This window comes from Pseudomonas sp. PDM19 (assembly GCF_014852215.1).
In the GTDB taxonomy this organism is placed as follows: domain Bacteria; phylum Pseudomonadota; class Gammaproteobacteria; order Pseudomonadales; family Pseudomonadaceae; genus Pseudomonas.
Genome location: NZ_JACVBG010000003.1, coordinates 900,419 through 1,012,802, shown reverse-complemented (window position 1 = coordinate 1,012,802; position 112,384 = coordinate 900,419). Strand labels below are relative to the sequence as shown.

108 protein-coding genes and 2 pseudogenes (2 of these 110 cut by a window edge) are annotated in these 112,384 nt (G+C 65.6%); 48 read left to right on the top strand and 62 right to left on the bottom strand.

Going from position 1 to position 112,384, the window contains the following annotated elements; translation table 11 throughout:
* A protein-coding gene (locus IB273_RS20630; RefSeq protein ID WP_081517851.1) for an efflux RND transporter permease subunit crosses the window boundary here: on the bottom strand, nt 1-1,549 show its 5' portion. It extends 1,520 nt beyond the left edge of the window; the window shows 1,549 of its 3,069 coding nt (coding positions 1-1,549); it begins with the start codon at nt 1,547-1,549; the stop codon falls past the left edge of the window.
* Nucleotides 1,550-1,555: 6 nt separating this feature from the next.
* On the bottom strand, nt 1,556-2,659 hold the full coding sequence (locus IB273_RS20625; protein ID WP_081517850.1) for an efflux RND transporter periplasmic adaptor subunit: 1,104 nt from the start codon (nt 2,657-2,659) through the stop codon (nt 1,556-1,558).
* 97 nt (nt 2,660-2,756) lie between these two features.
* Here IB273_RS20625 and IB273_RS20620 point away from each other — a divergent pair, with 97 nt between their 5' ends.
* Nucleotides 2,757-3,389 carry a TetR/AcrR family transcriptional regulator gene (locus tag IB273_RS20620; RefSeq protein ID WP_081517849.1) on the top strand — a complete coding sequence of 211 codons (633 nt, stop codon included), beginning with the start codon at nt 2,757-2,759 and terminating at the stop codon, nt 3,387-3,389.
* A 296-nt stretch (nt 3,390-3,685) separates the two neighbouring features.
* Here IB273_RS20620 and IB273_RS20615 read toward each other — a convergent pair whose 3' ends face one another.
* From IB273_RS20615 to ppc, 8 genes are all read right to left on the bottom strand, one after another.
* Complete coding sequence (locus IB273_RS20615; RefSeq protein WP_192210108.1) at nt 3,686-4,468, bottom strand: class I SAM-dependent methyltransferase; 783 nt, start codon at nt 4,466-4,468, stop codon at nt 3,686-3,688.
* Nucleotides 4,469-4,523: 55 nt separating this feature from the next.
* Nucleotides 4,524-5,174 carry an extensin family protein gene (locus IB273_RS20610; protein ID WP_192224897.1) on the bottom strand — a complete coding sequence of 217 codons (651 nt, stop codon included), beginning with the start codon at nt 5,172-5,174 and terminating at the stop codon, nt 4,524-4,526.
* Nucleotides 5,175-5,219: 45 nt separating this feature from the next.
* Entirely contained in the window at nt 5,220-6,047 is an 828-nt protein-coding gene (locus IB273_RS20605) for an isocitrate lyase/PEP mutase family protein (protein ID WP_192224896.1), read from the bottom strand.
* A gap of 74 nt (nt 6,048-6,121) precedes the next feature.
* A complete protein-coding gene (locus IB273_RS20600) occupies nt 6,122-6,982 on the bottom strand; it encodes a DUF72 domain-containing protein (protein ID WP_139791533.1) in 861 nt (286 codons plus the stop codon).
* The gene (locus IB273_RS20595) at nt 6,979-7,326 is read right to left on the bottom strand and encodes a hypothetical protein (protein WP_081517844.1); all 348 of its coding nucleotides are present in this window, start codon (nt 7,324-7,326) and stop codon (nt 6,979-6,981) included. Before IB273_RS20595 ends, IB273_RS20600 begins: the two co-directional genes overlap by 4 nt.
* A gap of 67 nt (nt 7,327-7,393) precedes the next feature.
* Nucleotides 7,394-8,068: a tRNA (adenosine(37)-N6)-threonylcarbamoyltransferase complex dimerization subunit type 1 TsaB gene (gene tsaB / locus IB273_RS20590; RefSeq protein WP_192224895.1), complete on the bottom strand. Its 675-nt coding sequence runs from the start codon at nt 8,066-8,068 to the stop codon at nt 7,394-7,396.
* Nucleotides 8,069-8,170: 102 nt separating this feature from the next.
* Nucleotides 8,171-8,818: an adenylate kinase gene (gene adk / locus IB273_RS20585; protein ID WP_192224894.1), complete on the bottom strand. Its 648-nt coding sequence runs from the start codon at nt 8,816-8,818 to the stop codon at nt 8,171-8,173.
* Nucleotides 8,819-9,066: 248 nt separating this feature from the next.
* Nucleotides 9,067-11,703: a phosphoenolpyruvate carboxylase gene (gene ppc / locus IB273_RS20580; protein WP_192224893.1), complete on the bottom strand. Its 2,637-nt coding sequence runs from the start codon at nt 11,701-11,703 to the stop codon at nt 9,067-9,069.
* A 196-nt stretch (nt 11,704-11,899) separates the two neighbouring features.
* On the opposite strand from ppc, the gene IB273_RS20575 reads away from it, so the two are divergent.
* On the top strand, nt 11,900-12,235 hold the full coding sequence (locus tag IB273_RS20575; RefSeq protein ID WP_081517840.1) for a pilin assembly protein: 336 nt from the start codon (nt 11,900-11,902) through the stop codon (nt 12,233-12,235).
* A 252-nt stretch (nt 12,236-12,487) separates the two neighbouring features.
* Here the strand turns inward: IB273_RS20575 and cadR are convergent, their stop codons facing one another.
* The gene (gene cadR / locus IB273_RS20570) at nt 12,488-12,955 is read right to left on the bottom strand and encodes a Cd(II)/Pb(II)-responsive transcriptional regulator (RefSeq protein WP_192224892.1); all 468 of its coding nucleotides are present in this window, start codon (nt 12,953-12,955) and stop codon (nt 12,488-12,490) included.
* 87 nt (nt 12,956-13,042) lie between these two features.
* On the opposite strand from cadR, the gene IB273_RS20565 reads away from it, so the two are divergent.
* The 4 genes from IB273_RS20565 to IB273_RS20550 all read left to right on the top strand — a co-directional run bounded on the left by IB273_RS20565 (nt 13,043) and on the right by IB273_RS20550 (nt 17,465).
* On the top strand, nt 13,043-15,412 hold the full coding sequence (locus tag IB273_RS20565; RefSeq protein WP_225610217.1) for a heavy metal translocating P-type ATPase: 2,370 nt from the start codon (nt 13,043-13,045) through the stop codon (nt 15,410-15,412).
* Between the two features lie 188 nt (nt 15,413-15,600).
* Complete coding sequence (locus IB273_RS20560) at nt 15,601-16,020, top strand: DUF4398 domain-containing protein (RefSeq protein WP_081517837.1); 420 nt, start codon at nt 15,601-15,603, stop codon at nt 16,018-16,020.
* A 37-nt stretch (nt 16,021-16,057) separates the two neighbouring features.
* Nucleotides 16,058-16,849 carry an OmpA family protein gene (locus tag IB273_RS20555; RefSeq protein ID WP_081517836.1) on the top strand — a complete coding sequence of 264 codons (792 nt, stop codon included), beginning with the start codon at nt 16,058-16,060 and terminating at the stop codon, nt 16,847-16,849.
* 166 nt (nt 16,850-17,015) lie between these two features.
* The gene (locus IB273_RS20550; RefSeq protein WP_081517835.1) at nt 17,016-17,465 is read left to right on the top strand and encodes a hypothetical protein; all 450 of its coding nucleotides are present in this window, start codon (nt 17,016-17,018) and stop codon (nt 17,463-17,465) included.
* Nucleotide 17,466: 1 nt separating this feature from the next.
* On the opposite strand, the gene IB273_RS20545 is transcribed toward IB273_RS20550, so the two are convergent.
* The 15 genes from IB273_RS20545 to IB273_RS20475 form a co-directional block, all read right to left on the bottom strand.
* Entirely contained in the window at nt 17,467-17,976 is a 510-nt protein-coding gene (locus IB273_RS20545) for an O-acetyl-ADP-ribose deacetylase (RefSeq protein WP_081517834.1), read from the bottom strand.
* Between the two features lie 38 nt (nt 17,977-18,014).
* Nucleotides 18,015-18,341, bottom strand: coding sequence for a hypothetical protein (locus IB273_RS20540; RefSeq protein ID WP_081517833.1), 327 nt, complete (start codon nt 18,339-18,341; stop codon nt 18,015-18,017).
* Nucleotides 18,338-19,276, bottom strand: a complete 939-nt coding sequence (locus IB273_RS20535) for an alpha/beta hydrolase (protein ID WP_151186244.1) — start codon at nt 19,274-19,276, stop codon at nt 18,338-18,340. The genes IB273_RS20540 and IB273_RS20535 overlap by 4 nt, the downstream gene beginning before the upstream one ends.
* Before the next feature lie 162 nt (nt 19,277-19,438).
* The gene (locus IB273_RS20530; RefSeq protein ID WP_081517831.1) at nt 19,439-20,743 is read right to left on the bottom strand and encodes a flavohemoglobin expression-modulating QEGLA motif protein; all 1,305 of its coding nucleotides are present in this window, start codon (nt 20,741-20,743) and stop codon (nt 19,439-19,441) included.
* Nucleotides 20,740-21,303 carry a hypothetical protein gene (locus tag IB273_RS20525; RefSeq protein ID WP_081517830.1) on the bottom strand — a complete coding sequence of 188 codons (564 nt, stop codon included), beginning with the start codon at nt 21,301-21,303 and terminating at the stop codon, nt 20,740-20,742. The genes IB273_RS20530 and IB273_RS20525 overlap by 4 nt, the downstream gene beginning before the upstream one ends.
* A gap of 107 nt (nt 21,304-21,410) precedes the next feature.
* On the bottom strand, nt 21,411-22,127 hold the full coding sequence (locus tag IB273_RS20520) for a TetR/AcrR family transcriptional regulator (RefSeq protein ID WP_081518178.1): 717 nt from the start codon (nt 22,125-22,127) through the stop codon (nt 21,411-21,413).
* Nucleotides 22,128-22,476: 349 nt separating this feature from the next.
* On the bottom strand, nt 22,477-23,982 hold the full coding sequence (gene lysS, locus IB273_RS20515; RefSeq protein WP_081517829.1) for a lysine--tRNA ligase: 1,506 nt from the start codon (nt 23,980-23,982) through the stop codon (nt 22,477-22,479).
* 82 nt (nt 23,983-24,064) lie between these two features.
* Nucleotides 24,065-25,160, bottom strand: a protein-coding gene (prfB, locus tag IB273_RS20510) for a peptide chain release factor 2 (protein WP_138212621.1) whose coding sequence is annotated in 2 segments (ribosomal slippage) — nt 24,065-25,087 and nt 25,089-25,160 — 1,095 coding nt in all. Because the reading frame shifts where the segments join, the coding sequence is not laid out codon by codon here.
* 119 nt (nt 25,161-25,279) lie between these two features.
* Entirely contained in the window at nt 25,280-26,290 is a 1,011-nt protein-coding gene (locus tag IB273_RS20505; protein ID WP_139791560.1) for a response regulator, read from the bottom strand.
* 38 nt (nt 26,291-26,328) lie between these two features.
* On the bottom strand, nt 26,329-27,336 hold the full coding sequence (locus IB273_RS20500; protein ID WP_081517827.1) for a chemotaxis response regulator protein-glutamate methylesterase: 1,008 nt from the start codon (nt 27,334-27,336) through the stop codon (nt 26,329-26,331).
* Complete coding sequence (locus IB273_RS20495) at nt 27,333-29,612, bottom strand: hybrid sensor histidine kinase/response regulator (RefSeq protein ID WP_081517826.1); 2,280 nt, start codon at nt 29,610-29,612, stop codon at nt 27,333-27,335. The genes IB273_RS20500 and IB273_RS20495 overlap by 4 nt, the downstream gene beginning before the upstream one ends.
* Nucleotides 29,609-30,310 carry a chemotaxis protein CheW gene (locus IB273_RS20490; RefSeq protein ID WP_192224891.1) on the bottom strand — a complete coding sequence of 234 codons (702 nt, stop codon included), beginning with the start codon at nt 30,308-30,310 and terminating at the stop codon, nt 29,609-29,611. Before IB273_RS20490 ends, IB273_RS20495 begins: the two co-directional genes overlap by 4 nt.
* A complete protein-coding gene (locus IB273_RS20485) occupies nt 30,303-31,535 on the bottom strand; it encodes a CheR family methyltransferase (protein WP_192224890.1) in 1,233 nt (410 codons plus the stop codon). The genes IB273_RS20490 and IB273_RS20485 overlap by 8 nt, the downstream gene beginning before the upstream one ends.
* Nucleotides 31,532-32,044, bottom strand: coding sequence for a chemotaxis protein CheW (locus IB273_RS20480; RefSeq protein WP_192224889.1), 513 nt, complete (start codon nt 32,042-32,044; stop codon nt 31,532-31,534). The genes IB273_RS20485 and IB273_RS20480 overlap by 4 nt, the downstream gene beginning before the upstream one ends.
* On the bottom strand, nt 32,019-33,638 hold the full coding sequence (locus tag IB273_RS20475; RefSeq protein WP_192224888.1) for a methyl-accepting chemotaxis protein: 1,620 nt from the start codon (nt 33,636-33,638) through the stop codon (nt 32,019-32,021). The genes IB273_RS20480 and IB273_RS20475 overlap by 26 nt, the downstream gene beginning before the upstream one ends.
* Before the next feature lie 203 nt (nt 33,639-33,841).
* Between IB273_RS20475 and IB273_RS20470 the strand changes: the two genes are divergently transcribed.
* The 3 genes from IB273_RS20470 (at nt 33,842) to IB273_RS20460 (ending at nt 36,566) form a co-directional block, all read left to right on the top strand.
* Nucleotides 33,842-34,279, top strand: coding sequence for a YqaA family protein (locus tag IB273_RS20470; protein WP_192224887.1), 438 nt, complete (start codon nt 33,842-33,844; stop codon nt 34,277-34,279).
* Nucleotides 34,280-34,447: 168 nt separating this feature from the next.
* Nucleotides 34,448-36,058 (top strand): methyl-accepting chemotaxis protein, encoded by a 1,611-nt coding sequence (locus tag IB273_RS20465; protein WP_225610216.1) that lies wholly within the window; start codon nt 34,448-34,450, stop codon nt 36,056-36,058.
* 118 nt (nt 36,059-36,176) lie between these two features.
* A complete protein-coding gene (locus tag IB273_RS20460) occupies nt 36,177-36,566 on the top strand; it encodes a hypothetical protein (protein ID WP_081517819.1) in 390 nt (129 codons plus the stop codon).
* Between the two features lie 306 nt (nt 36,567-36,872).
* Here the strand turns inward: IB273_RS20460 and IB273_RS20455 are convergent, their stop codons facing one another.
* Complete coding sequence (locus IB273_RS20455) at nt 36,873-37,157, bottom strand: hypothetical protein (RefSeq protein WP_081517818.1); 285 nt, start codon at nt 37,155-37,157, stop codon at nt 36,873-36,875.
* 266 nt (nt 37,158-37,423) lie between these two features.
* Here IB273_RS20455 and IB273_RS20450 point away from each other — a divergent pair, with 266 nt between their 5' ends.
* The 7 genes from IB273_RS20450 (at nt 37,424) to IB273_RS20420 (ending at nt 42,816) form a co-directional block, all read left to right on the top strand.
* Nucleotides 37,424-38,014: an amino acid synthesis family protein gene (locus tag IB273_RS20450; RefSeq protein WP_081517817.1), complete on the top strand. Its 591-nt coding sequence runs from the start codon at nt 37,424-37,426 to the stop codon at nt 38,012-38,014.
* Nucleotides 38,015-38,037: 23 nt separating this feature from the next.
* On the top strand, nt 38,038-38,871 hold the full coding sequence (locus tag IB273_RS20445) for an alpha/beta fold hydrolase (RefSeq protein WP_081517816.1): 834 nt from the start codon (nt 38,038-38,040) through the stop codon (nt 38,869-38,871).
* A complete protein-coding gene (locus IB273_RS20440) occupies nt 38,868-40,349 on the top strand; it encodes an aldehyde dehydrogenase (protein WP_151186236.1) in 1,482 nt (493 codons plus the stop codon). Before IB273_RS20445 ends, IB273_RS20440 begins: the two co-directional genes overlap by 4 nt.
* Nucleotides 40,350-40,362: 13 nt before the next feature.
* Complete coding sequence (locus IB273_RS20435) at nt 40,363-40,851, top strand: flavin reductase family protein (protein ID WP_081517814.1); 489 nt, start codon at nt 40,363-40,365, stop codon at nt 40,849-40,851.
* A 172-nt stretch (nt 40,852-41,023) separates the two neighbouring features.
* Complete coding sequence (locus IB273_RS20430) at nt 41,024-41,413, top strand: carboxymuconolactone decarboxylase family protein (RefSeq protein WP_081517813.1); 390 nt, start codon at nt 41,024-41,026, stop codon at nt 41,411-41,413.
* Nucleotides 41,414-41,495: 82 nt separating this feature from the next.
* Entirely contained in the window at nt 41,496-42,248 is a 753-nt protein-coding gene (locus IB273_RS20425) for a GntR family transcriptional regulator (protein ID WP_081517812.1), read from the top strand.
* Nucleotides 42,249-42,252: 4 nt separating this feature from the next.
* Nucleotides 42,253-42,816, top strand: coding sequence for an NUDIX hydrolase (locus IB273_RS20420; protein WP_192224886.1), 564 nt, complete (start codon nt 42,253-42,255; stop codon nt 42,814-42,816).
* Between the two features lie 192 nt (nt 42,817-43,008).
* On the opposite strand, the gene IB273_RS20415 is transcribed toward IB273_RS20420, so the two are convergent.
* The 5 genes from IB273_RS20415 to ribBA all read right to left on the bottom strand — a co-directional run bounded on the left by IB273_RS20415 (nt 43,009) and on the right by ribBA (nt 48,374).
* Nucleotides 43,009-44,151, bottom strand: coding sequence for an ABC transporter ATP-binding protein (locus IB273_RS20415; protein WP_081517809.1), 1,143 nt, complete (start codon nt 44,149-44,151; stop codon nt 43,009-43,011).
* A gap of 17 nt (nt 44,152-44,168) precedes the next feature.
* On the bottom strand, nt 44,169-44,978 hold the full coding sequence (locus IB273_RS20410) for an ABC transporter permease (RefSeq protein WP_081517808.1): 810 nt from the start codon (nt 44,976-44,978) through the stop codon (nt 44,169-44,171).
* A 3-nt stretch (nt 44,979-44,981) separates the two neighbouring features.
* The gene (locus IB273_RS20405; protein WP_192224885.1) at nt 44,982-45,932 is read right to left on the bottom strand and encodes an ABC transporter permease; all 951 of its coding nucleotides are present in this window, start codon (nt 45,930-45,932) and stop codon (nt 44,982-44,984) included.
* The gene (locus tag IB273_RS20400) at nt 45,917-46,942 is read right to left on the bottom strand and encodes a polyamine ABC transporter substrate-binding protein (RefSeq protein WP_192224884.1); all 1,026 of its coding nucleotides are present in this window, start codon (nt 46,940-46,942) and stop codon (nt 45,917-45,919) included. The genes IB273_RS20405 and IB273_RS20400 overlap by 16 nt, the downstream gene beginning before the upstream one ends.
* A 322-nt stretch (nt 46,943-47,264) precedes the next feature.
* A complete protein-coding gene (ribBA, locus tag IB273_RS20395) occupies nt 47,265-48,374 on the bottom strand; it encodes a bifunctional 3,4-dihydroxy-2-butanone-4-phosphate synthase/GTP cyclohydrolase II (protein WP_081517805.1) in 1,110 nt (369 codons plus the stop codon).
* Between the two features lie 88 nt (nt 48,375-48,462).
* On the opposite strand from ribBA, the gene IB273_RS20390 reads away from it, so the two are divergent.
* Nucleotides 48,463-48,756 carry a DUF1330 domain-containing protein gene (locus tag IB273_RS20390; protein WP_081517804.1) on the top strand — a complete coding sequence of 98 codons (294 nt, stop codon included), beginning with the start codon at nt 48,463-48,465 and terminating at the stop codon, nt 48,754-48,756.
* A 577-nt stretch (nt 48,757-49,333) separates the two neighbouring features.
* On the opposite strand, the gene IB273_RS20385 is transcribed toward IB273_RS20390, so the two are convergent.
* A complete protein-coding gene (locus tag IB273_RS20385; protein WP_081517803.1) occupies nt 49,334-50,731 on the bottom strand; it encodes a purine-cytosine permease family protein in 1,398 nt (465 codons plus the stop codon).
* Nucleotides 50,732-51,065: 334 nt separating this feature from the next.
* Between IB273_RS20385 and IB273_RS20380 the strand changes: the two genes are divergently transcribed.
* Nucleotides 51,066-51,551 (top strand): flavin reductase family protein, encoded by a 486-nt coding sequence (locus IB273_RS20380; protein ID WP_045209928.1) that lies wholly within the window; start codon nt 51,066-51,068, stop codon nt 51,549-51,551.
* Nucleotides 51,552-51,972: 421 nt separating this feature from the next.
* Here the strand turns inward: IB273_RS20380 and IB273_RS31980 are convergent, their stop codons facing one another.
* Together IB273_RS31980 and IB273_RS31975 are read right to left on the bottom strand one after the other, a co-directional pair.
* A complete protein-coding gene (locus tag IB273_RS31980; RefSeq protein WP_412548091.1) occupies nt 51,973-52,701 on the bottom strand; it encodes a methyl-accepting chemotaxis protein in 729 nt (242 codons plus the stop codon).
* A 129-nt stretch (nt 52,702-52,830) separates the two neighbouring features.
* Nucleotides 52,831-53,700: pseudogene (locus IB273_RS31975) on the bottom strand (cache domain-containing protein); the annotation flags it as partial.
* A 420-nt stretch (nt 53,701-54,120) separates the two neighbouring features.
* Here IB273_RS31975 and IB273_RS20370 point away from each other — a divergent pair.
* A complete protein-coding gene (locus tag IB273_RS20370; protein WP_151186228.1) occupies nt 54,121-55,164 on the top strand; it encodes an LLM class flavin-dependent oxidoreductase in 1,044 nt (347 codons plus the stop codon).
* Nucleotides 55,165-55,447: 283 nt separating this feature from the next.
* On the opposite strand, the gene IB273_RS20365 is transcribed toward IB273_RS20370, so the two are convergent.
* The 3 genes from IB273_RS20365 to IB273_RS20355 form a co-directional block, all read right to left on the bottom strand.
* Nucleotides 55,448-55,786, bottom strand: a complete 339-nt coding sequence (locus IB273_RS20365) for a DUF5713 family protein (RefSeq protein ID WP_192224882.1) — start codon at nt 55,784-55,786, stop codon at nt 55,448-55,450.
* 150 nt (nt 55,787-55,936) lie between these two features.
* A complete protein-coding gene (locus IB273_RS20360; protein WP_192224881.1) occupies nt 55,937-57,574 on the bottom strand; it encodes an MFS transporter in 1,638 nt (545 codons plus the stop codon).
* A gap of 126 nt (nt 57,575-57,700) precedes the next feature.
* Complete coding sequence (locus IB273_RS20355) at nt 57,701-59,365, bottom strand: GMC family oxidoreductase (protein WP_081517798.1); 1,665 nt, start codon at nt 59,363-59,365, stop codon at nt 57,701-57,703.
* 124 nt (nt 59,366-59,489) lie between these two features.
* On the opposite strand from IB273_RS20355, the gene IB273_RS20350 reads away from it, so the two are divergent.
* The 6 genes from IB273_RS20350 (at nt 59,490) to IB273_RS20325 (ending at nt 68,881) form a co-directional block, all read left to right on the top strand.
* Nucleotides 59,490-60,395 carry a LysR family transcriptional regulator gene (locus IB273_RS20350; RefSeq protein ID WP_081517797.1) on the top strand — a complete coding sequence of 302 codons (906 nt, stop codon included), beginning with the start codon at nt 59,490-59,492 and terminating at the stop codon, nt 60,393-60,395.
* A 189-nt stretch (nt 60,396-60,584) separates the two neighbouring features.
* A complete protein-coding gene (locus IB273_RS20345; protein WP_192224880.1) occupies nt 60,585-61,313 on the top strand; it encodes a WGR domain-containing protein in 729 nt (242 codons plus the stop codon).
* 288 nt (nt 61,314-61,601) lie between these two features.
* On the top strand, nt 61,602-63,743 hold the full coding sequence (locus IB273_RS20340) for a type I secretion system permease/ATPase (RefSeq protein WP_192224879.1): 2,142 nt from the start codon (nt 61,602-61,604) through the stop codon (nt 63,741-63,743).
* 19 nt (nt 63,744-63,762) lie between these two features.
* A complete protein-coding gene (locus IB273_RS20335; RefSeq protein ID WP_192224878.1) occupies nt 63,763-65,190 on the top strand; it encodes an HlyD family type I secretion periplasmic adaptor subunit in 1,428 nt (475 codons plus the stop codon).
* 73 nt (nt 65,191-65,263) lie between these two features.
* Nucleotides 65,264-67,891, top strand: coding sequence for a matrixin family metalloprotease (locus tag IB273_RS20330; protein ID WP_192224877.1), 2,628 nt, complete (start codon nt 65,264-65,266; stop codon nt 67,889-67,891).
* 63 nt (nt 67,892-67,954) lie between these two features.
* Entirely contained in the window at nt 67,955-68,881 is a 927-nt protein-coding gene (locus IB273_RS20325; protein WP_192224876.1) for a glycosyltransferase family 2 protein, read from the top strand.
* Between the two features lie 112 nt (nt 68,882-68,993).
* On the opposite strand, the gene eco is transcribed toward IB273_RS20325, so the two are convergent.
* The 3 genes from eco to IB273_RS20310 form a co-directional block, all read right to left on the bottom strand.
* On the bottom strand, nt 68,994-69,476 hold the full coding sequence (gene eco / locus IB273_RS20320; protein ID WP_192224875.1) for a serine protease inhibitor ecotin: 483 nt from the start codon (nt 69,474-69,476) through the stop codon (nt 68,994-68,996).
* A 109-nt stretch (nt 69,477-69,585) separates the two neighbouring features.
* Complete coding sequence (locus IB273_RS20315) at nt 69,586-70,323, bottom strand: tellurite resistance TerB family protein (protein WP_081518177.1); 738 nt, start codon at nt 70,321-70,323, stop codon at nt 69,586-69,588.
* Nucleotides 70,324-70,612: 289 nt separating this feature from the next.
* A complete protein-coding gene (locus IB273_RS20310; RefSeq protein ID WP_151186218.1) occupies nt 70,613-71,335 on the bottom strand; it encodes a tellurite resistance TerB family protein in 723 nt (240 codons plus the stop codon).
* A gap of 262 nt (nt 71,336-71,597) precedes the next feature.
* On the opposite strand from IB273_RS20310, the gene IB273_RS20305 reads away from it, so the two are divergent.
* The 11 genes and pseudogenes from IB273_RS20305 to IB273_RS31965 all read left to right on the top strand — a co-directional run bounded on the left by IB273_RS20305 (nt 71,598) and on the right by IB273_RS31965 (nt 84,284).
* The gene (locus tag IB273_RS20305) at nt 71,598-72,509 is read left to right on the top strand and encodes a LysR family transcriptional regulator (protein ID WP_081517787.1); all 912 of its coding nucleotides are present in this window, start codon (nt 71,598-71,600) and stop codon (nt 72,507-72,509) included.
* Nucleotides 72,510-72,786: 277 nt separating this feature from the next.
* A complete protein-coding gene (locus tag IB273_RS20300) occupies nt 72,787-74,241 on the top strand; it encodes a gamma-aminobutyraldehyde dehydrogenase (RefSeq protein ID WP_412548086.1) in 1,455 nt (484 codons plus the stop codon).
* A gap of 119 nt (nt 74,242-74,360) precedes the next feature.
* Nucleotides 74,361-75,506 carry a putative ABC transporter substrate-binding protein YdcS gene (gene ydcS / locus IB273_RS20295; RefSeq protein ID WP_192224873.1) on the top strand — a complete coding sequence of 382 codons (1,146 nt, stop codon included), beginning with the start codon at nt 74,361-74,363 and terminating at the stop codon, nt 75,504-75,506.
* Nucleotides 75,507-75,761: 255 nt separating this feature from the next.
* Nucleotides 75,762-76,790 carry an ABC transporter ATP-binding protein gene (locus tag IB273_RS20290; RefSeq protein ID WP_192224872.1) on the top strand — a complete coding sequence of 343 codons (1,029 nt, stop codon included), beginning with the start codon at nt 75,762-75,764 and terminating at the stop codon, nt 76,788-76,790.
* Between the two features lies 1 nt (nt 76,791).
* A complete protein-coding gene (locus tag IB273_RS20285; RefSeq protein WP_192210090.1) occupies nt 76,792-77,742 on the top strand; it encodes an ABC transporter permease in 951 nt (316 codons plus the stop codon).
* Nucleotides 77,732-78,538: an ABC transporter permease gene (locus IB273_RS20280; RefSeq protein WP_192224871.1), complete on the top strand. Its 807-nt coding sequence runs from the start codon at nt 77,732-77,734 to the stop codon at nt 78,536-78,538. The genes IB273_RS20285 and IB273_RS20280 overlap by 11 nt, the downstream gene beginning before the upstream one ends.
* A 251-nt stretch (nt 78,539-78,789) precedes the next feature.
* Nucleotides 78,790-80,214, top strand: coding sequence for a gamma-aminobutyraldehyde dehydrogenase (locus IB273_RS20275; protein ID WP_192210088.1), 1,425 nt, complete (start codon nt 78,790-78,792; stop codon nt 80,212-80,214).
* Between the two features lie 278 nt (nt 80,215-80,492).
* A complete protein-coding gene (locus tag IB273_RS20270) occupies nt 80,493-82,355 on the top strand; it encodes an FAD-dependent oxidoreductase (RefSeq protein ID WP_192224870.1) in 1,863 nt (620 codons plus the stop codon).
* 86 nt (nt 82,356-82,441) lie between these two features.
* Nucleotides 82,442-82,918 (top strand): ester cyclase, encoded by a 477-nt coding sequence (locus IB273_RS20265; RefSeq protein ID WP_024766936.1) that lies wholly within the window; start codon nt 82,442-82,444, stop codon nt 82,916-82,918.
* 49 nt (nt 82,919-82,967) lie between these two features.
* Nucleotides 82,968-83,420: pseudogene (locus tag IB273_RS31970) on the top strand (methyl-accepting chemotaxis protein); the annotation flags it as partial.
* 132 nt (nt 83,421-83,552) lie between these two features.
* A complete protein-coding gene (locus tag IB273_RS31965) occupies nt 83,553-84,284 on the top strand; it encodes a cache domain-containing protein (protein WP_412548090.1) in 732 nt (243 codons plus the stop codon).
* 51 nt (nt 84,285-84,335) lie between these two features.
* Here the strand turns inward: IB273_RS31965 and IB273_RS20255 are convergent, their stop codons facing one another.
* Nucleotides 84,336-84,665 (bottom strand): hypothetical protein, encoded by a 330-nt coding sequence (locus IB273_RS20255; RefSeq protein WP_081517779.1) that lies wholly within the window; start codon nt 84,663-84,665, stop codon nt 84,336-84,338.
* Between the two features lie 594 nt (nt 84,666-85,259).
* Here IB273_RS20255 and IB273_RS20250 point away from each other — a divergent pair.
* From IB273_RS20250 to IB273_RS20240, 3 genes are read left to right on the top strand one after another with little or no spacing between them, the layout of a single operon-like run.
* Complete coding sequence (locus tag IB273_RS20250) at nt 85,260-85,988, top strand: hypothetical protein (RefSeq protein WP_192224869.1); 729 nt, start codon at nt 85,260-85,262, stop codon at nt 85,986-85,988.
* Between the two features lie 38 nt (nt 85,989-86,026).
* On the top strand, nt 86,027-86,428 hold the full coding sequence (locus IB273_RS20245; RefSeq protein ID WP_081517777.1) for a TssQ family T6SS-associated lipoprotein: 402 nt from the start codon (nt 86,027-86,029) through the stop codon (nt 86,426-86,428).
* 26 nt (nt 86,429-86,454) lie between these two features.
* Entirely contained in the window at nt 86,455-87,264 is an 810-nt protein-coding gene (locus IB273_RS20240; RefSeq protein ID WP_192224868.1) for a hypothetical protein, read from the top strand.
* An 88-nt stretch (nt 87,265-87,352) separates the two neighbouring features.
* On the opposite strand, the gene IB273_RS20235 is transcribed toward IB273_RS20240, so the two are convergent.
* The 3 genes from IB273_RS20235 to IB273_RS20225 form a co-directional block, all read right to left on the bottom strand.
* Nucleotides 87,353-88,459, bottom strand: coding sequence for an NADH:flavin oxidoreductase/NADH oxidase (locus IB273_RS20235; protein WP_081517775.1), 1,107 nt, complete (start codon nt 88,457-88,459; stop codon nt 87,353-87,355).
* Between the two features lie 200 nt (nt 88,460-88,659).
* The gene (locus tag IB273_RS20230) at nt 88,660-88,968 is read right to left on the bottom strand and encodes a transcriptional repressor (RefSeq protein ID WP_081517774.1); all 309 of its coding nucleotides are present in this window, start codon (nt 88,966-88,968) and stop codon (nt 88,660-88,662) included.
* An 8-nt stretch (nt 88,969-88,976) separates the two neighbouring features.
* Complete coding sequence (locus IB273_RS20225; protein WP_192224867.1) at nt 88,977-89,597, bottom strand: hypothetical protein; 621 nt, start codon at nt 89,595-89,597, stop codon at nt 88,977-88,979.
* A gap of 307 nt (nt 89,598-89,904) precedes the next feature.
* On the opposite strand from IB273_RS20225, the gene IB273_RS20220 reads away from it, so the two are divergent.
* Genes IB273_RS20220 through IB273_RS20210 form a run of 3 tightly spaced genes read left to right on the top strand, consistent with a single transcriptional unit; the run spans nt 89,905 to nt 91,927 of the window.
* On the top strand, nt 89,905-91,089 hold the full coding sequence (locus IB273_RS20220; RefSeq protein WP_081517772.1) for a PepSY-associated TM helix domain-containing protein: 1,185 nt from the start codon (nt 89,905-89,907) through the stop codon (nt 91,087-91,089).
* Nucleotides 91,086-91,610: a thiamine pyrophosphate-binding protein gene (locus IB273_RS20215; RefSeq protein WP_081517771.1), complete on the top strand. Its 525-nt coding sequence runs from the start codon at nt 91,086-91,088 to the stop codon at nt 91,608-91,610. The genes IB273_RS20220 and IB273_RS20215 overlap by 4 nt, the downstream gene beginning before the upstream one ends.
* Nucleotides 91,607-91,927, top strand: coding sequence for a hypothetical protein (locus IB273_RS20210; protein ID WP_081517770.1), 321 nt, complete (start codon nt 91,607-91,609; stop codon nt 91,925-91,927). Before IB273_RS20215 ends, IB273_RS20210 begins: the two co-directional genes overlap by 4 nt.
* Nucleotides 91,928-92,091: 164 nt before the next feature.
* Here IB273_RS20210 and recJ read toward each other — a convergent pair whose 3' ends face one another.
* From recJ to IB273_RS20195, 3 genes are all read right to left on the bottom strand, one after another.
* Nucleotides 92,092-93,807 carry a single-stranded-DNA-specific exonuclease RecJ gene (recJ, locus tag IB273_RS20205; protein ID WP_081517769.1) on the bottom strand — a complete coding sequence of 572 codons (1,716 nt, stop codon included), beginning with the start codon at nt 93,805-93,807 and terminating at the stop codon, nt 92,092-92,094.
* A gap of 67 nt (nt 93,808-93,874) precedes the next feature.
* Nucleotides 93,875-94,414, bottom strand: a complete 540-nt coding sequence (locus tag IB273_RS20200) for a YaeQ family protein (protein WP_192210080.1) — start codon at nt 94,412-94,414, stop codon at nt 93,875-93,877.
* Between the two features lie 61 nt (nt 94,415-94,475).
* Nucleotides 94,476-95,654 (bottom strand): GGDEF domain-containing protein, encoded by a 1,179-nt coding sequence (locus IB273_RS20195; protein ID WP_192224866.1) that lies wholly within the window; start codon nt 95,652-95,654, stop codon nt 94,476-94,478.
* A gap of 260 nt (nt 95,655-95,914) precedes the next feature.
* Between IB273_RS20195 and IB273_RS20190 the strand changes: the two genes are divergently transcribed.
* On the top strand, nt 95,915-97,114 hold the full coding sequence (locus IB273_RS20190; RefSeq protein ID WP_192224865.1) for a CaiB/BaiF CoA transferase family protein: 1,200 nt from the start codon (nt 95,915-95,917) through the stop codon (nt 97,112-97,114).
* 229 nt (nt 97,115-97,343) lie between these two features.
* Here the strand turns inward: IB273_RS20190 and IB273_RS20185 are convergent, their stop codons facing one another.
* The gene (locus IB273_RS20185) at nt 97,344-98,030 is read right to left on the bottom strand and encodes a GntR family transcriptional regulator (RefSeq protein WP_192224864.1); all 687 of its coding nucleotides are present in this window, start codon (nt 98,028-98,030) and stop codon (nt 97,344-97,346) included.
* A gap of 72 nt (nt 98,031-98,102) precedes the next feature.
* Nucleotides 98,103-98,837, bottom strand: a complete 735-nt coding sequence (locus IB273_RS20180) for an SDR family NAD(P)-dependent oxidoreductase (RefSeq protein ID WP_045209895.1) — start codon at nt 98,835-98,837, stop codon at nt 98,103-98,105.
* Nucleotides 98,838-99,169: 332 nt separating this feature from the next.
* On the opposite strand from IB273_RS20180, the gene IB273_RS20175 reads away from it, so the two are divergent.
* The 3 genes from IB273_RS20175 to IB273_RS20165 all read left to right on the top strand — a co-directional run bounded on the left by IB273_RS20175 (nt 99,170) and on the right by IB273_RS20165 (nt 102,760).
* A complete protein-coding gene (locus IB273_RS20175; protein WP_151186205.1) occupies nt 99,170-100,198 on the top strand; it encodes an ABC transporter substrate-binding protein in 1,029 nt (342 codons plus the stop codon).
* Nucleotides 100,199-100,352: 154 nt separating this feature from the next.
* On the top strand, nt 100,353-101,441 hold the full coding sequence (locus IB273_RS20170) for a phosphotransferase (protein ID WP_192224863.1): 1,089 nt from the start codon (nt 100,353-100,355) through the stop codon (nt 101,439-101,441).
* Entirely contained in the window at nt 101,438-102,760 is a 1,323-nt protein-coding gene (locus tag IB273_RS20165; protein WP_192224862.1) for an aspartate aminotransferase family protein, read from the top strand. The genes IB273_RS20170 and IB273_RS20165 overlap by 4 nt, the downstream gene beginning before the upstream one ends.
* Nucleotides 102,761-102,837: 77 nt before the next feature.
* On the opposite strand, the gene IB273_RS20160 is transcribed toward IB273_RS20165, so the two are convergent.
* The 3 genes from IB273_RS20160 to IB273_RS20150 form a co-directional block, all read right to left on the bottom strand.
* Nucleotides 102,838-103,296 carry a sn-glycerol-3-phosphate transporter gene (locus tag IB273_RS20160; RefSeq protein ID WP_192224861.1) on the bottom strand — a complete coding sequence of 153 codons (459 nt, stop codon included), beginning with the start codon at nt 103,294-103,296 and terminating at the stop codon, nt 102,838-102,840.
* 14 nt (nt 103,297-103,310) lie between these two features.
* Entirely contained in the window at nt 103,311-103,775 is a 465-nt protein-coding gene (locus IB273_RS20155; RefSeq protein WP_081517759.1) for a glycine zipper 2TM domain-containing protein, read from the bottom strand.
* 129 nt (nt 103,776-103,904) lie between these two features.
* The gene (locus IB273_RS20150) at nt 103,905-104,834 is read right to left on the bottom strand and encodes a LysR family transcriptional regulator (protein WP_192210075.1); all 930 of its coding nucleotides are present in this window, start codon (nt 104,832-104,834) and stop codon (nt 103,905-103,907) included.
* Nucleotides 104,835-104,927: 93 nt separating this feature from the next.
* Here IB273_RS20150 and IB273_RS20145 point away from each other — a divergent pair, with 93 nt between their 5' ends.
* Nucleotides 104,928-105,527 carry a short chain dehydrogenase gene (locus tag IB273_RS20145; RefSeq protein WP_081517757.1) on the top strand — a complete coding sequence of 200 codons (600 nt, stop codon included), beginning with the start codon at nt 104,928-104,930 and terminating at the stop codon, nt 105,525-105,527.
* A 128-nt stretch (nt 105,528-105,655) separates the two neighbouring features.
* Here IB273_RS20145 and IB273_RS20140 read toward each other — a convergent pair whose 3' ends face one another.
* Nucleotides 105,656-106,054 carry a DUF488 domain-containing protein gene (locus IB273_RS20140; protein WP_192224860.1) on the bottom strand — a complete coding sequence of 133 codons (399 nt, stop codon included), beginning with the start codon at nt 106,052-106,054 and terminating at the stop codon, nt 105,656-105,658.
* Nucleotides 106,055-106,130: 76 nt separating this feature from the next.
* Between IB273_RS20140 and IB273_RS20135 the strand changes: the two genes are divergently transcribed.
* A complete protein-coding gene (locus IB273_RS20135; protein WP_017521068.1) occupies nt 106,131-106,799 on the top strand; it encodes a COG3650 family protein in 669 nt (222 codons plus the stop codon).
* Between the two features lie 211 nt (nt 106,800-107,010).
* Here the strand turns inward: IB273_RS20135 and IB273_RS20130 are convergent, their stop codons facing one another.
* The 8 genes from IB273_RS20130 to IB273_RS20095 all read right to left on the bottom strand — a co-directional run.
* Complete coding sequence (locus IB273_RS20130; RefSeq protein WP_081517755.1) at nt 107,011-107,262, bottom strand: hypothetical protein; 252 nt, start codon at nt 107,260-107,262, stop codon at nt 107,011-107,013.
* A 14-nt stretch (nt 107,263-107,276) separates the two neighbouring features.
* On the bottom strand, nt 107,277-107,966 hold the full coding sequence (locus tag IB273_RS20125; protein WP_192224859.1) for an aspartate/glutamate racemase family protein: 690 nt from the start codon (nt 107,964-107,966) through the stop codon (nt 107,277-107,279).
* 16 nt (nt 107,967-107,982) lie between these two features.
* On the bottom strand, nt 107,983-109,083 hold the full coding sequence (locus tag IB273_RS20120; protein ID WP_192224858.1) for a PLP-dependent cysteine synthase family protein: 1,101 nt from the start codon (nt 109,081-109,083) through the stop codon (nt 107,983-107,985).
* 38 nt (nt 109,084-109,121) lie between these two features.
* Complete coding sequence (locus IB273_RS20115) at nt 109,122-110,027, bottom strand: DMT family transporter (RefSeq protein ID WP_081517752.1); 906 nt, start codon at nt 110,025-110,027, stop codon at nt 109,122-109,124.
* Between the two features lie 563 nt (nt 110,028-110,590).
* A complete protein-coding gene (locus tag IB273_RS20110) occupies nt 110,591-110,926 on the bottom strand; it encodes a Na+/H+ antiporter subunit G (protein ID WP_081517751.1) in 336 nt (111 codons plus the stop codon).
* A complete protein-coding gene (locus IB273_RS20105) occupies nt 110,923-111,192 on the bottom strand; it encodes a K+/H+ antiporter subunit F (protein WP_081517750.1) in 270 nt (89 codons plus the stop codon). The genes IB273_RS20110 and IB273_RS20105 overlap by 4 nt, the downstream gene beginning before the upstream one ends.
* Nucleotides 111,177-111,677 (bottom strand): Na+/H+ antiporter subunit E, encoded by a 501-nt coding sequence (locus tag IB273_RS20100; protein WP_081517749.1) that lies wholly within the window; start codon nt 111,675-111,677, stop codon nt 111,177-111,179. The genes IB273_RS20105 and IB273_RS20100 overlap by 16 nt, the downstream gene beginning before the upstream one ends.
* Nucleotides 111,674-112,384, bottom strand: partial view of a monovalent cation/H+ antiporter subunit D gene (locus tag IB273_RS20095; protein WP_192224857.1) — the 3' end only. 786 nt of this gene lie beyond the right edge of the window; 711 of the gene's 1,497 nt are visible here — the last part of the coding sequence; its start codon lies off the right edge, out of view; the stop codon is at nt 111,674-111,676. The genes IB273_RS20100 and IB273_RS20095 overlap by 4 nt, the downstream gene beginning before the upstream one ends.

The window sequence follows — 112,384 nt, the reverse complement described above, 5'->3', positions numbered from 1 at the left end:
AGAAAGGCGTCGAATACGGGTCGTGACCCTTGTCGCTGCCGCCGTGCTTTTCCGCGTGGCGCTTGGCGAGGTCGGGCAACAGCTTCTCGCCCAGGTAGGGCACGAAGACCACGGCGGCGATCCAGGAGACCAGCAACGCGATGGTCACCACCTGGAACAGCGAGCGGGTGTACTCGCCGGTGCCCGACTGCGCGGTAGCGATGGGCAGGAAGCCGGCGGCGGTGACCAGGGTGCCGGTGAGCATCGGGAAGGCCGTGCTGGTCCAGGCGTAGCTCGCCGCCTTGAGCCGGTCGTAGCCCTGCTCCATCTTCACCGCCATCATCTCCACGGCAATGATCGCGTCGTCCACCAGCAGGCCCAGCGCCAGCACCAGCGCGCCGAGGGATATCTTGTGCAGGCCGATGCCGAAGTAGTACATGCAGGCGAAGGTCATCGCCAGTACCAGCGGGATCGACAACGCCACAACCAGGCCGGTGCGCAGGCCGAGGGAGAAGAAGCTCACCAGCAGCACGATGATCAGCGCCTCGGCCAGCACGCGGACGAACTCGCCCACGCCTTCGCGCACCGCTGCCGGCTGGTCGGAAACCTTGCGCAGCTCCATGCCCGCCGGCAGCGTCTGCTGCAGCCGTTCGAACTCAGCGTCGAGCTTCTTGCCCAGCACCAGGATGTCGCCGCCGTCCTTCATGGCCACGGCGATGCCGATGGCGTCCTCGCCCATGAAGCGCATGCGCGGAGCGGGCGGATCGTTGAAGCCGCGATGGACCTCGGCGACGTCGCCGATGCGGAAGGTGCGATCGCCGACGCGGATCGGGAAGGAGCGGATGTCCTCCACCGAATCGAAACGTCCGGAGACGCGCAGTTGCACGCGGTCGGTCGCGGTCTCAAAGAAGCCGGTGGCGGTCACCGCGTTCTGTTCTTCCAGCGCCTTCTGCACGGCGGCCAGCGGCAGGCCGAGGGTGGCGAGCTTGGTGTTGGACAGGTCGATCCAGATCTTCTCGTCCTGCAGGCCGACCAACTCGACCTTGCCGACGTCCTTGATCCGCTGCAGTTGCAGTTGCAGACGGTCGGCGTAGTCCTTGAGCACCGCGTAGTCGAAGCCCTTGCCCGACAGCGCGTAGATATTGCCGAAGGTGGTGCCGAACTCGTCGTTGAAGAACGGCCCCTGGATGCCCTGCGGCAGGGTGTAGCGGATGTCGTTGACCTTCTTGCGGATCTGGTACCAGAGCTCGGGAATGTCGCGGGAGTGGAAGTCCTCGCGGGCGACGAAGGTCACCTGGGATTCACCGGGGCGGGAGAAGGAGATGATGCGGTCGAAATCACCGGTCTCCATCAGCTTCTTCTCGATGCGCTCGGTGACCTGGCGCGAGACTTCCTCGGCGGTCGCGCCCGGCCAGTTGGTCTTCACCACCATGGCCTTGAAGGTGAACGGCGGGTCCTCGCTCTGCCCCAGCTTGGAGTAGGACAGCGTGCCGACAATGCCCAGCAGGAGCATGAGGTACAGGACGATGGAGCGGTTGTGCAGCGCCCAGGCGGAAAGGTTGAATTGCATCGGGCGTTACTCCTTCGCCACCAGCTTGACCGACCGGTTCTCCCGGTCGACAGGCCGTACCTCCTGACCTTCACGCAGCACCTGCACACCCGCCGCCACCACCCAGTCGCCATCCTTCAGGCCTTCGAGCACTGGCACGCGGTCTTCGGCGTAGGGGCCGATGCGCACCGGGCGGCGATGCAGGGTGGAGGTTTTCGGATCGACTACCCAGACGAACGGCTGGCCGGCTTCGGACGTCAGCGCGGCGAGCGGCACGGCGAGCGGCACGGTGCCCTCGGCATGGATGTAGACGCGGGCGCTCTGGCCCAGCTCGGCCGGCACCTTGGCATCGTCGAACGCCACCCGCGCGGCAAAGGTGCGCGACTGCGGATCGGCCGCCGGCGACAGTTCACGGATCTTGCCGCTGAAGCGCTTGTCGCGCTGCGACCAGAGTTCGACGCTCACCGCCTCGCCGACGCGGAAGCGTTCGAAGGCATGTTCGGGGAAGCTGATCAGCACTTCGCGGTCGCCGTCGGCGGCCAGGGTGAAGACGGTCTGCCCGGCGGCGACCACCTGCCCCACTTCCACCCGGCGGGTGGCGATCACGCCATCCTGGGGCGAGCGCAGCACCGCGTAGCCGGCCTGGTTGCTGGCCACGTCGTACTCGGCGCGAATCTGCTTAACCCGCGCCTCGCCGGCGCGGTAGGTGTTCTCGATGTTGTCGAACTGCGACTGGCTGACCAGCTGGCGCTCCAGCAGGGTCTTGTAGCGGGCGTATTCGGAGCGCACCGTCTGCAGGTTGGCTTCGGCGGCGGCCACCTGGGCGCGCGTGGCCTCGAGCTGCAGGCGGACGTCTTCAGGATCGAGTTCCGCCAGCGGCTGGTCCTTCTTCACCCGTTCGCCGGTTTCCACCAGACGCTTGCTGACTTTTCCGCCGATGCGGAAGGCCAGTTCCGGCTCATGGCGCGCATGCACTTCACCGGGATAGGCCTCGGTGATATCCCGCGCCGGCAGCGGCTGCACCACGATGGCAGGGCGTACCGCGGGCTTCGGCGGCTCGCCGTTACCGCAGGCGGAAAGGGACAGGATGAAGGCAGCAGGCAGCGCGACAGACAGAGCATGGCGGAACATGATGTGTGACCTTTCGCAAAACGCGGTTGGAATTCTTATACTCGCCGGTATAGTAAAAATACAGAACCCATCAGTCCAGTATTAGAAATGTAAAGACATGTCACCAACGAACTCATCGAACGGACCGGGTCGCCCCAAGGATCCGGCCAAGCGCAAGGCCATTCTCGAAGCCGCCAAGGAGCTGTTCGTCCGCTACGGCTACGACGGCAGCAGCATGGAGGCCATCGCCGCCGAGGCCGGGGTGTCCAAGCTCACCGTGTACAGCCACTTCACGGACAAGGAGACGTTGTTCGTCGAGGCGGTGCAGGCCAAGTGCGCCGAGCGCATGCCCGAGCTGTTCGCCGAGCCGCCGGCCGACGCGCCGCTGGAAAGCCTGCTGCTGAACCTGGGTCGCGGCTTCAATCAGTTGATCAACAGCCCCGAGGCGATTGCCCTGAGCCGGCTGATGGTGGCCCAGGGCGCGGGCAACCCGCATCTCTCGCAGCTGTTCTTCGAGGCCGGTCCGCAGCGCGTGCTGGACCAGATGGAGCGCCTGCTGGAGCAGGCCCGCCAGCAGGGCAAGATGAAGATGGACTGCCCGCGTCGAGCCGCCGAGCATTTCCTGATGCTGGTGCAGGGCTGCGTGCACTTCCGCCTGATGATCGGCTGCGAGAATCCGCCGACCGCGGAAGAAGCCGAGGCGCATGTGCAGGAAGTGGTGGCGTTATTCCTCAGGGCCTTTGCGCCCTGATGCTCACCGTAGGGCGCATAACCCGGAACGGGTTATCCGCCGATGCCATGGCGGCGGATAACGCTGGCGCGTTATGCGCCCTACGGGCTGAACAGCCGTAATCGGCTAATCGCGAGAAAACGCGTCGAGATCAAAAGCCCCTCACCCTAACCCTCTCCCGCAAGCGGGAGAGGGGACCGTTCGGCACAGGATGAAACCATAGTGTCAGCCGGCGCGGGCGACTCCCTCTCCCTGAGGGAGAGGGCTGGGGTGAGGGGGAAGCGCAAGCACGGATCGCTCGGCCGGGAAAAGAAAACTCAGCCCTTCAGGCTTTTCAGCGGATAGATGTCATAGCGGCTGGACTTGCCTTCCAGGCTGTAGCTGGGCTTGCCGCCCTCGATGATCGGCGCCTTGCGCGGGCGCTTGACCACCACCCGGTGGCTGGCCAGTTTCAGTGCCGCCTCCAGCAGCGCCGGAGCGTCGAGGTCATCGCCCACCAGCGGACGGAACAGACGCATTTCCTTCTTCACCAGTGCGCTCTTGTCGCGGTGCGGGAACATCGGGTCGAGGTAGATCACCTGCGGCGCCTCCCCTTCCCACGCGGTCATGCGCTCGATGGAGTTGCCCTGCAGCAGGCGCATGCGCGCGACGATGGCGCCCACCTCGAAATCCCCCGCCGCACGGGCCAGGCCGTCTTCCAGCAGCGCGGCGATGATCGGCTGGCGCTCGGTCAGGTCCATCTCGCACCCCAGGGTCGCCAGTACGAAGGCGTCTTTGCCCAGGCCAGCGGTGGCGTCCAGCACACGAGGACGCACGCCCTGCTGGATGCCGACGGCCTTGGCGATCATTTGCCCGGCGCCGCCGCCGAACTGCCGGCGATGCGCAGCAGACCCTTCGAGGAAATCCACCCGCACCGGGCCGGGCGAATCCGGCCCCAGCTGCAGCAGCTGCAAGCCGTCATCACCCAACTGCAGGGCGAAATCGGCATCGCCCTCCCCCATCGACAGACCGAGCCGCTGCGCCCACTGCTCGGCGGCGGCCTGCCAGGCAGGTGCCAGCGCCTGGACGACGATGCGCGGCGGGGTGAGGACTTCGGTCATGACGGGGCGATCCTGGGAAAAGCCGCCATTCTACCGCAGCACGCAGCGGGCAGGCTCAACGGCAGATCTGCCAGCCGCCCAGGTCGAGGTGGAAGTGATCGTGGTGCGCGCGGTTGTAGTCCGGCCCGAGCACGCCGTCGAAGTTGCTGCACGCGCGGTCGCGCACGGAGCGCAGGAAGCGTGCGGCGTCGCCATCCCCGCTCCAGTCTTTCGCTACCACGATGCGCCTGCCATCGGCCAGGCGGAAGGCGGCAACGTCCAGCGCGTTGGCCGTGGCGTGCTGGCTGCGCCGGGCATCGGCGCGGCCATAGATATTGCGGCAGGCGAAGCTGCCCAGGTGCTCCACTGCCACCACCGGCTGGCCGTAGATTTCCCGCGCGGCCGCTTGCAGGGAGTGACGCTCGAACAGCGCAAAACTCACCGCCAGCGGGCAACTGGCGAGGAAGCTGCTGCTCAGCTTCACCCCGGCAGCCTGCACGCGCCAGACGTTGTGCAACGGGCAGCCGGCCACGGGTTCGCTATCGGCCATGGCCTGCGCCTTGAGGTCGGAGCTTTGCAGCGCCAACTGGCACAACTGCGCATCATCACGCAGGCGCCAGAGCTTGTAGCGCGTCAGCAGGTTCGGCTCGTCGCGCACATCCAGCGGCGCCCAGGGATTCCAACGGCTTGGCACCTCGATCCAGCGCTGCTGCAGCGCCAACGCCATGCCGGCGCATAAGACGACGAATCCGAGCAACCACCAGCGCAAGGCTCAGCCCCGGAACAACCCGTTGATCCGGTCGAACGGCATGGCGCCGTGCATCGGCGTCAGGTCGCCTTTGGCCAGGGCTTCGGAGGCGCTGAAGAACGCACCGTAGGCCGCCCGCGCCAGACAAGAGCCGACGCTGACGCGCTTTACACCCAACTCGGCCAGTTCCTCCAGATTCAGCTGCAGCGCCGGCGAGCCCACCAGCACGTTGACCGGGCGCGGCGCCACGGCGCTGACGACGGCGGCGATTTCCTCGCGGGTCTTCAGGCCCGGCGCGTAGAGCACGTCAGCACCGGCTTCGGCAAAGGCCACCAGGCGGCGGATGGTGTCGTCCAGGTCGACGCGGCCGTGCAGGAAATTCTCCGCCCGCGCCGCCAGGGTGAAGGTGAACGGTAACGCGCGGGCGGCCTGCACGGCGGCAGCGACGCGCTCGACTGCCAGCTCCAGCGGGTAGATCGGCGCATCCGGGCGGCCGGTGGCGTCTTCGATGGAACCGCCAACCAGCCCGCAAGCAGCGGCCAGACGGATGGTTTCGGCGCAGTCTTCCGCTGCATCGCCGTAGCCGTTCTCCAGGTCGGCAGCGACCGGCAGCGGCGTTGCTTCGACTATCGCGCGGGCATTGGCCAGCGCTTCGTCACGGCTCACCGTACCTTCGGCGTCGCGCCGGCCGAGAGCGAAGGCCAACCCTGCGCTGGTGGTGGCCAGGGCTTCAAAGCCCAGGTGGGCGAGCATCTTCGCCGAGCCGGCATCCCAGGGATTGGGCAGGACGAACAGGCCGTCGCGCTGGTGCAGCGCGCGGAAGGCGTCACCACGTTGCTGTTGGTTGGTCATGGCTGTCTCCTTGCCGAACGGGGAAGGAGCAGGTTAGCCCCCTCGCCTGCAGGGCGCCATGCACAGTTGGCGGCTCAGAGCAGGCCGAGCTGTTCCACTTCCGGCTTGGGCTCGAACAGCGGTGGCAGCCCCGGCAGGCGCTCTCGCAGCAAGGCGTGGAAGCGCTGCGCCTGTTCGGCGGCGCGGTGGTTGTCCGGAGTGTGGAGGAAGACGTAGGGCGTCAGGCCCTGTTCGATCCACTCGGCAACCTTGCCAACCCAGGGCGCGAGATGGACGAGATTGGCGTCCAGATCGGGGCCGCCGATGAAGCGCACCTGCGGGCTGTCGCTGAACGCTGCCGGGCGCACCGGCACCTTGGGCTTCTTCGACTGGGCATGGAGCACGGCCGGATCATCGGACTGCACGGCGAACAATGCCCGCGAGTCCAGGCAGATGCGTTCGACGCCACGGTCCAGCAGCAGGCGGTTCAGCGCCCGCTCCTCGTCGCCCTTGGCGAAGAACGCCGGGTGGCGCACTTCCACGGCGATGCGCCGCTCGGAGAACTCATCCAGCCAGGCAGCCAGCTCGCCCAGGCGATCCGGGCCGAAGCTCGCGGAAACCTGCAGCCACAGCGGCGCCACGCGCTGGCCCAGCGGCGCCAGCAGCGCGAGGAAGTCCCGGGTGTTTTCCAGCTGGCCGCGCAGGTCGCCTTCGTGACTGATGTCGCGCGGCAGCTTGGCGCAGAAGCGGAAGGTCTCCGGCATGGTTTGCGCCCAGCGCGCGAGGGTGTCGGCGTTGGGGCGGGCGTAGAAGGTGGTGTTGCCTTCCACGGCGTTGAACACCTGGGCGTAGAAGGACAGTGTTTCGGCGGGGCGCAGGTCGGCGGGATAGAAAGTGCCGCGCCAGGCGGGCTCGTTCCACGAAGGGCAGCCCAGGAAGTACGGCAGTTGCATCAGGCGTAGAGGTCGAGACCGACGACTTCCTGGCCTTCGTACTGGCTGACCATGCTGGCGGTGCTGGTATAGCTGGCGAGCGCCTGGGCCGCGCGGGAGGTCAGCGGGCGCTGGTAGTCGAGGTTGTCGCGCAGGGTCGCCGGCAAGCTGTAGCTGCTGGCGTTGGAGGACTCCACGCGGCGGGTCTGCGATTGCGAGTCGAGCCCCTGGCTGGCCGAGGTCGGCGCGGGCTGCTCGCGGCGGGTCTCGACGTCACGCTGCACTTCCCGGAACGGAGTGACAGCAGTGCCCGTGCGGGAACCGCGCTCCGTGGTCTGGGATGTGGAGGTAAAGCCGTCGATACGCATGGCGAAAACTCGGTGGGAATGCCCATCACTCTAGCGACCGCGCGCGACTGCGGTCAATTGGCACAGGTCAGGCTTTCTTGGGGGTCGCCACGTTGTCGCGCAGGTAGACCGGCTGGGCCTGCTCTGCGTCAACCGCATCGCCGCGGGCCCAGGCGAATTCGGCCAGGGTCAGCAGGTCTTCGGAGTGCGGCAGCAGGCTGGCATCACAGGCGGCAACCTTCACCGCCAGGCGCTCTTCGAAGCCCCAGCCGGTGCCGGAGCCGAACCAGTTGCCCTGGGCATCGCGCGGCAGCTCGACACGCTCGGGCGGCAGTACCGCCTCGGCGCCGGCCAGGCGCATCTCGCCCTGCTCCAGGCGGTAGCAGCCCCAGTACACCTCGTCCATGCGCGCATCGATGGCCGCAGCCACCTGATGGGCGCCGTGCTCACGGTAGGCGCGCTGAGCGAGCACGGCCAGGTCGGAGATCGGCAGCACCGGTTTCTGCAGCGCGAACGCCAGGCCCTGCACCACGCCGATGGCGATCCGCACGCCGGTGAAGGCACCGGGGCCGCGACCGAAGGCGATGGCGTCGACGGCGGAGAGCGCGATGCCGGCCTCGGCGAGGATGTCCTGCACCATGGGCAGCAGGCGCTGGGCATGCAGGCGCGGGATCACCTCGTGGCGTACGAACCGGCGGCCGTCATGCAGCAGGGCGACGGAACAGGCTTCGGTCGAGGTATCCAGGGCCAGCAACGTGGGCATGGTGTTTTCCATAGGACGTTGAGAACAGGGCGATAAAAACGGGCGGGCATTATAAACGCCAAAGGCCCGCATGTGCGGGCCTTTGGCTGATACGGCGATGGATCAGTTCAGAGCGCCGAGCACCTTGGAGGTGATCTGCTCGACCGAACCGACACCCTCGACGCGGGTGTACTTCGGAGTGCCCTGCGCATCCGCCAGCTTCTGGTAGAAGTCGACCAGCGGCTTGGTCTGCGAGTGGTAGACCGACAGGCGGTGACGCACGGTGGCTTCCTTGTCGTCTTCGCGCTGGATCAGCTCTTCGCCGGTCTCATCGTCCTTGCCAGCCACTTTCGGCGGGTTGTGCTCGACGTGGTAGACGCGACCCGAGGCCGGGTGAACGCGGCGACCGGCGATACGGCCGACGATTTCCTCGTCGTCCACGGCGATCTCGACCACGTGGTCGATGGAGACGCCCGCTTCCTTCATGGCCTCGGCCTGGGGAATGGTGCGCGGGAAGCCGTCGAACAGGAAACCCTTGGCGCAGTCGGGCTGGGCGATACGCTCCTTGACCAGGTTGATGATCAGGTCATCGGAAACCAGGCCGCCGGCGTCCATTACGCTCTTGGCCCGCAGGCCGAGCTCGGTGCCAGCCTTGACCGCTGCACGCAGCATGTCGCCGGTGGAAATCTGCGGAATGCCAAACTTCTCAGTGATGAAGCGAGCCTGGGTACCTTTGCCGGCACCGGGCGCCCCGAGCAGAATCACACGCATCGATATGCTCCTTAATACTTGTTAAGCGAAATCACGGATCCGCCTCGTGGGGCCAATCTCATCATGCTTGGAATGGCGCAGAGGTGCGCCGAAAGGTTGCTCACGATACACAGCGGTCCCACACCACACAAGCCGGCCATGGGGACTGCGCACGCCGATCCCGGGCCGTTTCCGTACCCGGGATCAGCCATCAAATTAATCTCAATTGGCGGCGCGGCAATCCACCTTTGGTGGGGGGTTGCCGACCCTCAGCCGGTATTTCGCAGCCCCGCCGCAATACCGGCCACTGTCACCAGCATGGCTTGCTCCAGACCGCCGCAGGCATCGCCCGTGCAGCGCCGCGAGCGCGACAGCAGCTCGGCCTGGAGCAGGTGCAGCGGGTCCAGGTAGGTGTTGCGCACGCCGATGGATTCGCGCGTCTCGGCGGCGTGGGCGAGCAGCTGCGATTGCCCTGTAAGCCCCAGCACCACTCGCACCGACTGCGACAATAGGTCGCGTAAATGCGCACCTAATGGTCGCAGTTCCGATTGCACCAGTCGCTCGTCGTAGAGTTGGGCAATTTCCCGGTCAGCCTTGGCCAGCACCATCTCCAGCATGTCGATGCGCGTGGTGAAGAACGGCCACTCCTTGCGCATGCGCCCCAGCAGTGCGCCTTCACCGCGCTCGATGGCCTTGAACAGGGCATCTTCCCAGCCCAGCCAGGCCGGCAGCATCAGGCGCGTCTGGGTCCAGGCGAAGATCCAGGGGATCGCGCGCAGGCTTTCCACCCCGCCCTCGCGGCGCTTGGCCGGGCGGCTGCCCAGCGGCAGGCGGCCCAGTTCCTGCTCCGGCGTGGCTTCGCGGAAGTAATCGACGAACTGCGGGTTCTCCCGCACCACCGCACGGTAGGCGAGCACGCCATCGGCGGCCAGGCGGTCCATCTCCTCGCGCCAGGCCGGCTCGGGCACCGGCGGCGGCTGCAGGGTGGCCTCCAGCACGGCGGCCAGGTAGAGGTTGAGGTTCTGCTCGGCGATGTCCGGCAGGCCGAACTTGAAGCGGATCATCTCGCCCTGCTCGGTGGTGCGGAAACGCCCGGCCACCGAGCCCGGCGGCTGCGAGAGGATCGCCGCGTGGGCCGGGCCGCCGCCACGCCCGACGGTGCCGCCACGGCCGTGGAACAGCAGCAGCTCGACGCCATGGTTGCGACAGATGTCCACCAGCGCCTCCTGCGCGCGGTACTGCGCCCAGGCCGCGGCCAGGGTGCCGGCGTCCTTGGCCGAGTCGGAGTAGCCGATCATCACTTCCTGCGGCCCGGCCAGGCGGGTTCGGTAGCTGTCCAGGCTGAGCAGGCGGTCGATGCAGGGGCCGGCGTTGTCCAGGTCATCCAGGGTCTCGAACAGCGGCACCACGCGCATCGGCCGCTCCAGCCCGCATTCCTTGAGCAGCAGTTGCACGGCGAGCACGTCGGACGGCTGCCCGGCCATGGAGATGACGTAGGAGCCCAACGAGGCGGCCGGCGCCTGCGCCACCACACGGCAGGTGGCGAGGACTTCGGCGGTCTCGGCCGAGGCCTGGTAATTGGCCGGCAACAGCGGGCGGCGGCTGGCCAGTTCTTCCAGGAGGAATTCCTGGCGCACGCTTTCGTCCCACTCGGTGTAGTTGCCCAGGCCCAGGTGCTCGGTGATCTCGGCCATGGCATTGGCGTGGCGCGTGGAGTCCTGACGCACGTCCAGCCGCGCCAGGAACAGCCCGAAAGTGGCGGCGCGGCGCAGGGTATCGAGCAGGTCGCCATCGGCGATCACGCCCATGCCGCAGGCCTGCAACGAGCGATAGCAGAGTTGCAGCGGCTCCAGCAGTTCGCGGTTGTCCTGCAGCACCTCGGCGCCCGGCTCCTCGCCGCTGTGGATGGCGCGCTCGGCCCAGGCGCGGGTGGCGCGCAGGCGTTCGCGCAGTTGCTTGAGCAGTGCGCGATAGGGCTCGGCAAGGTCGCCGACCTCGCCGCGCAGTTCTTCGCTGGCCTGCTGCATGGAGAGCTCGGCGGCCAGGCTGTCGACGTCGCGCAGATAGAGGTCAGCCGCCATCCAGCGCGCCAGCAGCAGCACCTCACGGGTGATGGCGGCGGTGACGTTGGGGTTGCCGTCGCGGTCGCCGCCCATCCAGGAGGCGAAGCGGATCGGCGCGGCGCTCAGCGGCAGGCGCTCGCCCAGGGTTGCCTGCAGGGTTCGATCGACATGGCGGAGGAAGGCCGGCAAGGCGTGCCAGAGGGAATGTTCGATCACCGCGAACCCCCATTTCGCCTCGTCCACCGGGGTCGGACGGGTACGGCGGATCTCGTCGGTGTGCCAGGCTTCAGCGATCAGGCGCTGGAGTTTTTCCTGCACCGCCTGGCGCTCTTCGGGCAGCAGGTCGGAGTGGTCGCCGGCGGCCAGTTGCCCGGCAATGGCGTCGTACTTCTGGATCAGCGTGCGGCGCGCCACTTCGGTGGGGTGCGCGGTGAGCACCAGCTCGATCTCCAGGTCCGCCACCTGACGCGCCAGGCCCTCGGCGCCCAGGCCGGACTTGCGCAGGCGGCCCAGCAGTTCGGCCAGCACACGATTCTCGAAGGGCTCCGGCTCCTTGGGCGTGCGCCGGCGGATACGGTGGTACTGCTCGGCGATGTTGGCCAGGTTGAGGAACTGGTTGAAGGCGCGCGCCACCGGCAGCAGTTCATCTTCGCCCAGGCCGTCGAGGGTCGCGGTGAGCTGCTTGGCGCCTTCGGCGGAGCCGCGCCGGGCGGCCTTGGCGCCAGTGCGGATCAGCTCGATCTTGTCGAGAAAGCCCTGCCCGTACTGGGCGCGAATGGTCTGCCCGAGCAGCTCGCCGAGCAGGTGAACGTCCTCGCGCAGGCGCGCATCGATATCCGGCATCGCAGTCTCCTGGATCAGAGAGAGAAAGGGCGTCGCAGGGTTTACAGTGCCGCCGGCGCAGCCGGCAGGCAAGCGCTCGACGAACGCCCGCAATCCTGCTCGGACAACGTCTAGGCTGAAAGTTATCCCCATCGATGGGAAAACCTGCGGCGACCTCACGAGGGCCGACCGCCACGTAACGACCCTAGAGGTGAACATGAAAATCCGCGAGCTGGTACGCCATTGGGAAAAGAACGCCAGGGGGCGCATGACCAACCACCAGTACAGCATTCCGCTGGACGTCGAGACGGCCGCGCGTCTGGCCGCGCTGCATGACATGTACCCCAAGCGCAGCGTCGAGGAGCTGCTGGGAGAACTGGTCAGTGCGGCGCTGGAAGAGCTGGAGGCGAGCTTCCCCTACGTGCAGGGGACCAAGGTAGTGGCCCAGGACGAACAGGGCGACCCGATCTACGAGGACATCGGCCCTACGCCGCGTTTCCTCGCGCTATCGCGCAAGTACCTGCATGAGCTGACGGAGGCCGAGCACTCCTGAATGCAAACGCCCCGGCAGATGCCAGGGCGTTTGGTTTTTCGTAGGGCGCACAACCTGGAACAGGTTATCCGCCGGCTACTCAATCGGCGGATAACGCTGGCGCGTTATCCGCCCTACGACTGGTAGTTCCGTGTTTGTGCTTTCCCCCTCACCCCAGCCCTCTCCCTCAGGGAAAGGGTTAGGGTGAGGGCCGATCCGAGCACAGATCTATCCGGTAGGAACGGGCCCATAGCGCGCTCCCACCGGATGCGATCAATGCCGGCCGTGAACGCCGGGCACATGCAAATGCCCCGCCTCCGCGCAGACCTCCGGAATCACCGACGGCTCCGCCGGCTGCTCCAGCTCGCGCAGGATGCCGCAATCCTCGCTGCTGCCCTCTCCCTGGCACTGCGCGCGCAGGTCACGCAGTTGCTGGCTGAGCGACTGCAGCTCGGCGATGCGCACCTCGACGTGGTGCAGGTGCTCGTCGATCAGCCGGTTGGCGGTGCCGCAGTCGGATTCGGGGCGGTCGCGCAGGCCGAGGAGAATGCGGATCTCCTCCTGGGTCATGTCCAGCGAACGGCAATGGCGGATGAACGACAGCCGCTCGACGTGGCTGGCGTCGTACTGCCGGTAGTTGCCTTCGCTGCGCGATGGCGCGGGCAGCAGGCCTTCGCGCTCGTAGTAGCGGATGGTCTCCACCGGGCAGCCGGTCAGTTTCGCCAGTTCACCGATCTTCATTTTCGACTCCTCGCCAAGGGACACTTGACTCTGTAGTTGCTACAGGGTGTGCAATCGGCAGCAACTCGTCAAACAGGAACGGACGACATGACTGCCAATCGCCAGGGGCCGACCATTCACGGCCCTGTACAGGACCGTGAACATGATGCCGCCGATTGCTGCGGCTGCGACAAAGGCGCGCTGCTGCGCGCCCCGGCTGCCGCGCGCAAGCATGACCACGGCCATGCTCACGATCACGATCACGATCACGATCACGATCACGATCACGATCACGATCACACCCATGATCAGGGCGAAGATCGCAGTGCGCGTGCCGAAAGTGCCGCCACGGCCGCGGCCGGCTCGGCCAGCGGCGAGCTGCGCTGGACCAGCCTGCGCATCGAGGCCATGGACTGTCCCACCGAGGAACGCCTGCTGCGCGACGCGCTGGGCCGCGTGTCCGCCGTGGAGAACCTGGACTTCAACCTGATGCAGCGCCTGCTGCGCGTACAACACCGCTTCGACAGCATCGAGCCGCTGCAGAAGCTGGTGGCCTCCCTCGGCATGCAGGCCGAACCGTTGGATGAAAACGCCCCCGCGTCCGCACCGCCTGCCAGGCCGAAACCCTGGTGGCCGCTGGCCCTGGGCGCCGTTGCCGCCGCTGCGTCGGAGTTCTTCGAGTGGTTCGCCATCGGCCCGCAATGGCTGGTGGCCGCGCTGGCCGTCGCTGCCATCCTCGGTGCAGGCCTGCCGACCTACCGCAAGGGCTGGATCGCCCTGAAGAACCGCAACCTCAACATCAACGCCCTGATGAGCATTGCCGTGACCGGCGCCATGCTGATCGGCCAGTGGCCGGAAGCGGCCATGGTGGCGGTACTGTTCGCCATCGCCGAGCTGATCGAAGCCAAGTCGCTGGAGCGCGCGCGCAACGCCATTCGCGGCCTGCTGCAGCTGGCCCCGGAACAGGCCACGGTGCAGGTGGATGGGCAGTGGCAGGAAGTCTCCGCCAAGTCCGTCGCCCTCGGCGCACGGGTGCGCGTGCGCCCCGGCGAGCGCATCGCACTGGACGGCGAAGTGCTCGACGGCCGCTCCAGCGTCAACCAGGCACCCATCACCGGCGAGAGCCTGCCGGTGGAAAAACAGGTCGGCGACACCCTGTTCGCCGGCACCATCAACGGCGAAAGCGCGCTGGAATACCGCGTCACCCGCGTGGCCGACGACAGCACCCTGGCACGCATCATCCACGCCGTGGAAGAGGCCCAGGGCTCGCGCGCGCCGACCCAGCGCTTCGTCGACCAGTTCTCGCGCATCTACACCCCGGTCGTGTTCCTCATCGCCATCGTCACCGCGCTGCTGCCGCCGCTGTTCTTCGGCGGCGCCTGGCTAGACTGGGTGTACCGCGCGCTGGTGCTGCTGGTGATCGCCTGCCCCTGCGCGCTGGTGATTTCCACGCCGGTGACCATCGTCAGCGGCCTGTCGGCGGCGGCTCGCCTGGGCATCCTGATCAAGGGCGGGGTGTTCCTGGAGATGGGCCGTTCGCTGGAGTGGATCGCCCTGGACAAGACCGGCACCCTCACCGAAGGCCGCCCGCGCCAGACCGACTTCACCGCCCTGCGGGAATCCGCTGCCGGCGACGTGCGCGCCCTGGCTGCCAGCCTTGCTGCGCGCTCGGACCACCCGGTGTCCCACGCCGTGGCCCAGGCCGCCGAGGCCGACAACGTCGCGCTGTACAGCGTCGGCGAGCTGACCGCCCTGCCCGGCCGCGGCGTGAAGGGCGAGATCGACGGCCGCACCTATCACCTGGGCAACCACCGCCTGGTGGAGGAGCTGGAGCTGTGCTCGAAGGAGCTGGAAGCCCGCCTCGACGCGCTCGAACAGCAGGGCAAGACGGTCATCGTGCTGCTCGACGCGCAAGGCCCGCTGGCGCTGTTCGCCGTGGCCGATGGCGTCAAGGAAACCAGCCGTGAAGCCGTCGCCCAATTGCACGACCTGGGCGTGAAGACACTGATGCTGACCGGCGACAACCCCCACACCGCCAACGCCATCGGCGCCCAGGTCGGTATCGACGAGGCGCTGGGCAACCTGCTGCCCGAGGACAAGCTGCGCGAAGTGAAGCAGCGCCAGGAAGGCGGCAAACGCGTCGGCATGGTCGGCGATGGCATCAACGACGCCCCGGCCCTGGCCCGCGCCGACATCGGCTTCGCCATGGGCGCGGCGGGTACCGACACGGCCATCGAAACCGCCGGCGTCGCGCTGATGGACGACGACCTGCGCAAACTGCCGTCCTTCATTCGCCTGTCGCGCCAGACCCACCGGGTGCTGATCCAGAACATCACGCTGGCGCTGGGCATCAAGGCGGTGTTCCTCGCCCTCACCCTGACCGGCGAAGGCACCCTGTGGATGGCAGTGTTCGCCGACATGGGCGCCAGCCTGCTGGTGGTCTTCAACGGCCTGCGGTTGCTGCGCTATCGCGGCTGATCGACGCCGATGACTGAAGAATGCCCGCCTGTACGGCGGGCATTTTTTTTGAACCCCCTGACAAAACACTTAGTCCCCTAAACAGATGCCCACTCTCTGCCACGCAGAACCGCGCCGGAGAGCGGCCCGCATCCGCCGGCAATCGAAACGCCGAGGGAACCCCTTACCAACGTCAGAGGATTCGCCCAATGGAACTGAAATCTCAGAGCGCTCGAACTGTCCCTGCTCTTTCCACCCGTGTCTCGCTGCGCAGCTGGCGCCTGGGGTTGCTCGCCCTCGGCAGCGCCGTGCTGCTGGCCGGCTGCGCCGGTAACCCGCCCAGCGAACAGATGGCCGTCACCGAATCCGCGGTGAATGCTGCCGTCAGCAACGGCGGCCCCGAGTTCGCCCCGGTGGAAACCAAGAACGCCCAGGACAAGCTCGCCCAGGCGCGTATCGCCCTGAACGACAAGGAATACGACCAGGCCCGCAACCTGGCCCAGCAGGCCGAGTGGGACGCCCGCGTGGCCGAGCGCAAGTCCCAGGCCGTGAAGGCCCAGAACGCGGTGAAGGACGCCCAGCAGGGCGTGATGGAGTTGCGTCAGGAAGGCCTGCAGCAGGCCCAGTGATCCCGCCCCTACGCCCGGTCATATAAGGAATTTCGACATGAACAAACTCATCGTACTGCCCGCCATCTCGACTCTCGCCCTGGCCCTGGCCGCCTGCTCCACGCCGCCCAACGCCAACCTGGAGAAAGCCCGTGGCGACTTCCAGGCCCTGCAGGCCGAGCCCCAGGCCACCCAGCAGGCCGCCTTGGAAACCAAGGACGCCGGCGACTGGCTGGCCAAGGCCGACCAGGCCTACCGCGACGGCGCCAACCAGAAGGAAGTGGACCAGCTGGCCTACCTGACTCAGCAGCGCATCGAACTGGCCAACCAGACCGTGGCCCTGCGCGACGCCGAGGATCAGCTGAAGAACACCTCCGCCCAGCGCGCCCAGGCACGTCTCGACGCCCGTACCGCACAGCTGAACAAGCTCAAGGGCGAGCTGAACGCCAAGCAGACTTCCCGCGGGACCATGGTGTCCTTCGGTGACGTGCTGTTCGATCTCGATCGCGCCGAGCTCAAGCCGGGCGCGATGAGCAACGTGCAGAACCTGGCGGGTTACCTGCAGCAGAACCCGGAGCGCAAGGTGATCGTCGAGGGCTACACGGACAGCAGCGGCTCCTCCTCCTACAACCAGGGCCTGTCGGAGCGTCGCGCCGACGCCATCCGCCTGGCGCTGCTCAGCCAGGGCGTGACGCCTGACCGCGTCGTTGCCCGTGGCTACGGCAAGGAATACCCGGTATCGAGCAACGGCACTGCCGCCGGCCGGGCCATGAACCGCCGCGTCGAGGTGACCATTTCCAACGACGCCAATCCGGTGCAGCCGCGCTCCTCGGTGAGTGGGGCCTACTGATCCGGCAGAACGCCCGCTCCTACTTTCACAGTAGGAGCGGGCCGCCTTTTAGAAGAGCGTATCGAGCGCGATCGCGCCCATGGGGCCCGTCTACGATGGGCCCCATCGCCAACCATATGCTTACCGATCTGGCAGAATCAGCGGCCCAACTGCAGTCGGAGCCCCCATGAAATACGATGACGCCTCCTGGCACTACGAAGGCGACTTCCCCGAAGACCTGCCGCCGTCCGCCGCCGCCACCCACATCGGTATGTTCCTGGCCTGGCTGATCCTCAATGAAATGGTCAGCGAGGAGTTGCTCGAGGATGCCGCCGAGGCAGTGGCGGCGCTGCAGCGCAAGGACATGACCGGGGCCCGGTTCCTGATCGAGGTGTTGGACGAGAAGCTGATCGGCGAAGACCTCGCTGCGCATGGCAACGCGTTCACCATTGCCTACTACCGGGGCCTGGATCATGACAGCCGCTATATCGATGACTACTTCGAGACGTTCGGCGTGGATGAAGAGGCTCTCTATTCGGTAACCGACAGCTGGGACAACTACGCAAAGCTGAGCCCCGCCATCGACGCGCGTTATCAGCGCTGGATTGACGACGGACGCCCGGAATACGTCGTTTGATCTAGGCCAGAAGACGCCGATACAGCTCTGCCATCTCCGCCGAGAACGGCACCAGCACCAACTCCTTCAACGAACTCCCCTGCCGCCGTGGACGACGCAGCTCGTCCACGGCGACCTGTGCTGCCGCTTCGGCGGGATAGCCGTAGATGCCGGTACTGATAGCGGGGAATGCGACGCTGGCGAGGCCCTTGTCCTCAGCCAGCTGCAGGCTGTTGCGGTAGCACTGGGCGAGCAGCTCCGGCTCGCCATGATCTCCGCCGCGCCAGACCGGCCCGACGGTGTGGATGACGAAGCGCGCCGGCAGGCGGAAGCCGGCGGTGAGCTTCGCCTGGCCGGTCTTGCAGCCACCCAGCGGGCGGCAGGCGTGGACCAGGTCCGGGCCGGCGGCCCGGTGGATGGCGCCGTCGACGCCACCGCCGCCCAGCAGCGAGCTGTTGGCGGCGTTGACGATGGCATCGACGTCGAGGCGGGTGATGTCGCCCTGCCAGACGCGGATCTCGGGATGGCTCACTGTGCTTGCTCCCTTGGCCTGCGACGGCGGGCTCGCCGTCACTTGACCTCTTGCGGGGTCTGCTCGCCCATGCAGCGCACGGCGCGCTTGCGGCCGTCGACCAGTACGCCGGTGAGGCCCTTCTGGCTCATGTCGAACATCACCAGCACGCCATCGATGCACTGCGCCTGCTGGTCGGCCGGGTCCAGGGAAAGCTTGGTGCTGTCCTGGCCGGGGATGCTTTTCAGCATGGTGAACTGGGTCAGTTCCAGCGCGTCCTCGGGCTTGGCGAAATGCAGGTAGCCGTAGTACCAGAGCGTGCCGACCGAGACGAAGATGGTGGCGATGACGGTGAGGATGTAGGAGATCGGGTTGCGCTCGTTCATGGGTTGCCTTGTTGTTTCGGGTCCGCCTGCGATTCCTGTGGCTTCGCCGGAGAGGGATAGTTCGGGACTTCAGCCAGGCGCCGCAAACCGGTGAAGTGCTGCGGGTCGTCGAGGAAGCGCAGCATCACTTCGCGCCACACGGGTTCGCCGAAGGTTTCCACATGGTTGCCGCGCGTCAGCTGGAAGACCTTCGGCGGCTGCTTGGCCTTGTAGAGGCTCAGGCCGTTGTCCAGGGGCACAATGGTATCGTCGATGCTGTGGAAGAGCAGCACGGGTGCGCCAGAAAGTCGCGGCATGGAGCGGATCGCGCTATCGCCGTCGGGCACCAGCCAGGACAACGGAACCTGCAACGGCCAGGTCAGCCAGCTGGTGGACAGGGTGTACTGCGCCACATCGCGGTAGCTGGCGGGTACGCCGTCGAGCACCACCGCGTGCAGCTGCTTCTGCCGCTCCGGGTGCAGGCCCAGGTAGTGCACGGCCATGGCGCCACCCAGGCTCTGGCCGAGCAGGATCACCGGCTTGCCCTGCACTTCCGGCGCCTTGTCCAGCCAGGCGAAGGCGGCGTCGATGTCCTGGTAGATCGCCGGCAGGCTCGGTTCGCCCTCGGAATGCCCGTAGCCGCGGTAGTCCACCATCAGCACCTGGTAGCCCTGCTCCGGCAGCCAGTAGGCTCCGCCCAGGTGCCAGGCCATGTTGCCGCCGTTGCCGTGCAGGTGCAGCACGGTGCCCTTCACCGGCACGCCCGCCTTCGCCGGCAACCACCAGCCGGCGAGCTTCACGCCGTCGGCGGTGGTCAGGCTGACGTCACGGTAGTCGAGCTTGGCGCGGGCGGGGGTGATGGCGACATCGTCGCTGGGGTAGAACAGCAGCGAGCTGCAGCCGCCGAGTGCGAGGAGCAGCGAGACGGCAACAGCGCGGAAACAGCGGTTCAGCATGAGTTCATCCATGGAATACGTCGCACCCTGATTGCAAGGAAGCACCTTACGTAGGATGGGTGGCGCTTGCGATACCCATCACCCGGCAGCGCCGAAATATCGATGGGTATCGCTTCGCTCCACGCCATCCTACGACCGAGGCCCGTTTTGAACGCATGGCGGTCAAAGGATATTGGCGTAATCCGCCTCGATGCGGTCGAGGCTGAGGTGGTTGAGGAAGTTGGAGAAGCACATCCACGCCGACAGTGCGTTGAGGTCGCGGAACTGCGGCGGCAGGTACTTGGGCGGCACCACCAGGCCTTCGTCCACCAGCTGGCGCAGGGTGCGCATGTCTTCCAGGGTGGCCTTGCCGCAGAACAGCAGCGGGATCTGCTCCAGCTTGCCCTTGCGCACGGCGAGCTGGATGTAGTTGTAGATCAGGATGAAGCCCTTGAGGTACGACAGGTCCTTGGTAAACGGCAGGCCGACCGGGGTCGAGCCACGGAACACGCGGCTGGCGTTCTGGTAGCTGCTCTCCACGCTGTAGTTCTGCTCGCGGTAGAAGTGGAACACCTCGAGGAAATCCGCCCCCTCCTCGGCCATGTGGATGGCGCGGGTGCGGTTGGTGAGCTTGCGCAGGCGCGTCGGGTAGGAGGCGAAGGCGATCACTTCCATCAGGATCGCCAGGCCTTCCTGGGTCACCGTGGAGGACGGCGGCCCCTTGGCGAGGAAGGTGCAGATCGGCTGGTTGAGGCCGTTGAGCGTGGTGCCGACATGCACCAGGCCTTCATGGACTTCCAGCGCGCGCACGTCGCGCTCGTTGAACATGGCGTCGGCACGCACCTTGATGTAGTCGGCGCCGGCCGCGGCGTCGGCGACGATGCCGTCGGACTCGAAGACGCGGATGGTGTCTTCCTTGCCGTCGAACACCTTGTTCAGGCGTTCCTGCAGCATCTTCACCGCGTCGCTGGCGGTAAGGGTCTTGGGTTCGTCCTTGAGGTCGCCACGGTCGGCGATGTTGTTCAGGTAGTCCGAGAGCATCAGGCCGAGGTCGGCCAGGGTCGGGTCGCCGGCATGGAAGGCGTCGGAGGCCGAGCCATAGAGCTCCTGGGAAATCAGGCCGAAATCCTGGGTGCCGCGCGCTTCGAGCATGCGGATGACCATGCGGTATTCCTTGCACATGCGCCGCATGATCTGCCCGACCGGGTTGAACTGTCCCAGGTGGCGGGTGATGTCGCGCTCGATGTTCTGGAATTCCTGCTTTTTCGCGCTGCTGTCGAAGGACAGCGGGCGGCTGTCGTAGTAGGCGCGGTCGACCTTGGGCGCGTGCTTGCCCCGGCCCTTGAGGAAGTCGTCGCGGATGCCGTCGTCCCACTTGATGGCGTCGAGCACGCGGATCGGCGTCTGCGCCTCGACGATGCGGTCGGACAGGCCGCGGATGATCTGCTGGTACTCGTTGGGCGTGGACTTCTTGCGCCGTGGGGTCATTGCTTTTCTCCCGGGGTCACGCGCGAAAAGCGCAGCGCTTCGACGAACACGTCGGAGTTGGCCGGATCGTTGAGGTAGGCGATGACCTGGGGCAACTGGCTGGTCACCAGCGCTCCTGCACCCTGTTCGGTGTCGACCTTCTCGCCCTTGAGCGCGCCTTCCTTCATGTCCTGCAGGATGTGCTCGACATCCAGGTTATAGATCACCAGTTCGTCCTTGTCGGTGATCTCGAAGCCGGCCAGGGCGAAGTTGCCGCCCATGCTCTTCGGCAAGCCGGCAGACAGGTACCAGCGCTTGCCGTGGTGGGCGACGGTAAAGCCGAAGTCCTCGACGCTGTCGGTGTTGTCCTTGCTGTCGACGTAGCTCAGAGCGCGGTAGAGGTTGGAGCCGGAGCGGGTGACTTCGAGGAACTGCTCCTCGCCGTACTCGTCCACACGCGACCACTGGCCCAGCAAGTGAGCCGGCGCGGGCTCGTTGGCCGGAATCGGGTCCTTGAACGTCACCAGACAGCCACTGAGCAGGCCGATGCTCAACAGCAGCAGTGCACGCCAGACTTTCATCACGCCCTCCTTAAATCCGTATGCCTTCCCATGCGACAGGCGCGGGCATCCGGAATTCCGACACGAAAACCCCGCCGGATGGCGGGGTTGGAATGCAGCAGTCGGGGCTACAGGCCCATCACCAGATCGAGATAGCGGCTAAGGATGGCACGCATTTCCTCGATCTGCAGGTGGTCGGCCCCGTCCAGCAGGCCCTGATACTCCATCTGCAGGATGATGGCCGTCAACACCCGGGCATCCTGTTCGGGCTGTCTGGAACCGAGCACTTCGAAGAAATGCACCACGCCCAGGGAAAGAATCCGCCGGTGACGCTGTGCCAGATCGCTGAGGCTGGGGTTGAGCAGCGCTTCCTGGCGGAAGGCCTGTTCGGCCAGCAGGTGCTCGCGGCGCTCGTTGAGCTGGACCATGACGTACTGGATCGCCAGCTCGACGATATTGGCCGTCAGCTCGCGGCGAGCCAGCGGGTCGTCCTGGCCGAGGCCGGCGGCCATGGCCTGGAGATCGCCCTCGACGCTGCTCCAGAAGGTCGACAGGGCTTCGGCGCTGCGTTCGACGAAGAGCGCGAAGGTGTCGGTGATGAGGTCCTGGATGTCCTTGAAGTAGTAGGTGGTCGCCGATAGCGGCACACCGGCCTCGGCGGCCACGGCACGGTGGCGCACGGCGCGGACGCCATCACGCACGATGATCCGCAGGGCGGCGTCGAGGATCGCCTGGCGGCGCTGCTCGCTGCCCTGGCGGCTGGCCTTGCGGCCCTGGTATTTGACACTTTCTGCGATGGCGCTGGCGACTTGCGCTGCGCTGTCTCGCGGGGACACTTGGGTCACTGGCATTACCTCCGGCGGCGCGGCCTGATGGCTCATTGTTCGAGCTTTTCTGTGGGAAAACAATTGCCGCTTTGCAGCTGCGACACCGGCGCACGGAACGGGCCGCGAGGCAGAGCAGGCGGCTGGGAATCAGGCCTGGGAGTGAGACGTGCCACAGCGTGGCCGAGCCACGGCGGCAGGCATGCATTTCGTCGGATGGTATACCGCAAGTTTCCCACCCGTTTGTAGGAGCGAGCCATGTCCGCGAACGCACGCATGGCGCGCTCCTACAGGTTGACTCCGGCGCCGCCAGACAGCGCGGAAACGAAAAAGGCCGCCCGAGGGCGGCCTTTCTCTCCTGTTCCTGCGCTTACGCCTGCGGGCGCATGTGCGGGAAGAGGATGACGTCGCGGATCGACGGCGAGTTGGTCAGCAGCATCACCAGGCGGTCGATGCCGATGCCTTCACCGGCGGTGGGCGGCATGCCGTATTCGAGCGCGTTGACGAAGTCGGCGTCGTAGTGCATCGCCTCGTCGTCACCGGCGTCCTTCTCCTTGACCTGCAGCATGAAGCGCTCGGCCTGGTCTTCGGCGTCGTTGAGCTCGGAGTAGGCGTTGGCGATCTCGCGGCCACCGATGAACAGCTCGAAGCGGTCGGTGACGCTCGGGTCGTTGTCGTTGCGGCGGGCCAGCGGGGACACTTCGAACGGGTACTGGGTGATGAAGTGCGGCTGCTCCAGCTTGTGCTCGACCAGTTCTTCGAAAATCATCACCTGCAGCTTGCCCAGGCCTTCGTGGCCGAGGACCTTGGCGCCGGCCTTCTTGGCGATGGCGCGGGCCTTCTCCAGGTCGGTCAGGTCAGCCGCGGTGAGCTCCGGGTTGTACTTGAGGATGGCGTCGAACACGGACAGGCGGGCGAACGGCTCGCCGAAGTGGAAGACCTTGTCGCCATACGGCACGTCGGTGCTGCCGAGCACGGCCTGGGCCAGCTCGCGGAACAGCTCTTCGGTCAGGTCCATGTTGTCTTCGTAGTCGGCGTAGGCCTGGTAGAACTCGAGCATGGTGAACTCGGGGTTGTGCCGGGTCGAAACGCCTTCATTACGGAAGTTGCGGTTGATCTCGAAGACCTTCTCGAAGCCACCGACCACCAGGCGCTTGAGGTACAGCTCCGGGGCGATACGCAGGAACATGGCCATGTCCAGCGCGTTGTGGTGGGTTTCGAACGGTTTGGCCGCAGCGCCGCCGGGGATGGTCTGCAGCATCGGGGTTTCCACTTCGAGGAAGCCGCGATCGGACAGGAAGCGACGGATGTGGGCGATGACCTGGGAACGCACGCGGAAGGTGTGGCGGGTTTCCTCGTTGACGATCAGGTCGACGTAGCGCTGGCGGTAGCGCTGCTCGGTGTCGGTCAGGCCGTGGTGCTTGTCCGGCAGCGGGCGCAGGGACTTGGTCAGCAGGCGCACGTTGGTCATCTCGACGTACAGGTCGCCCTTGCCGGAACGGGCCAGGGTGCCTTCGGCGCCGATGATGTCGCCCAGGTCCCAGGTCTTGATCTCGGCCAGGGTCTCTTCGGGCAGGGTCTTGCGGTTCACGTAGACCTGCAGACGGCCGCTGCTGTCCTGCAGGACGATGAAGGAGCCGCGGTTGAGCATGATGCGACCGGCAACCTTGACCGGGATGGCAGCTGCTTCCAGCTCTTCCTTGGTCGCGGTTTCGTACTGTTTCTGCAGGTCCGCGAAGTAGTTCTCGCGGCGGAAGTCGTTGGGGAAGGCGATGGCCTTGGCTTCACGCACGGCGGCAAGCTTTTCCTTGCGCTGGGCGATCAGCTTGTTTTCTTCCTGTTGCAGTTCGGTAGCGTCGAGTTGTTGGTCGCTCATGGTCGTCTATCTGCCTGGCGTCTTGATCAATAGGGGTTACTGGCGGGGCCGGGCCGCGCGGCCCGCCCCGCAGGGGGTGCTGTTACAGGCCTTGTTTCAGGCTGGCTTCCAGATACTCGTTCAGGTCGCCGTCGAGCACCTTGTCGCAATCGCTGCGCTCCACGCCGGTACGCAGGTCCTTGATGCGCGACTGGTCGAGCACGTAGGAACGGATCTGGTGACCCCAGCCGATATCGGACTTGGTGTCTTCCAGCGCCTGCGAGGCGGCGGTGCGCTTCTGCATCTCCTGCTCGTACAACCGGGCCCGCAGCATCTTCATGGCGGTGTCCTTGTTGGCGTGCTGGGAGCGTTCGTTCTGGCACGCCACCACGGTGTTGGTCGGCACGTGGGTGATACGCACCGCGGAGTCGGTGGTGTTCACGTGCTGACCGCCCGCGCCGGAGGAGCGGTAGGTGTCGATGCGCAGGTCGGCCGGGTTGATCTCGATCTCGATGTTGTCGTCGATTTCCGGCGACACGAATACCGCGGTGAACGAGGTGTGGCGACGGTTGCCGGAGTCGAACGGGCTCTTGCGCACCAGGCGGTGCACGCCGATCTCGGTGCGCAGCCAGCCGAAGGCGTACTCGCCCTTGATGTGCACGGTGGCGCCCTTGATGCCGGCGACTTCGCCCTCGGACAGCTCGACGATCTCGGCGCTGAAACCGTTCTTGTCCGCCCAGCGCAGGTACATGCGCAGCAGCATGTTGGCCCAGTCCTGGGCTTCGGTGCCGCCGGAGCCGGCCTGGATGTCCAGGTAGGCGTTGTTGGGGTCCATCTCGCCGCTGAACATGCGGCGGAACTCGAGCTTCTCGAGAATCTCGCGCAGGCGCTGGACTTCGGCCTCGACGTCGCCGACGGCGCCCTCGTCATTCTCCTCGACCGCCATGTCGAGCAGGTCACGGGAGTCGGCCAGACCGCCGGTGAGCTCGTCGAGGGTCTCGACGATCTGCGCCAGCATAGCGCGCTCGCGGCCCAGGTTCTGGGCGTATTCGGGCTTGTTCCAGACCGCCGGGTCTTCCAGTTCGCGGTTTACTTCGATCAGACGATCATGTTTCAGATCGTAGTCAAAGATACCCCCGAATCGAATGGGTACGGTCGGAGAGGTCCTTGATGCTGTTGAGGATCGGTTGGATTTCCATGGCGGGCATCTCTCACGGGTAAAGGGCGTAGAAAAGCCGGCAAGTATACGTGATTTTTCGGCGCCCTTTCAGGCTTTACGACAAAGCACGCTCACCGTTTCCGCGCCCTCCCCACCCGTTCAGCCGGCGATGGCCACCTGGTTGCGCCCGCCGTGCTTGGCGTTATAGAGCGCCTGGTCGGCCAGTTCGATGAGCTGGCGGCAGGCCTGCCCGGCCTGGGGGATCAGGGTCGCCACGCCGATACTGATGGTCAGCGACGAACCCGGTGTCGGCAGCTCGTGGCGGATGTTCAGGTCCTGCACCAGGCGCCGCAGCTTCTCCGCCAACAGGCGTGCACCGCCGGGCGAAGTGTTGGGCAGGACCATGACGAACTCCTCACCGCCGTAGCGCGCCGGCAGGTCAGAGGGGCGGCTGGCGCTGGCGCGGATGGCCCCGGCCACCTGGCGCAACGCCTCGTCGCCCTGCACATGGCCGAAGGTATCGTTGTAGGCCTTGAAGTGGTCCACGTCGATCAACAGGATCGACAGCTGGGTCTGCTCGCGCAGGGCGCGGCGCCACTCCATTTCCAGGTACTCATCGAAGTGCCGGCGGTTGGACAGCCCGGTGAGGCCGTCGGAGTTCATCAGGCGCTGCAGCACCAGGTTGGTTTCCAGCAGCTGCTGCTGGCTCTCGCGCAGGGCGCGGTAGGCCTCGTCGCGCTGCTGCAGGGCGAGGTAGGAGCGCGAGTGGTAGCGCACCCGCGCGATCAGTTCGATGGCGTCGGGCAGCTTGACCAGGTAATCGTTGGCGCCGGCACTGAACGCCGCGCTCTTCACGGCCGGGTCTTCCTTGGTCGACAGGACGATGATCGGCAGGTCGCGGGTCGCCGGATTGGCGCGGTACTCACGCACCAGCGAAAGACCGTCGGCGCCGGGCATCACCAGGTCCTGGAGGATCACCGTGGGCTTGATCTGGATCGCCAGGGCGATGGCCTGGTGCGGATCGGAGCAGAAGTGGAAGTCGATGCTGGGGTCGTCCGCCAGCGCGCGGCGCACGGCTTCGCCGATCATTGGCTGGTCGTCCACCAGCAGCACCATGACTGCGGTATCGCCTGGGGTCGTCACGGGGTAGTCACTCTGGCTTGAGTTCATGGATAGGGGGTTCATGCAATCAGCTCCGTAGCCCGCGCTCAGGCGCAGACCTCAGCGAGTCGTCGGGCGATGTCGCCCAGCGCGCGAATCTCCACTGCGGCGCCGATCGCCGCCGCAGCCTTGGGCATACCGTACACGGCACTGCTTTCCTGATCCTGGGCCAGGGTCAGGTAACCTCGTTCGCGCATGTGTTTCAGGCCCTCGGCGCCATCGCGCCCCATGCCGGTGAGCAGCACGCCAACGGCGTCGCCGACCCAGTACTCGACCACGCTGTCGAAGAACACGTCGATCGAGGGCCGGTAGATGTGGCTGCTGGGTTCGGCGGTATAGGCCAGCTCGCCGCCCTTGAGCAGGCGGATATGGTGGTTGGTGCCGGCCAGCAGCACGCAGCCCGGCTGCGGCGGCTCGCCGTTGCGCGCCAGGCGCACGGGAATCTTCGACTGGGTCGAGAGCCATTCGGCCATGCCGGCGGCGAAGACTTCGTCGACGTGCTGGACGACCACGATGGCGGCGGGGAAATCTTCCGGCAGGCGGGCGAACAGGTCAGCCAGCGCCGCCGGGCCGCCGGCCGAAGAGCCGATGGCGATCAGCTTGCGCGCGCCGCTGCCCTTGCGCGCCGGCACTGCATTGATGGCCGGCCGGCTGTCACGCGGGGCGTTGAGCCAGGCCAGGTTCTGCAGCTTGCGCAGCAGTGGACGTGCCGCTTCAGCGGGGTCGCCGGTGCCCATGACCGGCGTGTTCACCGCGTCCACCGCGCCATTGCCCATGGCGTCGAACACGCGGCTCATGTTGCGCTCCAGGTCCACCGTCACGACGATGATCGCGCAGGGGCTCTGGGCCATGATCCGGCGGGTCGCCTCGACGCCATCCATCACCGGCATCAGCAGGTCCATGAGGATCACGTCGGGCTTGTGCGCGGCGCACATCTCCAGTGCCTCCGCGCCGTTGGCGGCGACCCAGACGATGCGGTGCGCCGGCTCGAAAGCCAGCGCGCGGCGCATCGCCTCGACCGCCAGGGGCATGTCGTTGACTATCCCTATCTTCACCCGTGGGCTCCTCCGATCAGATCGACCACCGCATCCAGCAGGGCCTCGTCGTGGAAGCTGGCCTTGGCCAGATAATAGTCGGCGCCGGCATCGAGCCCGCGCCGCCGGTCTTCTTCGCGGTCCTTGTAGGACACCACCATCACCGGCAGCGACTGCAGGCGGGTGTCGCGGCGGATCAGGGTCACCAGCTCGATACCGTCCATGCGCGGCATGTCGATGTCGGTGATGACCAGGTCGAAATGCTCCGAGCGCAGCGCGTTCCAGCCGTCCATGCCATCGACCGCCACGGCGACATCATAGCCGCGCCCCAGCAGCAGCTTGCGCTCCAGCTCGCGCACGGTGAGCGAGTCGTCCACCACCAGCACGCGCTTGCGCGCCGGGCCGGTAAGGCGACCGGTGGGATCGATGCGTTCCAGGCGACCGGTGGCCAGGAGTTTTTCCACCGAGCGCAGCATGTCCTCGACGTCGAGGATCAGCACCGGCGTGCCGTCGTCCAGCAGCGCACCGGCGGAGACGTCCTGCACCTTGCCCAGCCGGGCATCCAGCGGCACCACCACCAGGGTGCGCTCGCCGATGAATTTCTCCACCGCCACGCCGTAGGCGCTTTCCCGTTCGCGGATGACCACTACCGGAATCTCGTCGGGCGTGGCTTCGCCGTCGGGGCGCTGCAACAGCTGGCTGGCGGACACCAGGCCGACATGCCGGCCCTCGTGCCAGAACTGCTGGCGGCCTTCGAGCTGGACGATCTCGTCCGGCGCCAGACGGCGCATGCGCTCGATGTGCGCCAGTGGGAAGGCATAGGCTTCACCGCCAATGCTGACGACCAGGCTGCGCACCACGGACAGCGTCAGCGGCACTTCCAGGTGGAAACGCGCGCCCTGCCCGCGCACCTGTTCCATGCGGATGCCGCCGCGCAGCTGGCGCACCATGTGCTGCACGGCGTCCAGGCCGACGCCACGGCCGGACACTTCGGTGACCTGCTCGCGCATGCTGAAGCCGGGCAGGAACAGGAAGCTCAGCAGCTCTTCCTCGGTGAGGCGCGCCACGGTTTCCTCGGTGGACAGCTGGCGGCGCACGATGGCCGAGCGCAGGCGGTCGAGATCGACACCGCCGCCGTCATCCTGCAGTTCCAGCACCAGCATGCCGGCGTGATGGCGGGCCAGCAGCTGGATCGTACCCTCCTCTGGCTTGCCGTTGCGGGCACGCACTTCGGCAGACTCGATACCGTGGTCGACGGCATTGCGCAGCAGGTGGGTGAGCGGCGCTTCGAGCTTCTCCAGCACGTCGCGGTCCACCTGGGTGGTGGCGCCCTGGATGTCCAGGCTCACGGTCTTGCCCAGCGAGCGACCGAGGTCGCGGACCATCCGCGCCTGCCCGGAGAGCACGTCGGAGAACGGCCGCATGCGGCAGGACAGCGCGGTGTCGTAAAGCGACTGGGCGCGCTGGCCGGCCTTGAAACTGAATTCGTCGAGCTCGGCGATCTGCTCGCTGAGCAGTTGCTGGCACTCACCGACCAGACGGCGAGCGTCGGCCAGATAGGCCTGCGCCTCGGCGTCGAGATTCGCCGTGCTGGCGGCATCGCGAGCGCCGTCGAGCACACGACTGGCGCTGGCCTGGATGCGCTTGAGGCGCTGCAGCGAATCGAGCAGCGGCTTCAGGCGCTGGGATTCCACCAGCGACTTGCTGGAGTAATCGAGCAACTGGTTAAGGCGCTCGGCGGTCACCCGCAGCACGCGCTCGCCGGCTTCATCGCTATCGCTGGAGCGGCGGCGCTGGGGACGTTCGGCGGGAGCCGCGGGAGCCGGCGCGGGTGGTTCGACAGCTACCGGTGCGGGCTCGGCGGGCACCGGAACAGACGGTGCCGGCTGCGCCGGGGCCTTTCCGGAAACCAGCGCCTGCAGGCGTTCGACCATGGCCGGCACGCCTTGCTGAGCCTGTTCGGCGCGCTCGGGCTGGGCGTCGGCGATATGCAGGAGGATATCGGTGCCGGCCAGCAGCGCGTCGATATGCCCGGAGGTCAGCAGCAGCCGGCCTTCCTGGGCGCCAACCAGGCAATCCTCCATGACGTGGGCGACCTGCACGCCGGCATCGAGGCCGACGATCCGCGCGGCGCCCTTGAGCGAGTGCGCGGCGCGCATGCAGGCTTCGAGCTGGTCGGCCTGGGTCGGGTTGCGCTCCAGCGCCATCAGGCCGTGAACCAGCACCTGCGTCTGGGCCTCCGCCTCCAGGCGGAACAGCTCCAGCATCGACGCGTCCTTCATCTGGTCCGGGGTCATGCGAGGCTCCGGGTGGCGGCGTCGAGCAGGGCTTCCTGGTCGAGCAGGCGGATGCTGCGGTTGCGCCACTGCATCACCCCACGGGTGAAGCGGTCGTTGGCGGCGTGGCTCTGGGACGAGGCTTCGACGATGGCCTTCTCGTCCAGCTCATGGATGCCGTCCACTTCGTCCACCGGCGAGATGATCGGCCCGCCGACCGCCGCCAGGATCAGCATGCGCGGCACGATGCGGGCGTCGTCGCGGGCGGCCACGCGGCTGTCGAGGCCGAGCAGTTCACCCAGGGAAATGCACGCCACCAGCGTGCCGCGCACGTTGGCCACGCCCAGCAGCGCGGGCGAGCGCTGGTGCGGCAATGAATGCACCCCGCAGGCCGGAGCGACCTCGGCCAGTGCGCGGGTGGGCAAGCCCAGCCATTCCTCGCCAAGGCGGAAGATCAGGTGCGGACGGCCTTCCTCGACCGCCGCTTCGGCGACCTCGACGGGCGCCAGGTGCGCGCCTTCGCTGCCCAGCGCGTAGCGATCCAGCAGGCTGATGGCCGCGGCGGCATGCACCGGACAGTTACGGCAATGGATGTACTCGGCCAGCTTCGGGCAGCTGCGGTCGCCGCGCACGCCGATGCGGTTCCAGCAGTCATCCACCGTCGGCAGGTCATCGTCGATGGATGAGCCATCAATGAATGGCGGGGCGCGTTCAACCATTGCGCTTCACTCCTCGCGCGGCGCGCTCCTGCAGACGGCGGGCGCCGGCTGCATCGCCCTGGGCCGCGAGCAGCGCGGCCAGGTGTTGCAGGCTTTCCTGGTGATCGGGTTGCAGGTACAGGGCCTTGCGGTAGTACGCCTGGGCCTCGCTGCCCAGGCCCTGGGCGTCGGCCAGCAGGCCGAGCCAGTAGAAGGCTTCGGCGTTCGGGCCCTTCTCGGCCAGCAGCGCCTCGCAGCATTGGCGCGCTTCGGCGGCCTGCCCGGAATTGGCCAGCCGGGCGATCTCCGCCAGCGCGTTGCCGGCGGCAGCAGCGGGCGGCTGTACGAGCTGACTCGCCGGGCGCGGGCGCACCGGTGCGGGCTTGGGCGGAGCCGGGCGGGGAATCGGCGGGGGTGCCGTCCAGTTCAGCGGCGCCGCACGCGGCGCCGGCTCGGCATGCAATGGGAAGGCGAAGGACTGCGGCACACCCAGCGGACGCAGGCCGATACGCGACATCAGGCTGGCCTCGGCCGGGCCGATGAACAGCACGCCGTCGGGCCGCGCGAGCCGGCGCAGCACGTCCACCACCTGCTCCTGGGTCGGGCGGTCGAAATAGATCAGCAGGTTGCGGCAGAACACGTAGTCATAGGGTGCTTCGCCAGCCAGCAGGCCCGGCGCGAGCAGGTTGCCGACGCGGAAGCGGACCTTGCGGCGCACCGTTTCGGCCAGTTGGTAATCGTTGCCGTCGGCGCTGAAATAACGGTCACGGAATGCCAGGTTGGAGCCACGGAACGAATTGCGCCCGTAGCGCCCCTCCTCCGCCCGCTCCAGTACCGCGCGGCTGACGTCCAGCGCGTCGACCTGGAAGGCGGCCGGCGCAAGCCCCGCATCCAGCAATGCCATGATGATGGAGTACGGTTCCTCGCCGGTGGAGCACGGCAGGCTGAGGATGCGCAGCGGCCGGGTACCGGCCAGCTCCAGCACTCGCCGGGACGCGAGGTCCGCCAGCGCGCCGAAGGATTCGGGGTAACGGAAGAACCAGGTTTCCGGGACTATCACCGCCTCGATCAGCGCCTGCACTTCCTCGGCGGAGCCTTGCAGCTGCATCCAGTAATGCTCGGCGTTGCCGCCGCTGACCTTGTTGCAGCGCTGGCGCACGGCGCGCTCGATCACGGCGTCGCCGACCGACTCGGCATCCAGGCCGATGCGTTCCTTGAGCAACTGGGCGAAGCGCGGATCGGTCATGCCGACGCTCCTCCCGCATCCCGCAGCAGACGCGCGCGGGCTTCGTCGCTGAGCAGCTGATCGACGCCTACCCGCTGCAGCAGGCCCTGCTCGTCCTCCAGCACGGGGCCGAGGTAGCGGGCGCTGCCGTTGTCCAGTTCGTAGTCGCGGAAGGCCGCCGGATCACGGCGCAGGGTGTGAGTCGCCTGTTCGAGGATCAGCCCGAGGCGCTGCTCCGGGCCCTCGCCTGCGGCGCGGTAATGCACCAGCACCAGGCGCGTGCTGGTGCGGCGTGGCGCGCTGTGCCCGAAGGCCAGTTGGCTCATGTCCAGCACCGGCAGCAGTTCGCCGCGGTGCGGAAACAGCCCGGCCACCCAGGCCGGCGCTTCCGGCACGCGCTTGAGCGCAGGCACCGGCAGCACCTCGATGACGTCATGGACGTCCAGCGCATAGCGGTCCGCGCCCAGGCGGAACTGCAGGTACAGCCTGCCCGCCGCGGCGGCGTCAGACCTTGAAGCGGGAGACGCCATTGCGCAGTCCGTTGGCCACGAGGTTCAGCTCGTCGATGGCGAAGCTGGCCTGGCGCAGGGATTCCACCGTCTGCCCGGTGGCCTCGCCGAGCTGCACCAGCGCCTGGTTGATCTGCTCGGCGCCGGTGGCCTGGGCCTGCATACCTTCGTTGACCATCTGCACGCGCGGCGCGAGTGCCTGCACCTGCTGGATGATCTGCGAGAGCTGCTCGCCGACCTGGCCGACTTCCGAGATGCCGCGACGCACCTCCTCGGAGAACTTGTCCATGCCCATCACACCGGCAGACACGGCGGACTGGATCTCGCGGACCATCTGCTCGATGTCGTAGGTGGCCACGGCAGTCTGGTCGGCCAGGCGGCGCACTTCGGTGGCGACCACGGCGAAGCCACGGCCGTACTCGCCGGCCTTCTCCGCCTCGATGGCGGCGTTGAGCGAGAGCAGGTTGGTCTGGTCGGCCACCTTGACGATGGTGGTGACCACCTGGTTGATGTTGCCGGCGCGCTCGTTGAGGATCGCCAGCTTCGCGTTGACCAGCTCGGCGGCGCCCATCACGTGGTGCATGGTCTCTTCCATGCGCGCCAGGCCCAACTGGCCGGAGCCGGCCAGGGTGGAAGTCTGCTCGGCGGCCGAGGACACTTCGGTCATGGTGCGCACCAGGTCGCGCGAGGTGGCGGCGATTTCCCGCGAGGTGGCGCCGATCTCGGTGGTGGTGGCGGCGGTTTCGGTGGCAGTGGCCTGTTGCTGCTTGGAAGTGGCGGCAATCTCGGTCACCGAGGTGGTCACCTGGATGGCCGAGCGCTGCGCCTGCGACACCAGGCCCTTGAGTTCTTCGGCCATGCCGTTGAAGCCGGTCTCGATCACCGCGAATTCGTCGTTGCGCTCCATTGCCAGGCGCGTGGTGAAATCACCGCTGCCCATGACCTGCAGGCCCTTCACGACCTGACGCACCGGCTCGGTGATGGCGCGCATCAGCAGCAGCCCGCAGACCGCCGCGGCGACGATGGCCAGCAACAGCGAGATGAGCATGATCGCCTTGGCGGTGGCGACCTCGCTGACGATGTCGGCGGCGGCCGCGTCAGCGATTTCCTTGTTCAGAGAAATCAGCTGGTTGAGCGTCTTGCGACCGTCTTCCCACAGGGGTTCGAGACGTTCCAGCAGCAGGCGCCGGGCGCCGTCACGGTCGGTGGTGTAAAGCTGCAGGACCTGCCCCAGCAGGGCATCGTATTCGGTCGCCTGCCGCTTGAAGCGGCCGAGAATTTCCTTGTCGCGGGAATCGTTGACGGTCCGCTCGTAGAGCGCGATGCGTTCGATCAGCGCATCGTGGATAACGCGGAACTCCTGCCGGCGTGCTTCATCGTAGGGCTTGCCGTCGCTCAGGCCGACCAGCACCTGGGTCAGCAGGATGCTGTCGGTCCAGGCCGAACGCACGGTGGTCAGTGCGTAAGTGCCGGGCATGGCATCTTCGCTGACCCGCTGCGTGCTGTGCTCCACCCGCAGAAGACGGGTGTAGGAAATCACCACCATCAGCAGCATGATCGCGACGACGACGGCAAAGCTGGCCAGGATGCGTTGGCGTAGAGTCCAGTTCTTCACAGCGTTCCCCAGAAGAGTTGTGGCGTGCCGACGGACTTTTCACTCGGGCGCGTAGTCGCCGCGAATGTAAATTCCTACCAAGTCCTCAGCAAGATAGGACATATAGTATCTGGACATACCGGAACCTCATCTCTTTATTCCGAATTTTTAGTACGCCGGTCCTCCTCATTCTCTCAGTCCATTAACCACCCTCGATCGACCCGATGCTCAGCCTCGCTCTGGCCGCCCACGCCGGCCTCTTCCTCTCCGCCTTCGTCGCCGCCACCCTGCTGCCGCTTCAGTCGGAAGCCGTGCTGGTCGGCCTGCTGCTGGGCGACCAGTACCCGCTGTGGTCACTGCTGCTGGCGGCGAGCCTGGGCAACGTGCTCGGCTCCCTGGTGAACTGGCTGCTGGGGCGCGGAATAGAGCGCTGGCACGGCAGCCGCTGGTTCCCGGTGAGCGATGCGGCGCTGGAGAAAGCTCAGCGCCACTACCGGCGCTTCGGCTGCTGGTCGTTGCTGCTGAGCTGGGCGCCGGTGATCGGCGACCCGCTGACGCTGATCGCCGGCGTCATGCGCGAGCCACTGTGGCGCTTCCTGCTGCTGGTCACCGTCGCCAAGGTCGGGCGCTACGCGGTGCTGGCCTGGCTGACGCTCGTCTGAATGATCCCCTCATCAAAAGCGGACAGGTTTTTCGTCTGCTAGTCCTGTTTTGCCACTGCCGCGAAAAAATGGCGCCCAGTAATATCACGAAGCCATCACTGCGCATGGCGGAGCCCAAGAGCTCCACACACTGGATGAAGAAAAGGGAATTTCACGATGTTCAGAAGCATGAGTATTGGCCGCCGCGCGTCCCTGGGTTTCGCAGTCATGGGCCTGCTGCTGGTGTTTCTCGGGTTGTTCTCCCTGTACAAACTCTCGACCCTGCGCGCCGCATCCGAAGAGATCGACAGCAACTGGCTGCTGAGCATCAACCACATGAACCAGCTGTCGGGCGACATCGCCCGCATCCGCCTGGAATCCATGCGCCTGCTGGTCAACCATGACAGCGCCGCCCGCGAACGCAGCCTGGGGCTGATCGCCGAGGCACGGCAGGACAAGGACAAGGTGCTCGCCGACTACCACCGACTGATCCTCAGCGCCGAGGAGCAGCAACACACCGACGAGCTGCGCCAGGCGCTGGACGGCTACCTGGGCTACGTCGACCAACTGGTGGAGAAGGTCCGCCAGAACGACGACGAAGGCGCGCTGCACATCCTCAATGGCAGCATCGCCCAACAGGGTGCCGAACTGAACAAGCGCCTCACCGCGCTGATCGATCTCAACCGCAATGGTGCAGCGGCCGCCGCCCAGCGCGCCGTGGAGCAATACCAGGGCGGCCGGCTGGTGGTCAGCGCTGTCCTGCTGCTGAGCGTCGGCCTGACCCTGCTGCTGGCCTGGCAGCTCACCCGCAGCATCGTCGTACCGCTCAACCAGGCGGTGCGCGTAGCGCAGACCATCGCCAGTGGCGACCTCAGCCAGCGTTTCACGGTCGAGGGCCGCGACGAGCCTGCGCAACTGCTCAATGCCCTGGCAGACATGCAGCACAGCCTGCGCGAGACCATCCGCGGCATCGGCAACTCGGCCAGTCAGCTGGCCTCCGCCGCCGAGGAAATGCACAGCGTGATGGAAGAAAGCAGCCGCGCACTGCAGCAGCAGAGCGACCAGATCGAGATGGCCGCCACTGCCGTCAACCAGATGACCAGCGCGGTGGAGGAAGTGGCCAGCAACGCCGCCTCCACCTCCGCCGCCTCCCGCGAGGCCATCGACGCCGCACGCAGCGGCAGCGAGCGGGTCGATGAGACTTCCAACGCCATCGGTACCCTGGCCGGTGAAGTGGGCCAGGCCTCGCAGCAGGCGGAAGTGCTGGCGAACCAGGCGCAGGACATCGGCAAGGTGCTGGAAGTGATCCGCAGCGTCGCCGAGCAGACCAACCTGCTGGCGCTCAACGCTGCCATCGAAGCTGCCCGCGCCGGCGAGGCCGGGCGCGGCTTCGCGGTGGTCGCCGATGAGGTTCGCTCGCTGGCCCAGCGCACCCAGAGCTCGACCCGCGAGATCGAGGAACTGGTCTCGGCCATCCAGAACGGCAGCGACCGCACCGTCGCCGCCCTGCTCAGCAGCACCGCCCACGCCGAGCGCACCGTCAGCCGCACGGGCGAGGCCGGCGCGTCGCTGCAGGTGATCCTCGAGCGCATGTCGCTGATCAACGAGCGCAACCTGGTGATCGCCAGCGCTACCGAGGAACAGGCCCAGGTCGCCCGCGAGGTGGACCGCAACCTGCTGAACATCCGCGACCTGGCAACCCAGACCTCGGCCGGCGCTACCCAGACCAGCGCGGCGAGCCAGGAACTGTCACGCCTGGCCGTGGACCTGAACGGAATGGTGGCGCGCTTCGTGGTCTGACGACGTCCTGCCCTACTCCCGTTTCGCCAACTTGATAGCGAAACTGGAGTTGTCGGCAGGGAATTTTTCCGGCCTTTTCCTATCCAATGGCCATCATGGAACGCCACAGGGTGGATAGATGAACGTATTGAAATTGTCGGCCGTGCTGGCCACTGCCGCGCTGCTGAGCGCCTGCGGTGGCAACGAGGCCAAGGTCTGCGGCTCGGACGATGTGAAGAACCAGCTGGTGAAGATCTTCCTGTCCGGCGCACTTTCCGCGCAGTCCGACGCACTGAGCAAGGCTGAGCTGAAGGACGTGGCCATCATCGACAAGGACCCGGACAGCGGCGTGCTGGAATGCGTCGGCACCCTGACCGTGCCAGTGGTCGGCCAGGTAGCCTCGGGCACTCTGAAATACCAGATCGCGCCAGCGGCCAAGTCCGAGCACGACTACCTGCTGCTGCTCGCCGACGGCCCGCTGGCGAACGCCTTTGCCAAGCGCATCGAGGGGATGGTCCCGCAGCAGTGAGGGCTATTCACAGGCAATGAAAAACCGGCCTATGTGGCCGGTTTTTTATTGGGCGAGCCGATCAGGCTCGGAACCACACTCACTATAGGAGCGAGCTTGCTCGCGAACCGCTTGGTGCCGTTTCTCCCGGTGAGCGCTTACGTAGGATGGGGTGGAGCTTGCGATACCCATGCCGGCGGCACGCGAGAATCGATGGGTATCGCTGCGCTCCACGCCATCCTACGTTGGTGCATCAGTGTGATTTCGGTGTGGGTGGCAACTCTGATCGCGGACAGGCCCGCTCCCGCGAATGCCGAAACGACGGGATTAGAACCCTTCCAGATCGATCAGCTCGCCTTCGAAGCGAATCGACCCACCCTCGGCATTCGCCTCGCCGCCCTGGATCTCGCCGTAGTAGGAAAGCCCGTTCTCCAGCGTCACGCAGACGTGGGTCGGCTCATCCGGCGCATCCAGCTGGCCCTTGAAGCTCACCTCGATCACACCCTCCTGCGGCGCGCTGAGGGTCACCGTCACGCGGGCGTTGTCCACCGCTTCGGCCTCGCGGCCCCAGTGCTCGGCGCTGACGGTCACGGTGGCGATTTCCTGTTTCATGCTCGAAGACTCTCCAACAAGGCTCCGGCGCCATGCGCGCCGGCTGATGGCGCCAAGGATACCGCGCCGCCGAAGCCACCGAAACGGCGGTTTTTCCCTGCGACCGCCTGTCGCCTGGCCTCCCCGCACTTCCACGCACCGCCCGCCACTGCTGGCTCCGGACGCTCCGACCCCAGGGCAAATACGCCTTGCGCAAACTGTATTATGGTATACCATGATACCGAATCCCTTCCCCAACCCAGCCGAAGTCACAACTGGAGCGACCCATGAGTTTCGAGATTCGCAAGATCGTCACCTACAGCGAGCAGACCTTCATCGAAGCCGGCAAGGCCACCGACACCCCGGTGACCATGGTCGGCCTGGCCGTGGTGATCAAGAACCCGTGGGCCGGTCGCGGCTTCGTCGAAGACCTCAAGCCCGAGATCAAGGCCCACTGCTCCGAGCTGGGCGCGCTGATGGTCGAGCGCCTGACCGCCGCCATCGGTGGCGCTGACAAGATCCAGGCCTACGGCAAAGCTGCCGTAGTGGGCGCCGATGGCGAGATCGAGCACGCCTCCGCCGTCATCCACACCCTGCGTTTCGGCAACCACTACCGCCAGGCCGTGGACGCCAAGAGCTACCTGAGCTTCACCAACAAGCGCGGCGGCCCGGGCACCTCGATCCAGATCCCGATGATGCACAAGGACGACGAAGGTCTGCGTTCGCACTACATCACCCTGGAAATGCAGATCGAAGACGCCCCGCGCGCCGACGAGATCGTCGTGGTCCTGGGCGCCGCCGACGGTGGCCGTCTGCACCCGCGCATCGGCAACCGTTACATCGACCTGGAAGAACTGGCCGCCGAACAGGCTCAGTGATCCACACCGTGCAGGAGCGCTCCATGATTCGGCTCACCGCTGAACGCACACCGGCCGGCACCAGTTACCTGGCGACCGGCCAGGGCCACCCCGTGGTACTGATCCACGGCGTCGGCCTGAACAAGGAAATGTGGGGCGGCCAGATCGTCGGTCTGGCCCCGCATTTCCAGGTCATCGCCTATGACATGCTTGGCCATGGCGCGAGTCAGCTGCCGCAGCCGGACTGTGGACTGGTCGGTTACGCCGACCAGCTGCGCGAGCTGCTCGACCACCTGGGCGTGACCAGTGCCACGGTCATCGGCTTCTCCATGGGTGGTCTGGTGGCGCGGGCCTTCGCCCTGCACTACCCCGAGCGCCTGGACGGCCTTGTGGTGTTGAACAGCGTGTTCAACCGCAGCGCCGAACAGCGCGCCGGCGTGATCGAGCGGACCCGCCAGGCCGCCGAACACGGCCCGGACGCCAACGCCGAGGCCGCCCTGTCGCGCTGGTTCAGCCGCGAGTACCAGGCCGCCAATCCGGCGCAGATCGCCGCGATCCGCCAGACCCTTGCCAGCAACGATCCGCAGGGCTATCTGACTACCTATACCCTGTTCGCCACGCAGGACATGTACCGCGTGGACGATCTGGGCAGCATCAAGGTGCCGACCCTGGTCGCCACCGGGGAGCTGGACCCGGGCTCGACGCCGAAGATGGCCACCGAGCTCGCCGAACGCATTCCGGGCGCCAAGGTGACGGTGCTCGACGAACAGCGCCACATGATGCCGGTGGAGTCGCCGCGGCTGGTCAACCAGATGCTGCTCGACTTCCTGCAACAGGCGCAGGTTTCCAAGAATCACGTACAGGGGAATGTCGCATGACCCTCGCACGCTTCCAGATGTTCATCGATGGCCAGTGGGTCGACGCTGTTTCCGGCAAGACCTTCGAGAGCCTCGACCCCGCCCGCGCGCAAGCCTGGGCCGAACTCCCCGATGCCGATGAAGCCGACGTCGAGCGCGCCGTGCAGGCCGCCCAGCGCGCCTTCAACGACCCGGCCTGGCATGGCCTCACCGCCACTGCCCGCGGCAAGCTGCTGCGCCGCCTGGGCGATCTGATCGCCGAGAACAAGGAACACCTGGCGCAGCTGGAAAGCCGCGACAACGGCAAGCTGATCCGCGAGACCCGCGGCCAGGTCGGCTACCTGCCGGAGTTCTTCCACTACACCGCGGGCCTTGCCGACAAGCTCGAAGGCGGCACCCTGCCGCTGGATAAGCCCGACCTGTTCGCCTACACCGTGCACGAGCCGCTGGGCGTGGTCGCCGGGATCATCCCGTGGAACAGCCCGCTGTACCTGACCGCGATCAAGCTGGCCCCGGCCCTGGCCGCCGGCAACACCATCGTGCTCAAGCCTTCCGAACACGCCTCGGCAACCATCCTCGAACTGGCCCGCCTGGCCACCGAAGCCGGCTTCCCGGCCGGGGTGGTCAACGTGGTCACCGGCTTCGGCCCGAGCACTGGCGCTGCGCTCACCCGCCACCCGCTGGTACGCAAGATCGCCTTCACCGGCGGCGCCGCCACCGCGCGCCACGTGGTGCGCAGCAGCGCGGAAAACTTCGCCAAGCTGTCGCTGGAGCTGGGTGGCAAGTCGCCCAACATCATCTTCGCCGACGCCGACCTCGACAGCGCCATCAACGGCGCCGTGGCCGGCATCTACGCCGCCTCCGGACAGAGCTGCGTCGCCGGTTCGCGCCTGCTGGTGCAGGACGAGATCTACGACGAGTTCGTCGCCCGCCTGGTGGAACGCGCCCAGCGCATCCGCATCGGCAACCCGCAGGACGAACAGAGCGAGATGGGCCCCATGGCCACCGCGCAGCAGCTCGCCGTGGTCGAAGGTCTGGTGGCCGACGCCCTTGCCGAAGGCGCCCGCCTGCGCCTGGGCGGCAAGCGTCCGTCGATCGACTCCGAGGGCTGGTTCTACGAGCCGACCCTGTTCGAGTGCGACAGCAACTCGATGAAGATCATGCAGGAAGAAGTCTTCGGCCCCGTGGCCTCGGTCATTCGTTTCAAGGACGAGGCGCAAGCGCTGGCGATGGCCAACGACTCCCAGTTCGGCCTCGCCGCCGGCATCTGGACCCGCGACCTGGGCCGCGCTCACCGCATGGCCCGTGGCGTTCGCAGCGGGATCATCTGGGTCAACACCTACCGCGCGGTGTCCGCCATGGCGCCCATCGGCGGCTTCCACAACAGCGGCTACGGCCGCGAGAGCGGCATCGATTCGGTGCTGGCCTACACCGAGCTGAAGACGGTGTGGATCAACCTCTCGCCAGCGCCCATGCCCGATCCCTTCGTGATGCGCTAAGAGGAGCGACGAGATGATCGAACCTGGCATCTACAAAGAAGTGATGGGCTCCTTCCCGTCCGGCGTCACCGTGGTCACTACCCTGGACGCCGACGGCAAGATCGTCGGCATCACCGCCAGCGCGTTCAGCGCGCTGTCGATCGACCCGGCGCTGGTGCTGTTCTGCCCCAACTACGAATCGGACACCTACCCGGTCCTGCGTGACAGCAAGCAGTTCGCCATCCACCTGCTGTGTTCCGACCAGCAGGCCGAGGCCTACGCCTTTGCCAAGAAGGGCCAGGACAAGGCCAAGGGCATCGAGTGGCGCCTGAGCGAGCTGGGCAACCCGCTGCTGACCAAAGCCACCGCGATCATCGAATGCGAGCTGTGGCGCGAGTACGACGGCGGTGATCACGCGATCATCGTCGGCGCGGTGAAGAACCTGATCCTGCCGGAGCAGGAGGTCACCCCGATGGTCTATCACCGCGGCAAGCTCGGCGCGCTGCCGGAGATAGCCAGCTGACGCTTTCCAAGGCCGCTCGCCATCACCCTCGGCAGCGGCCTTTTTTATTCCAGCCCAGGGGCTGGTGCTTTTCGTAGGAGCGAGCTTGCTCGCGAACGGATTTCCCGGCGACACCGATGCTGGACGGGGTCGCGAGCAAGCTCGCTCCTACAGGGATAGAAAGGAGCTACCGATGAGCAACGACAAATACGAGAAAGGCCTGGCGATCCGCACCCAGGTGCTGGGCGAGGCCTACGTGAACAAGTCGATCCAGAACGCCGACGACTTCACCCGCCCGCTCCAGGAGATGGTCACCGAGTACTGCTGGGGCCACGTCTGGGGCCGGGACGGCTTATCGCTCAAGGAACGCAGCATGATAAACTTGGCGATGATTTCGGCACTCAACCGCCCCCACGAACTCAAGCTGCACGTGCGCGGCGCTCTGCGTAACGGGTTATCCCGCGAGCAGATCCGCGAGATCCTCCTGCAGGTCGGCATCTATTGCGGGGTTCCCGCGGCGGTGGACAGTTTCCGCCTCGCCCGCGAAGCCTTCGCCGAGGCCGACGCCGAGGAACGTGGTTGATTGCTGGCCCGACTTGACGATGGAGCGCCCGAAGGTGCTCCATCGTTCTTCCTATGGACAGCCAGAACACAGAGCGGACCCCATGAAACGCTTGCCACTCGACGATAGCTTCAAGGTCAATCGCAACCCCGTCACCCTGCGCGAAATCGTCCTCGACAAGCTGCGCGGCGCCATCCTCAACTTCCAGCTGCTGCCGGGCGACCGCCTGGTGGAGCGCGATCTGTGCGATCGCCTGGGCGTCAGCCGCACTTCGGTGCGCGAGGCCTTGCGCCACCTGGAGTCCGAGGGCCTGGTGGAGTTCGCCGATGCCAAGGGTCCGCGCGTCGCCATCATCACCCTGGAAGACGCGGTCGACATCTACGAGCTGCGCTGCGTGCTCGAAGGCCTGATCGTCCAGCTCTTCACCTTGAACGCCAAGGCCCGCGACATCCGCAACCTGGAGCGCGCGCTGGAAGAGAACCGCCAGGCGCTGGAAGACGGCGAGCTGCAGCAGGTGATCGAATCGGTGCAGGGCTTCTACGACGTGCTGCTCGAAGGCTCGGGCAACCGCACCGCCGCCACCCAGCTGCGCCAGCTGCAGGCGCGCATCAGCTACCTGCGGGCCACCTCCGTGTCCCAGGAAAACCGCCGCGCCGCCAGCAACCAGGAAATGGAGCGCATGGTCGAGGCGATCAAGAGCGGCGACCCGGTCGCGGCTCACCAGGCCTCGGTCGACCACGTCCGCGCCGCCGCCAAGGTCGCCCTGGACTACCTGCGCTCCAAGCAGGACGGCGCCGGCAACGTGCGCGACATCGCCACCCCCATCGCGCTCAAAGAGCCGCGCATAGGCCGCTGACGCCATGCCCGCCCCGCGCTTCTGTCCCGCTTGCGGCAGTGGCGGCCTCAGCCGCCAGTGCCCGCCGGGGGATACCCATGAGCGCCTGATCTGCGCGGGCTGCGGTTACATCCACTACGAGAACCCCAAGGTCATTGCCGGCTGCATCATCGAGCACGACGGCAAGTACCTGCTCTGCCAGCGCGGCATCCCGCCGCGCCCAGGCACCTGGACGCTGCCGGCCGGTTTCATGGAAAACGGCGAAACCACCGAACAGGCAGCCCTGCGCGAAGTCTGGGAAGAAACCGGCGTACGCGCCGACATCGTCTCGCCCTACTCCATCTTCAGCGTGCCGAAGATCAGCGAGGTCTACATCATCTTCCGCGCCAGCGTGATCGAGGAAACCGGCGAGCACGGCCCCGAGACCCTGCAGGTGAAATTCTTCGCCCCGGAAGATATCCCCTGGGAATGCATCTACTACCCGGCGATCCGGCAGATCCTCGAACGCTACATCGAGGAGCGCCAGGCCGGCGTCTACGGCATCTACATGGGCAATGACGACACCGGCAAGGTGCACTTCATTCGTTGATACCCAACGCTGCGGCGAACAACGAACCCCGTCACCCGACTCCAACCTGTAGGAGCGTGCCGCGCACGCAATCCGTCGGCAGGGCCGACGGCCGATACCGACGCCATCGGCACCCGCAAAAAACCCAAGCAAAAAAGCCCCCGGCTCCACGAGGGAAACCGGGGGTTCAAGGGATGAAACGTCAGAACCGAATCAGTGCGCGCCCTTGGTCAGGTCGCTCTCGTTCCACTGGTCATACACGCACGCATCGGCGGCGGCCCAGCGCACGCGGACTTCGCTGCCGGGGGCCAGCGGCTGGGTGTTGCCGGAAAGCTCCTTCAGCGTCAGGGTCGCACCGCTGGCGGTGACCACGCTGCAGGTCAGGCTCTCGCCGAGGAACACCGTCTCGGCCACTTTCGCCGGGATTTCGTTCCAGCCTGCCGCCAGCGGTGTGGCAGCGGCTTGAGCAGGGCTCAGCACCTGGGCTTTTTCCGGGCGCACCATCAGCAGGATGTCCTGGCCTTCGCGCAGGTTCGCGGTCGGGCGGATGGCCAATGCGCGGCCTTCGAACTCCGCCGCGGCGTTCCCGTGGGCACGGGCGCGGAGGAAGTTGGAATTGCCGAGGAACGAGGCCACGAAGGCATTCGGCGGGTTCTGGTAGAGGTCGTAGCCGCTGCCCAGGCCGACGATCTTGCCGTGGCTGAAGATGGCGATGCGCTGGGAAAGGCGCATCGCCTCTTCCTGATCGTGGGTGACGTAGACGATGGTGATGCCCAGGCGACGGTGCAGGTGGCGCAGCTCGTCCTGCAGGTCTTCGCGCAGTTTCTTGTCCAGCGCGCCGAGGGGTTCGTCCATCAGCAGGATGCGCGGCTCGTAGACCAGCGCGCGGGCAATGGCGACGCGCTGCTGCTGGCCGCCGGAAAGCTGCGCCGGGCGGCGGTGGGCGAACTTGTCCAGTTGAACCAGCTTGAGCATGGCGTCGACGCGGCGGTCGCGCTCGGCGCCCTTCTGCTTGCGGATGTCCAGCGGGAAGCCGATGTTGTCGCGCACCGAGAGATGCGGGAACAGCGAATAACGCTGGAACACCATGCCGATGTCACGCTTGTGCGGCGGCACGTTCACCAGCGACCGGCCTTCGACCAGGATTTCGCCGCTGCTGGGCGTCTCGAAGCCGGCCAGCATCGACAGCGTGGTGCTCTTGCCCGAGCCGCTGGAGCCGAGGAAGGTGAGGAATTCGCCGTCCTGGATGTCGAGGGAAATGTTGTCCACGGCGGTGAAGTCGCCATAGAACTTGTTCAGGTTGCGCAGGCTGACCAGGGTCTTCTGCTCGCGGGATTCTTGGATCACGGCACTCATGGCATTTACCTCGGCGCTCAGGCGCGGATTTCGTTGCGCCGGCGCAGGGCGGCGGCGATCACCATCACCAGCACCGACAGGCCGATCAGCAGCGTCGAAGCGACGGCGATCACCGGGGTCAGGTCCTGGCGCAGGGTGGTCCACATTTTCACGGGCAGGGTCTGCAGGGTCGGGCTGGCCATCATCACGCTCAGCACCACTTCATCCCAGGAGACCAGGAAGGCGAACAGCGCACCGGCGACCATGCCGGGGCGAATCGCCGGGAAGGTCACCTTCATCACCGCCTGCAGGCGCGACGCCCCGCAGATAACCGCGGCGTCCTCGATGGACTGGTCGAAAAGCTTCAGCGAGTTGATGATCGAGATGATGGTGAACGGCAGCGCGACTATCACGTGGCTGACCACGAAGGAGAACAGCGTGCCGGTGTAGCCGAGCTTGAGGAACAGCGCGTACACCGCCACCGCGATGATCACCAGCGGCACGATCATCGGCAGGGTGAACAGCCCGTAGAGCAGCTCGCGGCCGGGGAACTTGCCGCGCACCAGGGCGAAGGCGGTGGGCAGGCCCAGGGCGACCGAGCAGAGGGTGGTGAGGATCGCCACCTTCAGGCTGGCGAACGCTGCGCTCATCCACTCGGGGTTGGAGAAGAACTGGCCGTACCACTTCAGCGTCCAGCCCGGCGGCGGGAACACCAGCCACTGCGAGGAGCCGAACGACAGCAGGACGATGAACACGATGGGCAGCAGCAGGAAGGCCGCGATGGTGCCGGTCGTGAGGTACAGGCCGACGCGCATGCGCCGGCTCATGGCATTGGGTGAGAGCAGCATGGCTTACCTCGCGCTACTGGAAGCCACCGGGGATTCCGGCTGCAGCTTCAGGTAGAGGTAGAACAGCACCAGGGTGATGGCGATCAGCAGCGCGGCGGCGGCGCTGGCCAGGCCCCAGTTGAGGAAGGATTGCACCTGCTGGACGATGAACTCCGGCAGCATCATGTTCTGCGCCCCGCCCAGCAGCGCCGGGGTGACGTAGTAACCCAGGGACATGACGAAGACCATCAGGCCGCCGGAGAACAGACCCGGCCGACACAGCGGGATGAATACCCGGAAGAAGTTGGTCCAGGGGCTGGCGCCGCAGATCGAACCGGCCTGCAGCACCATCGGGTCGATGGCGGCCATGGTCGCCTGCAGCGGCAGCACGATGAACGGGATCATGATGTAGCTCATGCCGATCACCACGCCGGTGAGGTTGTGCACCAGTTCCAGCGGCTGGTCGATGATGCCGAGTGCCATCAGGGTCTTGTTGATCACCCCCGAGGCCTGCAGCAGCACCAGCCAGGAGTAGGTGCGGGCCAGCAGGCTGGTCCACATCGACAGCAGCACGATGTTCAGCAGCATGCGCCCCCAGCCGCGCGGGACCAGGGTGATCGCCCAGGCCAGCGGGAAGCCCAGCAGCAGGCTGATCACGGTGACCAGCGCGCCGACCGCGAAGGTGTTGAACAGCACCCGCGAATAGGCCGAGTTGGCGAACAGCTGGGCGTAGTTGTCCAGGCCCAGGGTCGGCTCCAGCACGCCGCGCAGTAGCAGGCCGATCAGCGGGGCGAGGAAGAACAGGCCGAGGAACAGCAGCGCCGGCAGCAGGTTGCGGAAACCCCGCCAGCGGTGGGTGAGCAGTTCATCCTGTCGCATGGGTTCTGCCTTCGGGGCCGGCGTGCCGGCGGCGCGGGATGCGCCTCCGGTTGCCTGGCCCGGCTGCATCACAGCCATTTTCACTTGACCAGCCATTCGTTCCACCGTGCGGCGATCGCCGGGCCGTTCTTCGCCCAGTAGGCGTAGTCGAGGGTGATCTGCTCCTGCGCGTAGGCGGTGGGCAGATTCGGCGCAAGATCAGCCTTGAGCTGGCCGACGCTGTCCAGGTTCACCGGGGCGTAGGCAGTCAGGTTGGCGAAGTCGGCCTGGCCCTTGGCGCTGCTGGAGTTGGCCAGGAACTTCATCGCAGCATCCTTGTTCTTGGCGCCCTTGGGCACCACGAGGAAATCGGCCATGACCAGGTTCTGCTTCCAGCTCACGCCCACCGGCGCGCCGTCCTGCTGCAGGGCGTAGATGCGTCCGTTCCAGAACTGGCCGAGGGTCGCCTCGCCGGAGGCCAGCAGTTGCTGCGACTGAGCGCCGCCGCCCCACCAGACGATGTCCTTCTTGATGGTGTCGAGCTTCTTGAAGGCGCGGTCCAGGTCCAGCGGGTAGAGCTTGTCCTTGGCCACGCCGTCGGCCAGCAGGGCCAGTTCCAGCACGCCGGGGCTCGGCCACTTGTACAGCGCGCGCTTGCCCGGATAGGTGGCGGTGTCGAACAGCGCCGACCAGTCCTGCGGCTGCTTGCCGCCGACCTTGCCCTGGTTGTAGCCGAGCACGAAGGAGAAGTAGAAGGAGCCGACGCCGTGGTCGGAGACGAAACGCGGGTCGATGCGGTCGCGCTTGATGGTGTTGAAGTCCAGGGGTTCCAGCAGGCCTTCGGCGGCAGCGCGCAGGGCGAAGTCGGCTTCGACGTCGACCACGTCCCACTGGACGTTGCCGCTCTCCACCATGGCCTTGAGCTTGCCGTAGTCGGTGGGACCGTCCTGCACCACGGGGATGCCGGTGGACTGGCTGAAGGGTTCGGCCCAGGCCTGCTTCTGCGCATCCTGGGTAGTGCCACCCCAGCTGACGAAGCTGAGGCTGTCGGCGCCGAAGGCAGCGGTGCCGGTTGCGCCGAGGAATGCAGCGGTCAGGACCGCGATCGCACGTTTTTTGAACACCATCTTGCTTGCCCTCATTGTTGTGATTGTTCACGGCGGTCTTCGTGGAACGCCTGTCTGGAGCAGGTGGCCGTAGCGTCGTCAGGTTGCGATGGAGTGGCACGCTGACTGGCAGAAATCGTAAGGCCTACGGAATGTCATATTATGGTATTCCAAACTTTCCGCAAGTCCCCGGCGACACCGGCCATCGTGGCAGCGAAGCTTGGGTGAACACCCCGTCGTTCCTCGTGTTGCGCAGGTGGTTGATTGAAAAGGAAATCTTTTTTCACCCTCACCGTGCTGAATTTTCCTGGCGAAAAGCCAGCACGGCGAGCGGACGAACGGATCAGCCTTCGAAAGGCAGCGTCTCCACCACTTCCAGGTCGTAGCCGGTGAGCCCGGCGTACTTCAGCGGCGCACCCAGGTGGCGGATCTTGCCGACGCCGATGTCCTGCAGGATCTGCGCGCCAGTGCCGACCTCGGAATAGATGCGCGACTGCGAGCGGGTGAACTGCCGCGGCGCCTGGGTGAGCTGCGGCACGCGAGCCAGTAGCGCCTGGGAGGATTCGTTGTTGGCCAGCACCACGACCACGCCGTGACCGACCTCGGCGACCTTCTGCAGGGCGGCCCAGAGGGTCCAGTTCTTCGGCCCGGTGTACTCAGCGCCGACCAGGTCGCGCAGCGGGTCGATCACGTGCACGCGCACCAGGGTTGGCTCGTCGCGCTTGATGTCGCCCATCACCATGGCCATGTGCACGCCGCCTTCGATGCGGTCCTCGTAGGTGACCAGGCGGAAGGTGCCGTGCACGGTGGGCAACTCGCTCTCGCCGATGCGCGCGACGGTGTGCTCGTTGCTCAGGCGGTAGTGGATCAGGTCGGCAATGGTACCGATGCGGATGCCGTGGCGCTTGGCGAAGGCTTCCAGGTCCGGGCGCCGGGCCATGCTGCCATCGTCGTTCATGACTTCGACGATCACCGAGGCCGGGGTCAGCCCGGCCAGGCGCGCCAGGTCACAGCCCGCCTCGGTGTGGCCGGCGCGGGTCAGCACGCCGCCTTCGCGGGCGCGCAGGGGGAAGATGTGGCCGGGCTGCACCAGGTCCTCGGCGCGGGCGCCCGGCTGCACGGCGGTAATCACGGTGTGCGAGCGGTCAGCGGCGGAGATGCCGGTGGAAACGCCGGTGGCCGCCTCGATGGACACGGTGAAGGCGGTGGAATAGGCGCTGCCGTTGGCCGGCACCATCTGCTCCAGGCCCAGGCGGGCGCAGTGCTCGTCGGTCAGCGTCAGGCAGATCAGCCCACGCGCCTCACGGGCCATGAAGTTGATCGCCTCGGGCGTGCAGCGCTCGGCGGCGAGCAGCAGGTCGCCCTCGTTTTCACGGTCTTCGTCGTCGACCAGGAGCACCATCTTGCCCTGGCGGTAGTCTTCGATGATGTCTTCGATGCGGTCGAACGGCATGGTGCGGTACTCGGCTGGATCGTGGATGAAAAAATCTGGTATACCATAATACATTTCTTATCCGAAACAGCAGCAAGCAGAGGTGAACATGAAGGCTTACTGGATCGCTCACGTCGATATCACCGACCCGGAGCAATACAGCGAATACACCCGCCGCGCCCCGGCGGCCTTCGCCAGGTACGGCGGCAAGTTCCTCGCCCGTGGCGGCCGTTCAGAGGCCCTCGAGGGGCGCCCTACTCCTCAGCGTAGCGTGGTGATCGAGTTCGATTCCTATGAGCAGGCGGTGGCCTGCTACCGCTCGGCGGAATACCAGGAAGCCTGCGCGCACCGGCAGGGCGTGGCGAAGGCGGATATCGTCATCGTCGAGGGGTTCGAGGGGTAAGGCCCCGGCCATGGGCGAGCGGGATTGCCGTCGGCCCTGCCGACGGATCGCGGGCATGGCCCGCTCCTACAGGTTTAGGCCGACTCTTCCGCCGTAGGTGCGGACTCCATTCGCGATGCTTTGACCTGGGTGTTCCAGCGCCGCTTCGGTGTGCGCGCGGACTTCTGGTTTCGCCCCCTCGGGCGAGTTACTTTTCCAAACGCCGAAAAGTAACCAAAAGGCTTGCCCCTGCCATCCGGCTTTTCGCTTCGCGAAAAGTACCCTCGGTTCCTCGGAGTTCCAGGGGCCCGCGTTGACGGGCCATCCCTGGCCCGACAACGCTCTCGCGACATCCATGTCGCTCAACCCCTGAAACTCCGATCACCTTCGGCCTTCTGAAAGGGGCATTCGGCGCGTGCGGATATTCCTCTGGAAGTCATCAAAGCAAGAGCGTGCTCCCTGTAGGAGCGGGCCATGCCCGCGATCCGCCGGCAAGGCCGGCGTCGATTGACCACTCGGCGTGTCCTGAAAAGTACGGACAAAAAAAAGCCCCACCGAAACCCGGCAGGGCAGAGAGTGTAAAACCCAGGTCGAAACCTTATTCCGCGATCCCCAGCGCCACCGGCTGGCCGACTTCGCGGGCCTGGCCGCGGGTGGCCAGGCAGTAGTACAGCGGGACGGTCACCAGCAGGCCGACCAGCCACGACAGGTCCACCCCGTCGATGTAGTTGGCGTACGGGCCGACGAACAGCGAGGTATTGGCGAACGGCAGCTGGACGATGATTCCGATGAAGTAGGCAATGATCGCGTGCGGGTTGAAGCGCCCGTACACGCCGCCGTCACGACGGAAGATCGAGTTGATGTCGTAGCGGCCGCGCTTGATCAGGTAGAAGTCGATCAGGTTGATCGAGGCCCAGGGCACCAGCACGATCAGCATCGCCAGAATCAGGCCGATGAACTGCGAGATGAAGTTGGCCGAGGCGCCCAGCGCCATCAGGCAGCTGCCCGCCAGCACAACCGAAGACAGCACCACGCGCACCCGCACGCTGGGCGTCCAGCTGCCGGCGAAGGTCTGGATCGAGGTGACGATGGAGAGCACCGCGCCGTAAAGATTCAGCGCGTTGTGGCTGATGATGTTGAGCAGGAACAGCAGCATCAGCACCGGGCCGAACATACCGGTGGCCTGCTTGACCGCGACCATCGCGTCGGTGCCCTCCGGGGTCGCCAGCACGGCGACGGCACCGAAGCTGAACGACAGGCTGGTGCCCGCCACCGCGCCGGCGAAGGTCGCCAGGAACGGCTTGCCGATACCGACGCTGGCCGGCAGGTAGCGCGAGTAGTCCGAGGTGTAGGGCGCGAAGCTGATCTGCCAGATGATGCCCAGGCACAGGGTGGCCAGGAAGCCGGACAGGTTGAAGGCGCCGCGGGAGAGGAAGTTCGCCGGCAGGTCGCCGCCGAGCATGATGACGAAGCCCAGCAGCAGCGCGCCACCCATCACCCAGGTGCCGATACGGTTGAGGGTGTGGATGAAGCGATAGCCGATCACGCCGATGGCGGTGGCACTGAGTGCGCCGAGGATGATCGCCACGGGCGTCGGGGTCGCCGGAACCAGGCCTTGGATTGATTTGCCCGCCAGGACGATGTTGGAAATGAAGAAGCCGACGTAGATCAGCGCGGTGAAGAACACGATCAGCAAGGCGCCGTAACGGCCGAACTGGCCCCGGCTCTGGACCATCTGCGGGATGCCCATCTGCGGGCCCTGCGCCGACGCCAGGGCGAGGAACACGCCGCCGAACATGTGCCCCAGGACAATGGCGATCAGCCCCCAGAGCAGGTCGAGATGGAACACCTGCACCGCCATCGCGCCGGTGACCACCGGCAGCGGTGCGATGTTGGTGCTGAACCACAGCGTGAACAGGTCACGGGAGCGCCCATGACGCTCGGCCGGCGGCACGTAATCGACGGTATGGTTCTCGATCAGCGGAGTATCGGACATCGTTTTTGCCTTGCTTATTGTCTTTGTAAGGTCAGGTCATCCGGCGCCCTGAATCGGGCAGAAACGGCGCTGCGGTGACGGAGGCAATATTATGGTATTCCAAATACCAGGCAAGGTATTTCTGAGTAACCGTTGGTCGAATGGTAGCCAGCGGGGTGTCTGGCGGACACTCACCCTATCGGCGAGAGCCCCGTATTCCGTAGCCTCCAGCCGACAGTCGGCCTTTCACCGTCCATCCATCGGGAAAAGAAAGGGCTTGCTTTCGAAGTATTACGGTATACCATCAGACGAAACGACCACTCCCGATGGCCGGCTCACAAGACAGGTACTCGCAATGATCGACCACGCTGCCTACAAACAAGTCATGGGCTCCTTCCCGTCCGGCGTCACCGTCATCACCACGATGGACGACGATGGCCAGGTGGTCGGCCTCACCGCGAGTGCCTTCAGCTCCCTGTCGATGGACCCGGCACTGGTGCTGTTCTGCCCCAACTACAGCTCCGACTCCTACCCGGTGCTGATCCGCCGCAAGCACTTCGCCATCCACTTGCTCTCCGCCGACCAGAAGGGCGAGGCCTATGCCTTCGCCAGCAAGGGCAAGGACAAGGCCCAGGGCATCGAATGGACCCTGAGCGAACGCGGCAACCCGCTGCTGGAAAATGCCACCGCCATCATCGAATGCGAACTGTGGCGCGAATACGAAGGCGGTGACCACGCCATCCTGGTCGGTGCGGTGAAGAACCTGATCGTGCCGGACCAGCAGATCACCCCGATGATTTACTGCCGCGGAAAGATGGGCGCGCTGCAGGCTTTCGCCTGACCGCCTGATCTTTCGCCGTCCGGCGCAGGCCCCTTCTTGCGGGAGTGAGAAGGGGCTTTTCTTTGGCCCGCTGATTGGTCCTGATGCGCTCTAATTCCGCCAGCGGCGGAGCCACCATGAGACGCAAACGTAGGATGGCGTGGAGCGCAGCGATACCCATCGATCAGGACCGTAGGGCGAATAACCTGGAACAGGTTATCCGCCGTTGCGTCGGCGGATAACGCTGGCGCGTTATGCGCCCTACGATTGCCATGAGGCACGTCCGTAGGATGGCGTGGAGCGCAGCTATACCCATCGACCCGGCGCGCGGACTGTAGGAGCGCGCCATGCGCGCGATCGCGGGCATGGCCCGCTCCTACAGGGGAACACCGTTCTCGCACACAAAGAAAAAGGGCCCGCCTTCGCGAGCCCCTTTTCCCCATCAGGTCCTGAACCGCGACACCAGGCGGTTCAGCTCGTCCGACAGCCCGCTCAGGGTCTGCGCATCGCCCCGCGTGGCGTCCGCCAGGCCGGCGACTTCCTGGGCGTCGCGGTGGATCTGGCTGATGTGCCGGTTGATCTCTTCCGCCACCTGGTGCTGTTCCTCGGCAGCGGTGGCGATCTGGGCGTTCATGTCGCGGATCACGTCCACCGATTCGCGGATCGCGCCGAAGCACGCGCGCGCCTCGCGGATCGAACCGACAGTGCGCTGCGACGCCTCCAGGCTCGACTGCATCTGTCGCCCGGTGTCATGGGTGCGGCGGGCCAGGGTGCCGAGCAGGTTGTCGATCTCGCCGGTGGATTCCGCCGTGCGCCGTGCCAGCGCGCGCACCTCGTCGGCCACCACGGCAAAACCCCGGCCCTGGTCGCCCGCCCGCGCCGCCTCGATGGCCGCGTTGAGTGCCAGCAGGTTGGTCTGCTCAGCGATGGAGCGGATGGTGCCGAGGATCGACTGGATGTCGTTGCTGTCCTGCTCCAACTGGCGCATGGCGTCGGCCGAGTGGGCGATCTCCTCGCTCAGGCGACCGACGCTATCCACCGCCTCGTCGATCTGCTGCTGGCCGTCGTGGGCCTGGCGCTGGCCACTGTCGGCGGATTCCGCCGCCTGGCTGCAGGAGCGCGCGACCTCGTTGGCGGTCATGACCATCTCGTTGAACGCGGTGGAGACCATGTCCACCGCCTCACGCTGACGCGCGGCGGTATCGGCCAGCGCCTGGGAGGTCTCGCGGCTGCTGCCCGAGCTCTGGTGGATGCTGCCGGCGGCGGTGCCGATGCTCTGCACCAACCGGCGGATCGCATCGAGGAACTGGTTGAACCAGCCGGCCAGTTGCGCCGTCTCGTCGCGGCCACGCACGGCAAGACGGCCCGTGAGATCACCGTCCCCCTGGGCGATGCCTTCCAGGCCTGCTGCCACGGCGCGCACCGGACGCACTACCAACCCGGCGAACAGCGAGCCGAGGCCGGCGAACACCAGCGCGATGATCACCGCCACCAGGGCGATGCCCCAGGTCAGGCGTGTCGCCTTGCTCATCACCTCGCTTTCCTTGATCAGCCCGACGAAGCGCCAGCCCAGGGTCTCGGACGGCCAGACGTTGGCAAGGTAGGGCTCGCCGCCGATAGTCACTTCCACCAGCCCTTTCTGCGCACTGGCCAGGCGCTGGAAATCGCCGCCCAGCTCGCCCAGCTGTTTGAAGTTGTTCTCCGGGTTGTGCGGGTCGACCAGGATGGTGCCGTCGCCTTCCATCAGCATCAGGTAGCCGGATTCGCCCAGGCGGATAGCCTTGACGATATCGGTCAGGCGCTTGAGCGAGACGTCGATATTGACCACCCCGCCCTGCGGGCCGAACTGGTTGGCGAAGGTCCGCACGCTGCTTACCAGCACCACCTTGTCCGCGGCCCAGTAGTAGGCCTTGGTGCGCAGGGTCTTGCCCGGCTGGGCCATAGCCGCCTGGTACCAGGGCCGGGTGCGCGGGTCGTAGTTGGCCAGCTTGGCGTCGCCCGGCCAGAAGCTGTAGCCGCCCTCGCGGGTGCCCAGGGAGACGTAGGCGTAGTCCGGGTGGCTCTGCGCCAGGCCGGTGAAGAGGTCGAACACGCGCTTGTCCAGCTCCCCGGTCGGGTGCTGTGCGGCGTCGGCGCCGATGTACTGCTTGAGGCTGCTGTCGATGGCCATCAGTTGGGGATGGCCGGCGAGGTATTCGACGTTCTGGGTGATGCCGTCGAAGAATATCTGCATGGCGTTCTCGACCTGGCGGATCTCCCGGCTGCTGCCATCAATGAAGCTTTCCCGCGCCTCGCCGCGCAGGTTGAGGATCACCAGCACGGCGACGAGAATCACCGGCAGGCTGGCGATGGCGGAAAAGGCGAGGATCAGTTTTTGTTTGAGGTTCATCCCTACTCCCTTGGTCTGCTCGCGGCAGAAACGCCTTGCAGACATCCCGTATTATGGTATACCAATATGCAACGGATTCCCTAGCGCGGAAAACGGCCACTCTCCCGCCGCCGCGCCTGACCGCCGAAAAGCAGCGATGCGTGCCTGCGCATCTCCCGCCGGCTGCCGCGCCGGATACAAGAAAGGTTCGAGGTAAGCGATATGAAGTTTTCCCTGTTCGTGCACATGGAGCGCTACGACGACCAGCCCAGCCACCGCCAGCTGTTCGAAGAGCTCACCGAGCTGACGCTGATGGCCGAGGCCGGTGGCTTCTCCACCGTCTGGATCGGCGAGCACCACTCCATGGAGTACACCATCTCGCCGAGCCCGATGCCGCTGCTGGCCTATCTCGCCGCGCGCACCCAAACCATCCGCCTGGGCGCCGGCACCATCATCGCGCCCTTCTGGCACCCCATCCGCGTGGCGGGCGAATGCGCCCTGCTCGACGTGATCAGCAACGGCCGCATGGAAGTGGGCCTGGCGCGCGGCGCCTACCAGTACGAGTTCGACCGCATGGCCAACGGCATGCCGGCCGGCGACGGCGGCAAGTACCTGCGCGAGATGGTCCCGGTGGTGAAGGCGCTGTGGCAGGGCGATGTCGCCCACGAAGGCGAGATCTGGAAGTTCCCCACCTCCACCTCCTCGCCGCGCCCGATCCAGAAGCCGACCCCGCCGATGTGGATCGCCGCCCGCGACCCGGACTCGCACAACTTCGCGGTGGCCAACGGCTGCAACGTGATGGTCACGCCGCTGATGAAGGGCGACGAGGAAGTCGTCGACCTGAAGAACAAGTTCGAGGCTGCCCTGGCCAACAACCCGGATGTGCCGCGCCCGCAACTGATGGTGCTGCGCCACACCCACGTGCACACCGCCGACGATCCGGAAGGCTGGAAGGTCGGCGCCGAGGCCATCTCGCGCTTCTACCGCACCTTCGACGCCTGGTTCGGCAACAAGCAGACCCCGGTCAACGGCCTGCTGCCGCCCAGCCCCGAGGAGAAGTTCAAGGAGCGCCCGGAGTTCGAGCTGGAGAACATCCGCAAGAACACCATGATCGGCACCCCGGAAGAAATCATCGCGCGCATCCGCCACTACCAGGAACTGGGCGTGGACGAGTTCAGCTTCTGGGCCGACAACAGCCTGCCGTATGCGCAGAAGAAGAAGTCGCTGGAGCTGTTCATCCAGCACGTGGTGCCGGCTTTCCGCTGATCGTCGCTGCCTGCCACAAAGGGCGCCTTCGGGCGCCTTTTGTTTTTCTTCTCGCACCCACCGATATCGGGAAAAACCTCGAACGCAGGATGGCGTGGAGCGCAGCGATACCCATCGACTCCGGCGCACCGACAGCATGGGTATCGCTGCGCTCCCCCCATCCTACAAGGTGCCTCCCTCCCAGCCCGCGAACTACCCAGCTCCTACAGGCGGACTCCGGCTTCCCAATGAAAAGGCCCGGCATCAAGCCGGGCCTTCGTCATTTCACGGAAGCTCGAACGATCTACCACTCGCGTGGCGCGATCAGTTCCTCGATATCGGCATCGAAGCCATAGGCCTCGGCGATGAAGGCGACATCCCCGCCGATGTTGTCGCGGGCGGCGGTCTCGATCTCGCTGCCCTGGTCCTCGAACTCCTCGCCCAGCGCATTGAAGGCCAGGGTGGTTTCATGGGTCAGCGCGTACAGCGCATCCAGGTCCGCCGGTGCCTGCGCCTCGATGGTCTCGCACAGCGCCACCAGCAAATGCTGGCCCTTGGCGACCAGATGCGGCGGGAAGTAGCTGTCGCGCTGCATCTCGTCGAGGAAGCTGTACTGACTCAGCTTTTCATTCTTGATGGCCATGATCGTATTCGCTCCTTGAGTGATCCGGCGGTGTACCGGGCACGGCATCCTAAGGCGAAGCCGCAACCGATGCCACGCAGGACTCCCGCGCTGGCGACAGACATGAAAAAAGCCCGGCAACCAGCCGGGCCCTCTCACCTCAGCCGGGGATCAATCCGCGTGGATGTCGTTGTCCTTGGTCTCCTTCAGGAACAGCAGCGAGCAGACCAGGCTCATCGCCGTGATCAGCACCGGGTACCACAGGCCGTAGAAGATGTTGCCGGTGTACACCACCAGCGCGAACGAGATGGTCGGCAGCAGTCCGCCGAACCAGCCGTTGCCGATGTGGTACGGCAGCGACAGCGACGTGTAGCGGATGCGCGTCGGGAACAGCTCGACCATCAGCGCCGCCAGCGGGCCGTAGCAGCAGGTAGCGATGAAGATCAGCGCGACGATGATCGCCACCACCATCGGCCGGTTCACCAGCGAAGAGTCGGCCACGGTCGGGTAGCCGGCGTCCTTCACCGCAGCGCCCAGCGCGGCGGCGTCGAAGCCCTCGAGGCGCTTCTCGCCCACCGTCACCACCAGCTCGCTGCCGGCCGGCGCGGCCACCGTGCTGTAGGGCACGCCGCCCTTCACCAGCAGGGTCTTGGCCTTGTCGCAGGCGCTGTCGAATTTGGCCTTGCCCACCGGGTCGAACTGGAAGGTGCAGGTGGCCGGGTCTGCCATCACGGTGACCGGCGCCTGGCGCGTGGCCGCATCGATCTGCGGGTTGGCGTAATGGGTCAGCGCCTGGAACAGCGGGAAGTACAGCACCGTGGCCAGCAGCAGGCCGGTGATCAGCACCGGTTTACGGCCGACCTTGTCCGACAGCCAGCCCATCACCACGAACAGCGGCGCGCCGATCACCAGGGAGATGATCAGCAGCCCGTTGGACAATGCCGGGTCCACCTTCAGCACCTGGGTGAGGAAGAACATCACGTAGAACTGCGCGGCGTAGAAGGTCACCGCCTGGCCCGCGTTGATGCTGAACAGCGCGATCAGGACGATCTTCAGGTTGCCCCAGTTGGTGAAGGACTCCTTGAGCGGCGACTTGCTCACCTTGCCCTCGGCCTTCATCTTCAGGAATGCCGGCGACTCGTGCATCGACAGGCGAATCCAGGTGGAGATGCCCAGCAGCACGATGGAGATCAGGAACGGCAGGCGCCAGCCCCAGGCCTCGAACTCGGCGCCGGTGAGCTGGCGGCAACCCCAGATCACCACCAGCGAGAGCAGCAGGCCAGCGGTGGCGGTGCACTGGATCCAGCTGGTGTAGGCGCCACGCTTGTGGTCCGGCGCGTGCTCGGCCACATAGATCGCTGCGCCACCGTACTCACCGCCCAGCGCCAGGCCCTGCAGCAGGCGCAACACGATGAGGATGATCGGCGCGGCCACGCCGATGGTGGCGTAGGCCGGCAGCAGGCCCACCGCGAAGGTCGACAGGCCCATCAGCAGGATGGTGACGAGGAAGGTGTACTTGCGCCCGATCATGTCCCCCAGGCGGCCGAACACCAGCGCGCCGAAGGGGCGGACGAGGAAGCCGGCGGCGAACGCCAGCAGGGCGAAGATGAATGCAGTGGTGTCGTTGACCCCGGCGAAGAAGTGCTTGGCGATGATCGCCGCCAGCGACCCGTAGAGGAAGAAGTCGTACCACTCGAACACCGTGCCGAGCGACGAGGCGAAAATCACCTTGCGCTCGTCGCGACGCGAAGTCGCGGGCCGCTCATAGGAGCTGGTCTGTGTCGCACTCGTGATTGCTGGATCGGTCATTGCGGGCTCTCCCGCCCCTTCTGGGGGCTTTTGTTTTTGTCAGCCTCGACTGCCACGGTTTTCACACCGCGCGATACCGTTGATTTGCTACACGCCAAATAAAAAAGTGGGCAGACGGGATCGCCGTCACGCCACCGGAGCTTCCTCCTGTGTGCGCCCACTGGAAGGGATGACCTCCGCGCCGCGCGCGGGTTCGCTCAAAATCATCTGCGCGGCCTTTTCCGCGATCACCAGCACCGGCGAGCAACTGTTGCCGGAGGTCAGGCTGGGCATGATCGAAGCGTCGGCGATGCGCAGGCCGGGAATACCGTGCACGCGCAACTGGCTGTCCACCACCGCGCCCTCGCCCTGCCCCATGCGGCAGGTGCCGGCCGGGTGGAAGATGGTGGTGCCGATCTCGGCGGCGGCGCGGTGCAGGTCTTCCTCGGTCTGGTAGTCCGGGCCGGGCTTGAACTCCACCGGCTGGTAGCGCGCCAGCGCGGGCGCGGCGGCGATGCGGCGGGTCAGGCGGATGGCGTCGGCAGCCACGCGCAGGTCCTGCGGGTGGCTCAGGTAGTTGGGCTGGATCACCGGCTTGTCGCGCGGGTCCAGCGAACGCAGCGTCACCGAGCCACGGCTCAGCGGGCGCAGGTCGCACACCGAAGCAGTGAAAGCCGGGAAGCTGTGCAGCGGCTCGCCGAAGCGCTCCAGCGACAGCGGCTGCACGTGGTATTCGAGGTTGGCCGAACGCTGGCCGGGGTCGGACTTGGCGAACGCGCCCAACTGGCTCGGCGCCATGGACAGTGGGCCGCTACGCTTGAGCAGGTACTCCAGGCCCATGCCCATCTTGCCCCACAGCGTCGAGGCGATCTGGTTCAGCGAGGGCGCGCCGTTCATGCGGTAGATCAGGCGCAGTTGCAGGTGGTCCTGCAGGTTGCCGCCGACGCCGGAAAGCTCATGGCGCACGCCGACGCCGTGTTTCTCCAGCAGATCGCGCGGGCCGATGCCGGAGCGTTGCAGCAGCACCGGCGTGTTGATCGCCCCGGCGCAGAGAATCACTTCACGCCGGGCCCGCAGCTCGCGCCGCGCCCCCTGCCAGTTCACTTCCAGCCCGGCGGCGCGGCCGTTCTCCAGCAACACGCGCAGGGCCTCCACGTTGGTCAGCACAGTGAGATTGGGGCGGTTGGCGATGGGCCGCAGGAAGGCCTTCGAGGCGTTCCAGCGCACGCCGGAACGCTGGTTCACCTGGAAGTAGCCGCAGCCTTCGTTGTCGCCGCCGTTGAAGTCGTCCACCGGGCGCACGCCGGACTGCGCTGCCGCCTCGCGGAAGGCATCGAGGATGGTCCACGACAGCCGCTGCTTCTCCACCCGCCATTCGCCGCCCGAGCCATGCAACTCGCTCGACCCGCCGAAGTGGTCCTCCATCTTCATGAACAGCGGCAGCAGGTCATTCCAGCCCCAGCCAGCGTTGCCCTCGGCAGCCCAGCCGTCGTAGTCCAGCGCCTGGCCACGCATGTAGATCATGCCGTTGATCGAGGAGCAGCCGCCCAGGGTGCGCCCGCGCGGGTACTTGATGGCGCGGCCGTTCAGACCCGGCACCTTCTCGGTGTCGAAGCACCAGTCGGTGCGCGGGTTACCGATACAGTAGAGGTAACCGACGGGAATGTGGATCCAGGGATAGTTGTCCGGGCCGCCGGCTTCGAGCAGCAGCACGCGGTTGGCAGGGTCGGCGGACAGGCGATTGGCCAGCAGGCAGCCGGCAGGGCCCGCGCCGACGATCAGGTAGTCATAAGCATCCAGTGCCTGGGGCATGGAGAAGTACCTCGTCGTGCTTGTTCTTTTTATCTGAGGACCGAGCCTAGTCGTTCGTTCGTGATAAAAGAACAGTCGTTTCGAGTCAGCTGCTGTGCGTTTTCTAACAACAAGGACTGCCGAGATGTTCGACTGGAATGACCTGCGCTACTTCCTGGAGCTGCACCGCAGCGGGCGTCTGCTGACCACCGCCAAGCGCCTGGGCACCACCCACGCCACGGTGGCGCGGCATATCGAGAGCATCGAGCGCGACTTGGGCACCCAGCTGTTCGCCCAGCACACCGGCGGCTACCAGCTCACCCCGGCCGGCCAGGCACTGCTCAAGCACGCCGAGGCCATGGAGAACACCGCCCTCCTCGCCCAGGAGGAAATGAGCCAGGCCATCTCGCCGCTGGGGCAGATCCGCATCGGCGTCACCGAAGGCCTGGGCACCATGTTTCTCGCCCCGCGCCTGGGCGAACTGATGCAGCGCTACCCCGGCCTGGAAGTGGAACTGGTGTCGGTGCCGCGCTTCGTCAGTATCACCAACCGCGAGGCGGACATCGCCATCACCCTGGAGCGCCCGAGCGCCGACCTGGTGATCAGCCGCCGCCTGACGAGCTACCGCCTGAGCCTGTTCGCCAGCCCCGCCTACCTGGAAAACGCCCCGCCCCTGCGCGACCGCGAAGACCTCAGCCGCCACCCGTGGATCGGCTACGTCGACGACCTGCTGTTCAGCCAGGAACTGCTGTTCCACCACAGCTTCTGCCGCCACCCGCAAGTAGTGTTCCGCAGCACCAGCGTGGTCGCCCAGCAACAGGCCGCCCAGGCCGGCATCGGCATCGCCATCCTCCCGCAGTACATGGGCCTGCACGACCCGCGGCTGGTGCCGGTGCTGCCGGAGGAATTCATCGAACGGGAATACTGGATGTGCACCCGGCGCGAACTGCACCGCTCGGTGCGGCTGCGACTGGTGTGGGATTTCCTGGTGGAAGTCTGTGGGCGCGAACAGGGGATTCTGGTGGGTGGCGAAACCTCCGTCTCCCTGTAGGAGCGCGCCATGCGCGCGATCGCGGGCATGGCCCGCTCGCCCCGGCTGCACTCGTAGGGCGCATAAAGCGGAACGCTTTATCCGCCGTCGGGATGGCGGATAACGCTTGGGGCGTTATCCGCCCTACGCCCTCGACCATCCGGCCGGGAATCCAGATAATCCTTCACCTGCAAACCACCCGAGGTCAGGATGAAGGCGTCACTGAAATTCACGGAAGAAAAAGCGGACAAGTTCTGGCGAGTTGAAACGCTGGGCTCCGAATTGCTGCTCAACTACGGCAAGAGCGGCACCAACGGGCGCAACCAGATCAAGGCATTCGCATCCCCCGAAGACTGCGAGGCGCAGGCCCGGAAGCTCACCCAGGGCAAGATGAAGAAAGGCTATGTCGACTTCCCCTTCGACTACGACGGCCACCGCTACTTCGACGACGAGGAAGTCGGGCTGCATCGCCTGACCTCGCACCCGCGCTTCGTCGCCCACTTTGCCGATGACGTCTACTACGACTGCTGCGATGAAGACGCGCCCTTCGGCAGCGACGAAGGTAGCGATGCCCTCGGTGAGCTTGCCAACTGCGTGCGTACGCAGAAGTACCTCAACATCGTGGATTTCCCCCGCTGGCTTATCGAAAACCAATGGGAAATGACCTTCATCGAGCCGGCCTCAATCGATATCGAGGATGCGCTCAAGCCGGAAAACAAAGCGCTCGAGCCGGACATCTACCAGAGCTGCCGCGTCGTCATTGCCAGCGCATTCGGACAACTGAAGATCACCGGCAGTCTGGACGCCTCGCTGAAAACCTCCTCCCTGGCAGCCATCAACTGCCTGGACAGGATGGGCGTCCATCTGGGATGGGGGGATGGTAAGCCTTCGGCGATCCTCGACCAGATGAGCAAGGACCTGGCTGCATTCTGCAAGTGAGAGCGATCCCGCAGCCATTGCTGCGGAGGGTGATCCCTGTAGCAGCGCGATCGTGGGCATGGTTCGCTGCTGCAGGGAGCGGGTGACTCCGCCCGAAGCAAACCTGCATTCCCCCGAAAGCATTAGGACCCGATTCCCTGCGAGTAAGGATTTGAAACGGCAGTTCGTCTGAAACATCTGATTTAGAGCCATCGCCTTACACCAGCATTGCTGAACGCAAGCTGAACAAAGAACACTTCCTGAGCGGGGTAGCGCTATCCAAATCCCCCCCTGACAGGAAGTACCGCAATGACTGCTCCGGAACGCTCGGACGCTCCTCCCCCCCCACTCGATAGCGGCCTTGAATGCCTGGTTACTCTGGCGCGATTTCATGGCATCGCCGCCAGTCCCGAACAACTGCGTCACGAGTTCTCCGACAGTTCCTCCGTGTTCAGTCATGACCAGTTGCTCCTGGCTGCGGCCAAGCTCGGTCTGAAAACCAGGGCCGTACGGACACGCCCGGAACGCCTGGCGCAAACCCCGCTGCCAGCCATCGCCGAAACCAACGATGGCACCTACTTCATCCTCGCTCGTGTCGACCAGGGCCAGGCACTCATTCAGGTCCCCCGTGCGGCACGCCCGCAGACACTCGCCATAGATGAGCTGGCAAACCGATGGAACGGCACGCTGCTGCTGTTGCGTTCCCAGGCGTCCCTCGCCGGCGAGCTGGCGCGCTTCGACTTCACCTGGTTCATCCCGGCCATCGTCAAATACCGCAAATTGCTGGGCGAGGTGTTGCTGGCTTCGTTCTGCCTGCAGATCTTCGCGCTGCTTACCCCACTGTTCTTCCAGGTGGTGATGGACAAGGTGCTGGTGCATCGCAGCCTGTCCACGCTCAACGTGCTGTGCATCGGCCTGCTGGCGATCATGATTTTCGAAAGCCTGCTCAGTGGCCTGCGCACTTATGTGTTCGCCCATACTGCCAGTCGCATTGATGTGGAACTGGGCTCGCGTCTTTACCGACATCTGATAGCCCTGCCCCTGGCCTACTTCCATGCGCGCCGGGTGGGTGACTCGGTGGCCCGGGTACGCGAGCTGGAGAACATCCGCAGCTTCCTCACTGGCAATGCCGTCACCCTGGTGCTGGACCTGTTGTTCTGCGTGGTGTTCATCGCGGTCATGCTGGCCTACAGCGGTTGGCTGAGCCTGGTGGTGATTCTGTCGCTGCCGCTGTATGTGCTGCTCTCGCTGTTCATCACGCCACCGCTGCGGGCGCGCCTGCAGGAAAGCTTCAATCGTGGCGCGGAGAACCAGGCCTTCCTGGTCGAATCGCTGAACGGCATCGACACCCTCAAGGCGCTGGCGGTCGAGCCACAGTCCACACGGCGCTGGGACAACCAGTTGGCGGCCTATGTCGCCGCCAGTTTCCGCACCCAGGTGCTCTCGACCCTGGCCAACGAGGGCGTCAGCCTGATCGGCAAGCTGGTCACCGTGCTGACGCTCTGGCTTGGTGCGCGCCTGGTGATGGAAGGGCAACTGTCTGTCGGCCAGTTGATCGCCTTCAACATGCTGGCCGGCCGCGTCGCCCAGCCGATCATGCGTCTGGCCCAACTGTGGCCGAACTTCCAGCAGACGGCTGTCTCCATGCAACGCCTGGGAGACATTCTGAATACTCGCAGCGAGGCCGGAACCGGGCTGCGTGGCTCGCTGCCGCCGCTGCGCGGCCGCATCGAGTTCGATCAGGTGCGCTTCCGCTACCGCAGTGATGGGTCGGAGGTGCTGCGGGGGATAAGCGTCACGATCCAACCCGGCGAAGTCATCGGCATCGTTGGCCGCTCGGGCTCCGGCAAAAGCACGCTGACTCGTCTGCTGCAGCGCCTCTACGTGCCGGATCACGGCCGTGTGCTGGTGGATGGCATGGACTTGGCTCTGGCCGAGGTGTCCTCACTACGTCGACAGATCGGCGTAGTACTGCAGGAGAATATGCTGTTCAACCGCAGCATCCGCGAAAACATCGCCCTGGCCGACCCCGGCGTACCGCTGGAAGCGGTGATGCAGGCGGCACAGCTGGCCGGCGCCCACGAGTTCATTCTCGAACTGCCCGAAGGCTACGACACGGTGGTTGGCGAGCACGGCGCTTCGCTCTCCGGCGGCCAGCGCCAACGCATCGCCATCGCCCGCGCGCTGCTGGGCAACCCGCGCATCCTGATCTTCGACGAGGCCACCAGCGCCCTGGACTACGAGTCCGAACGCATCGTCCAGCAGAACATGCAGCGCATCTGCCAGGGCCGCAGCGTAATCATCATCGCTCACCGCCTTTCCGCTGTGCGCCAGGCCAACCGCATCCTGGTGATCGACCGCGGGCAGATCGTCGAACAAGGCAGTCATGACCAGTTATTGGCCCTGCCGGCCGGCCTGTACTCGCGCCTCTACCACATGCAGCAACGCTGAAAGACAGGGAGTACCTAACATGCGTCATTCAGCAAGCCCTCGTCGCCAACTAGCCGAGCGTTACTGGCAGGTCTGGCGCCACTCCTGGCAGCGGCGCAAGAGCATGAGCCCGCCGCCGCGCCAGCCCCATGAAGTGCAGTTCCTCCCGGCCGCGCTCGCACTGCAGGAAACGCCTCCGCACCCGGCGCCGCGCTATCTGCAGTGGATCATCATGACCTTTGCTGCGCTGACCCTGATCTGGGCCTGCCTCGGTCAGGTGGACGTGGTGGCAACAGCGGTCGGCCGGATCGTGCCCAGCGGGCATAGCAAGGTCATCCAGCCCCATGAAGTGGCAGTGGTGAAGGCAATCCACGTGCGTGACGGTCAGGTGGTGAAAGCCGGCGATCTGCTGGTGGAACTGGACTCCGCCCAGACCGGTGCCGATGTCGAGCGTCTTAAAAGCGATCTACTGGCCATGCAGATCGACGCCGCCCGTGCTCAGGCTCTGCTGGACGCTATCGACAGCCGCAAGGTGCCCGGTTCTATTGCGCCCTACTTGCCCCAGGCGCCTCCGGCGCAACAGCACGCCGCCAATCAATGGCTGCAAGGCCAATTCGAAGAACTGCGCAGCAGCCTGTCGCAAAGCGATGCCCTGATCGCCCAACGTACCATCGAAATCCTCTCCGCCGAGCAATCCGCGCGCAAGCTCGAACAGAGTCTGCCGATTACCCGCCGCATCACCGCCGACTATGCCCGGCTGGCCGAAAAAGGCCTGGTGCCCAAGCACCACTACCTGGGCAAGCAGCAGGAGCAAATGGCGCAGGAGCGCCAGCTTGACGAGAACCTGAACCGCATCCAGGAACTCAAGGCCTCGCGACGAGAAGCCGAGGGGCGTCGTGCCACCCTGCTCGCCCAGACCCGCCGGCAGATGCTCGACCTGCGCCAGCAATCCGAACAGAAAAGCGCCGCCCTGCAGCAGGACCTGCACAAGGCTGAAAGCCGTGACAGCCTCACCCGCCTGACCGCCCCGGTAGACGGAGCTGTTCAGCAACTGGCCGTGCACACCGTCGGCGGCGTGGTCACCGAAGCCCAGCCACTCATGGTGATCGTCCCCAGCGACCAGCCCGTGGAAGTCATCGCGCAGCTGGAAAACAAGGATATCGGCTTCGTCCACCCCGGCCAGGACGTCACGGTCAAGGTCGACGCCTTCAACTTCACGAAGTACGGCGTAATCACCGGCAAGGTGCTGGATCTCTCCGACGACGCCATCGAAGACGACAAGCGCGGCCTGCTCTACGACCTGCGCATCGAGTTGCAACAGAACCATCTCCGCGTCGGCAAACAGGATATGCCGCTGACGCCGGGCATGAGCGTGCGTGCGGAAATAAAAACAGACCAACAGAGAGTGATCGATTACTTCCTCAGTCCACTCAAGCGGTATGTGGATGAAAGTTTGGAAGAGCGATAGACCGAAGCACTCCTCCTCGAAACTCAAGTTCCGAAGCACTGGAGCTTATCGATGCAACTCAAGGACAATCAACATGAGCAATAGCAATCAAGAGTACCAGAGCAATAGTAATGAACCGGCCGAAGACCAGCTTCCGGCATACTCCTTGATCTACAACGGTGGCGGAAACGGAATCAGTGGCAGTCGCGCGAACGTGCTGCAGTTCGATTTGAGTCAACGCAGCAACGTCGCCGGAATCGACAACCTGCTATTCAGAGGGTCTGCCGGAATGAAATGGGGAACGGCCCTCAACCAGGGCGTCAACCTCACTTTCAGTTTCTCATCTGCCAACTCGACGTACACTTCATGGGCCACACCTGGCTCCCAGCTGAGCATGACCGCTACGCAAATGACTGCGGCTCGCCAGGCAATGCAGGTGTACTCCAATATATCCAACCTCAGCTTCACCGAAGTAGCGGATACCTCAACCAGTGCAGGTGACATACGTTGGGGGCGCAGCTCCGACGCCAGCGTGGGTACTGCTTATGCGCGTTTCCCCAGCAACTCCGGTCCGGCAGGAGATATCTGGTTTGGTACAAAGTACGACGACTTTTATCAGAACCCGGCGTTAGGCACTTACGGCTATCAAACCTTCCTGCATGAACTCGGCCATGCCATGGGTTTGATGCATCCACACGAAGGGTCCATTCCGACCGCACCTGGCCAGGACCAGCTCAAATACAGTGTCATGAGCTATCACAGCTTTGATGGATCAAGCCTCAGCTTTGGCTACACAAACAGCTTCTTCCCCTCCTCACTCATGCTCAATGACATTGCCGCCATTCAATACTTGTATGGGATCAACACTGGCTATCAGTCGGGGAACAACACCTATAGCTGGGCAGCCAACACCTCGGTCTTCGAGACCATTTACGACAGCGGCGGCATCGACACTATCGATGCCAGCAACCAGACTCAGAATGTCCTTCTCGATCTGAACTCAGGAAATTGGTCGCAGATTGGTAACACTTTCTGGAATGGGCAAACCTATGTGCGAGACTGCCTGACGATTGCCTATAGCAGCACCATCGAGAACGCCACAGGCTCGGCATACAACGACACGCTGATCGGCAACGCCGTGGCCAACGTACTCAACGGCGGAGCCGGCGCCGATACCCTGCAAGGCAAGGGTGGTGATGACACCTACTACGTCGATAACACGGGTGACGTGGTAATCGAAAATGCCAACGAAGGTACCGATACAGTCTATGCCAGCATCAATCACACTCTTGCAGGCAACATTGAGAACCTGACACTTACCGGTGGCGCCATAAATGGAACCGGTAATTCGCTGGACAACATTCTGATTGGCAATACTTACGCCAACACACTGATCGGTGGCGCCGGAAATGACACTCTGGATGGCGGTACAGGGAGCGACAGTCTTTACGGTGGATTGGGTGATGACACTTACATTATCGACAATGTGGGGGACACTGTTAATGAGAGCGCAGCCGAAGGTAACGACACTGTCAACGCCAGCGTGAATTTCACTCTAAACAATAATATCGAAAACCTTACACTAACAGGGAGCGCAATCATTGGAACCGGAAATAAATTGAACAACATAATAACAGGAAACAACCTCAACAACTCCCTATACGGTGACGACGGCGACGACATACTAATCGGCGGGACCGGAGCCGACGCAATGTATGGCGGGCGAGGGAAGGATACCTATTATGTTGACAACATCAATGACACCGTCAGTGAAGACATCGCCAGCACCAACTACACCGAATACGACACCGTATACTCTTCAGTCAACTTCACGCTATCCGACAATGTCGAGTACTTATATCTAACTGGCAACGCCACTCAAGGAAAAGGCAACAGCTTAAACAATAGAATTTTCGGAAACGAACTAGACAACATAATACATGGTGAAGATGGAAATGATCAGCTGACTGGATACGACGGCAACGACATCATATATGGTGGAGCAGGAAATGATCTTTTAATAGGAAACAAGGGAGATAAAACCTACTCAGACTCAAACACTCTCTATGGCGGCACAGGCGACGACAGATACTACATAACAAACCTGAACGACAAAGTAATAGAATACGAAAACGAGGGAGTGGACTGGATTACATCTTTTGTCGATCTCGACATGAGCAAATACCAGAATGTTGAAACCGGCGAATTATTCGGATACGCCACAAGCATCACCGGGAACAACTTAAACAACACATTGATTGGAAATGGCATAAACAACATACTTTCCGGCGGAGCCGGAAACGACATACTTAAAAGCGAGCACGGAAACGACATTTACCTCTTCGGCAGAGGTTTCGACCGCGACACGATCATAGAAGCATGGAACGCAGACACCCTCACACAGACAGATACGTTGCAATTTGGCAGCAGCATTTCCGCAGATCAACTCTGGCTTTCCAAAGATACTAACTCAGCCTATGGCCTATCGATAAAAATCATAGGAACCACCGACGAAGTGATCATCAGTGACTTCCTGACACCCGTTAATGGCCGCACTATAGAGCAGTTCAAAACCAATGATGGGAAGACACTACTGGCCAACAACGTGGACAAACTGATCAATGCCATGGCCGCTTTCTCTCCGCCAACTATAGGTCAAACTACCCTCCCGTCTAATTATCAGCAAGCACTATCACCTGTTATTTCAGCTGCTTGGACCTGATAATTCAGGGCAGCGATCAATTGATCGCCGCCCTGCCGCCTTAATCCCTTAGAGCTCACCGCAATGCCAAAAGTCAGTATTGTACTTCCCATATACAATGGCTCAGAACATTTACCCCTCTGCCTGGACTCACTACTAGCACAAAGTTTCCGAGATTTTGAAATTATACTGATAGATGATGGATCAAAAGATAATAGCTGCGGCATTTCAAAAAAATACCAAGCCCGCGACAGTCGAATCAGGCACTTTGAAAACCCGACGAACCTCGGAACTGCCAGCACCACCAACATAGGTCACCGACTTGCGCAAGGCGATTATATCGCGCACGCCGACCAAGATGACATCTCCGAGCCACATCGATTGGCGCTGCAGGTTGCGTTCCTCGATAAGAACCCGGAGATCTCAATGATTAGCGGCTCACTAAAGAGCTTGGGCACTGAGGAAGAACATCTGATCAAAGCCCCTCTGAGCGATGATCAGATAAAATCAAACTTTCTTCCCGGCACGCACAACATTATCAATCCAACCGTAATGATTCGTCGCTCTTTCACCGAATCCAATCAATTGTATTTCGACCCAAACCTACAAGGTACTGCCGACTACGGATACTTCGTTCAAGCGATGCTCTGCGGGGCAAAATTTGCCAACTTGCCACAAGTTCTGCTTCGTTATCGCGTACATTCCACTCAGCAGACAAAAGGCAATAGCCGTATGGCTGCTGCGTTTCCAGTCGTACGTCAACGCGTCATGGCAGAGTTCTTTCCAGAATTATCGCTCAGGCAAATTCAAACCGTCGAACCTCTATTGCGCTGGACGTGGCCACCTGCCATCCCCCGGCAAGACGTCGAAGCAGGTCTCGAATTGATTCCGCAACTAATGACCTACGAGATATCAAAGCACGGCGAAAGCCGAGAACAGCGCAATGGGTTCCTTCAGTCCTGTCAAAAACGTTGGAGCGGAGCTTTGGGGAAGCAGAAAGGCGGCAATTGAGACTGGATAGAACAGGCCCCATGCACGTTGACACGGGGCCAGTTCTGGTCGGCAACATCGGTCGTTTCGGCAGCCCCAGAGCCACCAAAAATCAAACCCGGATGCATGCACCCTACTCCGCGCGAGCCTTCTCGACCTTCTCGGAGGCCGACCACAGTCGGTAGCGGACTTCAACGTCTTTCGGCGCGTAGATCACGATGGGCAGCTTGCTGTTGTAGCGCAGCACGAAGCCATCGCCGACCACCGGGACGAAGTCCTGGCGGCTCTTGCCATCCGGGCAGGCCATCAGGGTGCTGGCCGGGCCGCTGACCTTGTCCAGGCGGTAGTAGGAGTAGCCCCAGCCTTCCAGGGTCTTTTCTTCCAGGGTGCCGCCCAGGCGCTGGCGGTTGCAGTCGACGGTCAGCGTCTTGCCGGCGAGGATCTCGACCTTGAAGTTCTCTTCCTGCGCCTGCTTGGGCAGGTGGATGACCTGGCGCACGAAGCCGTCCTCGGCCTTGGGATAAGGCGCGACGTCTTCCAGCTTGGCGGCGGTGGCGAAGGTGGCGGTGGCGCTGAGCAGCAGCGCGGTGGGGAGGGTGAAACGTACGAACGGCATGAAGCCTCCTTGCAGAATTGAAGAACGAACGCACCTTGTGGGTGCGTTCGTCCGAGCGCTCTGACCGTCAAATTGTACGAACGCTCCTACATCCGTGCGCTGAGTTGTATCAAGCTACTTCACCGCCGGCCTTGGCCTGCTGCTCCAGGTGCGCCTGGAGTTCCGGGGCCAGGTTGAGGTTGTAGGCGAGTTCGTCCAGGTACGTGCGCTCGGTGCCCTGCTGGTCGTCCACCAGCATCACGCTGACCAGGTACATCTCCGCAGCCACGGCCGGGTCGCCCTGGGCGGATTCGGCGACTTCGGCGGCGTCCAGCGGCTTGCGCACCTCGGCATCGAGCCAGTCCTGCAGCTCCGGCTCATCGGTGTGGCGGGCGATTTCGGCCTGGATGGCGGCCTTTTCCTTTTCATCGATGCGACCGTCAGCCTTGGCAGCAGCGATCATGGCGCGCAGGATCGCATGGCTGTGGGCCTCGGCCTCCGGGCCGGAGAGCTGGTCCACGGTCATCAGCGACTGCTGCTGCGGTGCTGCAGCCGGGTGCTGGCGCTGGTAATTCTGATAAGCCTGGAAGGCCATCATGCCGAGGGAGGCGAGCATGGCGTAGTTGATGCCGCCGCTGCTGCCCGTGCGGCCTTGCGGCGCGCCGCCGCTGTTCATGCCGCCCCCGAGCATGCCACCGAGTACGTCGCCGAGGCCTCCGAGCCCGCCACCGGCACCACCGGAGGAGCCGCCCAGCAACCCACCCAGCAACCCGCCGAGGCCACCAAGGCCTCCCGCGCCGCCTCCCTGTTGTCCCGATGCGCCTTGGCTGCCGCGCAGCAATTGTTCCAGTAGATCTGCAGTGTTCATGGAGTGACCCTCGCCGGCTTGCGTGGCGCGCCGGGCGGCGTCGCCAACCTGTTGCAGCAATGAGCTCTGACCTGCCTTGAGCAGTTGATCGAAAAGAGAACCAGCATTCATGAGATGACATCTCTCGCTATGCGTTGGGCAACGATAGTCCCGCCACACCGATGCGCCAGCGCCGTTCGCCGGCCGGGTGTCAGGGCGGGACACCCGGGGCGAAGCCTGCCGCCGCGAGAGATTGCCAGCCAGGCGATTGCCGCCCGGCGCCGACTTCAGCCGGCGATTGCGAGGAAGGTCACGCGGGCACGGCGTCCAGCGCCTTCTGCGCCTGGGCTTCCAGCTCGACCTTGAGGCCGGCGTCGAGGCTCAGCTGGCGGGCCAGCTCGTCAAGGTAGGCGCGTTCCATGTAGCTGGTCTCGTCGACCATCAGCAGGCTGGCCAGGTACATCTCGGCGGCCATTTCCTCGCTGGTGGCGGCGCGGGCGACTTCGGCCGGGTCCAAAGGTTTGGCCAGTTCGCGGTCCAGCCAGCCCTGCAGTTCGACGTCGCCGGTGAGCTTGGCGATTTCGCCGTCGATCAGCTGGCGTTCGCGATCATCGATATGCCCGTCGGCCTTCGCGGCGGCGACGATGGCCCGCAGGATGGCGTGGCTGTGCTGCTCGGCCTGCGCCGGTGGCAGGCGGTCGACGGTCTGCGGCTCGCCGCGCGGGGCACTGGCCTGCTTCTGCTGCCAGTTGCCGTAGGCCTTGTAGGCAAGCACGCCGAGCGCCGCGAGGCCGCCATAGGTGACGACGTTGCCGCCGATCTTGCGCGCCTTCTTGCTGCCCATCAGCAGGCCCAGCGCGCCCGCCGCCAGGGCGCCTCCACCGGCACCGGAGAGCAGGCTGCCCAGGTCCAGGCCGCCGCCCTTGCTGGACGAAGAGGACTGTTGGGCGCCGTCCTGCCGGGCCACGCCCTTGTTCTGCAGGAGGTCCTGGCCGGATTTGAGGAGTTGGTCGAGCAGGCCGCGAGTGTTCATGGCGATCTCCACTGTTCTATCGGAAATTGTGTCTATCGAAAATAGTGGATTCCGACTCTAGTCCAGCGCGCGGCCGGGACGCAGCGACAGTGTGCTTCCGGATATTGCGGGCCAATGCCGGCGGGTCCGCAGGGCAAATGGGCCGCTTTCATTCGATTTAAAAGAATGCTCCTATAGATTTTCGATAATCAACAATGAAAAGCGCCGAGAGCGGATAGACAAGGCTCTAGATCGCGGCTCCGCGCACCAGCGGCCAATCACCATGATGACGCTTCGCCAGATTCGCCATTTCATCGCCGTCGCCGAGACCGGCTCGATTTCCGCCGCCGCCCAGGCGGTGTTCATTTCCCAGTCCACCCTGACCCTCGCCATCCAGCAGCTGGAAGAAGAGATCGGCGTGCGCCTGTTCGACCGCCACGCCAAGGGCATGACCCTGACCCACCAGGGCCACCAGTTCCTGCGCCAGGCGCACCTGATCCTGGCCACGGTGGAGAACGCCAAGCGCAGCCTGCAGCAGAGCACCGACCAGGTGGCCGGCAGCCTGACCATCGGCGTGACCAGCCTGGTAGCGGGTTACTACCTGGCGGACCTGATCAACCGCTTCCAGCGCGCCTACCCTAACGTGCAGACCCGCGTGGTAGAGGACGAGCGCCCCTACATCGAGCACCTGCTGGTGAGCGGCGAGATCGATGTTGGCGTGCTGATCCTCTCCAACCTGGAAGACCGCCACGCCCTGCAGACCGAGGTGCTGACCCACTCGCCGCACCGTCTGTGGCTGCCGGCGCAGCACCCGCTGCTGGAGCGCGACAGCATCGGCCTGGCCGATGTGGCGGGCGAGCCATTGATCCAGCTGAACGCCGACGAGATGGGCCTGCACACCCAGCGCATCTGGTCCCGCGCCGGGCTGGTACCGCAGGTGACGCTGCGCACGGCGTCGGTGGAGGCGGTGCGAAGCCTGGTGGCGGCGGGCCTGGGCCTGTCGATCCAGCCGGACATGACCTATCGCCCCTGGTCGCTGGAAGGCGACATCATCGAAGCGCGGCCGCTGGTGGACCTCTCCGAGCCACTGGACGTCGGCCTGGCCTGGCGCCGCGGCACCGCGCGGCCGCCGCTGGTGGACCCGTTCCTCACCGTGGCCCGCGAGCAGCCCAACGCGAAGAAGCTTTCCATCTGAACGTAGGGCGCATAACCGCTTGCGGTTATCCGCCGCCAGGACTCGGAGCGGCGCTGATGGCGGATAACGCCTGGGGCGTTATGCGCCCTACGGGTTCGGTGCAGCAAAGTCAGCCATTCGATTTAATCGAACGCCGCTTTCAGTAATTAGAATTTGTCGACCCCACGCCCGGACTCTAGTCTCTGCCCTCATACAAAGGGCCAGCTCCGGGTATCGCCCCATCCGGAGCACGCACATGGCCACCGAAAACAAGACAGATAAAAGACGAGTTTCCAAGATGACCGGCGCAACCCTGCACACCGCCTTGCTGATCGACGGCCAACTGGTCGCCGGCGAAGGCATGGCCGAGCCGATCATCAACCCGACCACGGGCGACACTCTTATCAGCATCGCCGACGGCTCCCTGGACCAGGTCGAGCAGGCCATCGCTGCCGCGCACCGCGCCTTCCCCGCCTGGGCTCGCACCACGCCTGCCCAGCGCGCCACCGCCCTGCTCGCCATCGCCGACGCCATCGACAAGCGCGCGAACGACCTCGCCCAGCTGGAATCGCTGAACTGCGGCAAGCCGCTGCACCTGGCGCGCCAGGACGACATTCCGGCCACCGCCGACGTGTTCCGTTTCTTCGCCGGCGCCGTGCGCTGCCAGCAGGGCCAGCTCGCCGGCGAATACGTGCCCGGCCACACCAGCATGGTTCGCCGCGACCCGGTAGGTGTGGTCGCGTCGATTGCGCCCTGGAACTACCCGCTGATGATGGCTGCGTGGAAGATCGCTCCCGCGCTGGCCGCCGGCAACACCCTGGTGTTCAAGCCGTCCGAGCACACCCCGCTGAGCATCCTGGCGCTGGCCCCGGCGCTGGCAGAAATCCTACCCGCCGGCGTGATCAACATCGTCTGCGGCGGTGGCGAAGGCGTCGGCAGCCACCTGGTCAGCCACCCGAAGGTGCGCATGGTGTCGCTGACCGGCGATATCGTCACCGGGCAGAAGATTCTCCAAGCCGCCGCGCGCACCCTCAAACGCACCCACCTGGAACTGGGCGGCAAGGCGCCGGTGATCGTCTGCAACGACGCCGACCTCGAAGCCGTGGTCCAGGGCGTGCGCACCCACGGTTACTACAACGCCGGGCAGGACTGCACCGCCGCCTGCCGCATCTACGCGCAGGCCGGTATCCATGACCGCCTCGTCGCCGAGCTGGGCGACGCCGTGGCCAGCATCCGCTTCGCCCGCAAGCGCGATGCCGACAACGAGATCAGCCCGCTGATCAGCGCCCGCCAGCGCGACCGCGTGGCCAGCTTCGTCGAACGCGCCCTCGGCCAGCCGCACATCGAGCGCGTCACCGGCGCCGCCGTGCATTCGGGCCCCGGCTTCTACTACCAGCCGACCCTGCTGGCCGGCTGCAAGCAGCAGGACGAGATCGTCCAGCGCGAGGTGTTCGGCCCGGTGGTCACCGTGACCCGTTTCGACCAGCTGGAACAGGCGGTGGACTGGGCCAACGACTCCGAGTACGGCCTGGCCTCCTCGGTATGGACGCAGAACCTCGACAAGGCCTTCCAGGTCGCCAACCGCCTGCAGTACGGCTGCACCTGGATCAACACCCATTTCATGCTCGCCAGCGAGATGCCCCACGGCGGGCTCAAGCGCTCGGGCTACGGCAAGGACCTGTCCAGCGACTCGCTGCAGGACTACAGCGTGGTGCGCCACATCATGGCGCGCCACGGCCAGCGACTGGATTGAACCACCCGGCGGGGTCGCCCGCCGGCACATAAGAAACGCCCCGACGCCAAGCCGTCAGAGGGCTGTTGCTCGATTGAACTGCCCCACCAATAGAGACAACAACGAGAGGGAGACACCCGATGCGCAAGACCGCACTGCTCAGTGCCATCACCACCGCCCTGCTGGCCAGCGCCGGCGTCCAGGCCGCCGAGGCCCTGAAGGAAGTCGGCAAAGTCGAAGGCCGCCTGGACATCATCGCCTGGCCCGGCTACATCGAGCGCGGCCAGTCCGACAAGAACTACGACTGGGTCACCCAGTTCGAGAAGGACACCGGCTGCCAGGTCAACGTGAAGACCGCCGCCACCTCCGACGAGATGGTCAGCCTGATGGCCAAGGGCGGCTATGACCTGGTCACCGCATCCGGCGACGCCTCCCTGCGCCTGATCTACGGCAAGCGCGTGCAGCCGATCGATCCGTCGTTGATCCCCAACTGGAAGAACATCGACCCGCGCCTGAAGGACGCCGCCTGGTACGTGGTCAATGGCAAGACCTACGGCGCGCCGTACCAGTGGGGCCCGAACCTGCTGATGTACAACACCAAGGTCTTCCCCACCGCGCCGGACAGCTGGAAGGTCGTGTTCGACGCCCAGAACCTGCCTGACGGCAAGTCGAACAAGGGCCGCGTGCAGGCCTACGACGGCCCGATCTACGTCGCCGACGCCGCGCTGTACCTGAAGGCGACCCAGCCGGAGCTGGGCATCACCGATCCGTACCAGCTCGACGAGAAGCAATACGCCGCCGTGGTCGAACTGCTGCGCAAGCAGCATGACCTGATCCACCGCTACTGGCACGACACCACCGTGCAGATGAGCGACTTCAAGAACGAAGGCGTCGCCGCTTCCAGCGCCTGGCCGTACCAGGCCAACGCCCTGAAGGCCGAAGGTCAGCCGATCGCCACGGTGTTCCCGAAAGAGGGCGTCACCGGCTGGGCCGACACCACCATGCTGCACGCCGAAGCCCAGCACCCGAGCTGCGCCTACAAGTGGCTGAACTGGTCGCTGGAGCCCAAGGTCCAGGGCGACGTGGCGGCCTGGTTCGGCTCCGTGCCGGCCGTACCCGAAGGCTGCAAGGCCAGCACCCTGCTCGGTACCGAAGGCTGCGCCACCAACGGTTACAACCAGTTCGACAAGATCGCGTTCTGGAAGACCCCGGTGGCCGAGGGCGGCAAGTTCGTCCCGTACAGCCGCTGGACCCAGGACTACATCGGGATCATGGGCGGCCGCTAAAGCAGGGATTTTTCCCGAGCGCCTGACAGCTCCCTCTCCCTTCAGGGGGGACGCCTAGTCAGAGGGTTGGGGAGAGGGAATCCGGGCTCCGTGCCTGTGGCTCGCCCTCTCCCCCAGCCCCTCTCCCTGAAGGGAGAGGGGGGCCAGTCCTGCGCGGCAGCCAGCACCGAACCACATCCGTACCGATTCACCCGTATCTCAGATTCACGGGCAGGGCTCCCCTACGCCGGATTCCTGCCCCTTGGAGCGTGCACCATGACCACCCCCGCTGTTCAATTCACCCAGGTCTCCCGCCAGTTCGGCGACGTCAAGGCCGTTGACCGGGTGTCCATCGACATCAAGGACGGCGAGTTCTTCTCCATGCTCGGCCCGTCGGGCTCGGGCAAGACCACCTGCCTGCGCCTGATCGCCGGCTTCGAGCAACCCAGCGCAGGCTCCATCCGCATCCATGGCGAGGAGGCCGCGGGCCTGCCGCCCTACCAGCGTGACGTCAACACGGTATTCCAGGACTACGCGCTGTTCCCGCACATGAGCGTGCTGGAGAACGTTGCCTACGGCCTGAAGGTGAAAGGCGTCGGCAAGGCCGAACGCCTCAAGCGCGCCGAAGAAGCCCTCGGCATGGTCGCCCTGGGCGGCTATGGCGTGCGCAAGCCGGTGCAGCTTTCCGGCGGCCAGCGCCAGCGCGTGGCCCTGGCCCGCGCCCTGGTGAATCGCCCGCGCGTGCTGCTGCTCGACGAACCCCTCGGCGCCCTCGACCTCAAGCTGCGCGAGCAGATGCAGAGCGAGCTGAAGAAGCTGCAGCGCCAGCTGGGCATCACCTTCATCTTCGTCACCCACGACCAGAGCGAAGCGCTGTCCATGTCCGACCGCGTCGCGGTGTTCAACAAGGGCCGCATCGAGCAGGTCGACACCCCGCGCAACCTCTACATGAAACCGGCCACCCCGTTCGTGGCTGAATTCGTCGGTACCTCCAACGTGCTGCGCGGCGACATCGCCCAGGGCCTGACCGGCAACGCCCAGCCCTTCTCCATCCGTCCCGAGCACATCCGTTTCGCCAATGGCGAGCGCAGCGCCTCGGACATCGAGATCAGCGGCCTGCTGCACGACATCCAGTACCAGGGCGCGGCGACCCGCTACGAGATCCGTCTCGACAACGGCCAGAACCTCTGCCTCAGCCAGGCCAACAGCCAGTGGGCCGACATCGACCTCGCCCACCAGCCGGGCCAGCGCGTGACCGCCCGCTGGGCGCGCGAGGCGATGGTGGTGCTGAACGAGGGCGCGTGACATGGAACTGACGATGAACGCTCCGGTGCCGCAGGCCAGCAATGGCCCGCTGCGCCGCCTGTGCAACCTGCTCTACCGCAAGCCGACGCTGTACCTCTCGCTGCTGCTGATCCCGCCGCTGCTGTGGTTCGGCGCGATCTACCTCGGCTCGCTGCTGACGCTGCTGTGGCAGGGTTTCTACACCTTCGACGACTTCACCATGACGGTGACGCCGGACCTGACCTGGGCCAACTTCGGCTCGCTGCTCAGTGGCTCCAACTTCGACATCATCCAGCGCACCGTGCTGATGGCGGTTGCGGTGTCCATCGCCAGTGGCGCGGTGGCCTTCCCCATCGCCTACTACATGGCGCGCTACACCACCGGCAAGACCAAGGCGTTCTTCTACATCGCCGTGATGATGCCGATGTGGGCCAGCTACATCGTCAAGGCCTACGCCTGGACCCTGCTGCTGGCCAAGGGCGGCGTCGCCATGTGGTTCGTCCAGCACCTCGGTCTTGAGCCCGTGCTGAACCTGTTGCTGGGCATTCCGGGCATCGGTGGCAACACCCTGTCGACCTCCAGCTTCGGACGCTTCCTGGTGTTCGTGTACATCTGGCTGCCGTTCATGATCCTGCCGATCCAGGCCTCCCTGGAACGCCTGCCGCCGTCACTGCTGCAAGCCTCGGCCGACCTCGGTGCACACCCGCGGCAGACCTTCCTGCAGGTGATCCTGCCGCTGTCGATCCCCGGCATCGCCGCCGGCTCGATCTTCACCTTCAGCCTGACCCTGGGCGACTTCATCGTGCCGCAGCTGGTGGGCCCGCCGGGCTACTTCATCGGCAGCATGGTCTACGCCCAGCAGGGCGCGATCGGCAACATGCCGATGGCCGCCGCGTTCACCCTGGTGCCCATCGTGCTGATCGCTGTCTACCTGTCCATCGTCAAACGTCTGGGGGCCTTCGATGCACTCTGAGAAAGCTTCGTGGGGCCTGAAAGCGGCCGCCTGGGGCGGGCTGGTGTTCCTGCACTTCCCGATCCTGATCATCTTCCTGTACGCCTTCAACACCGAGGACGCGGCCTTCAGCTTCCCGCCCAAGGGCTTCACCCTGCACTGGTTCAGCGTCGCCTTCGCGCGCCAGGACGTGCTCGAAGCCATCGAGCTGTCGGTGAAGATCGCCAGCGTCGCCACGCTGATCGCCATGTTCCTGGGCACCCTGGCCGCGGCCGCGCTGTACCGCCGCGACTTCTTCGGCAAGGAAGGCATCTCGCTGATGCTGATCCTGCCGATCGCCCTGCCCGGCATCATCACCGGCATCGCGCTGCTGTCGGCGTTCAAGACCCTCGGCATCGAGCCGGGCTTCCTGACCATCGTCATCGGCCACGCCACCTTCTGCGTGGTGATCGTCTACAACAACGTCATCGCGCGCTTCCGCCGCACCTCGCACAGCCTCATCGAAGCCTCGATGGACCTGGGCGCCGACGGCTGGCAGACCTTCCGCTACGTGATCCTGCCCAACCTCGGCTCGGCGCTGCTGGCCGGCGGCATGCTGGCGTTCGCGTTGTCCTTCGACGAAATCATCGTCACCACCTTCACCGCCGGCCACGAACGCACCCTGCCGATCTGGCTGCTCAACCAGTTGGGCCGCCCGCGCGACGTGCCGGTGACCAACGTGGTGGCGATGCTGGTGATGATCGTGACCATGCTGCCGATCCTCGGCGCCTACTACCTGACCAAGGGTGGCGAGGGCGTGGCGGGGAGCGGCAAGTAACTAGGGTGCCGTGCGCCCATCACCCTAACCCTCTCCCGAGGGAGAGGGGACTGTCCGGTGCAGGAGGAAACCAAGGTTTCAGCCGGCACGAATAGCTCCCTCTCCCTCTGGGAGAGGGCTGGGGTGAGGGAAACCCGCGGCACCGATATCAACAGAACCCCTCAGGCCCGCCGGCCCCCTCGCCGGCAGGCCCCTAAAAAGAAACACCCCAACCGAATTTGCACCACGCTCCTGAACGAGAGGACCCAACCATGCAAACCAACCTGCTGATCAACGGCCAACTGGTCGCTGGCGAAGGCGAGAAGCTCGCCGTCCTGAACCCGTCCCTGGGCACCACCCTGGTGGAAATCGCCGAGGCCACCCCGGCCCAGGTGGACGCCGCCGTGCTGGCCGCCGACGCCGCCTTCGACAGCTGGTCGCAGACCGCGCCGAAGGACCGCTCCCTGCTCCTGCTGGCACTGGCCGACGCCATCGACGCCAACGCCGAGGAACTGGCCCGCCTGGAATCCAACAACTGCGGCAAACCCTACTCCGCCGCGCTGAACGACGAACTGCCGGCCGTGGCCGACGTGTTCCGCTTCTTCGCCGGTGCCTGCCGCGTGATGCAGGGCTCCGCCGCTGGCGAATACCTGCCGGGCCACACCTCGATGATCCGCCGCGACCCGGTGGGCGTGGTCGCCTCCATCGCACCGTGGAACTACCCGCTGATGATGGTCGCGTGGAAACTCGGCCCGGCCCTGGCCGCCGGCAACACCGTGGTGCTCAAGCCCTCCGAGCAGACCCCGCTGACCGCCCTGCGCCTGGCCGAACTGATGGCCGGCATCTTCCCCGCCGGCGTGGTCAACCTGGTGTTCGGTCGTGGCCCGAGCGTCGGCGAGCCGCTGACCACCCACCCGAAAGTGCGCATGGTGTCCCTGACCGGCTCGGTCGCCACCGGCAGCCGCATCATCGCCGGCACCGCCGACACCGTGAAGCGCATGCACATGGAACTGGGCGGCAAGGCCCCGGTGCTGATCTTCGACGACGCCGACATCGACGCCGCCGTGGAAGGCATCCGCACCTTCGGCTTCTACAACGCCGGCCAGGACTGCACCGCCGCCTGCCGCATCTATGCGCAGAAAGGCATCTACGCCAAGTTCGTGCAGAAGCTCGGCGAAGCGGTGGCCAGCATCCAGTACGGCGAGCAGGACGACCCGAACACCGAGCTGGGCCCGGTCATCACCGAGCAGCACCTGGAGCGTGTCGTCGGCTTCGTCGAGCGCGCCCGCCAGGTGCCGCACATCGAAGTGGTTACCGGTGGCAAGCGTGCCGACCGCCCGGGCTTCTTCTTCGAGCCCACCGTGCTTGCCGGCGCCCGCCAGGACGACGAAGTGGTCCGCCGCGAAATCTTCGGCCCGGTGGTTTCGGTCACCGAGTTCGAGGACGAAGCACAGGCGCTGGCCTGGGCGAACGACTCCGACTACGGCCTGGCCTCCTCGGTATGGACCAGCGACATCGGTCGCGCCCATCGCCTGTCCGCCCGCCTGCAGTACGGCTGCACCTGGGTCAACACGCACTTCATGCTGACCACCGAGATGCCCCACGGCGGCATGAAGCTGTCGGGCTACGGCAAGGACATGTCGATGTACGGCCTGGAGGACTACACAGCCATCCGCCACGTAATGATCAAGCACTAAAACGACCGGCTGCGCGTCGGCAGTACAGCGTTGGAAACGGGGGCGGGCCCAGTCATTTACAGCTCGTAAACTCCTGGGCCCGCCCCCGTTTCCGCCTCGTCCTGCTCTAGCTCGCGCGGTCGTTGGCTCCTCGCGACATCGTAAAGATCCAAAGCCTCAAAACGGCGCCCCGCTCGACCGGGACCGCCGCGCGGCCAAGCATGCCGCACTCCCTTCCGGATGGAAGGGCATAACCATGACAGCCCGTGCCCCGGGCCATCACCTTGCAAGGACTTCCCATGACCATCACCCGCCGCGACTTCCTCAACGGCGTTGCCCTCACCATCGGCGCGGGCCTCACCCCGCTGCAACTTCTCCAGGCCGCCCCCTCCGGCCGCTACTACCCGCCCGCCCTCACCGGCATGCGCGGCAGCCATCCCGGCGCGTTCGAGGTCGCGCACCAGATGGGCTGGGAGAAGAAGGTATTCGACACCGATGGCCTGAAGATCGAGGAGCAGTACGACCTGGTGGTGGTCGGCGGCGGCATCAGCGGCCTGTCCGCGGCCTGGTTCTACCGGCAGAAGAACCCCAGGGCGCGCGTGCTGATCATCGAGAACCACGATGACTTCGGCGGCCATGCCAAGCGCAACGAATTCCAGGCCGGCGGGCGGATGATCCTCGGCTACGGCGGCAGCGAAGCCTTCCAGTCGCCCAAGCACCTGTACAGCGACACGGTCAACAACCTGCTCAAGCAGCTCAACGTCGACGTGGACCGTTTCGAGACCGCCTTCGACCGCGACTTCTACCCGAACCTGGGCCTGTCGCGCGGCGTGTTCTTCGACAAGGCCGGCTTCGGCGAAGCGAAGCTGGTGTCCGGCGACCCGACACCGATGGTGGCCGACGACATCGCCCCGGAAAAACTCAACGCCCGCAGCTGGCGCGCGTTCATCTCCGACTTCCCGCTGCCCGAGGCCGACCGCCAGGCGCTGATCGACCTGCACGAAGCGCCGAAGGACTACCTCGCCGGCAAGACCCGCGAGGAGAAGGAAGCGCACCTGGCCAAGACCAGCTACCAGGACTTCCTGCGCAAGGACGTGGGCCTGAGCGAAGCGGCCACCCGCTACTTCCTCAGCCGCACCAACGACTTCTCGGCGCTGAGCATCGACGCCGTTTCCGCGGACTCGGCCTACTCCGTGGGCTTCCCCGGTTTCGCCGCCATGGACCTCTCGCCCATAAGCGAGGAAGCCAAGGCCGAGATGGAAGAGCCGTACATCTACCACTTCCCCGACGGCAACGCCTCGCTGGCGCGCCTGCTGGTGCGTGGCCTGATTCCGGGCGTGGCGCCGGGTAAGGACATGAACGACATCGTCCTGGCCACCTTCGACTACGCCAAGCTGGACCAGCCGAAGAACGCCGTGCGCCTGCGCCTGAACAGCACCGCAGTCAGCGTGAAGAACCGCGATGGCGGCGTGGACGTCGGCTACAGCCGCGCCGGCGCCCTGCATCGCGTGCGCGCCAAGCACTGCGTGCTGGCCTGCTACAACATGATCATCCCCTACATCCTGCGCGACCTCTCCGCCGAGCAGAGCCACGCCCTGGCGCAGAACGTGAAGTTCCCGCTGGTGTACACCAAGGTGGTGATCCGCAACTGGCAGAGCTTCATGAAGCTGGGCGTGCACGAGATCTACGCGCCGAGCCAGCCATACAGCCGCGTGAAGCTGGACTACCCGGTGGACATCGGCGGCTACAGCCACCCGCGCGATCCGAACCAGCCCATCGGCCTGCACATGGTCTACGTGCCCACCAGCCCCAACGCCGGCATGGACGCACGCACCCAGGCCCGCGTCGGCCGCGGCAAGCTCTACGCCATGCCTTTCGAAAAGATGGAAGAGATGATCCGCGACCAGCTGCAAGCCATGCTCGGCCCGGCCGGCTTCGACCATCAGAAGGATATCCAGGGGATCACCATCAACCGTTGGTCGCACGGCTATTCGTACTTCTCCAACAGCCTCTTCGATGATGAGGAAGAGAGCGAAAAACTGATGAACCTGGCTCGTACCAAGGTCGGCAACGTCACCATCGCCAACTCCGATGCCGCCTGGGACGCCTATGCCCATGCGGCCATCGACGAAGCCTGGCGCGCGGTGGGCGAACTGTCCTGACAGACCCGGCGCCGCGCCCAGCGTGGCGCCACACCTAACGGCCGTCCGGCCGACAACCCGCGGGCACGCCCGCAACGGAGGCAAGCATGCGTCACCTCGTCAGAGCGTTTTACCTGCTGTCGCTGTTCACCTTTGCCGGCCTCGTACAGGCAGCAGAGTCGCCCAAACAGATCGTCGATGCCTACATGGCCGCGTGGAACGCCCACGATGCCGAGAAGGCCGCCGGCTACCTGGCCAAGGATGCGGAGTACTTCGACGTCACCGTCGGCACCCCGCAGAAGGGCCGCGATGCCGCGCGCGACAACGTGATCAAGGTGTTCGTGGGGGCCGTTCCGGATCTTACGTGGAAGATGAACGGCAAGCCGATCGTCGACAAGGACGGCATCGCCTTCCAGTGGACCTTCAGTGGCACCAACACCGGCGCCTGGGATGCTCAGACCCCGGCGACCAACAAGCCGCTGTCGTTCGACGGTGTGAGCTACGTGAAGGTCAAGGACGGCAAGATCGTCTACCAGGGCGACTACTACGACGCCCTGGGTCTGCACAAGCAGCTCGGCTGGTAAGCGGCATCCGGTAGCGCCTTTGTAGGATGGGTGGAGCGCAGCGATAACCATGCTGTGTACGCAAGGAGCGATGGGTATCGCTGCGCTCCACACCATCCTACGACCTGCGCCTTGCCACAGATCCGCCTCTCGGGGGTGCGTCTGCCACAACAAGAAAACGATCCCTCGCCTACCTCTGCCCTCCTCCGCCACTGCAGTGTCCCAAGCCATGTCAATCACACTCGAACCACGGCCCGCCAAGGCCGAAGACAGCTCCAGCACCCGCTCCACCATCGACCAGGTCAAGCAGCTGATCGCCGACCTCAACGTGCGCTGGACCGAGATCAGCAAGGTCTCGGAAGTCATCAAGCAGATCGCCAGGAACACCAACCTGGTGGCGCTCAATGCCGCCATCGAAGCCGCCCGCGCCGGGGAAAGCGGGCGCGGCTTCGCGGTGGTCGCCGATGAGGTGCGCCGCCTGGCGACCCAGTCGGCCAACGCCACCGCCGATATCGGCAACGTCGTCGCCTCGATCAAGAGCGAGAGCGCCCGAGCCCTGGCCGATGTCGAGCAGGCCGAGCACTCCAGCCTGCTGGACACCGCCCGCGTGGTGCTCGCCAGCGAGACCCAGCGGCTGGAGGCGAGCTTCGCCGTAATGGCCACCGCGCTCTACGGCCTCAAGCACTTCATCCTCGGCATGAAGAGCCGCAACCTCGGCCCGCAGCGCGAGCAGATCGACGCGGTGATGCACGAGTACCTGACCCGCAACCCCGAGCTGCTGGCCTTCGCCTGCGGTTGCGAACCCAACGCCTTCGACGGCCGCGACCGCGAGTTCATCGATGCCCCCGGCCACGACGCCAGCGGGCGCCTCATGGCCTACTGGCACCGCGGCAGCGGCGTGGCCCAGCGCGAATGCCTGGTCGGCTACGACAAGGCCGACGGCAGCGGCGACTGGTACCAGATTCCCCGCGACAAGGGCCGCGACGTGTTCATGGAGCCCTACGAGTACAGCGTCGGCGGCAGCACCGTGCTGATGACCTCGTTCATGTCACCGATGTATTCCAATGGCCGCTTCCTCGGCATCCTGGGCGCCGACTACACCCTGCACCAGCTGCAGGAAAGCCTCGGCAAGCTGAGCCCGATGGGCAATGGCCAGTACGCGCTGCTGTCCAACGCTTGCGTCTACGTCACCCATTCCGACGCCAGACGCCTGGGCGACAAGGCCGGCGAGCTGCCGCAGGAAGCACGCAACGCCATCGCCCAGGGCCGCTGCTGGGAACAGGTGAAAGGCCGCCGCGTGCAATTGCTGCAACCCATCCGCGTGGGCGACAGCGATGCGCCCTGGGCGCTGATGATGAGCTTCGAGCTGGCGCAGGCCGGCGAATAGGGCATCAACCTGCAGGAGTGCGCCATGCGCGCCCCTGCAGGGGAGTTCGGATCACGTCCGCTCGGGCAACTCGGTGATATGGATTTCCGTCACCAGCGACGGCTTCACCAGCGGCGTGCGCGACAGCAGCGGGCAGAAGCGCGCCAGCGCGCCGATCAGCTCCCACTGGGTGTCCAGGGATTGCGCCAGCACATCCACATCCGCCAGCACCCGCTGGCCCACGCGCTGCAGGTGCGGATCGGGGCTATGCCCGAGCTCCACCGACAACTGGGTGATCAGCGTGCTGAGGTTGGACATGTTGCGGGTGGCGAGGGCGAGGATGTTCGCCAGCAGGGCGATTTCCGATTGCGGGATGACAGCAGGCGTTGCAGAAGCGTCCATGCGTGCTCCAGTGGTGCTCTGAGGGGTAGTGGCGCAATCCTTGCGCGAGCGCGGTGAGAGTAGCATCACAGCGCCACTGTGCGACAGATATCACATTTCATTTCTTTTCCTGACCTTTCGGTCACGCCTCCCGAACTGGCGTTCCGGAAGCTGCCGCAAAGCGCGACCTGATCCTCAAATCCCCACCCCGGCGACGGAAACCACCCAGGGCATTTGAGCCGTGGAAATCGGCTTTCTATGATCCGCGGCCATTTTTCGAACATTGAATGCCTGCTTCTCGTCGTGCACGGCAACTCGCTTCCAGCACGAGGCCAGGCCTCTTCTCTACCCCCTTGAAGATGCCGCCCGATGGAATCCACCTCGAACGCTTCCCGCCCCCATGACACCCGGACGCCTCCGGGCACCGAGCATGCCGGTTCTACTCCCATCGATGCCCTGAGTTCCTGGGACGGCCCGGGCACCGCCTACACCCTGGCGCCACGCCCCGCGGTTCCTGCACCGATTTCCGCCCAGCCATCCGTTCAGAGCGCGCCGCAGGAACCACCCGAAGCTTTACCAGCCCCCCACTCCTCCCTGCCCACACCCGGACCATTGGTGAACTGGCTGCTGATCGTCGGCGTTGCCATCTGTGTGCTGCTGGTGGCGCTGTGGAAAGCCGGAACATTCGACAACCCGATCGCCGCCCCGACAGACCACGAGGCTAGCCCCCCGCCGCCTGTGCAAACACAGCCCGCGGACAACCCGCTGGAAAGCACCGTGACCGTTACCCAGGAGCCCATGGACGACGAGCTGGAGCAGCCGCCGTCCTCCGCGCCCGTTGTGGACGAACTGCCCGACCCGGCGGCTCATGACCACCAGCTCCCATCCGACGCCAATACCATCAGGCCAGCCGCGCCCGATGCGCAGAGCGTTGAAAAGCCAGCACCTGCACCTGCAACAGCCCCGTCCCCAGCAAAGGTTTCGGCGCAAAAGCCTGCGGAACACAGGCAACCAAAACCCACTACGCCTGCCATCGCGGCGCAGAAAGTACGCCCGCTGCCCACTGACGCAGTGGTCATCACCGGCACCAGACCGGCCAGCCCGACCAGACCGCGCAGCACGCCGGCGCCGGCCACGGTCGGTACGCTGATCGTCGCCGTGCAGCCGTGGGCCGAAATCTGGATCGACGGCCGCAAGCGCGGTATCAGCCCGCCGCTGTTCAAGCTGCAACTGCCACCCGGCGTCTACACCGTCGAACTGCGCAACCCCGACCTGCCCGGCTACAGCCAGAAGGTGCAGATAGTCACAGGACAGTCGGTGACGCTGCGGCACAGCTTCCAGTGAGTGCCGGCAGCCCCCTTTTCCCGCATACGGACCGCCCCATGAAGACTCTGCACACTCTGTCGGCCTCGCTGCTGGTCGCCTTTCTGGCGCTGGCATCAGGCTGCCGGAGCCACCTCGAAGCACCGCCTGCGCCGCCAGCAGACGACACCCAGGCCAACGCCGAGAGCACCTTCGCCGAAGGCCTGCGGCTGTATGAAGCGGGGCACTACTACCTGGCCGAGGAACAGTTCCTCGCGCCGCCCCTGTGGGCCGGCGATGCTCAGGTACAGCTGAAGGCGCTCAAGTACCTGGCGTTCAGTTACTGCGTGACCGAGCGGCCGATCCAGTGCCGCTTCGCCTTCGACCGCGCCCTGCAGATCGACCCGACCTTCCACCTGGGAACCGCCGAAGCGAGCCATCCCCTCTGGGGCCCGGTGTTCGTCCTGGCGGCGCGCCGTTGAACCTCCCCCCCGATCGCGAGGCCCCCATGCCCTTCACTCACCGATCAGGCCGCTTTGGCCTGGTGCTTGCCCTTCTGGGCGTGCTGCCGCTCGCCCAGGCCGACACCCATGAAAGCCTGAACGCCGCCGTCGAGAGTCTCTGGAGCGGCGAACAGGTCTCCATCAGCGTGCTGAGTTCCAGCTTCACCCAGCAGGCGTCGAAGGCCGGGACCGAGTACCGGACCGAGGTGAAGAACGCACCGGTCTACCTGCAGACCGCCGGGGAATCCGCCTGGGTGGTCGCGGGCCGGACACGCTTCAATGCCGTCGCCACCCCCTGGGGCAACTTCCCCCGGCTGGACATGCGCAACGCCCGCCTGCTGGCAATCGACCTGCCGAAAAAGCACTACCAGGTACTGGCCAGCCCCGGCGCCGGTCTGTTCAGTGTCGGCGACTGGCAGCGCTATGGATTTCTCCAGGTGATCGACGTCGGCACTCCCTCCGCACCTTCCCATTACCCGCTCTACACCGACGCCGACGTGGGCGAGCGCGCACTGGGGCGCCTGGCGAACTCCCCGGTGCTCAATTATGCGCGCCTGGTCCCCGCCAGCCGCAGCAAGGCCGGAGAGATCGACGCTTATGAGGTCTCGCTCTACGCGCTTGGCCGCAAGGGCCCGGAGCGCGTGCTCAGGGAGGGTGTTCCGCTGGCCTACCTGCTCAGGCGCGAAGGCGACAGCTGGAACATCCACAGCGTGGACCGCACGCCGGTGACGACGGCACGGGACGAAGAGCATCGCCCGTTCACCACCCCGCTTCGTCCGGCGCTGTTCTCGGTGAAGGAAGACGGCCCGCAGTAAGCGGCCACCGCACGGGCTGCCGCTGACTCATCGGTTGCTGGCAAAGGTGGGGAGCACGCGGTTCTCGCCCGCGTGCTCCGACCAGGCGTCAAACCTGTCCGTAGGCCTTGCGCTTGGGCGTACCGCGTTGCGCGGCGCGCAGGTACTGCGCCGGCCACGGCACCTGCTGGCCGCCCAGTTCATCGGCGGCGTGCAGCGGCCAGTACGGGTCACGCAGCAGTTCGCGGGCCAGCAGGATCAGGTCGGCCTGCCCGGTGCGCAGGATGTGCTCGGCCTGCACCGGCTCGGTGATCATCCCCACGGTGCCGCTGGCGACGCCCGCCTCCTTGCGCACCCGCTCGGCAAACTGCGTCTGGTAGCCCGGCCCCACCGGAATTTCGGCGTTCACCGCGGTACCGCCGGAAGACACATCGATCAAGTCCACGCCCAGGTTCTTCAGACGGCGCGCCAGCTCCACCGTCTCGTCGGGGTTCCAGCCGTCCTCCACCCAGTCGGTGGCGGACAGGCGGACGAACAGCGGCAACTCCTGCGGCCAGACCGCGCGCACGGCTTCGGTAACTTCCAGAAGGAAGCGGATGCGGTTCTCGAAGCAGGTGCCGTACTGGTCGCGGCGCTGGTTGGAAAGCGGCGACAGGAACTGGTGCAGCAGGTAGCCGTGGGCGGCATGTACCTCGGCGATCTTGAAGCCGGCCGCCAGCGCGCGCTCGGCGCCGCGCACGAACTGGTGCTTGATGGTCGCCATCTGCTCTTCGCTCAGGGCGATCGGCGCGGTGTGCTGCGGGTCGAAGGCGATGGCCGAGGGCGCCACCGGCGTCCAGCCACCTTCGCTGATCGGCACCGAACCGTGCTTGCCCAGCCACGGCGCCCAGGTGCTCGCCTTGCGGCCGGCGTGGGCCAGCTGCACGCCGGCCACCGCACCCTGGGATTCGATGAAGCGGGTGATGCGCCGTAGCGGCTCGACCTGTTCGTCATTCCAGATGCCCAGGTCCTCGGCGCTGATCCGCCCTTCCGGGGCGACCGCCGTGGCCTCGACTATTACCAGACCGGCGCCGCCCACGGCGCGGCTGCCCAGGTGCACCAGGTGCCAGTCGTTGGCCAGGCCGTCCTGGGCGGAGTACTGGCACATGGGAGAAACGGCGATGCGGTTGGACAGGGTCAGCTGGCGCAGGGTCAGGGGCTCGAACAACTGGCTCATGGTGGCACTCCCTCTCTGGTCTTCAGATCTTGTCCTACAACTGTAGACCGGGATCGCCTAAGGATAGGCCCAGATGATAGGTGGCTCGGTCGCAGCCGGGACACCTGCAACCGGAAGGAAATGCCGCCCCCCCCCTTGCAGGAGCGCGCCATGCGCGCGATCGCGGGCATGGCCCGCTCCTGCAGGGAGCTTCGCCGCGGTCAGTGCAACTCGTTCGACTTGCCCATGGCCGCTACCGCGCCGGGTGCCAGGCTGTAGCGCTTGTTGGTGTCGCGCTCGAGCAGGCCGGAGAGGTGCAGCCGGCGCAGGGTCTGACTGACGCAGCTGAGGGAGATCGGCAGGCCCGGCTCCTCCAGATAGGCGTGCAGCTCGACCGCGGTCGCCTTGCCGCAGATCACCAGCGCATCGAGGATATTCAGCCGTGGCAGGCTGCTACGCAGGCCGGCGTGCTCCAGCAGTTGGCGGGCCGGGCGCGGCAGACGCGGCTGCACCGGGGTACTGACTTTCATCGCAGCTCTCATGGGCGCACCTCGAAAGACAGTGTGGAAACGTGGATCACGCTGTCATAGCGCTTGCCCTCGATACTGGCGCCGCCGTTGACCTGGGCGGAGACCTCCAGCACGTAGCGCGCCGGGAACGGCGTGATCAGGGTCACCGTGCCGTCCGCCGCCGGTTTCAGGCTGCGGGTCCACTGCTCGGAGGTGTACACGTTGACCTGCGAGGCCGGCACCACAGTGCCTTTCCAGTGCAGGGCGAAGGTGTTGCCGCCGGGCGTGATGGGCACCAGTTCAAGATCATTCTGCGCCCGGGTTTCGGTCCGCCCCTCGCGCGCCTGATAGATGGTCAAAGTGCCACCCTCGGCCCGCTGGGCGGCGACCCGCAGGTCGCCTGCCGGAGCGCTGGCAATCTCGAAGGAGTCGATGCCGGCCTTCATTGGCGCGGTCTTGCCATCGCCCAGCACGATGCGGGAGTTCTGCAACTGGGCCACCGGCAGGTGCTCACCGGGCTGCAATTCGCTGAAATAGCTTTTCGCGCTCTGGCCTGCACTGCGTTCCAGCCACAGGTAGTCCGCGTTGGCCAATGGCGCGCAGCTCAGCGCCAGGGCCAGCAGCACGGGCTGGCGAAGGGAAACGTTCATGCGGGGGGATTCTCCTGTCTGGGGCGCTACTCGAAAGAAACGTCGCTCGCATCCGTTGCGAATCGATCGCTTTCACATAACAAGACGGATGAGCCGCGAAAAACACGCACAGAAATTGTGTAAAGAAATCGAAAAGGCCGGGAAACCGGCGCCGAAACATTTATTTGCAACTGCACATGGCCGGTTTTTCGATCTCATCCGTCCTTACTCCTAGAACACCGCTGCTCCTTTGGTGTCTTCGCGCCTCGTCGGCCCTGTCCGACGGGGGGCCTTTTCCTTTGTCCCCTTTTGCGTGGCCGTGATTCCCATGTCCAAGAAATCCCGCTCCAGGCTCTGGTTCCTGGTCCACAGCTGGCTGGCCCTGCCCATCTGGTTCTTCGTGTTCCTGGTGTGCATCACTGGCACCCTGGCCACCGTGAGCCAGGAAATCATCTGGCTCGCCGACCCCACCGTGCGTGCCAACCCGCCAGACGACAACGCCCAGCGCCTGGGCTACGACCAGGTGCTCGCGGCCATGGCCCAGCAGCAACCGCAGGCCGCCGTGCGCATAATCAGTGCGCCCACCGAAGCGCATTTCGCGCTGCGGGTCAGCGTGACCTATCCGGACAGCGCTACCGCCATGCTCTACGTGAACCCCTATACCGGGGTCATCCAGGGCAAGATGCCGCTGTTCGACTTCCGCCAGTTCACCCGCGCACTGCACGGCTGGTGGCTGGTGCCGTTCAGCCACGGCTTCAGCTGGGGCTGGTACCTGGTCTCGCTGCTCGGCCTGCCGATGCTGGCGTCGCTGGTCACCGGCCTTGTGGTGTACAAGCGTTTCTGGCGCGGCTTCCTCAAGCCGACCCTGCGCCTGCGCCAGGGCGCGCGCATCTTCTGGGGCGACATGCACCGGCTGATGGGCATCTGGTCGATCTGGTTCATCGCGGTGATCTCCATCACCGGCACCTGGTTCCTGATCCAGGCGACGCTGTTCGACAACAGCATCTCCATCTCCAGCGAGGGCGTGCCGACCATCATCCAGCGCGACAGCATCCCCGTGAGCGCAGACGGCAAGGCGCCGCCGCGCATCGGCCTGGACGCCGCCGTGCTGGTCGCCCAGCAGCGCATTCCCGGCTTCGAACCGAACTTCTTCCGCCTGCCCTCCAGCGCCTACGACCCGGTGACCATCTTCGGCAAGGCCTGGTATCCGCTGATGTTCGAAAGCGCGCAGGTGAACCCCTATGACGGCAGCGTGGCCTCGACCCGCCTGCTGGGCGACCGCACTGGCCTGGAGTTCGTCACCGAGTCCATGCGCCCGCTGCACACCGGCGATTTCGGCGGCGTGTGGGTCAAGCTGATCTGGTTCGTGTTCGGCCTGATCCTCAGCATGATGGTGCTCAGCGGCCTGATGATCTGGAGCAAGCGCACCCTGATCGCCACCGCCAAGGAACTGAAGAAACAGAAGGCCCGCGAGCGGATCCTCGTCGCAGCCACCCCGGAGGCCAGCCAATGAGTGGCAATAGCAAGCTGCGCCGCCAGTGGCTGCGCTGGCGATTCCACCTCAGTGCCCTGCTGGTGCTGATCCCGCTGGGCTTCATGCCCCACTACTTCCACGAGGCGAAGCTCGACCGTGGCCTTCGCGGGCTTGGCGAACGCGAGATCGGCGCCGTACAGGTCGGCCCATGGACCGCGCGCATGGCCGAATGGGAAGTGGGCGAGCCCGAGGACGAAGGCCGCGCCGGCTTCGTCAAGGCCTTCACCCTGGCCTTCTGCGACAGCTGTTATCCCCAGGTGAAAGCCGCCTACCTGCGCATCGGCCAGCCGCGCAGCCTGCGCGCCGCCGGCGGGCTGTTCGCCGGTGCGCGCCACCAGCAGTTCGCCGAGGTCACCATCCCGCCCCGCGTCACCCCGGCCGATGAGCTGTGGCTGACCGTGGAAGGCTGGGACGGCGCCGTGCACCAGGCGCAGATCCCCTTGGACAAGGCCTCGCCCTCGCTGGTGGCCTGGCTGGAAAAGACCCGGAGCAACCGATGAAAGCGATCCTCAAGTTCAGCGCCATACTGCTCGGCCTGAGCGCCAGCGCCAGCGCCCTGGCCCACGCGCCCTACTGCGAATGCACAGCACTGGATGCGCAGACCATCCGCTGCGTCGGCGGCTTCACCGACGGCAGCGCCGCGCCGGGCGTGACCCTGGACGTGATGAGCAGCGACAACCAGGTGCTGATCCCCGGCAAGCTGGGCGCGGACTCCAGCCTGACCTTCAAGCGGCCGAGCGGAGATTTCTACATCCTCTTCGACGTCGGGCCGGGGTACATGGTCGAGGTTGATCCGAGCGAGATCAAAGGCATCTGAGGCGTACATCGACGCGCCCATTGTAAGAACGCGCCGTGCGCGCGATCGCGGGCATGGCCTGCTCCTACAGAGCAGCTACGGCGTTTTCGTCAGCGTAGGAGCGAGCTTGCTCGCGAACCCGTCCCGGCAGTGGAACAACCGGCAAGCTCGCTCCGGCAAAAGACTCAACGCGGCGCGATATGCGCCACCATCAGCTGCACCGTCTCGTTGCCGCGGAACTCGTTGACGTCCAGCTTGTAGGCCACTTCCGCCCAGCGCACGGTGGGGTTCGGCCAGATTTCGCGGTCGATGTTGAAGGCGATGGCGTCCAGCTGCAGCGAGCCGCATTCGGTCTTGAGCACCAGCTTCAGGTGACGCTCGCCAACCACGCGCTGCTGGACGATCTGGAAGATGCCATGGAACAGCGGCTCGGGGAAATGCTGGCCCCAGGGCCCGGCCTGGCGCAGGGCGCGGGCCAGTTCCAGGTGGAACTCCTCGGCGCCCAGCTGGCCGTCGGAGAGCAGGCGGCCGGTGAGGTCTTCTTCATCCAGCTGGCGGCGCACCTCGGCGTCGAAAGCGGCGGCGAAGGCACCGAAGTTTTCCTGCGGCAACGACAGGCCGGCGGCCATGGCGTGGCCACCGAACTTGCTGATCAACCCCGAATGACGAGCAGCCACGGCGTCCAGCGCGTCGCGGATATGGAAGCCCGGCACCGATCGCGCCGAGCCCTTGAGCGTGCCGTCGCCGGCATCGGCAAAGGCGATGGTCGGACGGTGGTAACGCTCCTTCAGGCGCGAAGCGAGAATGCCGATCACGCCCTGGTGCCACTCCGGGTCGAACAGGCAGAGGCCAAAGGGCATCTCCTCCACCGGCAGTTCCTTGAGCTGCGCCAGCGCCTCGCGCTGCATGCCCTGCTCGATGGCCTTGCGGTCCTGGTTGAGCTGGTCGAGCTGCACTGCCATGTCGCGGGCGACGCTTTCGTCTTCGCAGAGCAGCAGCTCGATCCCCAGGGACATGTCGTCCAGGCGGCCGGCGGCGTTCAGGCGCGGGCCGAGGATGAAGCCCAGGTCGGTGGAGGTGATTCGCCGGCAATCGCGTCCGGCCACTTCCAGCAGCGCACGCAGGCCCGGACGGGCGCGGCCGGCGCGGATGCGCGCGAGGCCCTGGTGCACCAGGATGCGGTTGTTGGCGTCCAGCGGCACTACGTCGGCAACGCTGCCCAGGGACACCAGGTCGAGCAGCTCGGCGAGGTTCGGCTCGGCGATGCCGCGCGCGGCGAACCAGCCGCGCTCACGCAGGCGCGCGCGCAGGGCGAGCATCACGTAGAAGATCACGCCAACGCCGGCCATGGCCTTGCTGGGGAAGTCGCAGCCGGGCTGGTTCGGGTTGACGATGGCGTCGGCGGCGGGCAGTTCCGCCCCCGGCAGGTGGTGGTCGGTGACCAGTACGCGCAGGCCGGCGGCCTTGGCAGCGGCGACGCCGTCGATGCTGGAGATGCCGTTGTCCACGGTGACCAGCAATTCCGGGCGTTTCTCCAGTGCCACCGCGACGATTTCCGGGGTCAGGCCGTAGCCGTACTCGAAGCGGTTGGGCACCAGGTAATCGACCCAGGCCGCGCCGAGCATGCGCAGCGCCAGCACGCCGACGCTGCTGGCGGTGGCGCCGTCGGCGTCGAAGTCGCCGACATAGAGAATCCGCTGGCCCTTTTCCAGCGCATCGACCAGCAGTTCCACCGCCGCGTCCACACCCTTGAGCTGCTGGTACGGGATCAGCCGCGCCAGCCCCTTGTCCAGCTCGGCGGCGCTCTGCACGCCACGGGCGGCGTAGAGACGGGTCAGCAGCGGCGGCAGGTCGCCCAGGTTGGGCAGGGTTGGCGGGAGGGGGCGGGATTCGATGCGCATGGGTGTTCCAGTCGATTCATTCAGGCGCCGATCCCGGCGCCCTGGTTACAGCAGGTACAACGAGCGATCAGCGCTCGCCCATCAGCCATTCCACCTGGAGCTCGTGCTGGCCGCGTTCGTCGGTCACAAAGAGGGTTCCTTCGCTGATCATCACGGTCCAGTTGATCGAGCGCGGCAGGTCGCGGGAGATTTCCTCCAGCGCCTCCTGGGGCATGGCGACGACGTTGAGGTTCTTCAGGTGGCGCACCGTGTCGAGCACCTTGGTGGTCCATACGCGCAGGTTGCCGTAGGCGACCAGGGTCAGCTTCTCGCAGCGGCGCGAGCACCAGGTCAGGCGCTCGGCGTCGGGCTGGCCGACTTCGATCCAGTGCAGCACACGGTCGTCCAGGCTCTTTTCCCAGAGCGAGGGCTCTTCCACGTCCGACAGGCCGCGCCCGAAAGCCAGCTGCTCGTTGTACCAGATGACGTAGGCGAGCAGGCGCACCGCCAGGCGCTCCTCGGTTTCCGAGGGATGGCGGGCGACGGTGAAGCGCAGGGTCTCGTAGACCCCACGGTCGAGGTCGGTCAGGCTGATATCGGCTTTGTAGGGCGTGGCGGACAGGGCCATGGGGGTTCCCGGCGAATTTTCGAAGGCGGCAAGTCTACCGCGAAAGCACAGGCGCCGTGGCTTATGTCCGTGGACGCCGGTCGGCTCCCGGCTCCGGCGCGGCCAGTTCGATGCGGTTGCGACCCTTGGCCTTGGCGGCGTAGAGCGCCTGGTCGGCCAGCGACAGCAGGCGCAGCAGGTCATGCCCGGCCTCGCGCGTGGTAGCAATGCCGATGCTGACGCTGAGCTGGCCCTCGGCCATGAACGGCAGCTCGGCGAACTCGCGGCGCACCCGCTCGGCGACCTGGCAGGCGCCTTCGGTATCGGCGGCCACCAGCAGGCAGGCAAACTCTTCCCCGCCGATGCGGGCGAACTGGTCGTGCTTGCGCATCCGCGAGGCAGTGATGCGACTGAATTCCACCAGCACGCGGTCGCCGGCCGGATGGCCGAAGGAGTCGTTGAGGCGCTTGAAGTTGTCCAGGTCGCAGAGCAGCAGCGAGGCCTGTTCACCGCGCTCCACGCACAGGCGCAGCAGGCGCTCGCCGGTCTCCATGAAGGCACGGCGGTTGCCCACGCCGGTCAGCGGGTCGCTCAGGGCGGCGCTGCGGAACTGCAGCTCGGCGCGCTCCTTGACCATCGCCAGGGTGGCGAAGGCAATACCGATAGCGAACAACATGGTCTCGAAGACCAGGAAGGTGAAGAAGGTCGAGCCCTGGCCATTGTCCGCCACGCTCTGGAACGGCATGCCGCGGTCCACCACCAGACGCACGCCGTAGACCAGCGTGTGGAAGATCAGCAGCGCCAGGGTCGGGCGCAGCTCCACTTCCAGCTTGAGGCGGCTGCGCCAGAGTTCGGCGATGGACGCCAGGCAATAGACGATGGTGATCGCCGTGCTGACCAGCACCCGCGCCGCGAGGGATTCATAGAAGGCCGGGACGAGGCAGAGCAGCGCCCAGAACGCCGCGCCTGCACCGATCAGCGGCCAGTTCGGCTTGCGCCCGGCAAACACCCGCATGGCCGTCCAGGTCATGGCCGAACACAGGTGCAGGACGACATTGCCCAGCAGGATCGCCACCCAGTCGATGCCCATGCCGCGCAAAGTAGCGAGCAAGGTGCCGACGGCTCCCAGCAGCAGCGCGGCGCTCATATAGCCCAGGGTGGGGTCGCGGCGGCCGCTGTGCCAGGCGAAAGCCATCAGCACACCGACCAGGGTCAGCACATACAGGTCGACGACTACCAGCGTCGGCAGGTTCAGCGTCATGCAGCCCCCTCGCCACCCGCCTGCGCGCATTCGTCGGGGAATGCCGCCAAGCCAAGGGGCTGTCTGGAAGTGGGCGAGCGCATCACGGTATACCTGTCCGAAAACCGGCGGGCTGAAGTCAGAAACATCCTTGAATGTCGCTACTCTACGCGCGCCAAAGGTCGGCGCAAAGCACCGTTGCCAGGCGTCTGCCCGGCGGCCTGTTCGAAGCGGCGCACAAGCGTTAGAGTCCGGCGATTCCTCTCTGATCGGACAGACCGATGAACAGCACCGCCAAACCCCTCGCCGGCCTCAAGGTCATCGAACTCGGCACCCTGATCGCCGGCCCCTTCGCCTCGCGCCTGTGCGCGGAATTCGGCGCCGAAGTCATCAAGGTCGAGTCGCCCGATGGCGGCGACCCGCTGCGCAAGTGGCGCAAGCTCTACGAAGGTACGTCGCTGTGGTGGTTCGTGCAGGCGCGCAACAAGCGTTCGCTGACCCTGAACCTCAAGCACGAGTCCGGCCGCGAGGTGCTGAAGAAGCTGCTGGCCGAGGCTGACATCCTGATCGAGAACTTCCGCCCCGGCGTGCTGGAGAAGCTCGGCCTGGGCTGGGACGTGATCCACGCGCTGAACCCGAAGCTGGTGATGGTGCGCCTGTCCGGCTTCGGCCAGAGCGGCCCCTACAAGGACCAGCCGGGCTTCGGCGCGGTCGGCGAGTCGATGGGCGGGCTGCGCTATATCACCGGTTTCGAGGATCGCCCGCCGGTGCGCACCGGCATCTCCATCGGCGACTCCATCGCCGCGCTGTGGGGTGTGATCGGCGCGCTGATGGCGCTGCGTCACCGCGAAGTGAACGGCGGCGCCGGGCAAGTGGTCGACGTGGCGCTCTACGAAGCAGTATTCGCCATGATGGAATCCATGGTCCCGGAGTTCGACGTGTTCGGCTTCATCCGCGAACGCACCGGCAACATCATGCCCGGTATCACCCCCTCCTCCGTGCACACCACGGCCGACGGCAAGCACGTGCAGATCGCAGCCAACGGTGACGCCATCTTCCGCCGTTTCATGACCGCCATCGGCCGCCTCGACCTCGCCGAAGACCCGAGCCTGGCCAGCAACGACGGCCGCGATGCGCGCCGCGACGAGCTGTACGGCATCATCGACCGCTGGGCGCGCTCCGAATCGCTGGATACCGTGCTCAAGGTACTCACCGAAGCCGAGGTGCCGGCCAGCCGCATCTTCTCGGCCGAGGACATGTTCAGCGACCCGCAATTCCTCGCGCGGGAGATGTTCCTCTCGGCCAAGCTGCCGGACGGCAAGTCCTTCCGCATGCCCGGCATCGTCCCCAAGCTCTCCGACACCCCCGGCAGCGCCGAGTGGATCGGGCCGAAACTGGGGGAACATACGGATGAGGTGCTGACCGGGCTGGGCTACGACGCAGCGGCCATCGCGGCGCTGCGCAAGGATGGCGCGGTCTGAGATTTTGCTGCTTGCAGGAGCGAAGCTTCTCCGCGAATTCCCGTCACAGCCGGGGTAGGAGCGCCGGCCTATTGTCGGACCGTGGATAAGAGTCGAAGTCCCGTGCAGGCGGATAACCCGTTCCGGGTTATTCGCCCTACGGGTGGCCCCGACATCGGAGCCGAACCTGTAGGAGCGTGCCATGCACGCGATCGCGGGCGTGGCCCGCTCCTACAGGGAGCAATAAGGCTCAGCCCGCTTCCTGCTCCGGCTCTTCGGTCTGGGCGATGAACTCCAGCATCTTCTCGCTGCCATCCAGCAGGTCCGCGTGGATCGCCTCGCGGGCGGCGGTGCCGTTGCGTTCGCGCAGGGCATGCAGGACATCCCAGTGGTGTTCGATGGCCATGCGCTCGTTGAAGTCGGCGTAGGCCTGGGCGATCAGCGGGCCGGTGCGCATCCACAGACTGTCGAGGAAGGCGCGCAGCAGCGGCATGCCGGCGATGTCGGCCAGGGCGAAGTGGAAGGCCTGGTTGAGCTTGAGCGCCAGCACCAGGTCATCGGCGTGGATCGCCTCGAGGTTCTCGCGGATGTTGGCTTCCAGCTCGTCCAGTTGCCCGTCGCTGGCGCGCTCGGCGGCGGTCTCGGCGGCCAGGCCTTCGAGCGCCACGCGGATGCTGCGGATTTCCAGGTACTGCTCGCGGGTGAGCAGCGGCACGCGGATGTCGCGCGGGGTCTTCAGTACCAGCGCCTGCTCCTTGGCCAGTTGCAGGATGGCGTCGCGCACCGGGGTGACGCTGGTGCCCAGCTGCTGGGCCAGGTCGCGGATGCGCAGGCGGTCGTCCGGCTTGAAGCGACCGGTGATCAAAGCCTCGCGCAGCAGCGCGTAGACGCCGCTGCCAAGGTAGGAGTGATTCAGGCCTTCGATCGGGTAGTTCATCGCTTTCTCATCGCGTGCTGCGGCATTTCCGGCGCGCATGATGCGGATTGAGCGCGCTGGATGCCAGCGGGATCACACATGCTGGCCGCCGTTGACGTGGATTTCCGCGCCATTCACGTAGGACGCGCCGCTGGTGCAGAGGAAGTGGATCAGCGAGGCGACCTCCTCCGGCTTGCCCAGGCGGTGCATGGGAATGTCGCGCTCGACGATCAGCTCAGTGCCCGAGGACAGGATGGCCGTGTCGATCTCCCCCGGCGCGATGGCGTTGACGCGCACGCCGTGCGGGCCGAAGTCGTGGGCCATCTCGCGGGTCAGCGCCGCCAGCGCGGCTTTCGAGCAGGCGTAGGCGGCACCGGCGAACGGGTGCACGCGGGAGCCGGCGATGGAGGTGACGTTGATCACCGAGCCCTTGGCCGCCTTCAGTTCGTCGAACAGGCCGCGCGCCAACAGCGCTGTGGAGAACAGGTTGACGTTGAACACCTTGAGCCAGGTGCCGTAGTCGCTGCCCAGCACGCCCAGGCGCTCGCCTTCCGGGCCCTTGGGCGAGATGCCGGCGTTGTTCACCAGCGCATGCAGGCTACCGCCGAGCTTCTCGCGGATCATCGGCAGGCTGGCCTGGACGCTGTCGATGTCTTCCAGGTCCAGGTGGATGTGGTTGATCAGCCCTTCGGCCCAGGGGCATTCGGCGCTCCAGTCCTGGCGCGAGGCGGTGAACACGCGCCAGCCGGCAGCGTTGAAGTGCTTCACCGTGGCATGGCCGATGCCGCGGCTGGCGCCGGTGAGCAGCAGGGTGCGGGTCTGGTTCATGGTGCTTCCCTCTCAAGTCTGAGCCGCTGTCTGCGCCACCCATCGGGGCGCGCGATCTGTGAACATCCGTGAAGCGATGGCGCCAATAAAACATGATGCATCATGTTTTGGAAGGTGTTTTAATCGGCTCAGCTTGGTCCTACAACGAGCTATCCGAACAACAACAAGAAACGGAGCACATTCCCATGATCGACCTCACCCGTTCCGCCCGTTCTTCTCCCTGATGTCCGAGGGCGTATCAGCCGGCCTTTCAGCTTGGCCTGGCGCAGCGCCCCACTCTTGAAGCTGCCCTCTTATTCATGGGCCGGATTGGCCCGCTCAGGAGTCATCGCATGTTCAAGAAAGCCATAGCACTGATGATGCTGGCCGGCGGCGCCGCCCAGCTGCATGCCGAAACACTCACCGTGGTGTCCTTCGGTGGAGACAACAAGGTGGCCCAGGAAAAGGCCTTCTACAAACCCTTCGAGCAGCAGGCCAAGGTCACCGTCCAGGGCGCCGAATACAACGGCGAGATGGCCAAGATCAAAGTCATGGCCGACACCGGCAAGACCAGCTGGGACGTGGTCGAGGTGGAATCCCCGGAACTGATGCGCGGGTGCAGCGAAGGCCTGTTCGAGCAACTCGACTGGTCGAAGCTGGGCAAGCGCGAGGACTTCCTCGACGCCGCCGTCAGCGACTGCGGCGTGGGCATCTTCATCTGGTCCACGGTGCTCACCTACGACGCCAAGAAGCTTGCCAGCGCGCCCACCGGCTGGGCCGATTTCTGGGACGTGAAGAAATTCCCCGGCAAGCGCGGCCTGCGTCGCGGCGCCAAGTTCACCCTGGAGTTCGCCCTGGAAGCCGACGGCGTGAAACAGGCCGACCTGTACAAGGTGCTGGGCACCAAGGAAGGCGTGGACCGTGCCTTCAAGAAGCTCGACGAGATCAAGCCGTACATCCAGTGGTGGGAAGCCGGTGCGCAACCGCTGCAGTGGCTGGCCGCCGGTGACGTGGTGATGACCAGCGCCTACAACGGCCGCGTCGCCACCGCGCAGAAGGAAGGCCGCGACTTCGCCATGCAGTGGGACGGCAGCATCTACGACCTGGACCACTGGGCCATCGTCAAGGGCAGCCCGAAGAAGGAGCTCTCCGAGCAGTTCATCGCGCTGGCCAACAAGCCCGAGCACCAGAAGGTCTTCGCCGAGAACATTCCCTACGGCCCGACCAACAAGAACACCATCCCGCTGATCGACCCGGCCATCGCGCCGAAGCTGCCCACCGCGCCGCAGAACCTGGCAAACGCGCGCGCCATGGACACCGAGTTCTGGATCGACCACGGCGAGGAACTGGAACAGCGCTTCAACGCCTGGGCGAGCAAGTAACACCGGCGACTCCCGCCCGGCCCCGCGCCGGGCGGGAGCAACCAGCTCACTGAAACAGCGCAATACCGTTGTACCGCTGAACCCTGCTTGCCCCGTTATCCCTGCTGGACCTGTTATCTCTGCTGGACCCGTTATCTCTGCTGGAGAAGTACCCGTGCCCCTCAATACCGCTCCCGTCCACGATCACCTGCTGGAAGCGGCCCCCGCCCAGGTGAGCGACGCCCAGGCCGCTGCCATCGCCGAGGAATACTTCGGCCAGCACGGCACGCTGCACCGCCTCGCCGGCGAGCGCGACTTGAACTTCCACATCGCCCACGGCCATGGCGACGACCGTCTGCTGAAGCTCTCCCACCCGCTGGAAGACCCGCAGGTCGTGGACTTCCAGACCCGCGCCCTGCTCCGCGTCGAAGCGCAGGACCCGACCCTGGCAGTACAGCGCGTCTACCCCTCGCTGAACGGCGAGCACCAGATTCCCATCGAAGTCGACGGCCAGCCGATGATTGCCCGGCTGTTCTCCTTCGTCGACGGCGTCCCGCTGCACCGTGTCGCGCAACGCAGCCGTGCCCTGCGCGAGAACCTGGGCGACGACCTGGCCCGCCTGGGCCTGGCGCTCAAGGGTTTCGAGCACCCGGCCACCGCCGGCCACGAACTGCTCTGGGACCTCAAGCACGCCTCGCGCCTGCGCAACCTGCTGGTCTACATCCAGGATCAGGAACAACGCGCTCTGGTCCAGCGCTTCCTCGACAACTTCGAGCGCCACGCCCTGCCCCGCCAGGCCACGCTGCGCGCCCAGGTCATCCACAACGACCTGAACCCGCACAACGTCATCGTCGACGCGCGGCACCCGGACCAGGTGCGCAACATCCTCGACTTCGGCGACATGGTTCATGCGCCACTGATCAACGACCTCGGCGTCGCCGCCGCCTACCAGGTGGGCGAGCCGGAGGCACCGCTGGGCACCGCCTGCGAGATGATCGCCGCGTACCACCGCCGCTGCCCGCTGCTGGCCGAGGAACAGGAAATCCTCCCCGACCTGATCGCCACACGGCTGATCATGACCCTGAGCATCACCGCCTGGCGCGCCAGCCTGCACCCCGAGAACCGCGACTACATCCTGCGCAACACCCGCCACGCCTGGCAGAGCCTGCAAGGCCTGGCCGGCCTCAGCCGGGAGCAGGCGCAGGAGCAGATCGCCGCCGCCTGCGCCCCTTCAAGCGCGAATCAACAGGAGCCCCGCCCATGACCATGCCCAACGGATTCAGCGCCGCCGATGCCGAGCGCCTGAGCGAACAGGAGCGCCGCCTCATCGAACGCCGCGCGCGCCTGCTCGGCCCGGCCTACCGGCTGTTCTACGAGCGCCCGCTGCACACCGTGCGCGGCGAAGGCGTGTGGCTCTACGACAACCAGGGCAACCGCTACCTCGACGCCTACAACAACGTTGCCTCCATCGGCCACTGCCATCCGCGCGTGGTGCAAGCCATCGCCAGCCAGGCGGCAGTGCTGAACACTCACACGCGCTACCTGCAGGAAGGCATCCTCGACTACGCCGAAGACCTGCTCGCCACCTTCCCCGACGGCCTGGACCAGGTGATGTTCACCTGCACCGGCAGCGAGGCGAACGACCTCGCCCTGCGCATCGCCCGCCAGTACACCGGCGGCACCGGGGTGATCATCACCCGCTTCGCCTACCACGGCGTCACCGCCAGCATTTCCGAGCTGTCGCCGTCCCTCGGGTCCGGCATCACCCTCCCCGCCCACGCGCGCACCGTGATTGCGCCAGACGCCTACCGGCTGGGTGCGGAAAACGTCGGCAAGCGGTTCGCCGATGACGTGCGCGCTGCCATCGCCGATATGCGCGCCCACGGCATCAAACCCGCTGCGCTGCTGCTCGATGGCATCTTCGCCAGCGACGGCGTGCTGGCCGGCCCGGCCGGCTTCCTCGCCGAAGCCGTGAAGGTCGCCCAGGACGAAGGCCTGCTCTACATCGCCGACGAAGTGCAGAGCGGCTTCGCCCGCACCGGCGACGCCATGTGGGGCTTCCAGCGCCATGGCGTACAACCGGACCTGGTCACCCTCGGGAAACCCATGGGCAACGGCCAGCCCATCGCCGGCGTGGTGGTGCGCCCGGAAATCCTCGAAAGCTTCGGCCGCGAGGTGCGCTACTTCAACACCTTCGGCGGCAACCCGGTGTCGTGCGCGGCGGCCCAGGCAGTGCTCGACGTGATCCGCGACGAGAAACTGCAGGAGCGCTCTCAGCGTATCGGAGCCTTCCTCGCCGACGGCATCCGCCAGTTGGCCGAGCGCCATGAGCTGATCGGCGATGTGCGCGGCGCGGGGCTGTTCCTCGGCGTCGAACTGGTCACCGACCGCACGTCGAAGTCACCCGCCGCCAACCAGACCCGCCAGGTCGTCAACAGCATGCGCGAGCGCGGCGTGCTGATCAGCGCCGCCGGGCCCCTGGAGAACATCCTGAAGATCCGTCCGCTGCTGGCCTTCGAGCAGGAACATGTCGAGCTCTTCATCGACTGCCTGGACAAGTCGCTGAAGGACGTCACTGCCTGACGCTTTCTTCCTTCAGAAACGACGCGGGCCGCGATGAACACTCATCGCGGCCCGTTGCATTTCGGCTGTCGGAAGTATCAGAAGCGTAAGCCAACGTTGACCATCGCGGCGGCGTTGCCCAACACCACGAGTTCGGCGCCGACCGGCCCGAAGTGCGCGCCGACCGAAGGAATGATCGCCGGCGCCACGCCCAGGTGGTTCAGCGGGATCTTGTCGCGGTACTCGCCGCGATAGCCCTGCAACGCGCCGCCGGTGACCTTGGCGTAGAAAGGCGTGCCTTCCCAGTCGAAGCGCTTGCCGGCGTAGACATAGTTGGAACGCTGGCTGAAGGAGTTCTTGAAGGTCGCACCGCCCCAGACCAGGCCATCGGCGCGGTTGCGCTCCAGGCCAATCAGCTCCTGGTGGTTGTTGTGGTCCGGGTCGTGGTTCCAGTGGGTGGTGTAGACGCTGGTCTGCAGGTACCAGAAGCCCCCGTCGTCGGCCATGGCGATGCCACAGCCGAGCAGGGCCAGCGCGGCGATCAACAGGCGGCGCATGGGGCGTCCTCCGTTCAGAGGGTGACGCGGCTGGCGCCGTTGACGGTCATGATGCGAACGCGATCACCGATGCGGAACTGCTGGTTCGCATCCACCGCCTGGACATAGGCGCGGGTGCCGCCGTCATCCTCGCGGACCACGATTTCAACGCCCTGGGTGCGGGTGATGCCCTCTTCCACCGCCGAACCCGCTGCGCCGCCAGCGACGCCGCCGAGAATGGTGGTGATGGCCTTGCCGCGACCGCCGCCGATGGAGTTGCCGGCGATGCCGCCGACTGCCGCGCCGGCCAGGGTGCCGATGGGCGTCTTGGTGCCTTCGATCTGTACCGGGCGCAGCGATTCGATGGTGCCCATGCGCACGTTCTGCACGGCGCGGGCGTCAGCACGGGAGTAGGAAGAACCCGACAGGTTGGAAGCGCAGCCGCTCAGCAGAGCGGCGCTGGCAAACAGGGCAGTCAGAAGCAAAGTGGGACGGTTCATGATGTTGACCTCGGAAGGCTCTCAAAAGTGATGGTGAAAGCCTAACGATCGGTCCCTGAACTCCCCCTGAACCCTCTCTGAACCAATGCTGAACGAAGCTGAACGACTGAATGAATTTACTGAAAGACGTCAGCCTTCCAGGGCGACCAACTGCATCCGGCTGCGCTCGAACCAGCGCAGCAGGTAGTCCGCCAGCAGCTGCGTGCGGCGCGGCAGGCGGCTCTGGTAGGCGTGGATGAGGAACACCGGCTGGGTCCGGGTCTGGTAGTCGCGCAGCAGCCAGACGAGGCTGCCTTCAGCCAATTCCTGCTGAATCATGTAGGACGGCAGCCGGCTGATCCCCGCGCCCGCCAGTGCCGCCTTCTTCAGCAGGGTGTAGTGGTTGCTCGCCAGCAGGCCGCTCACCGTCACGCGGAACAGTTCGTGGTGGCGCTGGTAGAGCCAGACGTCGCTGTCCTGATAATGGGTGTTCTGCAGGCAGGAATGCCCGGCCAGTTCCGCCGGCACTTCCGGTACGCCGTGCTCGGCGAGGTAGTCCGGCGTGGCGCAGGTCAGTTCCTGCAGGGCGAACAGCGGCCGCGCCACCAGGCGCTCGTCCACCGCCAGGCTGCCGGAGCGGATCGCCAGGTCGAAGCCGTCGGCCACCAGATCGCGGCGTTCGTTGGACAGGTCCAGCTCCAGGCGGATGTCGGGGTACTGGCGGGAGAACTCCATCAGCCAGGCATCGAAGAAGGTCTCACCCAGCGACACCGGCACGCTCAGCCGCACCTTGCCCTGCGCCTCCTCCTGCAGCGCCAGCACCGCCTGCCGCGCCCGCGCGGCCTGGGCGTTGAGCGCCTGGGCCTCGGGCAACAGCGCGGCGCCCGCGGCGGTCAGCGACAGGCGTCTGGTAGTACGGTGCACCAGCGTCGCCCCCAGGGCTTGTTCCAGCGCGGAAATCCGCTTGGACAGCTGGCCCTTGCTGCAGCCGAGCTTCTCCGCCGCGCGGGTGAAGCTGCCGCACTCGAGGAGCACGGCGAAGGCGGAGAGGTCTTCCAGGTCGCTGGCTATTGTTTCCATATGAAAACCAAAGGTTATCGATTGGCGTGATTATCTAAACAGGAGACCACTCTACTCTGAAGCCGTCTTCAGCCAAATTCCTTCGGAGCCTTCATGAAAATCATCCTGATCGGTGCCAGCGGCACCCTCGGCCAGGCCGTCGCCAACGAACTGGGCCAGCGCCACGAGATCGTCCGCGTCGGCCGCAACAGCGGCGACTACCGCGTGGACATCACCGACAGCGCTTCCATCCGCGCGCTGTTCGAGCAGGTCGGCGGCTTCGATGCGCTGATCAGTGCCGCCGGCAAGGTGCACTTCGGCGCGCTTGCGGAAATGGGCGAGGCGGAAATGGCGGTCGGCCTGAAGGACAAGCTGATGGGCCAGGTGAACCTGGTGCTGATCGGCAGCCAGTACGCCAACGACGGCGCCTCCTTCACCCTCACCACCGGCATCCTCAGCGAACAGCCCATCGTGCTGGGCAGCTCGGCCAGCCTGGTCAACGGTGCGGTGGAGGGCTTTGTGCGCAGCGCTGCCCTGGAACTGCCGCGCGGCCAGCGGATCAACGCGGTGAGCCCGAACGTGCTGGTGGAATCGATGGAAGGCTACGGCCCGTTCTTCCGCGGCTTCAAGCCGGTGCCGGCCGCCGACGCCGCGCTGGGCTTCGCCCGCAGCGTGGAAGGCAAGCAGAGCGGACAGGTGTACAAGATCTGGTAACGGGACTTCCTCGCAGGGCGCATAACCTGGAACAGGTTATCCGCCGAACCTGTCGCGGCGGATAACGCTGACGCGTTATCCGCCCTACGACTCCGGTGACGATTTCCCTTGGTTCGCGAGCAAGTCCCCTACTCGGTCTTGCCGGCATAGCAGACCGGGGAACTGCCCTCGTCCTGCTTCTCCAGCTCGTCTTCCAGAAACTCCGCCAGCACCTGCGCGTTGTTGTGTTCCTCGTCCTTGGCCGCATAGAGCAGCGTCAGCGGGCCCTTGCGTGCCAGGTCGAGCAGGCCCATCCAGTGCTCCGGATGGGCATTCAGCTCGCCGTGGTAGGCCTTGCGGAAATCCTCGAACAAGCTCGGATCGTGGTGGAAGCGCTGGCGCAGTTCGTTGGACGGCGACGCCTCCTTGGCCCACTGCTCCATCTGCAGGTCCTCCTTGCGAATCCCCCGCGGCCACAGGCGGTCCACCAGCACCCGCTGGCCGTCTTCCTTCGCCGCCGGTTCATAGGCGCGCTTGCAACGAATCATCCGAAATCCTCCGTGTCAGCTTGAGGTGGCCGGCTTCGCTGGGTAACGTGGGCGCACTTTCGAGGGAGCCCGTTCCATGCGATCCAGCCGTTTCATTCTGTTCAGCCTGCTGCCCCTGTTCGCCGCCTGCCAGGTGTGGACGCCGAACAAGACCGATCTTAACGCCTCCACCCGCCTGCAGGGCGAACTGACCCGCCAGGACGGCAAGCTGGTGTTCCGCAGCTGCACCGAGCAACGCCGCTTCAGTATCGAGGACACCGGCAATACCGGCCTGCCCCGCGATGCGCTGGAAATGTTCAACGACGGCGCGACCTCGCTGTACGCCGACCTGCGCGGCAGCTTCAGCGGCAGCAGCGCCCAGGGCACCGACGGCAAGCTGGAAGTGGCCAAGGTCTATCGCCTGCAGAACGAAGGTTCCGGCTGCGACGACCCGAACTTCAAGCGCGCGGTGGTCCGCGCCCACGGCAACGAGCCGGGCTGGAGCGTGCTGGTGAACAGCCAGGGCATGTTGATCGAGCAGCCGGGCAAGGAGTCGCTGGCGCTGCCGTACATCGCCGAAGGCGTGCCTGACGGCAGCACCAGTTATTCCAGCGAGGCCAACGGCGAGAAGGTCGAGCTGTGGGTCGCTCCGGCACGCTGCCAGGACAGCATGAGCGGCGCGTTGAGCAACCTGTCCGCCGAGCTGCGCCTGGACAACAAGGTCATGCGCGGCTGCGCCTATCCGGGCGGCTCCAGCGGCGACTGATCGCCGCCCGCTGCAAACGTGCCTGCAACGTAGGAGCGGACTCCGCCCGCGATCGATATCCGGCGCGATTCGGACCTATCGCGGACAGAATCCGCTCTTACGCAACCGGAAACCTCAAACCAGATCGTAGGGCGCATAACCTGGGACAGGTTATCCGCCGAACCCGTCGCGGCGGATAACGCTGGCGCGTTATGCGCCCTGCAGAGAGGCGTCAGACCAGCAATCCTGCCGCCACCAGCCGCGCCTTCAGCACGGCGAATTCCCCGTCGTATTCCCAGTACGCCAGCCGGCCATCGCTGGCGGTCACCAGCACGTACTTCTCGCTGATCGACTGGATGCGCTCGATGCGCACCAGCTTCTCGACGAAGTCCGGGTCCGCGACCTGCTCGATCACCTCGCGGTTCTGCTCGTCGTAGCCGTGCATGATGAACGCCGCACGCACCCTCAGGCTGATGAAACTCATGCTGTGAGTTCTCCTCAAATGGCGGCGTCGGCCGCGTGCAGGGCATGCAGTGCCGTGGTGTCGAACAGCGGCACCGAGGCGTCCGCCGGATCGACCAGCAGGGAAATCTCCGTGCAGCCGAGGATCACCGCCTCCGCGCCCTGCTCCACCAGCGCAGCGATGATGCGCCGGTACTCTTCCCGCGATTCGTCGCGAATCCGCCCCAGGCACAGTTCCTCGTAGATGATCCGGTGCACCACCTGGCGGTCGGCTTCGTTCGGCGTCAGTACCTTCAGCCCGAACCTGTCCACCAGGCGATCCTTGTAGAACGCCTGCTCCATGGTGAAGCGCGTGCCCAGCAGGCCGACCGTGGCAACGCCCGCCGCACGGATCGCCTCGGCGGTCGGGTCGGCGATGTGCAGCAGCGGGATATCCACCGCCGCCTCGATGGCCGGCGCCACCTTGTGCATGGTGTTGGTACAGAGCACGAGGAAGTCCGCGCCTGCCGCCTTCAGCGAACGGGCCGCGTCAGCCAGCACACGGCCGGCAGCGTCCCAGTCGCCGGCATGCTGCAGGCGCTCGATCTCGTGGAAGTCCACGCTGTACAGCGCGACCTTCGCCGAGTGCAGGCCGCCTAGCCGTTCCTTGATGCGTTCGTTGATCTGCCGGTAGTAGGGAATGGTCGATTCCCAGCTCATACCGCCGATCAGGCCGATGGTTTTCATGCGTCCCTCCATGGGATCAGTCCAGTCCGATGCAGGGCAGATCGCCGGGCAGCGCCGCGCCGTGCTCGGCGCACTGGCGCACGGCCTCGATCAGCGGATCGAGGTCGAAGCCCTGGGAAATCAGCCACAACGGGTTGTAGTAGGTCGTCTCGTAGCGCTCGCCGCTGTCGCAGAGGATCGCCACCACCGAGCCGCTCTCGCGCCGCGCCACCATCTGCCGCGCCACCAGCAGCGCGCCGATCAGGTTGGTGCCGCTGGAGCCGCCGACATGCCGGCCCAGGCGCCGGGCCAGGTAGTGCATGGCCGCCAGCGACAGGTCGTCCGGCACCTTGCAGCAGGCGTCGAGCACGTTGGGCAGGAAGGACGCTTCCACACGTGGGCGACCGATGCCTTCAATGCGCGAGCCGTAGCTCAGGGTCAGGTCGCGGTCGCCGGTCTTGTAGGAATCGAAGAACACCGAGCGCTCGGCGTCGGCGCAGAGCACGCGGGTGTCATGCCGGCGATAGCGGGCAAAGCGCCCCAGGGTCGCCAGGGTGCCGCCGGTACCGGGGCTGGAGACCAGCCACGACGGCTCGGGGAAGCGCTCGTGGCGCATCTGCTGGAAGATCGACTCGGCGATGTTGTTGTTCGCCCGCCAGTCGGTGGCGCGCTCGGCGTAGGTGAACTGGTCCATGAAGTGGCCGCCGGTTTCCGTCGCCAGGCGCTCGGACTCGGCGTAGATCTGCGTCGGGTCATCGACCAGATGCGCCTGGCCGCCGTAGAAGGCGATCTGCGCGATCTTCTCCTTCGAGGTGCTGGCCGGCACCACGGCAATGAAGGGCAGGCCGAGCAGTCGCGCGAAGTACGCCTCGGAGATCGCCGTCGAGCCGCTGGACGCCTCGATCACCGGCGCGCCCGACTTCAGCCAGCCATTGCACAGCGCGTAGAGGAACAGCGAGCGCGCCAGCCGGTGCTTGAGGCTACCGGTGGGGTGGCTCGACTCGTCCTTGAAGTACAGGTCCACGCCCGGCAGGCCGGGCATGTCCAGAGGGATCAGGTGGGTATCGGCGCTGCGCTGGAAATCCGCTTCGATGATGCGGATCGCCTCACGGGTCCAGTTGCGTTCCTGGGTGGCCATCGTGTCGTTCTCCTGGCAGGGCAAGCGGTTCAATGGGTTCAGTCCAGCACACCGGCAGGCGATGTGGGCGGCGCGCTGCGCCACTGGCTGAGGGCGACGCCGATGAACACCAGGCCGGCGGCCAGCGCCTGCTGGCCGCTGAGCACCTCGCCCAGCAGCAGCGCGGCGAAGATCAGGGTGAACACGGGGATCAGGTTGATGAAGCCGGTCGCCTGGCTCGCCGGCAGGCGGCTGACGCCGAAGTTGTACAAACCATAGGCGCCGACGGTGACCACGCTGCCCAGGTAGACCAGGGCGAACCAGCCGGTCGGGCCGGGCGCCGGCGGCAGGCCGGAGGTCGCCAGTGCCAGCGGCAGGAAGAACAGCGAGCCGATGAATGCCTGCATCGCGGTGAGGATAAAGGGCGAGTAGCGCGCCGACAGGTGCTTGAGCAACAGGGTGTAGCCGGTGGCGCAGAGCATTGCCACCAACTCGTAGAAATTGCCCAGCAGCGGGTTGGGCGCATGGCTGTCCGGCTCGCTGGCCAGCGTCAGCCAGAGCGAGCCGAGCACCGCCAGGGCGAAGCCCAGCCAAGTGTTGCGGGCGATCTTCTCATGCAGCAGGAAGAACGCGCCGACCGCCACCAGCAGCGGCAGCAGCGCGGTGATCATCCCGGCCTGCGCAGCGCTGGTCTGCTGCAGCGCCAGGGACTCGAAGATGAAGTACAGGCAAGGCTCGCAGGCGGCCAGCGCGAGCAGCCACTTCCAGTCGCCGGGGCGGTAGTCGATGCGTCCACGCCAGCGCCAGGCGGCGAGGAAGATCAGGCTGCCCAGCGCCATACGGGCGAAGATCACCCACATGGCCGGCATTTCCTGGAAGGCGAACTTCAGTGCGATGAAGGAACTGCCCCAGAGCGCCATGGCCAGCACCAGGCACGCGAGGGCGAACGGCCGGGATTGCTGCACGGGACGCTCCAGTCAAAAGGTCCCCGGAGTATAGGAGGCACGCGCCGGCCGCCGACAGGTACAGAATCGTGGCGAAACTGTATGGGCGGGATTCGAACTGCAGGAGCGAGCTTGCTCGCGAACAAACTCACCGGCGGCTCCAACGCTGGGGAGGTTCGTGAGCAAGGACTAGGCGTCCCCCTCGGTCCTACGAAGAGCCACACACCCGTCCCACTCCAGCTCTAGATTTTGCTCTGAAGGCTTCCAGAGCGACATCCGCGCACTCCGAGTGGCCCCGTTCAGGAGGCCTCGTTGAAGCGGAGTTTCAGGGGTTGAGCGACATGGATGTCGCGAGAGCGCTGTCGGGCCAGGGACGGCCCGTCAGCGCGTGCCCCTGAAACTTCGATTCAACGAGGGAATTTTTCGCCTAAGCGAAAAACCGGATGTCCGGGGCAAGACCTTTTGGTTCCTTTTGGGGCGTTTGCCAAAAGGGACTCGCCCGAGGGGGCGAAACAAGAAGCTGACTCGCACGCCGAAGCGACGCAGAACACCCAACCGGGAAGCATCGCAAACAAGGCTCAAAATCAGTCCCAGGGCTTGCCCTTGGTTCCCCGCTCCACCGGCACGCGCTGCTGCATCGCCGCCTTGGCCAGCAGGTGCGCGCTGACCGGCGCGGTGATGAAAAGGAACACGGTGATCAGCACCTCATGCAGGCTGACGCCCTCGCCGCGCGTGCTGAAGTACAGCAGCGAGGCCAGCACCACGCCGCCCACGCCCAGGGTCGAAGCCTTGGTTGGCGCGTGCAGGCGCGTGTAGAAGTCCGGCAGGCGGTACAGGCCGATGGCGCCAAGTAGCGCAAACAGGCTCCCCGCCAGCAGCAGCACGCAGACCAGCGCTTCCACGATCATTTCGCCATTCATTCGATGATGTCTCCGCGCAGCAGGAACTTGCACAGGGCCACGGTGCTGACGAAGCCCATCACCGCGATCAGCAGCGCCGCCTCGAAGTACAGGCCGCTGCCCTTCCAGATGCCGAACAGCACGATCAGCGCGATGGCTTCCACCGACAGGGTGTCCAGCGCGAGGATGCGGTCCGCCACCGACGGCCCGCGAACCAGCCGCACCACGGTGAGCAGCACGGCGATACCCAGCAGCGCCAGGCAGATCGGGATCACGATACCGAGCATGCGAACACCTCCTTCAGCGGCGCCTCGTAGCGCGCCTTGATGTCCGCCACCAGCGCCTGCGGGTCCGGCACGTCGATGCCGTGGACCAGCAGCGTGCGGCGATCGGCGGAGAGGTCGGCGGAACAGGTGCCCGGGGTCAGGGTGATGACGCTGGCGAGGATGCTGATGGCCAGGTCATCGGTCAGCTCCAGGGGAATCTCGACAAAGCCCGGCTGCAGCTTCGCTTTCGGTCCCAGCACCAGTTTCGCCACCTGCAGGTTGGCGACCACGATGTCGTAGAGCACCAGGCCAATGAAGCGCAGCAGCAAGCCCGGCCGCTGGATGCGCGGCGCGGCCAGCAGCAGGTTGCGGCACAGCAGCGGGATGCTCAGGCCGAGGAAGGCGCCGAGCAGCCAGTGGCCGAGGGAGAAGTCGTTGACCAGCAGCAGCCAGCTCAGCAGGAGCACACCGCTGAGCAGCGGGTGCGGAAGGATGCGCCGGATCATGCGCCACCTCCCAGCAGGATCGCCTGACGGTAGAGCCCGGCGTCCAGCAACTGCACGGCTGTGGCCTGTGCATATGTGATCAGCGGCCGCGCGGCGACCACCATCAGCGGTGCGCTGGCCAGCAGGCCGAAGCACGCCAACATCTTCACCGGCTCCCGATTGGCGCTGCCCAGCACACTCAGGCCGGTGCGCCAGAACAGCGTGCTGCCGGCGCGACTGAGCGCGACGATGGTCACCAGTCCGCTGACCAGCACCACGCTCCACAGCGCGATGGCCTCGCTGCCCCCACTCACCGAGCGCAGCAGCATCAGCTTGCCGAGGAAGCCCGACAGCGGCGGCAGGCCGGCAACGGCAATGGCGCCGAAGAAGAACGCGCCACCGAGCAAATGCGGTTGCAACAGCGCCGGGCCCTGCACCAGTCGGCCACTCTTCTCACCGCGCTGGCGGGCAATCAGGTCGGCCAGCAGGAACAGGCCGCCAGCCACCCAGATGCTGTGCAGCAGATAGTAGAGTGCGGCGGACAGCGCCTCCGGAGTGCCCAGCGCGATAGCTGCCAGCAACGTGCCGGCGGAGACCACCACCAGGTAAGACAGCAGGCCTTGCAGCGTGGTCGCCGCCAGCGCGCCGAGCGCACCGGCGACTATCCCGGCCAGCGCCAGCGGCCACAGCCAGGCCTGCGCGAGGTTCGCCAGCTCGCCGGCCTGCTC

Coding starts and splice junctions, on each gene's coding strand:
- IB273_RS20330 (WP_192224877.1), top strand. CDS start 65,264: ATGAGCAATAGCAATCAAGAGTACCAGAGCAATAGTAATGAACCGGCC.
- IB273_RS20300 (WP_412548086.1), top strand. CDS start 72,787: ATGACCGGCGCAACCCTGCACACCGCCTTGCTGATCGACGGCCAACTG.
- IB273_RS20265 (WP_024766936.1), top strand. CDS start 82,442: ATGCGTCACCTCGTCAGAGCGTTTTACCTGCTGTCGCTGTTCACCTTT.
- IB273_RS20155 (WP_081517759.1), bottom strand. CDS start 103,775: ATGAACCGTCCCACTTTGCTTCTGACTGCCCTGTTTGCCAGCGCCGCT.
- IB273_RS20615 (WP_192210108.1), bottom strand. CDS start 4,468: ATGACCGAAGTCCTCACCCCGCCGCGCATCGTCGTCCAGGCGCTGGCA.
- IB273_RS20550 (WP_081517835.1), top strand. CDS start 17,016: ATGAAATACGATGACGCCTCCTGGCACTACGAAGGCGACTTCCCCGAA.
- IB273_RS20195 (WP_192224866.1), bottom strand. CDS start 95,654: ATGACGCTGAACCTGCCGACGCTGGTAGTCGTCGACCTGTATGTGCTG.
- IB273_RS20495 (WP_081517826.1), bottom strand. CDS start 29,612: ATGACCCCGGACCAGATGAAGGACGCGTCGATGCTGGAGCTGTTCCGC.
- IB273_RS20110 (WP_081517751.1), bottom strand. CDS start 110,926: ATGAATGGCGAAATGATCGTGGAAGCGCTGGTCTGCGTGCTGCTGCTG.
- IB273_RS20360 (WP_192224881.1), bottom strand. CDS start 57,574: ATGACCGATCCAGCAATCACGAGTGCGACACAGACCAGCTCCTATGAG.
- IB273_RS20165 (WP_192224862.1), top strand. CDS start 101,438: ATGACCATGCCCAACGGATTCAGCGCCGCCGATGCCGAGCGCCTGAGC.
- IB273_RS20145 (WP_081517757.1), top strand. CDS start 104,928: ATGAAAATCATCCTGATCGGTGCCAGCGGCACCCTCGGCCAGGCCGTC.
- IB273_RS20450 (WP_081517817.1), top strand. CDS start 37,424: ATGAGTTTCGAGATTCGCAAGATCGTCACCTACAGCGAGCAGACCTTC.
- IB273_RS20135 (WP_017521068.1), top strand. CDS start 106,131: ATGCGATCCAGCCGTTTCATTCTGTTCAGCCTGCTGCCCCTGTTCGCC.
- IB273_RS20100 (WP_081517749.1), bottom strand. CDS start 111,677: ATGATCCGGCGCATCCTTCCGCACCCGCTGCTCAGCGGTGTGCTCCTG.
- IB273_RS20445 (WP_081517816.1), top strand. CDS start 38,038: ATGATTCGGCTCACCGCTGAACGCACACCGGCCGGCACCAGTTACCTG.
- IB273_RS20190 (WP_192224865.1), top strand. CDS start 95,915: ATGAACAGCACCGCCAAACCCCTCGCCGGCCTCAAGGTCATCGAACTC.
- IB273_RS20440 (WP_151186236.1), top strand. CDS start 38,868: ATGACCCTCGCACGCTTCCAGATGTTCATCGATGGCCAGTGGGTCGAC.
- IB273_RS20130 (WP_081517755.1), bottom strand. CDS start 107,262: ATGAGTTTCATCAGCCTGAGGGTGCGTGCGGCGTTCATCATGCACGGC.
- IB273_RS20505 (WP_139791560.1), bottom strand. CDS start 26,290: ATGAACTCAAGCCAGAGTGACTACCCCGTGACGACCCCAGGCGATACC.
- IB273_RS20210 (WP_081517770.1), top strand. CDS start 91,607: ATGAAAGCGATCCTCAAGTTCAGCGCCATACTGCTCGGCCTGAGCGCC.
- IB273_RS20275 (WP_192210088.1), top strand. CDS start 78,790: ATGCAAACCAACCTGCTGATCAACGGCCAACTGGTCGCTGGCGAAGGC.
- IB273_RS20185 (WP_192224864.1), bottom strand. CDS start 98,030: ATGAACTACCCGATCGAAGGCCTGAATCACTCCTACCTTGGCAGCGGC.
- IB273_RS20350 (WP_081517797.1), top strand. CDS start 59,490: ATGTTCGACTGGAATGACCTGCGCTACTTCCTGGAGCTGCACCGCAGC.
- eco (WP_192224875.1), bottom strand. CDS start 69,476: ATGCCGTTCGTACGTTTCACCCTCCCCACCGCGCTGCTGCTCAGCGCC.
- IB273_RS20535 (WP_151186244.1), bottom strand. CDS start 19,276: ATGCTGAACCGCTGTTTCCGCGCTGTTGCCGTCTCGCTGCTCCTCGCA.
- IB273_RS20270 (WP_192224870.1), top strand. CDS start 80,493: ATGACCATCACCCGCCGCGACTTCCTCAACGGCGTTGCCCTCACCATC.
- IB273_RS20525 (WP_081517830.1), bottom strand. CDS start 21,303: ATGAAAGTCTGGCGTGCACTGCTGCTGTTGAGCATCGGCCTGCTCAGT.
- IB273_RS20390 (WP_081517804.1), top strand. CDS start 48,463: ATGAAGGCTTACTGGATCGCTCACGTCGATATCACCGACCCGGAGCAA.
- IB273_RS20175 (WP_151186205.1), top strand. CDS start 99,170: ATGTTCAAGAAAGCCATAGCACTGATGATGCTGGCCGGCGGCGCCGCC.
- IB273_RS20290 (WP_192224872.1), top strand. CDS start 75,762: ATGACCACCCCCGCTGTTCAATTCACCCAGGTCTCCCGCCAGTTCGGC.
- IB273_RS20160 (WP_192224861.1), bottom strand. CDS start 103,296: ATGCGCCGCCTGTTGATCGCCGCGCTGGCCCTGCTCGGCTGTGGCATC.
- recJ (WP_081517769.1), bottom strand. CDS start 93,807: ATGCGCATCGAATCCCGCCCCCTCCCGCCAACCCTGCCCAACCTGGGC.
- IB273_RS20530 (WP_081517831.1), bottom strand. CDS start 20,743: ATGACCCCACGGCGCAAGAAGTCCACGCCCAACGAGTACCAGCAGATC.
- IB273_RS20315 (WP_081518177.1), bottom strand. CDS start 70,323: ATGAACACTGCAGATCTACTGGAACAATTGCTGCGCGGCAGCCAAGGC.
- adk (WP_192224894.1), bottom strand. CDS start 8,818: ATGCGTGTGATTCTGCTCGGGGCGCCCGGTGCCGGCAAAGGTACCCAG.
- IB273_RS20470 (WP_192224887.1), top strand. CDS start 33,842: ATGCTCAGCCTCGCTCTGGCCGCCCACGCCGGCCTCTTCCTCTCCGCC.
- IB273_RS20240 (WP_192224868.1), top strand. CDS start 86,455: ATGCCCTTCACTCACCGATCAGGCCGCTTTGGCCTGGTGCTTGCCCTT.
- IB273_RS20335 (WP_192224878.1), top strand. CDS start 63,763: ATGCGTCATTCAGCAAGCCCTCGTCGCCAACTAGCCGAGCGTTACTGG.
- IB273_RS20490 (WP_192224891.1), bottom strand. CDS start 30,310: ATGGTTGAACGCGCCCCGCCATTCATTGATGGCTCATCCATCGACGAT.
- IB273_RS20405 (WP_192224885.1), bottom strand. CDS start 45,932: ATGGCTGGTCAAGTGAAAATGGCTGTGATGCAGCCGGGCCAGGCAACC.
- IB273_RS20610 (WP_192224897.1), bottom strand. CDS start 5,174: ATGGCGTTGGCGCTGCAGCAGCGCTGGATCGAGGTGCCAAGCCGTTGG.
- IB273_RS20380 (WP_045209928.1), top strand. CDS start 51,066: ATGATCGACCACGCTGCCTACAAACAAGTCATGGGCTCCTTCCCGTCC.
- IB273_RS20325 (WP_192224876.1), top strand. CDS start 67,955: ATGCCAAAAGTCAGTATTGTACTTCCCATATACAATGGCTCAGAACAT.
- IB273_RS20365 (WP_192224882.1), bottom strand. CDS start 55,786: ATGGCCATCAAGAATGAAAAGCTGAGTCAGTACAGCTTCCTCGACGAG.
- IB273_RS20385 (WP_081517803.1), bottom strand. CDS start 50,731: ATGTCCGATACTCCGCTGATCGAGAACCATACCGTCGATTACGTGCCG.
- IB273_RS20285 (WP_192210090.1), top strand. CDS start 76,792: ATGGAACTGACGATGAACGCTCCGGTGCCGCAGGCCAGCAATGGCCCG.
- IB273_RS31965 (WP_412548090.1), top strand. CDS start 83,553: ATGGCCACCGCGCTCTACGGCCTCAAGCACTTCATCCTCGGCATGAAG.
- IB273_RS20430 (WP_081517813.1), top strand. CDS start 41,024: ATGAGCAACGACAAATACGAGAAAGGCCTGGCGATCCGCACCCAGGTG.
- IB273_RS20310 (WP_151186218.1), bottom strand. CDS start 71,335: ATGAACACTCGCGGCCTGCTCGACCAACTCCTCAAATCCGGCCAGGAC.
- IB273_RS20235 (WP_081517775.1), bottom strand. CDS start 88,459: ATGAGCCAGTTGTTCGAGCCCCTGACCCTGCGCCAGCTGACCCTGTCC.
- IB273_RS20460 (WP_081517819.1), top strand. CDS start 36,177: ATGAACGTATTGAAATTGTCGGCCGTGCTGGCCACTGCCGCGCTGCTG.
- IB273_RS20420 (WP_192224886.1), top strand. CDS start 42,253: ATGCCCGCCCCGCGCTTCTGTCCCGCTTGCGGCAGTGGCGGCCTCAGC.
- IB273_RS20575 (WP_081517840.1), top strand. CDS start 11,900: ATGAAAATCCGCGAGCTGGTACGCCATTGGGAAAAGAACGCCAGGGGG.
- IB273_RS20120 (WP_192224858.1), bottom strand. CDS start 109,083: ATGGCCACCCAGGAACGCAACTGGACCCGTGAGGCGATCCGCATCATC.
- IB273_RS20105 (WP_081517750.1), bottom strand. CDS start 111,192: ATGCTCGGTATCGTGATCCCGATCTGCCTGGCGCTGCTGGGTATCGCC.
- IB273_RS20595 (WP_081517844.1), bottom strand. CDS start 7,326: ATGCGTATCGACGGCTTTACCTCCACATCCCAGACCACGGAGCGCGGT.
- IB273_RS20340 (WP_192224879.1), top strand. CDS start 61,602: ATGACTGCTCCGGAACGCTCGGACGCTCCTCCCCCCCCACTCGATAGC.
- lysS (WP_081517829.1), bottom strand. CDS start 23,982: ATGAGCGACCAACAACTCGACGCTACCGAACTGCAACAGGAAGAAAAC.
- IB273_RS20410 (WP_081517808.1), bottom strand. CDS start 44,978: ATGCTGCTCTCACCCAATGCCATGAGCCGGCGCATGCGCGTCGGCCTG.
- IB273_RS20150 (WP_192210075.1), bottom strand. CDS start 104,834: ATGGAAACAATAGCCAGCGACCTGGAAGACCTCTCCGCCTTCGCCGTG.
- IB273_RS20200 (WP_192210080.1), bottom strand. CDS start 94,414: ATGGCCCTGTCCGCCACGCCCTACAAAGCCGATATCAGCCTGACCGAC.
- IB273_RS20370 (WP_151186228.1), top strand. CDS start 54,121: ATGAAGTTTTCCCTGTTCGTGCACATGGAGCGCTACGACGACCAGCCC.
- ribBA (WP_081517805.1), bottom strand. CDS start 48,374: ATGCCGTTCGACCGCATCGAAGACATCATCGAAGACTACCGCCAGGGC.
- IB273_RS31980 (WP_412548091.1), bottom strand. CDS start 52,701: ATGGTCTCCACCGCGTTCAACGAGATGGTCATGACCGCCAACGAGGTC.
- IB273_RS20620 (WP_081517849.1), top strand. CDS start 2,757: ATGTCACCAACGAACTCATCGAACGGACCGGGTCGCCCCAAGGATCCG.
- IB273_RS20180 (WP_045209895.1), bottom strand. CDS start 98,837: ATGAACCAGACCCGCACCCTGCTGCTCACCGGCGCCAGCCGCGGCATC.
- tsaB (WP_192224895.1), bottom strand. CDS start 8,068: ATGCCCACGTTGCTGGCCCTGGATACCTCGACCGAAGCCTGTTCCGTC.
- IB273_RS20280 (WP_192224871.1), top strand. CDS start 77,732: ATGCACTCTGAGAAAGCTTCGTGGGGCCTGAAAGCGGCCGCCTGGGGC.
- IB273_RS20225 (WP_192224867.1), bottom strand. CDS start 89,597: ATGAACGTTTCCCTTCGCCAGCCCGTGCTGCTGGCCCTGGCGCTGAGC.
- IB273_RS20435 (WP_081517814.1), top strand. CDS start 40,363: ATGATCGAACCTGGCATCTACAAAGAAGTGATGGGCTCCTTCCCGTCC.
- IB273_RS20485 (WP_192224890.1), bottom strand. CDS start 31,535: ATGACCGATCCGCGCTTCGCCCAGTTGCTCAAGGAACGCATCGGCCTG.
- IB273_RS20425 (WP_081517812.1), top strand. CDS start 41,496: ATGAAACGCTTGCCACTCGACGATAGCTTCAAGGTCAATCGCAACCCC.
- IB273_RS20400 (WP_192224884.1), bottom strand. CDS start 46,942: ATGGTGTTCAAAAAACGTGCGATCGCGGTCCTGACCGCTGCATTCCTC.
- IB273_RS20305 (WP_081517787.1), top strand. CDS start 71,598: ATGATGACGCTTCGCCAGATTCGCCATTTCATCGCCGTCGCCGAGACC.
- IB273_RS20355 (WP_081517798.1), bottom strand. CDS start 59,365: ATGCCCCAGGCACTGGATGCTTATGACTACCTGATCGTCGGCGCGGGC.
- IB273_RS20455 (WP_081517818.1), bottom strand. CDS start 37,157: ATGAAACAGGAAATCGCCACCGTGACCGTCAGCGCCGAGCACTGGGGC.
- IB273_RS20140 (WP_192224860.1), bottom strand. CDS start 106,054: ATGATTCGTTGCAAGCGCGCCTATGAACCGGCGGCGAAGGAAGACGGC.
- IB273_RS20215 (WP_081517771.1), top strand. CDS start 91,086: ATGAGTGGCAATAGCAAGCTGCGCCGCCAGTGGCTGCGCTGGCGATTC.
- IB273_RS20555 (WP_081517836.1), top strand. CDS start 16,058: ATGAACAAACTCATCGTACTGCCCGCCATCTCGACTCTCGCCCTGGCC.
- IB273_RS20480 (WP_192224889.1), bottom strand. CDS start 32,044: ATGGCGTCTCCCGCTTCAAGGTCTGACGCCGCCGCGGCGGGCAGGCTG.
- IB273_RS20625 (WP_081517850.1), bottom strand. CDS start 2,659: ATGTTCCGCCATGCTCTGTCTGTCGCGCTGCCTGCTGCCTTCATCCTG.
- IB273_RS20220 (WP_081517772.1), top strand. CDS start 89,905: ATGTCCAAGAAATCCCGCTCCAGGCTCTGGTTCCTGGTCCACAGCTGG.
- IB273_RS20560 (WP_081517837.1), top strand. CDS start 15,601: ATGGAACTGAAATCTCAGAGCGCTCGAACTGTCCCTGCTCTTTCCACC.
- IB273_RS20125 (WP_192224859.1), bottom strand. CDS start 107,966: ATGAAAACCATCGGCCTGATCGGCGGTATGAGCTGGGAATCGACCATT.
- IB273_RS20540 (WP_081517833.1), bottom strand. CDS start 18,341: ATGAACGAGCGCAACCCGATCTCCTACATCCTCACCGTCATCGCCACC.
- IB273_RS20255 (WP_081517779.1), bottom strand. CDS start 84,665: ATGGACGCTTCTGCAACGCCTGCTGTCATCCCGCAATCGGAAATCGCC.
- IB273_RS20605 (WP_192224896.1), bottom strand. CDS start 6,047: ATGACCAACCAACAGCAACGTGGTGACGCCTTCCGCGCGCTGCACCAG.
- IB273_RS20565 (WP_225610217.1), top strand. CDS start 13,043: ATGACTGCCAATCGCCAGGGGCCGACCATTCACGGCCCTGTACAGGAC.
- ydcS (WP_192224873.1), top strand. CDS start 74,361: ATGCGCAAGACCGCACTGCTCAGTGCCATCACCACCGCCCTGCTGGCC.
- IB273_RS20245 (WP_081517777.1), top strand. CDS start 86,027: ATGAAGACTCTGCACACTCTGTCGGCCTCGCTGCTGGTCGCCTTTCTG.
- IB273_RS20345 (WP_192224880.1), top strand. CDS start 60,585: ATGAAGGCGTCACTGAAATTCACGGAAGAAAAAGCGGACAAGTTCTGG.
- IB273_RS20415 (WP_081517809.1), bottom strand. CDS start 44,151: ATGAGTGCCGTGATCCAAGAATCCCGCGAGCAGAAGACCCTGGTCAGC.
- IB273_RS20465 (WP_225610216.1), top strand. CDS start 34,448: ATGAGTATTGGCCGCCGCGCGTCCCTGGGTTTCGCAGTCATGGGCCTG.
- cadR (WP_192224892.1), bottom strand. CDS start 12,955: ATGAAGATCGGTGAACTGGCGAAACTGACCGGCTGCCCGGTGGAGACC.
- ppc (WP_192224893.1), bottom strand. CDS start 11,703: ATGCCGGATATCGATGCGCGCCTGCGCGAGGACGTTCACCTGCTCGGC.
- IB273_RS20230 (WP_081517774.1), bottom strand. CDS start 88,968: ATGAAAGTCAGTACCCCGGTGCAGCCGCGTCTGCCGCGCCCGGCCCGC.